Below are 112,156 nucleotides of genomic sequence, written 5' to 3'. Positions count from 1 at the left end.
GCGGGTCGACGACGCCGTGCTCGCGGCCGGGGAACTGTTCACCAACGCGCTCAGACACGGCAGCCACGACCGCGGCGACACCATCACCGTCGGGATCGAGTGCGACCCGGGTGAACTGCGGGTGTCCGTCGCCGACCGTTCGTGCGCCCTGCCCGAGCGGCGCACGGCGGACGGATCCGAGGAGTCGGGACGCGGGCTGACGATCGTCGCCGCGCTCTGCGACGACTGGGGTGTCGCACCGGCCGACCCCGGCACCACGGGCAAGAAGGTCTGGTTCTCGATGGTGCTGCGCTGGGGGCCGTGAGGGCCGTCCCGATCCGATCGCCCGGGCCGCGGCCGAGGGGCCCCGTGCCGCCGATGGGACGTCGGACCGGGCCCGCCCGACGAGCGGCCGCGGCGTCCACGGGGAGGCATGTGGGGCGCCCGGGGAACGTGATGTGCAGCACGCACGAAATGACCCGTTCGGGTGGCGCGGAAAGATTCTGGCTGGGCACGGCTTGATCACCGATCAAGAAAGGAAAATTCGCTGGCCACGGTAGGTGCGGCGCATTTGACACTTCGTTGAGGGCACAGATAGGAACAACTCTCTGAAGTGGAGAGGTGGACTGTGCGCGAGCCCAACGTGGTCGGGGACTGGCAGGAGTACGACGAGCAGGCCGGCCTGCGTGTTCGGGTTCATGGTGTGGAAAAGGCGGAGCCCCCGAAGGGGCGCGACGACGCCGCCGACGAACTCACCTACTTCAGATTGCGGGTGACCGTCGAGAACCGTGCCGCCGAGCATTTCGGCATCCACCTGGAGGACGGCCAGATCGATATCCGCGTCGGCGCCGACGGCGAGAGCGCCTTCCTCGACTGGCGGAACTCGCAGTTCATCGAGGGCTACGACGTCTATCCCCTGCGCCGGGCCACCGCGGTCCTCTTCGCGGCCGGTCCCGACGCCGTCCTGAACCGGATGGACATCCAGGTCCAGCTGAAGGTCGACGACGAGTGGACCGAGCGGTACCTCTGGGCGGGCGGCATCGAGAACGACACACCCCTCGACGCGGGCGTGCGCATCGAGGCGCCCCGGGACAGCCTCGCCTCCCAGGTGAGCAACTTCCTCAGGCGCGAGGCGGAGTCCTGAGCCGACCGGCTCGCGGCCGGGGCGGCATGGGTGCGGCGCGGATGGGCAAACCACCCGAAAGGTGACGGGGTGGGCGAACCTCTGATGTCGGTGCGGCGGGCTAAGGTCGCCGGGTGAGTCGAACCGAAGCGCGCTCCGAAGGCGCGGGTCCCTTCACCACCCGGCTGACCTGGCGTCTCATGGACGGGCGTGTCGCGGTCTGGGAATCGCGCCGGGCCCGCAAACGCGGTCTGCTCACCGTGCGTGCCCCGGGGGAGGCCGAGGCCCGTTCCCGGCGGGCGGACACCGTGACCATCGCCCGGCTGCGCCGGCTGAACGCCATCGCCGCGACCGCGTTCACCGTCGGCGGGCTGCTGTTCGCCCTCGGAGCCGGGGTCGCCCAGTTCGGCTCGCACGGCGCGACGGGCGTCTGGATCTACTTCGCCGGCGGTCTGTTCTTCAACACCGGGGGCTACGCGTCACTGCTCCAGGCGGTGAACGCTCCCCGCCGCGACAGCGAGTCGGACGCGCTGGCCGGGCGGCGCTGGAGGTGGTGGAGCTACGAGCCGGGCCGGATCGACTGGCTCAGCACCTTCCTGCTGTTCACGGGAACGCTCGTGTTCGGTGTCAATCTGGTGGACTCGCTGATCCGGGGACTCTCGGTCCAGCAGACGGACCGGCTGATCTGGGCCCCGGACCTGGTGGGCTGCGTCCTGTTCCTGGTCTCGGGCCATCTCGCGATCGTGGAGGTCTGCCACGGGCGGCCGCGCGTCCTGGCCGGTGAGCTCGGCTGGTGGATCGTCGCGGTGAACCAGTTCGGATCGCTGCTGTTCCTCGTCTCGGCGCTCGCGGCCTACACCAGGCCCGCGACCGGCAGCCTCGTGAACGTCGACATCGCCAACTGGGGCACCCTCGTCGGAGCGCTGTGCTTCTCGGCGGGGGGCGTGATCCAGTTCTTCGAGCGCCCCTGAGGAGCGCGGCGGACCGATCCCCGGTCGGCCAGGGCCTGTCGCTCGGATCAGTTCGCGGACGCGCCCTAGCGGTCGCTCGGCGCGGACGCGCCCTAGCGGTCGCTCGCCGGGTTGCCCTCCACCCACTGGATCAGCAGCTGCCGTACGTACGGATTGCCCTCCTGGGCGGCGTGCGCGAGCCGTTCCGCGCCGGCCCGTGCCGCACGCCAGGCCGCCGGGGTGTCCTCGGTGTTCGCCTGGTCCGCCGCCGCCAGCGCGTCGGCGGCGAGCAGCCGCAGATCCTCGGAGAGATCGTCGTCCGCCGCGGCCCGGTAGGCCTCCAGGCGCACGGCCGCGAGAGCCGAGGCGGAGGGGGCGGGCTGGGACGGCGGCTGGGCGTAGCCGCTCACCGCTATGACCACGCAGAAGGTGGCGACGTCCCGGCGGCTCTCCGACTGGCCCTTGGCGATGGCGGGCGCCAGCCAGCTGGGGGCCCGCCAGTGCGAGACCGCGGTGGCGAGGACGAGGGCAACGGCCAGCAGTGCGAAGGGAATCCAGCCACCGAAGAACCAGGCGATCGGCCCGAGGACCAGGAAACAGACAGCACCGCTCATCCATATTCGGCGGCGGCCGAGTCTCAGGTGTCGTGGATCCATGTGTCTCAGTGTCGCAGGGGTGTCCGGGACGCGCCGAGGGGGCGGGTGATTCGCACGGTCCCGTCGTCTCCCGGCCCGCCCGGGGACAGGGGACGGACCGCCTCGGGACATCCGGGCGCCCGCCCGTGGACGAACGCGCGCAAGTGGCGTGAACGGCGGTGAACGGACCCCGTGACCGTGGCGCGGGCTGTGAACGGCGCGTATCGAATGGCCGGAGATGGCCCTGTCCGCCGTGACCCGCCGTACGTACGATTTCGTCGCTCCCGGCCTTCACTGCTCCTTCACAACCGGGAGTGGCTCGGCCATGCGTATTTGTCATGCGCATGCACAAACGAGTCGCGCTTGATCCACCGCACTGGTCAGCGACGGCTCCCCGTCCGTTCGGGGAGCCGCACCCCCCATTCACGGCGGCGCGCCCGCGTACCGCCGGAACACCGACGCAACGGATTGGAGCACCATGGCCGGTGGCCTGTTCATGGGCGGCGCGATCGCCGCCCTGTTCGCCACAGCGCTTCCCCTGTCGAGCCCGTCCTCCGGTATCCAGGACCCGCCCCCGGACAAGATCGTCATCAGTGTCGCCACGGTCAACGGATCCGGCTGTCCCCAGGGCACCGCGGCCGTCGCCGTCTCCCCGGACAACACCGCGTTCACCGTGACCTACAGCGACTACCTCGCCCAGGTCGGAGGCAACGCCGACCCCACCGCGTTCCGCAAGAACTGCCAGCTCAACCTGATCGTGCATGTTCCGCAGGGCTTCACCTATGCCATCGCCCAGGCCGACTACCGCGGCTTCGCCTCGCTCCAGTCGGGCGCGAGCAGCACCGAGAAGGCCTCGTACTACTTCCAGGGATCCTCGAACACCGCGTCCATCACCCACCCGTTCCGCGGCCCGTACGGCGACGACTGGCAGGCCACGGACACCACGGACTGGGCCCAACTGGTCTGGGCGCCCTGTGGCGTTCAGCGCAACTTCAACATCAACACCGAGCTCCGCGTCAACGCGGGCACCTCGGCACCGGGCAGCTCCAGCTTCATGACCATGGACTCGACGGACGGTGACATCAGCACCGTCTACCACCTGGCATGGAAGGAGTGCCCCGCCTCCTGACCCGCCCCTTCACGCGCGGTCCCCGGGCCGGCTCCACCGCATCGGAGCCGGTCCGGGGTCGTCCTGCCGCGGCGCACCGGACCCCGCGTCCGCGAACTGATCCAAACGGCAGGCCCTAGGGCAGCAGCTTGTCCACCGCCGCGGAGCCTTCTGCCGCGAGCTTGCGTTCGGCCCAGGCGAGGTTCTGCGGTGTGACGTCGCGACCCGCGGCGAGAACCAGGTCCTCGGCCGTCACCGGGCCCTCGGTCCCGGTGTGCAGCAGCGTGTCGGGGGTCGCCCTGTCATCGGAGGGCACGGACGCGTCGGACTGGCTCGTTGTCATGGTTTCTCCCTGTTCCACCGGGTCTGTATTCACGCTACGGGCATTCCGTACGCCCCGCGCGACGCGCCCCCGGCCCGGTCCGCTCCCCGGCTGCCGCGCGGGGCGAACCCCCGTTCGGCTGCGCTGGAATGTCGGTAATTGTTCGCAAAGGTGATGGTGGAGGAGCTCGCACCACCGCGAATGAACGGAGCTTGGAATGCGTATTCGTCTGATGGCCGCCGCCGGACTCGCCAGCGTCGCCCTGCTGGCCACCGCCGGGACCGCCGCCGCCGACCCCGTACCGGTGGTCGGTGCAGCGGCGAACAGTCCCGGAGTCCTGTCCGGCAACGTCATCCAGATCCCCGTCAACATCCCCGTGAACCTGTGTGGCACCACGGTCAACGTGGTGGCGCTGCTGAACCCGGCCGCCGGAAACACCTGCACCAACAACTGACGGTCGACGGTTCGCGGGTCCGGGCGGTCACCGCCCGGACCCCGTGGCCCGCTCCGAGCCCGGCGGCACACTCAGCCTCCCGAGTGAGCCGCCGGGCTCGCGCGCGTGCCCGCGGGGCAACGTCGTCGGGCCGGTGCCGACCGGAGGTCCGGCCGCCGTTCCCGTCCGGCGACCCGCCCGCGCGCCCCCCGGCGAGTACTTGTGCGGGCCGACCCGTGGCAAGGCCTTTCGCTTGACCGGAGGTTGAGCTCACACTGCTGCTGAGACCCGGACGCGTACCCCTGGCGGGGCCGTCGAGCGACGGGGGGCGTACACGCCCCGAAACGGCTGGGTCTAAGGTCAGAGACAGATTCAGAGTGATGGGGGGTGGCCGGCTGTGGTGCAGGACGAAGCCGTGATCGGCTGCACGGGGGAACTGCTCATCGGCACGCGGGGGAGCGCCGGTCCCGGCGAGATCCTGGTGCGTGTGAGAGGCGGATCCGAAACCTTCCATGCCTGGTCCCGGGAGCCCCTGCCCAAGGGGGCGACCGTGCTGGTGATCGAGTCCAGGGGATGTCGTGAGGTCGACGTCATCGAGTGGGCCGATCCGCTGGACGCGCTCGACGGCGACGCCGTCGGCGCCGGTTGAGAAGGAGAAGCATGTTCGGTTATCGCGTACCCGCTCCCGATGAGGCGATGTTGATCTCGGGTGGCAGGCGGGGACTGGGGGGCGCGCCGTTCCGAGTGGTGACGGGGCACGGCAAGTTCGTGCTTCCCGTGTTCCGTAAGACCCGCTTCCTGACCCTGGCCATGTGCGAGGCGGAGGTCACCGAGACCTGTGTCACGAAGCAGGGCATCTCGCTGCACGTCCGTGCCGTGATCGCTTTCAAGGTCGGCAACGACACCGAGAGCATCATCAACGCGGGACAGCGGTTCCTGTCCGACCAGGACCAGATGTCGGTCCTGACGGGCCGGATCTTCGCGGGCCATCTGCGGTCCATCATCGGTTCGATGACGGTCGAGGAGATCGTCACCGAGCGGCAGAAGCTCGCCGCCGAGGTGCTCGACACCTCGAAGCTGGAGATGGCGAAGATCGGCCTGATAGTCGACTCGCTCCAGATCCAGTCGATCGACGACGGCGACACGGGCTACATCGACGCGATGTCCGCCCCGCACAAGGCGGCCATCCAGCGCCAGGCCCAGATCGCCCAGGCGCAGGCCACACAGGCCTCCGTCGAGGCGCAGCAGGTGGCGGCGCGCAACCAGGCCGAGTACGCCCGGCAGACGGCCATCGTGCAGGCGGAGTACTCGGCCGAGGTGGACCGCGCCCAGGCGCAGGCCGCCCAGGCGGGCCCGCTCGCCCAGGCCCACGCGCAGCAGGAGGTCCTCGCGGCGCAGACCGAACTCGCCCAGCGGGCCGCCCTGCTGCGTCAGCAGCAGCTGGTCGCCGAGGTCGTCAAGCCGGCCGAGGCCGAGGCCGAGCGCATCAAGGTCCTCGCCATCGCCGACGCCGAGCGCATGAAGATCCAGGCCGAGGCGGCGGCCTCGCACGACCGGGTCGCGCTCGACCGGATGCTGATCGACCAGCTGCCGCTGATCGTCAAGGAGGCGGCCGGCGGTCTCGCGGGCGCGAACGTCAACGTCCTCAACGGCGCCGACGGTCTCGGCGAGATCGCGGCCGGGCTGGTCGCGCAGGGTCTGACCATTCTCGACTCGGTCCGCCAGAACCTCGGCGGACAGAACGCCGAGAGCGGCCCCGCGAAGGCGAACGGTCCGCTGGAACTCCCCGGTTTCAGCCGTACGCCGGTCGACCTCGACGGTGACGGGCCGCAGGGCACCTCGCTCGCCAACTGACGTTCCCCGGAACTCGGTTCACCGCGTCCGCCGTCCCGCCCGGGGCGGCGGACGCGGCCGTTTCGCACGGCCCCCGGGCACCAGCGCGCGCGTTCGGATCAATCGGCCCCAGGGACTCCCAAGTCCCCTACACTCGGCCCCAGTTGATCTCGAAGCGGCCGCCCCTGGAGGAGCTCATGCCCCGGACACCCTCGCGACGTACCGCACTTCAGGGCCTGGCCGCCGCCGGCGCCGCGGTCGTCGGATTCGATCCCTTCACCCGTAGCTGGGCGGCCACCACCACTAGCGCGAACGGCCGCCCGCTCGCCGGTCTGCCGGCGCTCGACGGCAGCGTGCACACCGACGACGCCTCCCTCACGGCGGACGCCGACGACTTCGGCCACATCGTCCACCGGCGTCCGGCCGCCGTGTTGCGGCCCGGCTCGGTCCGCGACGTCGTCGCCATGGTGCGCTTCTGCAACAAGCACGGTGTGTCCGTCGCACCGCGCGGCCAGGGCCACGCCACGCAGGGACAGGCACAGGTCGACGGCGGCCTCGTCATCGAGACCGCACCGCTCGCGTCCATCGGCCCGGTCCGGCCGGGAAGCACGACGGTCACCGTCGGCGCGGGAGCCCGATGGAGCCAGGTCGCCCGGGCCACCCTCGCCCATGGACTCACCCCGCCCACCTTCACCGACTACCTCGAACTCTCCGTCGGCGGAACCCTGTCGGTGGGCGGCATCGGCGGCCAGACCCACCGGCAGGGCGCCCAGGTCGACAACGTGACGGAACTCCAGGTCGTCACCGGCGCGGGCGACCTCGTCCGCTGCTCCCCGGACCGTCACCCCGACCTGTTCCACGCCGTGCTCGCCGGGCTCGGCCAGTGCGCGATCATCGTCGGCGCCACCCTGCGCCTGGTCCCCGCGCCCACGACCGTACGGCACTACCTCCTCCCGTACGACGACCTGCGCACCTTCCTCGACGACCAGCGCCTGCTCGTCGAGGAGGGCCGTTTCGGCTATGTCGAGGGCCAGGTGAACGCCGACGCCGACGGGGCCTTCCGCGGCTATGTCATCGAAGCCGTCGCCTACGGCCCGCCCGTCGGGCCCGCCCCCGACGACACGGCGCTGCTGCGCGGGCTGCGGCACGATCCCGCCGGGGTGCAGGTGAGCGACCTCGGCTACTACGACTTCCTCGACCGGCTCGCGGCCTCGGTGGCCGCCCTCCAGGAAGCCGGCCTGTGGGCCTTCGCCCACCCCTGGCTGAACCTGCTGCTGCCGGGCCGTTCGGCGGCCGCGCTGGCCGAGTCACTGCTCGCGGACCTCACACCGGCCGACCTCGGGCCCGGTGTCGTCCTGCTGTACCCGGTGCTGCGCGGGAAGCTGCACGCCCCGCTGCTGCGCACCCCCGACGACCGGGTGTCCTATCTGCTGGCCGTCCTGCGGACGACCCCGCCCGACGACACCGCGACCGTCGACCGTCTCCTCGCCGCCAACCGGGCCGCCTACGACACCGTCCACGCGGCGGGCGGCACGCACTACCCGGTCGGCTCGGTCCCCTTCGGCGCCGCGGACTGGCGCGAGCACTTCGGTCCCGCCTACCGACGGCTCGCCACCGCCCGGCACACGTACGACCCGCGGGGGATCCTGGTCCCCGGGCAGGGCGTCTTCTGACGGCGGCCCGCTCCCGGCGTCCGCACGGCCCGGCTCACCAGCGGCCGGGCTCGCTGCCCACGATCGGCGCCGACGGCTCACCGTCCACCCCCCTCGGGACATCACCGGCCAGCATCACCCGGTGCATGATCCGGGGGTGGTCGAGATGGGCGGTGTCGCTCGGTGCCAGATGGATGGTGGCCCGGTTGTCCCAGAACGCCACACTGCCCGGTTCCCAGCGGAAGCGGACCGTGTACTCGGGCCGGGTCGCCTGCTCGAGAAGCATGTCCAGGAGAGCGTGGCTCTCGGGGCGGGACACCTGGAGGATCTGCTCGACGTAGTAGCCGTTGACGAACAGGATCCGCTCGCCCGTCTCCGGGTGCACGCGCACCAGCGGATGCTCGGTGGCGATCTGACGGTCCAGCAGATGACGGACGTACGCGTCGTCGCCCGGCCGGCTCTGGTACCCGACGCCGAGCCGGTGCTCGGCGCGCAGGGTGTCGACGAAGGCCCGCACCGGCGCCGAGAGACCGGCGTAGGCGGCGGCCAGGTTCGACCAGGTCGTGTCCCCGCCGAACGGGGGTACGGCCTCGGCGCGCAGGATCGTCGCGGCCGGGGGGTCGACGCGGGCGCCGTGGTCGCAGTGCCACCCGCGCAGCAGGGAGTGCCGGCGCCTGCGCAGCCACTCCTCGTGGTCCATGCCGTAGCGCCCGCCCAGTTCGAGCCGGTCGGCCGTCGTCTCCACCTCGGGGAAGTCCCCCGGCGACGCGCCGCCCCGCGACCGGAGACGGACGGGTGTTCCGAACCGGCGGGCGAGGGCCACATGGGAGGCGTGGTCGAGCCGCTGGCCGCGGAAGAACAGGACCTTCCAGCGCAGCAGCGCCGCCCGGATCGCGCCCACGACCTCGTGCGACGGCGGCTCGGCCAGGTCGACTCCCGTGATCTCGGCGCCGATGTGCCCAGCGGCCGGCCTCACTTCGAGGGATGTCACCTGGTCCGTCATGGGGCCTCCGTGGTTCGTGGGTCCGGCGCGTCGGCTCCAGCATGACCGTTCGGCCGGGCGCCCGACAGGCCGCCTCGCGGGCGCCGGCGGACCGCGCGGCCGGTGGAGGGCGGTGCGGCGCCGCACCGCGGGGTACGGCCCTGAGCCGAGGGGGTCACGCGCTCGCGGAGGGGCGCGGACGAGAGGGGGCCGCACACGGAGGGGGCGCACGCGAGAAGGGGGCGCACACGGGAGGCGCGGGGCGCGCACGGGGTGTGAGCGGTGTCCCCACGTCACCGGGCCGCACTCCCTGTCGGCGGACGCGGACCGTGCCGAGAATGGGGCGCAGTGAACGGGGCCCGCCCTCCATCCGCATAGGGGCGGGCCCCGTTCACTGCGGCCGGGAGAGCCTGTGAACGCCCCCGGACGTCTCAGCCCTTGTGCTCGCGCAGCGCGGCGAGAGCGCGGTCGGCGTGGGCGCTCATGCGCAGCTCGCTGCGGACCACCTCGAGTACGGTGCGGTCCTTCCCTATGACGAAGGTGACCCGCTTCGTCGGGGCCAGGCTGAAGCCCCGCTTCACCCCGAACCGCTCCCGGACGGACCCGTCGGCGTCGGACAGCAGAGGGAAGCCGAGCGTGTGACGGTCGGCGAACTCCTGCTGCCGGTCGACCGCGTCACCGCTGATCCCGACCGGACGCGCGCCGGCGGCCGTGAACTCGGTGGCCAGATCGCGGAAGTGGCAGGCCTCGGCCGTGCAGCCGGCGGTGAGGGCGGCGGGATAGAAGAAGAGCACCACCGGTCCCTCGGCCAGCAGCCCGGACAGGCTCCGCTCCGCGCCGGTCTCGTCCGGCAGCGTGAAGTCCTCGACCTGGTCGCCCACGTTCACCTGAGATGTCATGACTGTCCCTTTCCGGACCGGGCGACTCCGCGCGCCCACAGTACGAGCGGCACCTGGAGCGGGAGCCGGGCGAGAGCCGCGGCCCTGAGCGGCGCGGGACGGCGGCGCCAATCCACCGCCATCTGGACGTTGGCGGGGAAGACCCCCACGAAGAACGCGGCGGTGGTCAGAGCCGCGACCCGGCGTGTGCGGGGGACTGCCACGCCCGCCGCCAGGGCGAGTTCGGCGACACCGCTCACGTACGTCCAGGTCCGGGGCGATCCCGGGAGGGCGCGCGGCACGATGGCGTCGAACTGCCGCGGTGCGGCGAAGTGGGCGGCACCCGCGGTGGCCAGAAGGCCTGCGAGCAGCAAGGGAGATCGTTCGGGCCGTGGCACGGTTCCTCCTCCGGGGACTGCCGCGGATATTACTTGACGGTAAGTCCCGGTGGTACGGGTGGGACACGTCGGCCGGAGACGTTCGCGAGCTGTTCGTGTGCCGTCGCCTGCCGGGGCGGCGGAGGCGAAGTCCGGTGGATGCGCGAACGTCCAGGTTTGGGCGGGCGATTCACGGTCAGCCGTAGAAAGACACGTCCGGGCCGGGAAGCGGGCACGACATCCGTGGCGGCCGGGAACAGGAAGACCTCCGCCGCCGGCGTTCCGGCGAAGGGCAGGGCAGAGACGCCCGTCCGACGCGACACCGGCCCGGAACCCACGGCTCCCGAGGGCGGTCCGAAGCATCCAGGGCCGCTGCCCGAAGGCATCCGCGGGCGCCTCCGGGCGGCCCGTGACGGCGGTGGAAGAGAGTCAACTGCCCATGAGGACAAGAGACATGATCAGGCCCTCGCCGGATGGTCCGGTGCGGGATCGCGCTGCGAGGCCGGTGGAACGACGGCCAGGAACGGAGGAGTGGGGCATGTGCCGGCAGGGTCTTGGGTCCGCCACCGACACGGTGGCCGACGCGCGACAGGGGGTCCCGGCGGGTCCCGGGAATCCCGCGGACGTGCGGCAGGCCGTCAGGCGCGCCCTCGCGGCCCCGCCCGACGGGCTCGTCCATGACGCCGAGGACGCCGGTGACGCCCTGCTCGTGGCGTCCGAGCTGGTGACCAACGCGATGCTCCACGGCGGTGGTGTCACGGCCTTCGACGTGATCCGCACCGGGCGGGCGGTACGGCTGTCCGTGAGCGACCGGAGCGACCGGCTGCCCGAGACCGGCGACCCGTTCGACGAGGCCGGTCGTATACGGGTGGGCGGCCGCGGCTGGATGATCGTCTGCACCCTGGCCAGCGACGTCGTCGTCTCGCGGCTGCGGGCCGGGGGCAAGCGCATCACGGCCGAGGTGCCGCTCTCGTCAGCCCCGAAGGGCTGAGCGGGCCGAGCCTTCCCCCGCCGCTGTGTCCGCCCGCGACGCGGCGCCGTTCCGCACATGGTGGTGGGGCGGGAAGGGGATCAGGCCGTCAGGGCGTGCCGGAACGGGGTCGTGTTCCTCGTCGCACCAGGTGCGGCCGTCTCGGTCCGGCCGGCCGCCGCGCCGCTCGTCGTCCCGCTCCGGCCGGGCGTCTCGCCACGCCCCGAGACCGCGGTACGCACCGCGGGCAGGACCGTGTACGTGGTCTTCGCGGGATCGACGAGCGGATCGCCGAGCACGATCAGGCCCGCCGCGTGCAGCGCGTCGCACTCGCCCGTGGGCAGCGCGACATAGCAGCCGCCGCGCCCGGTCGTGGGGTCGAACGGAAGCCAATACCCGTACCGGCGGCGGCCGTTCGCGTGCACGGTGAGGCGGACGGGGAACCGGCGCTCCGTGATCAGACGCAGTACCTCGGCATCCTCGGGACCGAGCGCGACGCGCGTGCGGGACAGCGGCCGCAGCATGGTCACCGCCCTCCGATCGGCGCTCGCGGCACGGCACGGAGGTGCGGGGTCGGCGTCATGTGCGGGCGGCCTTTCGACGGACGGACGGATCACACGCCACCGGCGGTGACGCTCCTGCTGACCAGCATTGTTCCGTACAGCACTGACAATGCGGGAGGGGTGGCGCTCACTCGTCGTGTCGCACCGATGTACGGGCGCGGTGGGACCGGGCGGTGAGCTGCCCCTGGACGAAGGGGTCGGTGGCCGGGTCGTACGAACCGGCGTGATCGGCCAGGGCATCGGTGATCCGCTCCCACTCCTCCACCTCCGTCCGCGCGTCGGGTGCCATCGTGCCCTCGGCCGAACCCTCCGGCGCGTTCCGCTCGGCCGCCTCCCGGACCTCGCCGAGGGCGGCCTTCGCCCGGTGATGGTTCATCCCGGTGGCCTCGCGGCGCACCCGGTCCCACACCGCGTGCTCGCGCTCGGACGGTTCCTGCTCCGGACTCAAGGCTCCACCTCGATCGTGCGACGGTGACGGAACGGTTTCCCTCACCGGACCCGTGTGCCCCTCTCGCCCGGAACGACACCTCCGTGTCCGTACGGTCGGCGCCTCCGCTTCCGAACCACTCCCGCGGGCCGGCACGCGGGAGTGGCAGGGCCGCGGGTGACGTGCCGTCACCACGGCAGGAACGCGTGGACGTCCTTGCCGTCGGGCCGCACGATCACACTGACCTGGTCGGACAGCGCGTGGATGAGATGCCAGCCGATGCCGCCCCCGCCCTGCGAGGGGCGGAAGCGGCGCGGCGCGGGCGCCGTGGTGCTGCTGTCGTGGAGCGTCACGTGCACGCCGCCGACGGTGGGCCGCAGTTGGAGCTCGAAGGGGCCGGGCGCGTACTGGATCGTGTTCGCTGCGAGTTCGGTGACCACCAGCAGGATGTCGTCCCAGTGTTCGGGGGCCCGGGGCGGCGTCGCGCGCGCGAGGGCACGCAGATAGCCGTCCGCGGCCAGCCGCGCGTCCGTCACATTGCGCAGCTCGCCGCCGAACGCGCTGGTGAGCGTCCCCAGCGCCTCGTACGACGACTTCCTGTTCCGGCTCGGATCGATCTCCATCGTGTCCTTCGTTCGGGTCACGTCGGCGGAATGTCTTCCGCCGCGTCCGACCCGGTCACCTGCGCCAACCCGGCCCCGTGGTGAGGCCCGGTGCTGCCCGCCTACCGCGCTACGCGGGTGTGTTCTGTGAGCGCAGGCGGGAACGGCGCCGCGCCAGCGCCCGCCGTTCCGACTCGCTCGTACCACCCCAGACGCCGACGCTCTGGCCCGTGTCCAGGGCCCAGTCCAGGCACTTCTCACGGACCGGGCAGCCCTCGCAGACCGCCTTCGCCTCCTGGATCTGGAGCACCGCGGGGCCGGTACTGCCTATGGGGAAGAACAGATCGGGGTCGACGGTGCGGCAGGACGCGCCTTCACGCCAGTTCTCCATACGAACCTCCTGATCGAATCGAGCGGGTTCTCCGGAATCCGGTCCCTTGTCGGGTCACCTTGACCCACCGGATCAAACGGGCGGCGCATGCAAAGATCCCGTGGATATGGGGTGCCCGAACGGAGCGGGCGCGTGGTTCGGCCGGAATTCCCGCGGGCCGGCGACCGCCGCGCCACCCGTTCGGCCCGGCGGGACGAACGGGTGGCAAAATGGAACCCCAGGTGAAGGCTCGTTTCGTTTCGACGGATGAACGGATGTCCCATGGCGCAGGAGTCCGGCGAGATCTGGGAGAAGTTTGCCGTCGCCCTGGCGGACATGGCGCGGGACCTGCTCGCCCAGGACTCGGTACAGGGCACCCTGGACCGGATCGTGGAGCACGCGACGGTGCTGATCAACGGCTGCGACGAGAGCGGCATCCTCACGGTCCGCCGCGGCGAGGTCAGCGCACTGGCCGCGACCAGCGACGTCGTGCGCATGGCGGACCGCATCCAGCAGGATCTGCGCGAGGGCCCGTGCTTCGACGCGGTGACCGAGCGGGAGCAGCTGTACGCCATCCCCGACCTGCGCCGGCCGCACGCGAAGTGGGCCCGCCTGGCGCCCGAGCTGAGGAAGCTGGGAATGGGCAGCATGATGGGCTTCCTGCTGTTCACCGACGAGGACGAACTCGGCGCCCTCAACGTGTACTCGCGCCGTCCGGACATGTTCGACGAGTCGGCTCGGAGCGCCGGCTGGGTGCTGGCCTCGCACGCCGCCGTAGCCCTGTCCTCGGCCCGCAAGCAGCAGCAGCTCGGGCACGCCCTGGAGACCCGCCACGAGATCGGTGAGGCGATGGGCATCCTCATGGAGCGCCATGGTCTCGGCGAGGAGGAGGCCTTCGCCGTGCTGAAGAAGGCCTCCCAGGACCACAACATCAAACTGCGGGAGATCGCCCGCAAGGTCTGCGAGACCGGCGAGCGGCCCCGCTGACCGCCTCGCCGGCCATCTCCCGACCGGACCGATCACGCCCCGGCCGGACCCGTCGCACCGCGCCGATCGCGTCCTCGCCTAGAGGAAGCGGCGCAGCGGTGCGACGGCCAGCTCCTTGGCGCGCTGGACGGGTGACCTGTGCCGCCAGCGGCCCGGATCGATGCTCACGGCGTTCTCCCGGTCGTGGTCGAAGTCCCGGTCGAGGACCGCGGTGAAGTTCTCGTCGAGGACGGCGAGCATGACCTCCTCGTCGTGCTCCATGGAGCGGCGGTTGAAGTTGGTGGAACCGATGAGGGAAGCCACCCCGTCCACCGTCATGATCTTGGTGTGGAGCATGGTCGGCTGGTACTGGAGTATCTCGACGCCCGCGGCCAGCAGCGCGCCGTAGTGGTTCTGCCCGGCCAGCTGACAGGCCCGCTGGTCGGTGTGCGGACCGGGCAGCAGGATCTCCACCCGGACACCGCGGCGCGCCGTCGCGCACAGCAGGTCCACGAAGTAGATGTCGGGGGCGAAGTACGCGGTGGCGAGGCGGAAGCGTTCCTCGGCGGAGCCGAGCATCACCCGGATCAGGGTCTGCATGTCCTGCCAGCCGAAACTGGCGGATCCGCGCACCACCTGCACGGTGGCCGTGCCGGGCTGATCGTGACCGGCGAAGCGGTCCCGGTCGTCGAAGAGCTCGTCGTGGCACTCCGCCCAGTTCTGCGCGAAGGCCGCGGCGATGCCGTCGACGGCGGGGCCGCGCACCTTGACGTGGGTGTCCCGCCACTCGGAGGGGCCGCGCGCGTCACCGCACCACTCCTCGGCGATGCCCACCCCGCCGGTGAACGCGGTGTGCTCGTCGACGACGAGTGCCTTGCGGTGGCAGCGGTGGTTCTGCTTCAGGGGCGAGAGCCACAGCGGTTTGCGGAACCACGCGACCTGGACACCGGCGGCGGTCATGGACCGCAGCAGCTCGCCTTCGATCCGCTTCGCGCCGAAGCCGTCCAGCAGCAGGCGTACGCGAAGACCCGCGCGGGCCCGCTCGGACAGGGCCGCCGCGAACTCGCGGGCTATCTCCCCGCGCCAGTAGACGAAGGTCATCATGTCGATGGTGTGCTCGGCGGACCGCACCGCGTCGAGCATCGCGGCGAAGATCCGGTCGCCGTTGCGCAGGGGAACCAGCTCGTTCCCCTCGGTGGCCGCGATGCCGATGAGCCGTTCCAGACGTCTGCGGAACCGCTGCTTGCGCCGCACGATCTCCGCCGGGTCCACCGTCCTGTCCGCCTCGGCCCGTGCCGTGATGGTCGTCCGGGACATCCGCCGCCTCCTGTGGTCCGTGTCGTGTTCCGCCGCGTCGCGCCGGGCGGCCGAGGAGCGGTGCCGGGGTGGTGGCCCCGCCGGCCCCTGCCCGGCGAGGGCCACCACCCGGGCCGCTCGACCGTGCCGGTCCGGGGTCGCCCGGCCCCGTACGACCGCCACGGGAGCGATGTCGCCGAACCACCCGCGGGCGTCCGGGACGTGTGCCCTTGTGCCCCCGATCCGTGGCGGCAGTCCCCCGCGTTCCACGAGGTCGGCCGCTCGGCGGCGCGGCCCTCGACCGGGTCTCCTGTGACTGCGGTGTGAAGGTGGGGGAACCCGGGACATGGGTGACGGTGCTCCGGGAAGGAGGGGGACATCCCGCCCGGCACACCGGACCGACACGGAGGGCGCCGCACCGCGGCGTAGGGGCGGGATGTACGGCAAGGGAGGCGAAGGCATGACCACCGTCGAACCGCCCTGCGACTTCGGCCCGACCACCGTCGAACCGGCCCGCGACTTCGGTCCCGGTCTCGGCGCGAGGCTGGAGAGGGACCCGCAGGCCGCAGTGCACGCCCGGGGGATGGTCAGAACGTTCCTCGGAGGGCTGCCGCGCACGGTGCCGCGGGAGGTGGCCGAGGCCGTCATGCTCGTGGTCTCCGAACTGGTGACGAACGTGGTGCGGCACGCGCGCGGCCGGCTGTGCCGCCTGGACCTGAGGGACATGGGCGACGGAGTGGGCATCTCGGTCTCCGACGACGACCCCGAGCCGCCGCGTCCCCGGCGTCTGGACCTGACAGGACAGGGCGGTTTCGGCTGGCCGCTGGTGCGGCGCCTGTCCTCCGAACTGACCGTGCTCTCGCGCCCCGACGGCAAGACCGTGAGCGCCGTCGTGCCGTTCTGACACCTCCAGCCGCCCGTTCGGCCACCCACGATTCCGAGGAACGAGCATCATCCGCGATTCAGCCCTCACCGCCGACCGCGACGCAACTCTCCGTCCGGGCGGCGGTGTTGCTCGTCCCCGCGGCCCGGGTAGTCGACTGCGCGGCGAGGCGCCCGGCCCGAACGGAGCGCTGTGAGAGCGGCGTTCAGGGCCGTGCGTGATGCCCGTGAGGGATGACGCGGACATGGACCGAGCAGGAGCGGGACCTCGTCCCGAGGTGGTCGCCGGACGGCTCGCGGACGCCGTCGAGGGACTGACGGAGCTGTGGACCTCGGCCGGTCGGTCCCTCGGATCGCGGTTGTCCGCACAGCAGTTGAAGGCCTTGAGCGCTGTCGGCCGCCGTCCCGCGCCCACCCTCACCGACCTGGCCGAAAGGGTCGGCGTCACCCTGCCGACGGCGAGCCGTCTCTGCGACCGACTGGAGGCGGCCGGCCTGCTCCAGCGGATTCCGCACCCCCACGACCGGCGTGCCCTGTGCCTGCTGCTCACGCCGCAGGGCGGCACCGCGCTCGCGGAGATCCGCGCCCGGCGGACCCAGGACCTGGCCGCCGTCCTCGCGGCGATGACCCCGCTCCAGCGGACATCGCTGGAGGACGGTCTGCGCGCGTTCGAGGCGGCACGGTGTGCGCCGGCCACCGCACACCGTACGGACGAGTGGCCCGACGGACGGCGGCCGCCCGCGGACGGATGACGGCGGTCTCCGGCCGGGCGGCGGCGGTCTCCGGACGCACGATGTGTTCGCGGGCCCTGTCCTTCCCCGTCCTCCCCCGTCCTCGGGGCGAGGGGCGTGCGCCGACCGCCCCGGGCCCCTCGGGGGCGGTCGAGTGCGCTACTGCCCGTCGCCCGACGGCCCGTGCCAGTCGAGACACACCACCAGGGCGTCGTCCTCCGGTCTGGGCCTGCCCCGGTGGCCCGTGAGCTCCCTCAGGACGGCGCGGGGCACCTCCGTCGCGGGCAGCAGCCGGGTGGAGGTGATCGCCATGGCCAGGGCCTTCTCCCCGTACGCCTCCCCGCCCGGCCCCGCGACGGCGTGGACGCCGTCGCTCACGAAGAGGAGCCGGTCGCCGGGCTCCACCCGGAACTCCTGCACGAGGTAGTCGGTCTCCTCGAACATGCCGAGGGGCAGCTGGGCCTCGAAGTCGACGCGTTCGACCGTCCGGCCGCGCAGCCGCAGCATCTGGGGGGACCCCGCGTCGATCACCCGCATCCGGCCGGTGGCCAGCTCGAAGTCGAGCATGAGCACGGACAGATACCGGGCGCCCCGGTACTGGGCGTAGATCGCCTGGTCGGCCAGCGCCGCCTGGTCGTGGAGCGGGATGCCGGCCCGGCGCGCGTTGCGCAGGGCGTTGATGCCGAGATTCGTCAGCAGCGACGCCTCGATGCCCTCGCCCATCCCGTTCGTGACGTAGAGGGACAGCCGGGATGCGTCGGCCGACCAGTCGAAGTTGTCGCCGAAGATGGCGTAGGCGGGTTCCAGCTGGGCGCCGAGCTCGTACTCGGGCCGGGCGCAGGAGCGGCCGGGCAGCAGTTGCCACTGCATCTCCGCGGCCAGCGTCAGCCGGTCCTTGCGGCGTGCCTGGAGGTAGAGGTCGGTGTCCCGTTCGGCCACGAGCACCTCGTGACCGAGGACCTCCGCGATGTCGGCGAGCTCGGTGAGCGTCTCCGCGTCGCAGGCCGCCGAGGGCAGGGTGACGGACAGGACGCCGAGCCGGTCGCCGCGCACCGTCACCGGGAGGTGGGCGCGTACGATCCCCTCGCCGCGTTCCTCGACGAAGGGCTCCTGCGCCCCGAAGGCGCGGCCCTCGGGGCTGGTGTGCACCGGAATGGGTTCCAGGGTGTGCGGCAGCACCGACACGGGCTGAAGCACGGTGAGTCCGTAGTCGGCCATGAAGAGCTCGACGGAATCGGCCGCGTAGTGAGCGCACAGCACGTCACGGACGGCGTCCAGCAGCTGGTGGGGTGCCGCGGTGCGCAAGGAGCGCTCCGCGGCCACGAATCTGTTCACCATGTCGGGTAGGCCGTTCTTCGACTAGTACGATGCCGGATCCACGCTCCGTGTGGGCCGGTCCATCGAGCGCGGGGGCTGGAATCTATTGTTGTGTCCCTGTTGTCGCTTCCGCAGACTGACAGCGCCCGAGAAGACTGGGAGAGTTGGACGGTGACTTCTTCCGGCCCGCGTCCGCACCCGAGCGAGGTGGCTCGGGTGACCGCCGAGGCGGCCGAGCTGCTGGAGATCCTCTGGGGGCGTGCCTCGACGTCACCGGTGTCCGCCTCTCAGCTACGGGTCCTGTTCATCCTGGAACACGACGAGGGCATCAACCTGAGAACCCTCGCCGACGCGCTCGGCTCCACGCCTCCCTCGACCAGCAGGCTCTGCGACCGGCTCCAGGCCGTCGGGTACGTCGAGCGGGCACCGAGCGACGTCAGCCGCCGGGAGCTCCGGCTGTTCCTCAGTCCCAGGGGCCGGACCTTCCTCGCCGAGCTGCGGGAGCGCCGGGAGCGTGCCGTGGAGGCGGTCCTCGCGCAGATGCCGGCCGCCGGGCGGGCGGCGCTCGTGGAGGGGCTGTCGGCGTTCTGCGCGGCCGCGGACGCCCAGCTCCACGAGGGCGACGCGGCCGACAGGGTCGACGTCCGCACGGCCTGAACGGCGCGGCGGCCCGGACCGGGACCCGGTCGTCGTGGGCCGGCGCGTCGCGGTCGCCGCACGGGGGCGGCCGGGCTCGCCCGGTGCGTCATCTCGGATCCTTGTCTCCAGCTCTCGGTGATCACCTTCCTGTCCGAGGCGATCACTCTGTTGTCTCCTGCTTACGGTTGTCAAATGACAACTGTCATCCCTGTGCCCTCACCGCCGCCGGACACACCCTGGTGCCGGGGTCTCAGTGCCGGGCCGTTCCCTCGCCTATGCGGACCAGGGCGGTGTCGACGTCACGCACCGACGGGATGGCGAGGCTGACGCCCGTGAGATCCAGAATGCGCTGGACGGCCTGGGCCGGGGACACGAGACACACCCCGCCGCCCGCGCGCCCGGCGGCGTCGTGAGCCTTGAGCAGGGCGTTGATGCCGGACGAGTCCATGAACGGGACCGCGGACAGATCGAGCAGCAGGTGCCGCCGTCCGTCACGGATCTCGTCCACCAGTCGGCTGTGCAGTTCGGGGGCTGTCTCGACGTCCAGCTCCCCGGCGACGGTGACCAGGGCGACACCCTCGCCGCACGCACGCGCGTCGATGGACACAGGAGCCTCTTCGGCCGGCACGGCTACCTCCAAATGGGAACGGACCCGTCGGGATCCACCCGGCGCCGGGGTGCGCCGGTGAGCAGGGCAACGGTTACCCGCCGAACCGGCACGCACACCTTCGGTCCCGGAGCCGGACTCTTGACCCTCCCTTTCCCGAATTACCTCTGACACAGAGGTAATCTCGGAGTGTGAAGGCGGATCCGGAGCATTTCCCCGAGACCCTGGCGGACGCCCTGGCCGGACTCCAGCGGCTGATCAGACGGCGGCTGCGCGCGGGCACGACCGGACCGACCCTGCGCGGCGCCGAGGTCGACCTGCTGCGGCTGGTCGTCGACCGGCCGGGCATCCGTGTGTCGGAAGCGGCCAAGGAGCTCTATCTGGCGGGCAATTCGGTCTCGACCCTGGTCAACCGGCTGGTGGGGGAGGGCTATCTGATCCGCGAGACGGACCCGGCCGACCGGCGCGCCGCACGCCTGCTGTCCACCCCCGCGGCCGACGCCCGGCTGCGCGACTGGCGACAGCGGCGCGCGGTGCTCGTACGCGGCCAGGTGGCCCGCCTCGACGCGGCCGACCGTGCCGCGCTGGAGGCCGCCCTGCCGGCCCTGCGCAAACTGGCGGCGAACCTGCACGAGGAGGCCGAGGAGTCATGAGACGGCACAGGAACGGACGCGAGGAACCCGCACGGCCCGCGAGCCCCGAACGCGGGCCCGAACCCGGACCCGACCCCCATGACGACCGCCCTACCGACGCCGTGTCCTGCGCCGGACTCGTCTACGCCTTCGGCGAGATGAACGCGGTGGACGGTCTCGACCTCGACGTCCGTGACGGCGAGGTGTTCGGACTGCTCGGGCCCAACGGCGCCGGCAAGACGACGGCACTGAGGTGTATCACCACGCTCCTGCCGGTCCCCTCGGGAAGGGTCCATGTCTTCGGGCACGACGCCACCCGTGAACGCATGGCGGTACGCCGCCTGTTGGGCTACGTGCCGCAACAGCTGTCCGCCGACTCCGGACTCACCGGCCGGGAGAACGTGGTCCTGTTCGCCCGCGTCTTCGACGTGTCCCGGCGTGAACGCGCGGCCCGTGTCGCCCAGGCGCTCGACGCCGTCGGCCTCGGTGACGCCGCCGACCGGCTCGCCAAGACGTACTCCGGAGGCATGGTCCGCCGTCTGGAACTCGCCCAGGCACTGGTCAGCGCGCCCCGGCTGCTGATCCTGGACGAGCCGACCATCGGCCTCGACCCGATCGCCCGCACCAGCGTGTGGGAGCACATCAACGCCGTACGGGCCGCCACCGGCATGACCGTCCTCGTGACGACCCACTACATGGACGAGGCCGACCAGTACTGCGACCGGGTCGCCCTGATGCACCGCGGACGCGTCCGCGCGCTCGGCACACCGGACGAGCTGAGGGCGGGACTCGGTGAGCGCCGCGGCATCACCGGCGGCGGTGAACCGCCCACCCTGGAGGACGTCTTCCGCGACGTCGCCGGCAGTGGACTCGACGACCGATCAGGAGACTTCAGCGATGTCCGAAGCACCCGCCGTACCGCTTCCCGCGTCGGCTGAGCACGTCCGCCCCGGGAGTCTCGACCTGCTCGTGATCCCGCCGAAGGCCCGCACGGGCTGGCGTGTGCTGCCGGCCCGGGTGGCCGCGATGTGCGCGGTCGAGCTCCAGAAGCTCCGCCACGACCGCACCGAGCTCTACACCCGGGCGATCCAGCCGGCCCTCTGGCTGCTGATCTTCGGCGAGACGTTCACCCGGATCCACGCGATCCCGACCGGCGGGATCCCCTACCTCGACTATCTGGCGCCCGGCATCATCGCCCAGTCCGCCATGTTCATCGCCATCTTCTACGGCATCATGATCATCTGGGAGCGGGACGCGGGCATCCTCACCAAGCTGCTCGTCACCCCCACGCCCCGCTCGGCGCTCATCACCGGCAAGGCGTTCGCCGCCGGAGTGAAGGCGCTGATCCAGGCCGTGGTGGTCGTCGTGATCGCCGCGCTGCTCGGGGTGGCGATGACGTGGAACCCGCTGCGGCTCCTCGGCGTGGCCGTGGCCGTCGTGCTCGGTTCGGCCTTCTTCTCCTGCCTGTCGATGACGATCGCGGGCATCGTGCTCACCCGGGACCGGCTGATGGGCATCGGGCAGGCCATCACCATGCCCCTCTTCTTCGGCTCCAACGCCCTCTACCCGGTGGCGATCATGCCCGGCTGGCTCCAGGCCGTCAGTCTGGTCAACCCGCTCAGTTATCAGGTCGACGCCCTGCGCGGCCTGTTGCTCGGGACGCCCGCGCATCTGCCCCTCGACTACGGCGTACTGACCGTGGCCGCGGCCCTCGGCATCTGGTCGGCGTCGTCACTGCTGGGGCGGCTGGCCAGGTGAGACGGACGGCGATCCCGACTCCCGCCCAGGGGGCGCTGGTCGAGGAGATGGCGCGGTAGTACGCGACTTCCGGTTCGCGCTCCATCCAGATGTTGCCGGTGGGGGACCTCTTGTTGCGTTGTCGGATCACCCGGTTGGATTCCGCTGCGCTCTTCGAGATGCACGACGAATGGATCGTCTTACCCTGCCGCCATCTTCCCGAAGGTGATATGGGTGATATCTACCGTAAACTCTCTTTTAGTTCCACCGCGCTACCCAACGCACCGAAATGCAACCGCCTGTTGATCCCCGACGCGATGCCGAGGGCCACTACCTGGCGGATGCGTGTTCCCGGCCGAGTGGCACGCGCTTCGGAAGCCTTCCGCGCAGGTCACCGGAGGTCATTTACCCAAAGATTGCTGGGCAGTTGACCTCGGGGTTTCGTGGTAGCGTCCTGGTTCGGAGGGACAGTGCAACCTGAAAGGGAAATCGTGAACACGGAGAAGATCGCCGCTCGCCGCCTCTCGCTGGAAGAGGTGACGAAGCTCGGCGTGAAGGACAAGCTCTTCATTTCCGCCGATACGGCAGAACTCAAGCTTCCCGGCTGCTATGTCCCTGCTTTTCTGACCAACTCCGGTGAGTATTTCGAGGGCGGCTCGATCACGGCGAGGACCGTATTCCAGGAAGAGGTCTCCTGCCTTCCCGACGACGAGAATGAAGCCGGAATCTACCTGGCCGACGAGAACGGCCCGGTGACCATTGAGGTTCTCCAGTCCGCCGGTGTCGTGCTGGACCTGGCGCTTTTCGTCCCTGGTGGGGACAAGGGGGCCCTCACGGCCCTTTACGCCGCGGCCCGGCAGGCGTTCGGCGCCGACATCGTGCAGATCTGGCGCCAGGGCCTCAAGGAGGTTCCCGACGTGAAGGTCGACATCTTCGAGGAGCAGATTCCCCGGGGGCGCAAGGGGAACGACAGTCCCAAGCGTGACCGTCGCGCGATCGACACCTACCCCACCCGTGCGGACTTCATCGAGTTCTCCGCGGGGTGGAAGCCGGTCGTTGAGATTCACCGGCCGATTGTCGACAACACCCCGACCATCTGAGGCGGCGTCACCTCTCGGTCTCGGCCTGAGAGAACGCCGAGAACGCATGCGCCGGACCCGCGGGGCTCCGGCGCAGTCGGCGGGCGTCACACGCGAGGTTGTCGCGGCTTCCTGGTGTGTCGGGGTGAGTGTCGCCCAAGACCTGCTCGAACTGGGCGAGGGTGGCCTCGTACAGGGGCATGGCCCGGCAGCAGCCGGCCCGAGTGGGCCTGCGGTACGGGCCTCACCCCGAACAGCTTCGTCGACCACGGACGTTCGACGGACCGCGATGACGGCGGCGCCACCCACGCCTACCGCCCTGTGATGCAGGCCCACGCCGGCGGCATCGGCTGGGGCCCGAGGACCCGCTCCGTCGTACGCCGACCGGTGCGCCCTTGAGATGCACCGGCCGCTCCAGCACCCAGTAGCCCCTCGGCTACGGCGTCCTGGCCGTCGCCGCGGCCCTCGGCATCTGGTCCGCCTCCTCGCTCCTGGGCCGACCGGCCAGGTGGGAACGCGCTCAGGCGGAGCGTGTGCGGCGGGAGTTGACCCACCGAAGAAGTCCGGCTCCGGCCGCGATGGCGAGGAGTACGCCGCCCGCCGCCCAGGCCACCGTGCCGACACGGGATGCCCCGGCTGAGCGCTTCACGGCCTGCTGAGCGGCGCAGGCCTTTCCGGGTGCGGTGGGGGCGATACGCAGACGGGCCCATGGTTTGTCGGGGCCGGTCCGGTCGACGTCGTGCCGGTAGACGACGTAGATGCCGGGTGCGGAGTCGCAGGTCAAGGTGGTGGTGGCGGTCAGGACGGCTTTGGCGCCGCGCAGCACGGGGTGGTCGGTGAAGGCGCGGGAGGTGAGCGTGATGTCTCCGTCCGATCCCTCGTCGTCGTTGTCCGTGATCGTGATCCGGCTGCCGGCCCGGAAGGTCCGCACGTCCCATGCCGACTGGGGCCACGTTCTGTCCGGAGCCCAGCGCTCCTCCAGCCGGGGCGGAGGCAGTTTGCCGGCCTTGCTCCGGCAGGCGCGGCGTGCCGCCTCGTCGGCGGGTTCCACGCGCACCTGTGCCCATCGGAACGGATGCTCGTCCGGGCCCACGTCTCCGGCGCCGCGGCGCGTCACCGGGTAGGTGCCGGGCCGGGCGTCGCAGGCGATGGTGACGGTGGTGGTCAGCACCGGATGCATCATGCGCAGCTTCCCCGGGGCGACGAACGCGGCGGAGTTGATCGTCGCGAGGTAAGTGGCGTCGCTGGCGGCGGTGTTGACCGTCAGTGTGTCGCCGGGATGTACCGAGCGGACACTTCCGAACGGGAGCGTGGGTCCGGGCGGCGAGGCCGAGGCCGCTCCTGCCGCCAGGAAGGGCAGCAGGAGGGGGAGTGCCGCCCACGCGGTCCTGTGGAGTCGGTCCATCGCCTCGCTCATCTCTTATTTGACGCTCTGTCATGGATTGCCCAATAATGCAGTGCCGTCGAACTTGCGTACGGAAAAGGGTGGTTCGCGCCGCGTTCACCGTACGACCCCCTACAAGACGGAAAGGCACCTTGTTGCGTTCCAGAAGCAGATGGATTCGAGCCCTGGCGCTGGGACTGGGCGTCGGCGTTCTCGGCGCCGGGACGGCGTCGGCCGCGACGGACCGTCCGGCACCGGCCCTCTCCGCCCCACCGACGGCTTCCACAGCACCGACGGCCGCCGCGTCACCGACGGACTCCGCGACCCCCTCCGCGCCCTCGACGCGGTCCGTCGAGCCGGCTTCCGCTCCTTCCCCCTCGGACGGCCCGATGCTGAGTGAGGAGGAGAAGTTCTGGACGGCGGACCGCATGGACCATGCGGTCCCGGTCGACTCCCCGCCGGCCCCCGCTCCGGCCGTGGCGAAGCACGGCATCACGGCCGGCGCCGCCGCGCACCGGCCGCCGCCGGCGGGCACCCCCGCCCCGGAGCACTTCCTCGGCCACCCGACGGTGGGCACGTTCTTCTTCGACGGCAAGCCGCTCGGCGGCCCGAAGACATACTGCACGGGTAGCGTCGTGCACACGGCCGCCAAGGACATCGTGCTGACCGCCGGACACTGCGGGCTCGGCCTGAAGTCGGCCACCCACCGCATCTTCGTGCCGCGCTACCGCAGCGGCCGGCCCGCCGCCGGGCAACCGGACGGCGTGTTCCCGGTGTCCCAGCTCTACATCGACCCGCGCTACGAGAGGAACAGCAAGAAGGCGGTCTCCGACCTCGACCTGGCGTTCGCTCAGGTCGGCCCCAACGGCCGGGGCGAGGTGGAGGATGTCACGGGAGCCCTGACCTTCACGCCGACCAGCGGTTACCACCACAAGGTCACCGTCATCGGCTATCCCGACGACGCCGGCGTCAACCCCGACCACGTGCCGGTGCGCTGCCCCGTCAACACCTCTCAGCTGCCCGGCTTCCGGCAGATGCGCATGACCTGCACCGGCTTCTACGGTGGTGTTTCCGGCGGCCCGTGGATCGAGGACTACAACAGCGCCGACGGCACCGGCAAGGTGATCGGCAACACCGGCGGCTACAACGGCGGTGGCAACGACGCCAACGACGACTGGGTGACCTATGCGCCGGTCTACGGCAAGGACGCCCAGGACCTGTTCGCCGACGCCGCCGCGCATCGGAACGTGAGCGACGGCAAGCCGCCGTACCAGCCGTCCGGAGACCCCTGGCTGCCCGGCGCGGCGAGCACCTGGCAGAACGCCGAGCTGATGGCCTCGGGCGACTTCCGCCGGACCGGCCACAGCGACATGATCGTGGTCTGGTCCGACGGCGAGGTCACGCTCTACCCCGGCAACGGACACGGCGGCTACGACCCCGAGCGGCAGTTGCTGCCCAAGAACTCCACGTGGAAGAACGCCAGGACCATCACGGCGGGCGACTTCACCGGGTCCGACCAGTTCGACCTGCTGGTCCGCTGGGCCGACGGCGAGGTGACCCTGTACGGCGACGTCGGTTCCCAGGGCCTGAATCGGGCCGGCACCCAGATGATCAAGCCGAACGGTCTCTGGAAGAACGCGACGCAGATCGCCGCGGGCCGCTTCGCCGCCTCGACGTACGTCACCGACCTCGTCGTGCGCTGGGCCGACGGTGAGCTGACCCTCTACACGAACGTCGGCGCCGGCACCTTCGGGCAGGAGCACCAGCTGAAGCCGAAGAACGGCACCTGGCGGGACGCCACGCTCCTGACGGCCGGTGAGTTCTCGGGCAGTCGGAAATGGGACCTCATGGTGCGCTGGACCGACGGCGAGCTCGACGACTACGTCGGTACGACGACCTCGGGCCTCGGCGGCGAGCATCGTGTCCTGGACCCCAACGGGCTCTGGAAGCACGACGCGGTCATGACGACCGGGGACTTCACCGGCGACGGCCGCACCGACGACCTCGTCATCCGTTGGTCCGACGGCGAGACCACCATGTACACCGACACCCTCGCCGGCCACCTGGGAACCGAACGCACGCTGGTCGCCCCGACCTCCTGAACCCACCCGGACCACGCGGCCTGCCTCGGGCGACCTCCGCGCCGGCCAAGGCGTGACCGGATCGCGCGGAGCACCCGCCGACAGCGGAAGCACGGCGAAGAGGGCCTGCCCCGGTGATCGATTGGTGAGGCATCGCGGGCAGGCTTAACGTCGATGGAGTGAGCAACTACGTTCACCGCCGACCCGCGATGCAGGGCCTTCTCCGATGACGGCCGATCACGTGACATCCTCCGAGTCTGCCGAGTCCCCGCAGCGGGGCCGAGGCAGGGGTATCGCACTCCTCGTCATCGCCTCGTGCCAGCTGATGGTGGTCCTCGACATCACCATCGTGAACATCGCGCTGCCGCACATCCAGACCTCGCTCGGTTTCTCGACCGAGAACCTGTCCTGGGTGATCAACGCCTACACGCTGACCTTCGGCGGTCTGCTGCTGCTCGGCGGACGCTCCGGGGACATCCTCGGCAGACGCCGGATGTTCATCTTCGGCGTGCTGCTCTTCGTGTTCGCCTCACTGCTCGGCGGACTCTCCCAGGAATCCTGGCAGTTGCTCGCCGCGCGCTCGCTCCAGGGCGTCGGCGGCGCCATCGCCTCACCCACCGCCCTGTCGCTGATCACCACCACCTTCCGTGAAGGACCCGAGCGCAACCGGGCGTTCGGCGTGTTCGCCGCCGTCTCCGCGGGCGGCAGCGCGATCGGACTGCTCGCGGGCGGCGTCCTCGTCGAGTGGCTCGACTGGCGCTGGGTCTTCTTCGTGAACGTCCCCATCGGCCTGCTGATCGTGGCCGCGACCCCCCGCTACATCAAGGAGTCCGAGCGGCACCCGGGCCACTTCGACCTCCTCGGTGCCCTCACCTCGACCCTCGGCATGGTGCTGCTGGTCTACGGCTTCATCCGTGCCTCGGAGAAGGGCTGGAGCAACCCCCTCACCCTGGCGTCCTTCGGCGCCGCGCTGGTGTTCCTGATCTCCTTCATCGCGGTCGAACGCCGGTCGAGACAGCCCATCACACCGCTGTGGATGTTCCGCGACCGCAACCGCTCGGGCGTCTACGCGATGATGCTGAGCCTGTCCGCCGCCATCTTCGGGATGTTCTTCTTCCTGACGCTCTTCGTGCAGAACATCCTCGGGTTCAGCCCGCTCAAGGCCGGCTTCGCCTTCCTGCCGGTCAGCGTGATCATCGCGATCGGCGCGGGTGTCGCCTCGAACCTGCTGCCCAGGTTCGGGCCCAAGCCCTTCATGGCCGTGGGCGCGATCCTGGCCGCGCTGGGCCTGGGCTGGCTGACGCTCACCGACGTCAACAGCACCTATCTCGGCAGCATCCTCGGACCGACCCTCGTCTTCGGCTTCGGCATGGGCCTCCAGTTCGTGTCGCTGACGTTGATGGCGGTGTCCGGAGTGCAGCCCAAGGACACGGGCGCCGCCTCCGGCATCCTCAACGCCACCCAGCAGGTCGGCGGATCGCTCGGCCTGTCCGTGCTGGTCACGGTCTTCGGTACCGCGAGCCGCAACGAGGCCACGAACCAGGTCGCGAACTTCCTGTCGACCGCGACCCCGGCGCAGAAGCTCCAGTTCCGCCGGACGGGACAGCTTCCCGCTCCCTGGAGCGGACAGGTGCTGACGTCCGGCATCACGGGAGCGTTCGTCGCCGCCGCCGTCTTCGCGGTCTTCGCCGCCCTGGTCGCCCTGATCGTCATCCAGGTGCGCCCCTCCGACCTGGAACGGCTCCAGGGAGGGGCCGCCGCGATGACACCCGTGGACGGAGCGGGCGACGGGGCGGGCGCGGCGACGGGCGCGAACCCGATGGGGGAGCGGGACGCCGGGGACGGCCCGGCCAACCCCGGCTGACAGCGCCCTGGGCCGACACCACCGGGCGACACCGCCCACGGCCGACACCACTCTCGGCGGGCACCGCCCCCGACGCACACGGCGGCGACTCAGGGCAGCGGCTGCTCCGCCCAGATGACCTTGCCCGCGGGCGTGTAGCGGGTGCCCCAGCGGTCCGTGAGCTGGGCGACCAGGAACAGACCGCGTCCGCCCTCGTCCGTCGTCGCCGCGTACCGCAGATGCGGTGAGGTGTTGCTGCCGTCGAACACCTCGCAGATCAGCGTGCGGTCCAGCAGCAGGCGGACCCCGATCGGCCCGTTGCCGTAGCGGATCGCGTTGGTCACCAGCTCGCTGAGGATCAGCTCGGTGGTGAACGCCATCTCCCCGAGTCCCCAGCGCTCCAGTTGCCGGCTCGCCGACGCACGTGCCTCGCCCACGGCGGCCGGTTCGGACGGCACCTCCCACGAGGCGATCCGGTCTCCTTCGAGGGCATGGGTGCGCGCCACGATCAGGGCGATGTCGTCGCTCGGCCGGGCCGGCAGCAGGGCGCTCAGCACGGCCTGGCAGGTCTCCTCCGGCGAGCGGTCGGCCCCGGACAGCGCCGTACGCAGCAGTTCGAGCCCGACGTCGATGTCCCGTTCCCGGTCCTCGACCAGGCCGTCCGTGTAGAGCACCAGCCGGCTGCCCTCCTCCAGTTCCAGCTCGGCCGTCTCGAACGGCAGACCGCCCAGGCCGAGCGGGGGACCGGCCGGCACGTCGGGGAAGTCGACGCTGCCGTCCGGACGGATCACCGCCGGCGGAGGATGGCCCGCGCGGGCGACGGTGCAGCGCCGGGTCGTCGGGTCGTAGACGGCGTACACGCAGGTGGCGCCCGTGACGGCGGCCCTGGTGTCCTCCGGGAGCTCGTCCTGGTCGATCCGGCCGACCAGTTCGTCCAGCAGCCCGAGCAGTTCGTCGGGCGGCAGATCGAGCGCGGAGAAGTTGTGGACCGCCGTACGCAGCCGGCCCATCGTCGCGGCGGCCAGCAGTCCGTGGCCGACGACGTCGCCGACGACGACCGCGACCCGGGCGCCGGGCAGCGGCAGCACGTCGAACCAGTCGCCGCCGACCCCCGCCTGGGCCGGAAGATAGCGGTAGGCGAGGTCGAGGGCGCTCTGGTCGGGCAGCGTGCGCGGCAGCAGGCTGCGTTGCAGGGTCACGGCCATCGTGTGCTCGCGTGTGTAGCGGCGCGCGTTGTCGATGGAGACCGCCGCGCGGGCGACCAGTTCCTCGGCGAGGGCGAGATCGTCCACGTCGAAGGGGTCGGGCTTCTCGGAGCGCCAGAAGTTGACCACCCCCATGACCAGGGGGCCCACGCGCAGGGGGACGGTGATCAGGGAGTGGATTCCGTAGTCGACGACCTGCGCGGTGCGCTTCGGGTCCTGGGCCAGCCAGCCCGGCGCACCGCCGAGATTGGGCTCGACCACGGCCTCTCCGGTGCGCAGGCTGTGGGCCTGGGGCGAGGACGGTACGAAGCCGATGTGCTCGCCGACCGGATAGAGCGGCGCGTCCTCGCGGATGCCACCGGAGGCGGTGCGGCGCAGCCCGGTGCCGGCGTCCGGCTCCTGCCCGCTCAGTACGGCGTCGGCCAGGTCCACGGTGACGAAGTCCGCGAAGCGGGGGACCGCGACGGCCGTCAGTTCCTCGGCCGTCCTGGTGACGTCCAGGCTGGTGCCGATGCGCACACCGGCGTCGTAGAGGAGTTTGAGCCGTTCGCGGGCGATCTCCGCCCGGCCCGAGAGCGCCCGCAGTTCCGTGGAGTCCCGGAGCGTGGCGACGCTGCCGGCCGGTCCGCCCCGCAGATGCGTGGGCCGCTGGTTGACGGCCAGCAGCTGGTCCCCGACCAGGTGCACCTCGTCGGTGGCCACGCGCCCCGAGGCCAGCAGCTCGGCCGTGCCCGAGTCCAGGCCGAGCTTCTCGACGTGCTGTCCCTCGGCGTCCGCGGGCAGGTCGAGCAGACGGCTGGCCTCGTCGTTGGCGAGCAGCAGCTGCCCCTCCGCGCCGACGATGATCACTCCCTCCCGGACGGAGTGCAGCACGGCGTCGTGGTGCTCGTACATCCGGGTCATCTCGTACGGGCCGAGGCCGTGCGTCTGGCGCAGCAGGCGTCTGCTGACCAGTGCGGTGCTCGCGGTCGCCAGGGCCAGTGCCACGGCGGCGGCGCCGAGCAGGAGCGGCAGCTGGTGATCGGCGGCGCCGCCCACGTTGTCCGTGGTGATCCCGGCCGAGACCATCCCGACGACCTTGCCGGAGGGCGCCTTGATGGGGACCGTGGCCTGCACCAGCGGGCCGAGCGTTCCGTTGACCTGCTCGATGACGGAGTGGCCGGCCAGGACCGGGGCGGTGGTCCCGATGAACTTCTTGCCGATCCGGTCGGGCTTGGGATGCGTGTAGCGGATCGAGTCGGTGTTGAGTACGACGATGAAGTCCACGTCCGACGCCTTGCGGGCGGCTTCAGCGCTGGGCTGGAGCAGTGCCGTGGGGTCGGGGGCGCTCAGGGCCGCACGGGTGCCGGGCGCGTTGGCGAAGGTCTCCGCGACGGCGAGCGAGCGGTTGCGGGCCTCCTGAGTGCTGTCATGGCGCACCTGGAGTACCAGTGCGACCACCGCGGCGACGACCAGGAGCAGCACGATGACCACTTGCAGGACGAAGACCTGCCCGGCGACACTGCGCCCGCCGAGGGCGTGACGCAGCCCGTCGGACGGGCCGTGCCCGTGCTTGCCTTCGTGTGGCCCACGCCTGCGGTGCGCTGTACTGGGGCGGCGGGTCGACTGAGCCCGGGTTCGACCCAATAGTCCGACCATGAGCTATGTCTACACTGCTCGGCGCCCCGTGGCGAGGGGCATCACGCACGGTGACCGGTCGCGGTCCCGGTGACGGGGGTGGCCTATGGGGCGGCCCGGCGCGGGCGAGGCGGCTCCCGGGGGTGTGGACGCATGATGGATGGACAGTCCTTATTGCATCCAATTGTCGCTTCGGCGCGGAGGCCCTGAATGAAGACCGTGGACCGCTACCGCCTGACCTTCACCCACCCCGGACCGGATGCGCGCATGGTGACGGACGAGGTGGTCGTCGAGCGGACGACCGCCAAGGGACCGGGCGGCAACCCGGTGTACAGCGATCCCACCGGCATCCTGCGCGCCGAGATCAGCCCGTCGGGCGAGGTCCGCATGCTGGCCAGCGGCGCCTATCAGTCGCCGATCAACCCGGTTGTCGAACCGCTCTCCTGACCGGCCGCGCGCCCGGCCGTGAACACGCCGTCGGCCACGGCGAGCACGCCTCCGGCCGCCGGGAACGCCGTCTCGGCGGGCGGAAGCTCCCGCTCGAAGCACAGGGCCGGACGCCCGTTCAGCTCGGTGGCGCCGGTGACGAGGAATCCGGTGCGGGTCAGCACCGTCCGGGACGCGGGGTTGTCGACGCTCGCGGCGGCTCGCAGGCAGCTCAGGCCGTACGCGCTCGCGGACAGCGCGCACACCTCCCGTACGGCGGCCGTGGCCAGCCCCCGCCCCGCGGCCCGCTCGGCGACGCGGTAGCCGAGGACGGCCGAACCGCGCGCCGCGTCGACCAGGTTGACGCGGGCGAGGATCGCGCCGGTGCCGTCCACGACGACATGGAAGTGGGCCTGCCCCGCGGCCTGTTCGGCCAGACGTTCGCGCAGGACGGCGTCGAACCGCTCGAAGAAGTCGTCGCCGCGGTCGGGGATCGACGCGGCGAAATAGGCGCGGTTCTCCCGCTCGAACGAGAGCAGCGCGGGAGCGTGGCCGAGACGCAGGAGTTCGATCCGGGGCATCGCGTCATGCTAGGTGTCCGCGCGTTCCGGAGCACCCGGATTTCCTCGCACCCCCGCCGGCACACGCCCTAGGCCTGATCGCCCTCCGGGTCGATGTGCGGGAGGATCCGGTCGAGCCAGCGCGGGGTCCACCAGGCACGGGCGCCGAGCAGGGTCATCACCGCCGGGACCATCAGGAGCCGTACGACCGTCGCGTCGATCAGCACGCTCACGGCGAGTCCGAGGCCGAGCATCTTGACGACGATGTTGTCGCTCAGGATGAACGCGGCGAAGACGCTCATCATGATCAGCGCGGCGCAGGTGATCACCCGGGCGGTGATCTCCAGCGCGTGCGCGACGCTCGCCTTCGCGTCCCCGCTGCGCAGCCAGAACTCGTGCACCCGGGACAGCAGGAAGATCTCGTAGTCCATGCTGAGCCCGAAGATGATCGCGAACATCATCATCGGCACATAGCTCTCGATGGGGACCTTGCCGGAGACCCCGAGCGCCGGCCCGCCCCAGCCCCACTGGAAGACGGCGACGACGACACCGTAGGAGGCGGCGATGGAGAGCACGTTGAGGATCGCCGCCTTGAGCGCGACGAGCAGCCCGCGGAAGACGATCAGGATGATGATGAAGGCGAGCGCGACCACCACGAGGATGATGAGGGGCAGCCGGCTCGCGACGATGTTGCGGAAGTCGACCTGGGCGGCCGTCGTGCCCGTGACATAGCCCTTGGCGGAGGTTCCGGACACGGCCTGTGGCAGGGTGTCGTCGACCAGGCGGTTCGTCAGGTTCGTGGTGTCCTTGTTCTGCGGGGACACCTTGGAGTAGACGGTGCCCACCAGCACGTCCCCGTCCTTGGTGGTCGTCAGCGGGGTGACCACGGCCGCCCCCGACACACCGTCGATCGTCTTCTGCGCCTGTGACGCCAGCGCGGAACGCTTGTCGGACGGCACGTTCGTCTGGTCGATCACCACGGTCAGCGGGCCGTTGGAGCCGGGTCCGAAGGAGTCGGACATGATGTCGAACGCGCGCCGGTCCGTGAACGACGTGGGGTCGGCGCCGTCACCGATGTGCCCGAGCTGGATGGTGAACACGGGGATGGCCAGGATGAGCACCGTGAGCAGGCCGCCGGCCAGGTACCGCCACGGGTGCCGCTCGACCCGCAGCGCGTAGCGGTGCCAGGTGCCGGTGACCTCCGCCCCGGGCTCGGCGTTCGTCTCCGCGATCGGCGTCCGCACGTGATACCGGTCGATGCGCCGGCCGATGAGTCCGAGCAGGGCGGGTACGAGGGTCAGCGCGCCGGCCACCGCCGAGACGACCGTGACGGCCGCCGCGAGGCCGAGTTTGCTGATGAACGAGACACCGGAGACGGACAGGCCGGCCAGGGCGATGATCACGGTGCAGCCCGAGACCAGGACCGCCCGTCCACTGGTGGTGGCGGCCCGGCCCGCCGCCCGTACCGGATCGACGCCGTTGATGAGGTTCTGCCGGTGACGGGTGAGCAGGAACAGGGCGTAGTCGATGCCGACGCCGAGTCCGATCATGGTGGCGAGCGTCGGCGACACCGTCGCGAAGGTGGTCGCGGCGGCGAGCAGGCCAAGGACGGCCAGGCCGCCCACCACGCTGACCAGCGCGGTCACCAGCGGCAGACCCGCCGCCAGGACGCTGCCGAACCCGACGAGCAGGACGACGATCGCCACCGCGAACCCGATGAGCTCGCTGATCTTGTCGTTCGCCGCGGGCCTGGCCAGTTCGCCCAGCGGGCCGCCGTACTCGACGTCGACGCCCGCGGACCGCAGCGGCTGGACGGCGCTGTCCACCCCGTGGAGGTAGTCGTCGCCGAGGGTCGAGGGCTGCACGTCGAAACGGACGGTGATGTAGCCGGTCTTCCCGTCGCTGGACAGCGGTCCGACGTTCTGCTGCTGGGACTGTCCCGAGGGCGGCTGGGACCCGGGGGGCGGCAGCGGGTTCTGCGCCGACAGGACGTGCGGCAGCTTCCCCAGGGAGTCGACGGTCTGGCTCATCTGGGAGCTGAGCGAGGTCAGCGGCTTCTGCGTGTCGCGCAGTACGACCTGGCTGCTGTAGCCGCCCGCGGCCGGGTCGTGCGCCTTGAGGACGTTGAGCCCGTCGGTCGACTGCACTCCCGGCAGCTGGAAGTTGTCCGAGTACTGGCCGCCGAACGAGTGGTTCAGCCCCTGGAGCACGCCGAGCGCGACGAGCCACGCCACGATGACGATCACGAAATGGCGGGCACACCACTCGCCCAGCCGCTGGAGCCATCCGGGCCTGTTCCGGCCGCTGGCTGAAGGGGCTTGTGTCGCCGACATGGGCAGCTCCTGCTCGAGGACGACTCCTCCGACTCCGTCATTAAACGACGCGACGATCATCGCGGCCCGCCGAGGAATCCGGCGCAAGGCCGCTTGGCGGAGGCCCGGCCGAAGGCGTGGGCGGGTGGGCCTTCCGGGGGCCTCGGCCGTGGGCAGGCGGGACTCGGCCGTGAACGGGTGGGACTCGGCCATGGCGTGGCTTCGCTCCGGTCCCGGGGGTTTCGGGGCGCGGGTGTAGGGATAACCCTCGATCCCCACCAAGGCCATGTCATGCCTAGGTCAAGAGTGCCATCCTTTCCCACACCTGTCGGACAGGTCGTCCATGGCCTGCCCACAGCCGCGTTCCCGCGCGCCCCTGCTCAGCTCTTCCCGGACAGCACATCCCGTCTGCCCGGTCTGTCACCGGCCGCCGACCGCGGCCGAAGCAGTAGGAGTACGAGTGAGACGTTTCCCCCGTCAGGCGACCGCGGCCGGAGCCATGGTGGCCACCGCCGCGTTCCTGGCCGTCGGTATACAGACGGTTCCGGCAGTCGCCAAGCCCGCCCCCCACACAACCCCCCTGCGTACGGGAGGACTTGAGGCCAAGCTCACTCCGGCCCAGCACGCGGCGCTGCTGACGAAGGCATCGAAGCAGACCGCCGCGACCGCCGGCACCCTGGGCCTCGGCTCCAAGGAGAAGCTGGTCGTCAAGGACGTCGTCAAGGACAACGACGGCACCCTGCACACCCGCTACGAGCGCACCTACGCCGGACTCCCGGTGCTCGGCGGCGACATCGTGGTCCACACCCCGCCCGCCTCGCAGGCCACCGGCACGGTGAGCACGACCTTCAACAACAAGCACGCCATCAAGGTCGCGAGCACCACCGCCGCCGTCTCCAAGTCCGCCGCCGGGGCCCAGGCCCTCAAGACGGCCAAGTCGCTCAAGGCGGAGAAGCCCACCACTCAGAGCGCCCGCAAGGTCATCTGGGCCGGCACCGGCACCCCCCGGCTCGCCTGGGAGACCGTGATCAGCGGGTTCCAGGACGACGGCACGCCGAGCAGGCTGCACGTCGTCACCGACGCCACGACCGGCAAGGAACTCACCCGGTACGAGGGCATCGAGACCGGCACCGGCAACACCCAGTACAGCGGCTCGGTCACGCTGAACACCACGCTGTCGGGATCGACGTACCAGCTGACGGACTCGACCCGCGGTGGTCACAAGACCTACTCGCTGAACAACGGCACCTCCGGCACCGGCACGCTGATGACGGACGCCGACGACGTCTGGGGCACCGGCGCGGGCTCCAACACCCAGACGGCCGGCGCCGACGCGGCCTACGGCGCCCAGACGACCTGGGACTTCTACAAGAACACCTTCGGGCGCAGCGGCATCAAGAACAACGGCGTCGCCGCCTACTCGCGCGTCCACTACAGCTCGGCGTACGTCAACGCCTTCTGGGACGACAGCTGCTTCTGCATGACCTACGGCGACGGGACCGGCAGCACCCACGCGCTGACCTCGCTGGACGTCGCGGGCCACGAGATGAGCCACGGTGTCACCTCCAACACCGCCGGGCTGAACTACACCGGTGAGTCCGGCGGCCTCAACGAGGCCACCTCGGACATCTTCGGCACCGGCGTGGAGTTCTACGCCAACAACTCCTCCGACGTGGGCGACTACCTCATCGGCGAGAAGATCGACATCAACGGCGACGGCACCCCGCTGCGCTACATGGACAAGCCCAGCAAGGACGGCAGTTCCGCGGACAGCTGGTACTCCGGCGTCGGCAACCTCGACGTCCACTACTCCTCGGGCCCGGCGAACCACATGTTCTACCTGCTCTCCGAGGGCAGTGGCACCAAGACCATCAACGGTGTCACCTACAACAGCTCGACCTCCGACGGTGTCGCCGTCGCGGGGATCGGCCGCGCCGCCGCCCTCCAGATCTGGTACAAGGCGCTGACGACGTACATGACGTCCAGCACCAACTACGCGAGCGCCCGTACCGCGGCGCTGAACGCCGCGACCGCCCTGTACGGCGCGAGCTCCGCCCAGTACGCGGGCGTGGCGAACGCCTTCGCGGGGATCGCCGTCGGCAGCCACGTCACCCCGCCGAGCAGCGGTGTGACCGTCACCAACCCGGGCAGCCAGTCCTCGACCGTCGGTACCGCGGTGAGCCTTCAGGTCTCGGCCAGCAGCACCAACAGCGGCGCCCTGACGTACTCCGCGAGCGGACTGCCCGCCGGCCTGTCGATCAACAGCTCCACCGGCGCCATCACCGGTACTCCGACCACGGCCGGGACGAGCAGCACCACGGTGACCGTCACCGACAGCACCGGAGCGACCGGCACCGCCTCGTTCACCTGGACCGTCAGCACCTCCGGCGGTGGCGGCACCTGCACCTCGGCGCAGCTGCTCGGCAACCCCGGTTTCGAGTCCGGCGCCACCACCTGGACCGCGAGCAGCGGGGTCATCACCACCGACACGGGCGAGGCGGCCCACGGCGGCTCGTACAAGGCCTGGCTGGACGGCTACGGCTCCACGCACACCGACACGCTCTCGCAGTCGGTGACCATCCCCAGCGGCTGCAAGGCCTCGTTCACCTTCTACCTGCACATCGACTCCGCGGAGACCACCACCAGCTCGCAGTACGACAAGCTGACGGTCACCGCCGGATCGACCACGCTGGCGACCTACTCGAACCTCAACAAGGCCACCGGCTACACGCAGAAGACGTTCGACCTGTCCTCCTTCGCCGGCTCCACCGTGAGCCTCAAGTTCAGCGGCGTCGAGGACTCCTCGCTCCAGACCAGCTTTGTCGTGGACGACACCGCCGTGACGACCAGCTGACCCTTCACCGCATGCAAGACGTCCCGCACGCCTCCCCGGCGTGCGGGACGTCCGCGTTCGGGCGCGACCGGATCAGAGGGTGCGCGACAGCAGATCGAGCAGCGCCTCCCAGTGCCGCTCGTCGCCTTCCTTCTGGTACGAGGCGGTGTCGGCCTGCGTGTATCCGTGCGGCGCGTCCGGGTAGACCTCGCAGCGGTGCCGGACACCGGCGGCGGTCAGCGCCGCCTCCAGCCGCTCGATCTGCTCCTCGGGCAGCGACGGGTCGTTGTCGGCGTGTCCGAAGTACAGCTCGGCGCCGATGTGTTCGGCGGCCAGGTGTGGGCTGTCCGGCTCGTCGGTGGCGAGCCGCCCTCCGTGGAAGCCGGCCGCGGCGGCGACCCGCTCCGGGAAGGCGCCGGCGGTGCGCAGCGCCAGCCGGGCTCCCATGCAGTAGCCGGTGACCGCGACCGGTCCGTCGGTCACCCGGGGGCTGGCCGCCAGCCACCGCAGATACGCACCCGCGTCGCGCACCGACAGCTCCGGCGTCAGGGACTGCATGACCGGGCCGATCCGGGTCCAGAGGTCGGGGAGCGTCTCGGCGCCGATGAACTCGGGCAGGTCGAAGACGGGGGCCGGTCCGTGCCGGTAGAACACGTTGGGCACCAGGACCGTGTAACCGGCGGCGGCCAGCCGGTCCGCCATCGACCGCAGGTGCGGGCGCAGACCGTAGGCGTCCTGGTAGAGCAGGACACCCGGCCGGGGGATCCCGTCCGCGGGATGGGCGAGGTAGGCGTCGGCGGTGCCGTCCTCGGTGGGGATGTCCACGGCTGTTCCCTGTACGGAGGTCATCGGGGCTGCCTCTCAGCGCGGTCGACGGTGAGCGATCCGGCCCGGCGGTCCGGGCCGTGATCATGCTTTCACGCGCCCGGAGGGCCGGTCGCCGCCGGTGGTGTCACGCGAACCGTGTGATGTCACCGGCCCCGTGCCGTACGACCTCCGCCTCGCCGCCGGAGAAGTCGATGACGGTCGTCGGTTCGGTGCCGCAGTCGCCGGAGTCGATGACGGCGTCCACCACGTGGTCGAGGCGGTCCTTGATCTCCCAGCCCTGGGTGAGCGGCTTGTCCTCGTCCGGCAGGAGCAGGGTGCTCGACAGCAGCGGCTCGCCCAGTTCGGCGAGGATCGCCTGCGCGACGACGTGGTCGGGGATGCGCACCCCGACGGTCTTCTTCTTCGGGTGCAGCAGCCTGCGCGGAGCCTCCTTGGTCGCCGGGAGGATGAAGGTGTAGCTGCCGGGCGTCGCCGCCTTGACCGAGCGGAAGACCGCGTTGTCGATCCGTACGAAGTGCCCCAGCTGGGCGAAGTCCTCGCACATCAGCGTGAAGTGGTGACGCTCGTCGAGCTGTCGGATCGAGCGGATGCGGTCGATCCCCTCCCGGTTGCCGAGCGCGCAGCCGAGCGCGAAGCAGGAGTCCGTCGGGTAGACGATCAGCCCGCCGCCGCGGACGGTCTCCACCACCTGGTTGATGACGCGCCGCTGCGGGTTCTCCGGGTGAACGTCGAAGTACTTGGCCATGGTTCGAGCCTAAGGGGTGTTCCCGGCACCGGCCGCCGAGCCGCACCCGCCCGCCGGGCCGCACCCGGTCGCCTCCCTACGGCCGGTGTCGGGACCCGGAACCCGACCCCGTCCGCACGGTGACACCGGATCCACCGTGCGCCGGAATTCTCCCCGGTCGCGGCTATAGGAACCTGGAGGCCGTCTCGCTACCCTCCGCCGCATGATTTCCACGGTGGTCTGGGGTACCGGCAACGTCGGCCGCGCGGCCATCCGCGCCGTCGAGGCCCACCCGAAACTGAGACTCGCGGCCGTCCTCGTCCACGACCCCGGCAAGGTGGGCCGCGACGCGGGCGAGCTCGCCGGACTGGGCCAGGGCCTCGGGGTCGCGGCGAGCGACGACATCGACGCGGTCCTGGCCTCGGGACCGGGTGCGGTGGTCTACGCGGCCACCGGCGACATCCGTCCCGACGAGGCCCTCGACGACATCGGCAGGGCGATCCGGGCCGGTGCGGTGGTCGTCACGCCCGCCCTCTATCCGCTCTACGACCAGCGCAACGCCCCGCCCGAGTTCCGGGACCCGGTGCTCGCCGCCGTCGCCGAGGGCGGGGGCTCCCTGTTCGTCTCCGGGGTCGACCCCGGCTGGGGCAACGACGTCCTGCCGCTGCTGGTCAGCGGCCTCGGCACCACCGTCGACGCCATCCGCTGCCAGGAGATCTTCGACTACTCGACGTACGAACAGGAGGAATCCGTACGGTACTTGGTCGGCATGGGGCAGCCGATGGACTACGAGCCGCTGATGCTCGCCCCGTCGATCCCGACCATGGTGTGGGGCGGCCAGATACGGCTCATGGCGCGGGCCCTGGACGTCGAACTCGACGACATCCGCGAGACGTTGGAGCGGCGCGCGCTGACGGACACCGTCAGCACCCGCACCATGGGCGAGTTCGCGGCCGGCACCCAGGGCGCCGTCCGTTTCGAGGTGCAGGGGATCGTCGGGGGAGAGCCCCGGATCGTCATCGAGCACATCACCCGTATCCACGCCTCGTGCGCACCGGACTGGCCGTCGCCGCCCGACGGTGACGGCGCCCACCGGGTGATCGTCGAGGGACGCCCGCGCATCGAGGTGACCGTCGCGGCCACCGACGAGGGCGAGAACCGCTCCGCAGGGGGGAACGCCACCGCGGTCGGCCGTCTGGTCGGCGCCATCGACTGGCTGGTGGACGCGGAACCAGGGCTCTACGACGCACTCGACGTCCCGCTGCGTCCCGCGGTCGGGCGACTCGGAAGGAAGTGACCCATGACCCTGCGCATCGACATCCCCGAGGGACAGGAACCGATCGGCTACGTCTGGGGCGAGCTGGTGCCCGGCATCGGCATGGCCGCCGCGAACTTCTCCCTGTCGGTGTACGAGCACACGACGCTGGGCCTGCGCGAGTTCGAGGCCGCCCGGCTGCGCATCGCGCAGATCAACGGGTGCCTGTTCTGTCTCGACTGGCGCACGGAGCGGGACGGCGACAAGGTCGAGGAGGCGTTCGCGGAGGCGGTGACCCAGTGGCGTACCGCCGACGCCTTCGACGACCGGACTCGGCTGGCCGCCGAGTACGCCGAGCGGTACGCCCTGGATCACCACGGTCTGGACGAGGAGTTCTGGACCCGGATGACGGCGCTGTACAGCCAGCGGGAGATCGTGGAGCTGACCATGAGCATCGGCTCCTGGCTGGCGTTCGGCCGGCTCAACCACGTACTGGGCCTGGACGCGGTGTGCGTGCTCCCGACCCATTGACCGGATCCGCTCCCACGGACAGGCCCTAGAGGTCGACGGCGATGATGTTCTCGATGTTGCGTTCGGCGAGGGCGGTGATGGTGACGAAGGGATTGACGCTGGTGTTGCCGGGAATCAGCGCGCCGTCGATGACGTATAGGCCCGAATAGCCCTGGAGGCGGCCGTAGTTGTCGGTGGCCTTGTTGAGCACGGCGCCGCCGAGCGGGTGGTAGGTGAGATGGTCGCCCCAGATCTTGTACACGCCGAACAGATCGCTCCGGTAGATCGTCCCCTCCTTCGCGTTGATCTTGTCGAAGATCGTCTTCGCCATGGTGATGGCGGGCTGCTTCCAGGCGGTCTGCCAGTTGAGGCCGACGGAGCCGGTGGAGGCGTTCCAGGAGAACTGGGCGCGGTTGGGGTTCTTGGTGATGGACAGATAGAACGAGGCCCAGGTCTCGATGCCGGTGGGCAGCGGTGCGACCTCGGCGAAGGCGCCGCCCGCCGTCCAGTTGTCGATGCCGCCGCAGGGGATGCTGGCCTGGAGCGAGCCGGTCGGATCCCAGATCTGGTTCGCCCGGCCGCACATGACGTTGCCGTTGTCGCCCCAGCCCTGGCCGATCTCGCCGTTCAGGGCGGGCAGGGCGCCGGTCGCCTTCAGTGTGACCAGGAGCTTGCTGGTTCCCACGCTCCCGGCCGCGAAGAACACGCGGTCCGCGGTCACCGCCTTGGAGACCGTGGTGTCGCCGTTGGTGTTGAGCTGGTCGATCAGGACCTGGTAGCCGCCACCGGAGGCGGGCGCGACCGAAGTGACCTTGTGCAGCGGTGAGATGGTGACCCGGCCGGTGGCACTGGCCTGGGCCAGGTACGTCTTCTGGAGCGACTTCTTGCCGTAGTTGTTGCCGTAGAGGATCTCCCCGGCGAGGGCCGACTTGGGGACGGTGCCCGCGGCCTCCTGCTTCATGTAGTCCCAGTCGTACACGTCGGGCACGAAGACGAAGGGGAATCCGGAGCGCTGGGCCTGCTTACGGCCGACCCGTGCGTACTGGTAGGCGTCGGTGGTGTCGAACCAGGCCGGGTCGATGAGCCCCGTGCCGAGCGTGGCGTTGGCGCGCGGATAGTAGGTCGCGTACATCTCGTCGGCGTTCACCGACGGGAGGATGGCGCCGAAGTTCTCCCGCTTCGGGGTGACCGCCATGCCTCCGTTGACCAGGGAGCCGCCGCCGACGCCGCGACCCTGGTACACGATGATCTGGCCCATGTCCTCGGCGTCCAGGATCCCCGTGTAGCGGGGGATGTCCTTGTCGATCGGGAAGCCGAGGAAGTTGCTGAGAGGCTGCTTGGTCCTGGTGCGCAGCCAGTACGAACGCTGGTCGGGGCTGGTCGTGTTGGCGAAGATCTTGCCGTCCGAGCCCGGGGTGTCCCAGGCCATGCCCATCTCGACCATCTGCACGTCGACGCCCGCCTGGGCGAGCCGCAGGGCCGCGACGGAGCCGCCGTATCCGGTGCCGATCACGAGGACGGGGACGTGCGCTCCGGAAGGGATCGATGTGGCCGCCGTGGCGATCCGGGCGGGGGCCGCGACGGCGCGGCCGGCCAGGCTGACTGCTCCAAGAATAGAACCTGTTCCAGCTATGAATCGTCGGCGCGAGACACCTCTGGAATCCTTTTCGGGCTGGTGGTTGTCACCCACGTGACACTCCTCACTCTAGACGAGTGGGAACAGGTTCTACTGTTACCGGCTTGTCAAGTCACTACATACCGGTTGGTAACTTCTGTCCGATCTTGGGGTGATCGGCGCGCTCTGGCCGACTTGCCCTTGACTTCACAAGACCCTCGCGCGACATTTCTGACGCTGCATCAGAATCGGTACGACGGGGGCCAGTCGGCTCCCGGATCAACGGAACGCCTCCCCGTCCCCCGCCCTGCTGGAGAGCCCTGCCATGTCCCCGAGCGCGGACCCCGCCCTCCCGCACGACCCCGCCCCGGCCCCCGGCCCGTCACGGCGCAGGGTGCTCGGTACGGCCACGGGCGCCGCGGTCGCGCTGGCCGCGGGCGTCACCGCGACCGCGAGCTCCGCCGCGGCGGCCGACCTGCCTCTGCTCGGCACGTACGACGTCGTCGTGGTCGGCTCGGGCGCCGCCGGGATGACCGCGGCCCTGACCGCGGCGAAACGGGGACTGAGCTGCGTCGTCCTGGAGAAGGCGCCCACCTTCGGCGGCTCCGCTGCCCGTTCAGGCGCGGGCATCTGGATACCCAACAACCCGGTGATCCTCGCCGCGGGCGTCCCCGACACCCCGTCGAAGGCCGCCGCCTACCTCGCCGCCATGGTCGGACCGGACGTCTCCGCCGACCGGCAGCGGGCCTTCCTCGGCCACGGACCGGCCATGATCTCCTTCGTCCTGGCCAACAGCCCCTTGCGCTTCCGCTGGATGGAGGGCTACAGCGACTACTACCCGGAACTCCCCGGGGGCCTTCCCGGCGGACGCTCCATGGAGCCCGATCAACTCGACGGCACCGTCCTCGGGGCCGAACTCGACCGTCTGAACCCGCCGTACATGGCCGTCCCGGCCGGCATGGTCGTCTTCAGCGCCGACTACAAGTGGCTCACCCTCGCGGCCGTGAGCGTGAAGGGCGCGGCCGTCGCCACCGAGTGCCTGGCCCGCGGCACCAAGGCGGCGCTGCTCGGCCAGAAACCGCTGACGATGGGCCAGTCGCTCGCCGCCGGGCTGCGCGCGGGCCTGCTCGCCGCACAGGTCCCGGTGTGGCTGAACACCCCGCTGACCGACCTGTACACGGAGAACGGCACGGTCACCGGCGCGGTGGTCACCCGCGACGGCGCCGCCGGCCTGGTCAGGGGCCGGCGCGGGGTCATCGTCGGCTCCGGCGGCTTCGAGCACAACGCGGCCCTGCGCGCCGAGTTCCAGCGGCAGCCCATCGGGACCGCCTGGACGGTGGGCGCCAAGGAGAACACCGGCGACGGCATCCAGGCCGGCAGAAGGGCGGGGGCGGCGCTCGACCTCATGGACGACGCCTGGTGGGGCCCGGCCGTCCCGCTGCCGGGCGAGCCCTACTTCTGCCTCGCCGAACGCACCCTGCCCGGCGGCCTGCTGGTCAACGCCGCCGGCGCGCGCTTCGTCAACGAGGCCGGACCCTACAGCGACGTCGTGCACACCATGTACGACCGCGACCCGAGCGCTCCGGACATCCCGGCGTGGCTGGTCGTCGACCAGAACTACCGCAACCGCTATCTGTTCAAGGACGTCGCGCCGACCTTCCCGTTCCCCGACTCCTGGTACTCGTCAGGAGCCGCGTACAAGGAGTGGACCCTGGACGCCCTCGCCGGGCGGATCGGTGTCCCCGCCGCCGCCCTGCGCACCACCGTCAGCCGCTTCAACAGTCTGGCCCTGAGCGGCAAGGACACCGACTTCCACCGCGGCGACAGCGCCTACGACCACTACTACACGGACCCCGCGGTCCTCCCGAACTCCTGCCTCGCCCCTCTGTGGCTGCCCCCGTTCCACGCCTTCCGGATCGTCCCGGGCGACCTCGGCACCAAGGGCGGCCTGCGCACCGACGCCCGCGCCCGCGTCCTGCGCCCGGACGGCACCGTGATCCCCGGCCTGTACGCGGCGGGCAACGCCAGCGCGGCCGTCATGGGCCACAGCTACGCGGGAGCGGGTTCGACGATCGGTCCCGCGATGACGTTCGGGTACATCGCGGCCCTCGACATCGCGGCGAGCTGACGGAGGACGCTCAGCTGTCGCTGTCGCTGTCGCTGCCGCTGCCGCTGCCGCTGCCGGTGTCCTGGCCCCGGTCGTCCCGGTCTTCCTGGCCGTCGCGGAACTGTGGCGACAGGACCAGGATGGACACGTCGTCGCGGATCGAGGGGCAGAACCGGACGAGGTCCTCCCACACCCGGTCGATCAGCGCGTCGGAGGGCTCCTCGGCGAATGCGGCCAGCCGGTCGGACAGCGGATAGAACGCGCCCGTCGTGTCCCGGCTCTCGCTCACGCCGTCCGAGGCCATGAACAGCCGGTCGCCCGGTTCCAGCTCGACGGTGCGCCCCTTCGGCGGGGACAGCTCGAAGAACCCCAGCCCCACCGGGGACCCCGGCTCGACGTCGAGTTCCAGGACCTTCGCACCGCGCAGGAGCAGCGGCGTGGGAGCCCCGCAGGACACCAGCCGCACCGTACCGGTCCCGGGAGCGAACTCCAGGAGCAGCGCGGTGGCGAACAGTTCGGCGTGATCGACCGACGAGGAGTCCACCACCAGCCTGCGGTCGAGCCGGGCCGCGGCGGCCTCCAGATCACTCTGGTCGAGCACCGTCTCCCGGAACGCCCCGAGCAGCGAGGCGACCGTTCCCACGGCGGACAGCCCGTGCCCCTGTACGTCACCCATCAGGGCCCGGACCCCGTACGGCCCGTCACGCACGTCGAAGAAGTCACCGCCGACCAGGGTCTCCTGCTGCGCGGGCCGGTACAGCCCGGTGCAGCGGACCGTGCCGACACGGTCGGGCAACGGTGGCAGCACGGCGAGCTGAGCGGCCTCCGCCACCGAGCGCACGGTGACCAGATGCGCGTCCCTGCGGCTGCGGACGAGGGCCACGAACACGCTGAGCACGGCGATGAAGCTGATGGTGAGCAGATCCGCGTTGCCCGGATGGTTGAGCTGGAGGGCGGGGACGTTGAGCAGGACCACGACGACCACGCCGAAGGCGGCCGTGGCCAGGGGCCCGTAGGAGAGAACGGCCAGCGACGGGATGGCGCCCAGGATGAAGCCTATGTCCAGGGGCGCACTGCTCACGAGCTCGCCCACGCACACGCCGATCAGCAGGAGGGGCGGGAGCAGCCGTACCCAGCGCGGAGGGGGCGAGCCGCGCAGCCATCCCAGGCGGTCGTCCCGCTGACCGGGCGCGGCCTTCGTGCCCATCGCACTCCTCCCTTTGGCACCACGCTCCTCCCTTCGCCGTCGTCGCGCATTTTGATCGGCTCGGGGACGGGGCGGGGCCGGTGCGAGCAGGGCGGAGCCCCGTCATCACGGGGATGAGATGACGGGGCTCCAACCGTGCAGGTGCCCCGCCGCAGGCGTTCCATCCCACCGTGACCCGTACGGTCGGCGGCTCGCCGGAGGCCCGGACCCCCGTTCCGGGGCATGGTGGAGGGGTGACAGGACTGGCCGTGCTGTTCGCCCTCATCGGGGCCGCCAGCAATGCGGCGGGCACGGCGTTCCAGCGCAAGGCGGCCCGCCGCCTCACCGAAGGCGGCGGACTGCGGCTCATCGTCCGGCTGGCCCGGCAGCCGGCCTGGCTCATCGGTATCGGCGGGGTGATCGGCGCGGCGCTCTTCCAGGCCCTCGCGCTGGCGAACGGGCCCCTGTCACTGGTGCAGCCCCTGTTCATCCTGGAGCTGCCCTTCGCCCTGATGATCGCCGTCCCGCTGCTGCACCGCCGACTGTCGCGCGCGGCGTGGCAGGCCGTCGCCGGTGTCGTGGCCGGTCTCGGTGTCGTCCTGCTGTCGGCCGCTCCCTCGGGAGCGCGGGCCGACGCCCCCATGGAACGCTGGATCCCGGCACTGGTCCTGTGCCTGGGGGCGGTGGCCGTCGCGGTCGCCGTCGCCCGTCCCGGCCGCCCGCCGCTCTTCCGCGCCGCGGTGCTGGGCACCGCCTCGGCGATCAGCAACGCGCTGACCGCCGCCCTGCTCAAGTCGGCCGTGGGCACGCTCAAGGGCGAAGGGTTCGCCGCCTTCCTCGGCGCGTGGCAGACGTACGGATTCGCCCTGACCGGGATCACCGCGGTCCTGCTCCTGGAGAACGCCCTCCAGGCCGGCCCGCTGGCCGCCTCGCAGCCCGCGCTGACCATCGGCGACGCGACACTCAGCCTGGTGCTCGGCGTCACGCTGTTCGGCGAGACCGTCCGTACGGGCTGGTGGCTGCTCCCCGAACTGATCGGCGCCGGGCTGGTCCTGTGGGGCGTCCTGAGGCTGACCCGCGTCGTGCCCCATCTCGCGGACATGGCCCACTGAAGACCGCGGACACGCCCAGGCAGTGGCCGGGAGTTCGCGTCTGCCCGAAGACGCCGAACGGCCGGACGGACCATGGCGCCACTGGCCGACACTCGCTCGATTGGTGACGGCCGGGACTGGACAGACCATGGTGGTGACGAGTCGGATCGAGAACGTTCGGGAACTGGTCGCGCGGACGCGGTACGTCGTGTTCGGCTTCGACGGTCCGATCTGTCAGCTGTTCTCCGGCCCCTCGGCGACGGCCGCCGTGCGGGCCCGGCCGGACCGGCTGGCGGAACCGGACCTGCGCGCGGTGCTCACCGAGGTGCAGAGCGGCCGCACGGACCCCTACCCCGCCCTGACCGAGGCGGCCGGCCGGCATCCCGGTGGCGAGGCCGCCGCCCGGCTCGACGAGTGGCTCACCCGGGCCGAGCTGGAGGCGGTGCGCACCGCGATGCCGACGCCGTACGCGGACCCGCTGATCCACACCTGGGCGGCGGTCGGCGCGAGGCTCGCCGTGGCGACGGACACCTCGGCCCGGGCCGTCACCTCGTACCTGAACGGGCGAGGACTCACCGCACGCTTCGGCCCGTACGTATTCGGCCGCGCCCCGGACCCGGGAACGCCCGAGCCCCGCCCCGCGGTCCTGGAACGGGCCCTGAGCGCCATGGGAGCAGAACCGGACGCCTCGCTGATGATCGGCGGCACTCCCGCGGACCACGCGGCGGCGCTCCGGTCCGGGATCCGCTTCCTCGGCTACGCCCGCCGTCCCGCCCGGGCGCGGGCGCTGGAGGAGGCGGGCGTCCCCGCGCCCCGCGTCACGGACTCCCTGGAGCCGCTCCTGCGGGCCCTGCGAGAACGTTCCTGAGCCGATCGCTCCGCCATCCGAGGGGAAAACCGGCCGGAAACCCGTGTGCATGCATCGCCGGGACCGGGGCACCAGCATTCTGGGACAGCTCGGGAAGCTACCCCCCTGGCGAAGCCCGAGCTGTACGGCCCCGCAGGCAGTCACTCCCCCCGGCTGCCCGCGGGGCCGCATCCTTTTTCCGCCCTACTCCACCCGGATACCGACGATGCAGGTGTCGTCGTCCGTGTCGGACCTGCTGTAGGTCAGCAGCCGGTCGAGCTGGTGGTCCAGCGTCCCCGACGTCGACCGGGCCGCGTTGAGCAGCTGGCGCAGCGACACCTCCAGCGAACGGTCCCGCCGTTCGATCAGGCCGTCGGTGTACATCAGCAGCGTGTCGGAGACCTCCAGCTGCACCTCGTCCTCCTCGAACACCGCCTCGGGGACCGCGCCGAGGAGGATGCCCTTGAGGAGCGGCAGCGGGTTGGAGTCCGCGTCACGGACCAGAACGGGCGGCAGATGGCCGGCCCTCGCCCAGCGCAGCACACGGCGGCGCGGATCGTAGATCCCGCAGACCGCGGTGGCGGTGATCCCGCCCGTCAGATGGTGCGCCACGATGTTGAGCCAGGACAGCAACTGTCCGGGCCCGGCACCCGTCACGGCGAGTCCGCGCAGCGCATTGCGCAGCACCACCATGCTGGTCGCCGCCTCGATCCCGTGACCCGCCACGTCGCCGACACACAGCAGCACCAGTCCTGAGGACAGCACGACGGCGTCGTACCAGTCGCCCCCGACGAGCTGCTCGGTCTCCGCCGGCCGGTAACGCACCGCCACGTCGAGACCGGGCGCGCGCAGCGGCGCGTGGGCCGGCGGCATGATCGCGTGCTGGAGCTGGAGGGTCAGCCGGTTCCGCTCGTGCGCCTGCTGTTCGGTGTGCGCCAGCTGATCGCGGGTGACGGCGAGCGCCACCTCGGTCCAGTGCTGCGCCGAGATGTCCTGATAGGCCCCGCGGACCGTGAACAGCCGGTCGTCGGCGTCCAGCACCGGCTCGGCCACCACACGGATGTGCCGGGTCACGCCGTCGGGACGCTGTAGCCGGAACGCGGCCGTGGCCGGCCGGCGGTGGTGCAGGACCGTGCGCAGGAAGCGGCCGATGGTGACGGCGTCGTCGGGATGGGCGTGCGCGGCCAGCTCCTCCAGCGGGACCGCGGCACCCGAGGAGGAGCGGCCGTACAGATCGAAGAGCGTCTTGTTCCAGACGGTCTCGCCGGTCAGCAGGTTCTCCTCGAAACCGCCGATCCTGCCGAGCCGCTGGGCGTGCTGGAGCAGACTCGCCAGCCGCGCGGTCTCGTCCTCTATGCGCCAGATGAGCAGCACGGTCCCGCCGTGCCGGCTGATGTTGATGTCGGCCACGGCCGACAGCCGCACCTGGTCGACCAGCGCCGTCAGATCCATGCGCCGCGCCCGGAAGGCCTCCCCGGTGGCGTAGACCCGCTCGACGCACGGGAACAGACCGCTGTCCCCGGCGGCCAGCGGATAGGCCTCCAGCAGCAGCGCCCCTTGGACGGTGCCGCGCGGCCGGCCGGCCGGGTCGAGGAAGCGCCCGTTGACATGGCGGATGCGGAAGTCGGCGAGCCGCCCCTGGTCGTCCAGCTCGGGCACCAGGACCAGGGCCGGATCGTGCAGCCCGTCCACCAGGTCGATCAGTTCGCAGACGTCGGCCGTGCCCCGTACGTCCGGGCAGTCGCCCGGCAGCGCGTGGGTCTCCAGCGTGTGCGAGCACAGTTCGGCCAGCGCCTCGACCTGACGGACCACCTGAGGCGGCTGAGGTCCGAGGGCGGAGGGCCAGGCGATCTCCAGGACGCCGTGGATGCGGCCCCCGGACCCGGCCGGTACGGCGACCCGTCCCCCGTCCGGGTGTTCCGCGTGCCCGATGGACGGCAGCCCGGTGCCCGAGAGCGAGCCCGCCCACTGCGCCGTACGGTCGGACAGCGCACGGCGTGCCATCGTGGCCACGCCCGGCGGGACGTAACGCCAGCGCCGTGCCTCGGCCGCCGAGAACCCGGCGCTGCCCGCCAGGGAGAGCGAACCGTCCGCGTCCGCGGCCCAGATGGCCACCGCGACCGCGCCGAGCGGGGTCAGCGCGTGCTGGAGCAGGGAGTCGGCCACCGCCTGGGTGTCGCCGGCCGCCAGCGCGCCGCTCTCGGCCGCGCGCAGCCGCACGGCGGGAGCGTCCTGCTTCGGCGCGTGCTCCGCCGTGGCCGAGAGGAAGGTGCTGGTCACCTCCGAAAGCCGGTCGTGCGCCGCCTGGTTGATGATCTCGACCGCGAGCTGGAGCTGCGGCACCTTGGCCTGCTCGGCCAGCTCGGTGAGCTGGCGGGCGGCCTGCGCCGGTCCGCAGCCGAGCCGCTCGACCAGGATGCCCTTGGCCAGCTCGATCAGGGCCCGCCCGTCGGCCTCCGCCTGGGCGGCCCGCACCTCGCGGCGCAGCCGGTCGACGGTCGCCGCCAGCCGGCCCACCGGAGACGTCGGGGGCACCCCGGGGCGGTCGCCGGTCGGCCCGGCGTCCGTGACGTCGTCCGTGGGACCGGGGACGTCGGGTCCGGTTGACTCGGGACTGTTCATCGTGCGGCCGCTCCTCGGCGGCGGCCCCGGGCGGGGCGGGGGAGAGGCGGCAGCGGCGGACGGCCCGCCGCACGGCCGGGGCGGAGGGGACCGGGCGTCATCTCACTCCCCGAGCCAGCGTCGGACGCACGCGATGAGGTCGTCGGTGTCGACCGGCTTGGTGACATGGTCGCTCGCACCCGACAGCAGGCTCTTCTCCCGGTCGCCCGGCATGGCCTTCGCGGTCACCGCGATGATCGGCAGATCGGCGTACCGGGGCATCTTGCGGATCTCGGCGGTCGCGGTGTACCCGTCCATCTCGGGCATCATCACGTCCATCAGGATCAGCGCGACCTCGGGCCGGCTCAGCAGTGTCTCGATGCCCTTCCTGCCGTTCTCCGCGTGCAGCACCTGGAAACCGTGCAGCTCCAGAATCCCGCTCAGCGCGAAGAGGTTGCGGGCGTCGTCGTCGACGACGAGCACCGTACGGCCCTGGAAGGCGCTGTCGATCGGGCGTGCGGGCCGGCTCCTGGCCTCCTCGGCCCGGACCAGCGGCACCACGTCGCCCGGCTGGTCCGCGGACAGATGCAGCGCGATCCGCTCGCGCAACTCGTCCAGACTGGACAGGAATTCCAGCGACCGTGCGCCCGAGCGGGTCTGGAGGGCCTGCTCCTGCGCGAGATCGACACGGCTGCCGTTGTGGATGAGGACCGGCACGCTCGCCAGGGCCGAGTCGCCCTCCACCGCTTCGAGGAACCGGGCCGACTCGCCCTCGGGCATGCCGAGTTCGAGGACGACACAGTGCCACGGCTCCACGGCCAGGGCGCTCGCCGCCTCCTGCGCCCCGACGACGGTGACGACGTCGACGCTCTCGCGCGCGTCACCCTCGTCCCGGCTGCGCGCCACGTCCCCGACCGCGCTCTCGGCCACCAGCGTCAGCAGCCCCCGCGGCCGTTCCTCGACGACCAGGAGCCGCCGTCGCCGCTGGCGGGGCAGACCGATCGAACCGTGGACGCCGTTCCGCGGTTCCGTGCGCGCCGCCGCGCCCTCGTCCGGCGCGGTCTCGGACGGGCGCCCGCCGGCCAGCAGTTCCTCGAACTCGGGCCGGGCGACCGGGAGGAAGAGCGTGAACGTACTGCCCTGCCCGGGGGTGCTGTCGACGGTCACCGCCCCGCCGAGCAGATGCGCGATCTCCCGGGTGATGGACAGACCCAGGCCCGTGCCGCCGTACTTGCGGCTCGTGGTGCCGTCGGCCTGCTGGAAGGCACCGAAGATGGTCTCCAGCTGCTGTTCCGGGATGCCGATACCGGTGTCCTTGACCCGGAAGGCCGCGACCGTGCCGCCACGCCGTACACCCGCGGGGATCTCCTGGCGGGCCGCCGGTTCGATGCGCAACTCGACCCGGCCCTGCTCGGTGAACTTGACCGCGTTCGACAGCAGGTTGCGCAGCACCTGCCGCAGCCGGGAGTCGTCCGTGAGCAGGTCGACCGGGGCCCCCGGAGCCGTGCTGACGGTGAACTCCAGGCTCTTCTGCGAGGTCATGGGCCGGAAGGTCGCCTCGACGTACTCCAGCAGCTGCCGCAGCGGGACCCGTTCGGGGGTCACGTCCATCTTGCCGGCCTCGACCTTGGACAGGTCGAGGATGTCGTTGATCAGCTGAAGCAGGTCGGAGCCCGCGGAGTGGATGATGCCCGCGTACTCGACCTGCTTGGGCGTGAGATTGCGCGAGGGGTTCTGCGCCAGCAACTGGGCCAGGATCAGCAGGCTGTTGAGCGGGGTCCGCAGCTCATGGCTCATGTTGGCCAGGAACTCCGACTTGTACTTGGAGGCCAGCGACAACTGCTGCGCCCGCGCCTCCAGTTCCTGCCGGGCCTGCTCGATCTGGAGGTTCTTCGCCTCGATGTCACGGTTCTGGGTGGCGAGCAGCGAGGCCTTGTCCTCCAGCTCGGCGTTGGAGCGCTGGAGTTCGTCCTGCTGGACCTGCAACTCCTCGGAGCGTGCCTGGAGTTCGGCGGTCAGACGTTGCGACTCGCCCAGCAGCTCATCGGTGCGGGCGTTGGCCACGATGGTGCTGACGTTGACGCCGATGGTCTCCATCAGCTGTTCCAGGAAGGTCCGGTGCCCCTGCTTGAACCGCGTCACCGAGGCGAGTTCGATGACACCGAGCACCTGCTCCTCGACGACGATGGGCAGGACGACCAGCGCCGTGGGCGCGGTCCCGCCGAGACCCGAGGAGATGGTGACGTAGCCCGGGGGTACGTCGTCCACGGTGATCGCCCGGCGGCTTCGGGCGGCCTGCCCGACGAGCGAGCGGCCGAGCGGGATACGGGTGGGACGGCCGTCCTCGTCGGGATAGCCGTAGGACCCGACCAGCCTCAGCTCCGTGCCCTTCGCCGTCTCCTCGGCGAGGTAGAAGGCGCCGTACTGGGCGGTGACCAGCGGGGTGAGCTCGTCCATGATGAGGTCGGCCACCACGTCCAGGTCGCGGTACCCCTGCATCAGTCCGGAGATCCGGGCCAGGTTCGTCTTGAGCCAGTCCTGCTCCTGGTTGGCGCGCGTGGTCTCCCGCAGCGACTCCACCATGGAGTTGATGTTGTCCTTCAGGTCGGCGACCTCGCCCGAGGCCTCGACCGTGATGGACCGGGTCAGGTCGCCCTCGGCCACGGCACCGGTGACCTCGGCGATCGCGCGGACCTGACGGGTGAGGTTGCCGGCCAGTTCGTTCACGTTCTCGGTCAGCCGCTTCCAGGTGCCCGAGACACCCTCCACCTCGGCCTGGCCGCCGAGCCTGCCCTCGCTGCCGACCTCGCGGGCGACGCGGGTGACCTCGGCGGCGAAGGCGGAGAGCTGGTCGACCATGGTGTTGATGGTCGTCTTGAGTTCGAGGATCTCGCCGCGGGCGTCGACGTCGATCTTCTTGGACAGGTCGCCCTTGGCCACCGCCGTCGTCACCAGGGCGATGTTGCGGACCTGCCCGGTGAGGTTGTTGGCCATCGAGTTGACGTTGTCGGTGAGGTCCTTCCAGGTGCCCGCCACATTGGGCACGTGGGCCTGGCCGCCGAGCCGTCCCTCGGTGCCGACCTCGCGGGCGACGCGGGTGACCTCGTCGGCGAACGCGGACAGCGTGTCCACCATCGTGTTGATGACGTCGGCCAGAGCGGCGACCTCGCCCTTCGCCTCCACGGTGATCTTCTGCGACAGGTCGCCGCGGGCCACCGCTGTCGCCACCTGGGCGATGGAGCGGACCTGACCGGTCAGGTTGGACGCCATCACGTTGACGTTGTCGGTGAGGTCCTTCCAGGTGCCCGACACTCCCCGCACCGTGGCCTGCCCGCCCAGGTTGCCCGCCGTGCCGACCTCGCGGGCGACGCGGGTGACCTCGTCGGCGAACGCCGAGAGCTGCTCGACCATCGTGTTGATGGTCTCCTTGAGCTCCAGGATCTCGCCCCGGGCGTCCACGGTGATCTTCTGCGACAGGTCGCCCTTGGCCACGGCGGTGGCCACCTGGGCGATGGAGCGGACCTGGGCGGTGAGGTTGCCCGCCATGAAGTTCACCGAGTCGGTGAGGTCACGCCAGGTGCCCTTGACGCCCTTCACGTCGGCCTGGCCGCCGAGGCGCCCGTCGGTGCCGACCTCGCGGGCGACGCGGGTGACCTCGTCGGCGAACGCGGAGAGCTGGTCGACCATCGTGTTGATGGTGTTCTTCAGTTCCAGGATCTCGCCGCGGGCGTCCACGGTGATCTTCTGCGAGAGATCGCCCTGGGCCACCGCCGTGGTCACCTGGGCCACGTTGCGGACCTGGGCGGTGAGGTTGCCCGCCATGAAGTTCACCGAGTCGGTGAGATCACGCCAGACGCCACCGACCCCGGGAACCTGGGCCTGGCCGCCGAGGCGTCCGTCGGTGCCCACCTCGCGGGCGACACGGGTGACCTCGTCGGCGAACGCGGAGAGCTGGTCGACCATCGTGTTGACGGTCTCCTTCAGCTGAAGGATCTCGCCGCGCGCGGGCACGTCGATCTTCTGCGAGAGATCGCCCTTGGCGACCGCCGTGGCCACCTGCGCGATGTCACGGACCTGGGTGGTGAGATTTCCCGCCATGGCGTTGACGGAGTCGGTGAGGTCGGCCCAGGTGCCCGAGACGCCCGGTACCTCCGCCTGGCCGCCGAGCGTGCCCTCCGTGCCCACCTCGCGGGCCACCCGGGTCACTTCCGAGGTGAACACCGACAGCTGGTCGACCATGCCGTTGAAGACGGTGGCGATGTCCCCCAGCAGACCGCCGGCCTCGTCGGGGAGCCGGGTGCCGAAATCGCCGTCGCGCACCGCGGTGAGGCCGGCCAGCAGTTGCCGCAGCTCCTGCTCGTCCGGCGTCCGTACGGACGTCCCGCTCGCTGCCCTGGTCATGGCCACCCTCGTTCCGCTCCCCTGGAGTCCCGTGACACGGAACTCGGAACCGCACCGGGCCCCTGGGCGGTCCCCCGCCCGCCCGTGGAATTCCCGCAGATCACGGGACGTCCCATCAAGAAAATACGCCGCAGGCTAACCCAGACGACCGGGACGGAACAAAGTGCGCGAAGGAATTCTCCGGGGGCCGGAAAATCTCAGCGGTGACAGGAATAACCCGGAGTGAACTGGATACACAGGACCCTCTCGGTCCCGCGCGCGGCCGGTACGTACGCGAAATCCCGTCGGCCCGCCCCCGGAACCGAGTCCGGAGCGGGCCGACGGGATCACCGTACGGCTGCGACCTGCGGGTGTTGTCAGGCGACCGCGGGGTCGAGGAGCCCGGCGCGCAGCCGCTTGACGATGCGGGTGATCAGCCGGGAGACGTGCATCTGCGAGATGCCGAGCTCCTCGCCGATCTGCGCCTGGGTGCGCTCCTCGACGAAGCGCAGATGAATGATCCGGCGCTGCCGGTCGTCGAGCTCGGCGATCAGCGGGGCCAGCGAGTTGAAGTCCTCGACCAGTTCCAGCGAGGGATCCTCCGCACCGATGAAGTCGGACAGGACCGCCTCGCCGTCCGCGCCGCCGTCGGCCGTGAGCGCGGCGTCGAGGGAGGAGGAGTTGTAGCCGTTCGACGCCTTGCGGGCCTCGATGACCTCTTCCTCGGACAGGCACATCAGCTCGGACAGCTCACGGGTCGTCGGCGTACGGCCGAGGCGGGTGCGCAGTTCCTCCGTCGCCTTGGCGAGCTCGACGCGGGCCTCCTGCAACCGGCGGGGCACGTGCACGGCCCAGCTCGTGTCACGGAAGAACCGCTTGATCTCACCGACGATGTAGGGGACGGCGAACGAGGTGAACTCGACCTCGCGGGTCAGCTCGAAACGGTCGATGGCCTTGATGAGCCCGATCGTGCCGACCTGGACGATGTCCTCCATCTCACCCTGGCTGCGGCTGCGGAAGCGCGCCGCCGCGTACCGGACGAGGGAGAGATTCATCTCGATGAGGGTGTTGCGCGCGTACTGGTGCTCGTGCGTCCCCTCCTCCAGTACGGCCAGCCGGTCGAAGAACTGGCGGGACAGCTCCCGCGCGTCCTTCGGACTGATCTTCAGCGGCTCCGCGATCTGCGGGAGGACGCCCCCCACGGCCGTCGCTGCCTGCTGCGCCGTGTCCGTCGTCCTGACTGCCGTCACGGCTGCCATGCCGCCCACCCCACATCGTCCGAAGAAATTGATGACAGGGGCCGTCTGCCCCGCATCACACCGCTCATGCCACCCGGTTTCCGAAATTCTCGCGGACGCGTACGACGCGCCCCTCCCGCGACTCCGGGTCGGGGTTGCTTCGTCCCGGGGACACCGTCCGGATGCGGCGAAGTAAAATGGGCCACGGGGTGAGTCCGTGGGTATCGAGAGACGAGTCGGCCGGGCGCAGACGCGCCGGACCCTGGCGTACCCCGAAGCGGGACCGCTCGCCGGACGCCGGGCCCCGGGCGCGGCGGTGGTCGAGGCATGACGACGGCGGCGCTCCACGACGAACCCTTCGTCCACCCCGCGCTCATCTACCGCGACGACCTCGAATACGTGCAGGCGACGACACGGTTCATCTCCGACGGCGTAGCCGCGGGGGAGCCGGTGGCGGTGGCCGTTCCCGCCCGGCGGCTCGAACTCGTCCGTGAGGCGCTGGGACCGCTCGGCGCCGGTGTCCGCTGGATCGACATGGCGCGGGCCGGCCGGAACCCCGGCCGGATCATCCCCTCCGTCCTGCGGGCGTTCGCCGACGCCCACCGGGACGTGCATGTGCGGATCATCGGCGAGCCCGTGTGGGCCGGCCGCACGGAGGTGGAGTACCCGGCCTGCGTCCAGCACGAAGCCCTGATCAACCGGGCGTTCGCCGGACGGGACGTGACCATCCTGTGCCCGTACGACGCCCGTGCCCTCGCCCCGGGTGTGATCGCCGACGCCCACGCCACCCACCCCGTCGTGATCGGCGCCGGGCGGCCGTGCGTCAGCTCGGCCTACGACCCGGACGGTGTGCTGGCCCGCTTCAACCACGTGCTGTCCCGTCCGCCGGGCGCGGCGACGGTCTCCTTCGACGCCGAACTCCTGCCTTTCGCCCGCGACTTCGCCCTGACAGAGGCCCGGGCCCGGGGGATGTCGGGGGCCCGGCTCCAGGACCTGAACCTCGTCGTCGCGGAGCTGACGACCAACAGCGTGGTGCACGGGGGTGGTTCGGGGACCCTGAGGATCTGGGCCGAGGGCGAGCAGATCGTGTGCGAGTCCCAGGACAAGGGCCGGCTGAGCGATCCGCTGGCCGGCCGGCACCCCGCGCCTCCCGATCAGATCGGCGGACGGGGTCTGTTGCTCGTGCACTACCTCTCGGACCTCGTCCGGGTGCACAGCGACGACTCCGGGACGACCGTGCACAGCTACATCGACCGCGTCTGACCCGGTCGGCGGTCGCGCACACGGGGAGGGGGTCCGGACCGGTGCTCCCGGTCCGGACCCCCTCCCCGTCGTACGGGGCCGTCGTTCTTCGCTAGCGCGCGGTGCCCTGTCCGGCCGATCGCGCCGCCTCGCGCTCGGTGCGGGCACCGGCCTGGGACAGCGCTCCGCCGGAACTCTCCAGGTGCGCCCGGACGAACCACTGGAACTGTTCGAGCGCCCGAAGCTGTTCGAGGAGGAGGTCCTCGGTCACCGGATCGATCTTGCCGATCTCGGCCACGGCCGCGCGGTGCTCCTCCACGATCCCCGTGTAGACGAGGTCGAGGGCGCCGAGGTGCGCGATGGCGTCGGCGCGGCCGACGCTGTAGTCGTCCCAGGTCCGTTCGGCGACGAGCGCTCCCGGGGTGCCGTGCGGAACCCCGCCGAGCGCGGAGATCCGCTCGGCGGTGTCGTCCGCCAGGTCGCGGACGCGGTCCACCTGCGGGTCGAGCATTTCGTGCACGGCGATGAAATGCGGGCCCACCACGTTCCAGTGGATGTGTTTCAGCGTGAGGGACAGGTCGTTGAGAGCGTGCAGGCGCATGCTCAGCAGCTCGATGATCCGGCCGCCGTCCTGCGTGCTGACGCCGGGGACCGTGTACTGAGGTGTCGTGGAAGTCGCCATGTTCCTTTCCTTCACACAGATTTCTCGTGCGGTCCCGAGTGCCCGGTCTCCCCCGGGTCACACCACCGTGCCGAGAGGGGACGGGTCCGGGCCGCTCGCGACGCGCACGGGGGCGGAATCGCCGCGTAGGGGACGGGAACGCGCCATCGAGGATGCGTTGGGCCAAATAGGTTGTCTGGGGCGGTCGTTGCGAATGAACCGCCGCGAACCCGGGCACACGGACGAAAACTCGAGAGAGGAGCCCTCGCCGTGCTCGTGCCCGACCCGAAGGTTGTCCGGAGGCTGCTGACGCGTTACGCGGCCCTGAAGATCGCGTACGCCGAGAAAGAGACCCCGGAGACGGCCCGCGGTCTGGAGGACGTCACGTACACGCTCTGTGTGATGACGGGAACGACCCGTGTGCGTGACGCCGTCGCCGCCGCCGACGCCCTGCTCGTGGCGGGGGAGAAGCGGCGCGACCCGCGGCGGACCGGCCTGCTGGCGGGCGGGACGTCCTCCGTGGTCCCGCCGAAGGGACTGCCCGTGACCGCCCCGCCGCTCGCCCCGTCACACGAGGTCCGGACGCTGCACAGCCGGGGCGTCGCCCTGCCCGGCCCGCTCCACTGAGCGCCCCGCGCGTCGGTGCGGGGACATCGGCCGGGCGGCCGGTTCCTGTCCTTCGAACGGCTGAACTACCTAGTCGCATCCCGCTCGTTGTCCTGCTGTGAGCATCGTCGAGGCGGAGATGAGGAATCGATGAGCCGACACAGTAAAGGCCGCAGGCACCGCAAGGTGAACATGACGCCCCGTCCGGTCGGACCGAGGAGGCCGCCGCGTGAGGTGCGGGAGCGGGTGGGCGCGGTCGAACCGCAGGCGGCGAAGGCCAGGCCTCCCATTCCCGGCCAGGACGCGGACGGGGAAAGGGCCGAGGCTGTCTCCAGGACGGTGAGCGAGAGCGGTCTGAGCCGGCACGCCGTGCGTACGTGGGAGCGGCTGGTGCAAGCGGGCGCCGGCGGCGCCGAGGTCGCCGAACTCACCGCGGCCGTGGGCTTCCGGCGTTCCACCGTGCTCGGGCACCTGAAGGGCCTGGCCGGACTCGGACTGGCCGAGGACCACGAGAGCGTGTGGCGGGCGACCGGGCCGGTGGAGGGCGCGGACGCGCCCGAGGCCGTGGCCGTCCCGGCCGGGAGCCTCTTCTAGCAGCCGGCCCGTGGCGGCGCTCGCCGGGCGACCCCCGCCCCGGTCGAGCGCCGCCCCCGGCCCGGTCGACCACCGGCCCGGTCCGGTCGGGCGAGCACCGCCCCCGGCTCTGGCCCACGGCCCTGACGTACGGTCCTTGCCCTGACCAGATTGAACGGGTCAATCGCCCCGGTGTGGTCCGGTGCCCCTCCCGGCGACCGGAAGTGCGGCTGCCCGGGCCTGCCGGCCGTTCCGGGCCAGGGACTCCCCGGCGGCCTCGTGCGGGTGCCGCTGCCGCCAGTACGGATTGTCGTGCGGCAGCTTGCTCGACACGCGCCCGTACATGCCGAACGTCAGGATCACCAGTCCCATCACGAAGCTGAAGACGACGTTGGTCATGCCGAAGTCGAGGATGTTGGCGGGCCGGTCGAGGATGAAGATGTGGACGAAGCCGCTGAGCAGGAACAGTGAGCCCACGGTCATGTTGAGCGTGGAGGCGACGTTGCCTCCGACGACGGCTCCGCCGATCAGGATCAGGCCGACGGTCACCGAGATCAGGCTGAGGGCGCCGTTGGTCGACATGCCCGCGACACTGGCACCGTTCGTGTCGAACGGACTGAGCTCGTCGGCGAATCCGAGGCCGCCGAAGACGAGCAGGACCACCCCGCAGAAGGCGGCCCCCCAGCGGTAGACGACGGCCAGGTGGTGGTCGAGGGGGAGTTCGTCCTGGAGCTTCATCGCCCGTCCTTTCGTACACGGGGAAGGGGCGCTGTCATGAGACGCCCCGTTGTGTGACTTTTCTCCCTTCTTCCGTGGAAAGCCGCCGCGCGGTTGCATCCGCGGGACGGTCCGCGGATCCGGCGGACGCGCGGGCCGCGCGGTGCGGACGCGCCGGGCCGCCTGGTGTCGGGCGGCCTTCTCGGGGCATCCGGACTTCACTGTTCATCGACCGAACCTTCACGAAGGAGATCCCATGCTCGGCATCGCCGCCGCGGTCCTGCTGTTCATCGCGTTCCTGATCAACGCCGGTGACATCGCGACCAATCACGTCTTCACGTCCACGAATGTCATGCTCATAGGGCTCGCCCTGCTCGCCCTTCACCTCTCGGGCGTCGGCGGGGGCTGGACCACGCGCAGCCGCCGTCGCTGAGAAACGCGACTTGCCGTGACGCGGTCCTCCGCGAGATGGTTGTCGGACGGAAACATTCTGTCGGACGGAAAGGTGGTGGGCTCGCGGAGCGGGCCTTGCTCGTGGACACTTCCCAGCAACCCCCCTTCGGCCCACGCGGCGCCGGTACGGCCGCCGCGTGGGGTCTCGCCCCCTGTCCCGTGGTGGTCGCCGACCCGTGCGGCGGTGTGGTCGACGCGAACGCCGCCGCGGCCGCCCTCTTTCCCGACGCGATCACCGGAGCCCGGCTGGAGGAGGCGGTCCCCGCGTGGATCGCCGACGCCCACACCCGGCTGCGGGGCCCGGTGCCCGCACCCCGGGACCGCGGCCCCGTCGCGATCGTGCGCGGCGCGGTCGGCGACCGGACCTTCGAGGCCCACCCCACCCGCACGGACGGGGGTGACGTCGTGTGGTGGCTGGTCGACGACACCGACCGGCGCCTGGCGGAGGACGCACTCAGGGCCGAACGCGAACGTGCCGCGTTCCTGGCCGGGGCGTCCAGCGCGCTGCTGTCCTCCCTGAACGTCGAACGGTGCATGGAGGTGACGGCCGAGCTGGCCGCCGAGCACCTCGCCGACGCCGCGGTGATCGTCGCCCCGCCACAGGGCCGCAAGATCCTGCTCACGTTCTGCGGACCCGACGGCGCCGTCGTCCACCGGACGGTGACCGACGACGTACGGCAGCTTCCGGGGCTCAGCGAGGCGCTGCGCGGCTTCCCGCCCGTACCGTCCCGCTGGATCGACCCGGCCGGTGTTCCCGGCTGGGCCGTGCCGGAAGCGTTCACGGAACCGGTCGGCTCGGCGGTCGTGACCCCGCTGCCCGGCCACGGAGTGCCCGCGGGCGCCCTGATCCTGCTCCGCTCCAGCCACCGGGCCGCGTTCACGGAGAGCGAGGAGATCTTCGCCCGGCTCTTCGCCTCACGCGCCGGAGCGGCCATGTCCGCCGCCCGCATGTACGCCGAACAGGCCGCCATCACGGCGACGTTGATGCGCGAGCTGCTGCCGCCCCAGCTGCACGCGGTGCACGGGGTCGAGTTCGCCGGACGCTACCGCCCCGCGGGCCTGGCCGAACGCGTCGGCGGCGACTTCTACGACGTCCACCCCGCCGCGGAGGAGGGGCAGGAATCCCTCGTCGTCCTCGGGGACGTCTGCGGCAAGGGGCTGGAGGCCGCCGTGCTGACCGGCAAGATCCGCAACACGGTGCAGGCCCTCCTGCCGCTCGCCGACGACCACCAGCGGCTGCTGGGACTCCTCAACGGCGCGCTGATGAACTCCCACCACACCCGCTTCGCCACCCTCGCGATGGCCTCCGTCGTCCGCCGCGCGGGCATCGTCAGGCTCCGGGTCACCAGCGCCGGACATCCCGCCCCGCTGATCGTGCGGGCCGACGGCGCGGTCGAACAGGCCGCCACCCGCGGGACACTCATCGGCGCGTTCCGGGACGTCAGCTCCACCACGGTCCAGGTCGATCTGGCGCCGGGCGAGACCTGCCTCTTCTTCACGGACGGCATCACGGAGGCCAGGGGAGGACCCCTGGGCGACGAGTTCTTCGGCATCGAACGGCTGGAGACGGCGCTCGCCGAGTGCGCCGGCATGCCCGCCGAGGCCGTGGTCGAGCACATCCAGATGCTCGCCGCGCAGTGGGTCGGACGCGGAGGCCACGACGACATGGCCACCGTCGCGGTCACCGCACCCCACCACGCGCATCTGAGTGCGGTGAACGGCCATACTCGGGGCAGGTACACAGGATGACCCTCCATCCCGTCCAGCGACCCGAGGCCCCGGCCCTCGGTCCCGCCCGCGAGCTTCTGTGGTCGGCCGTCCACCAGGGTGACGAGCACCGGGCCGCGGCCATCGTCCTCGACGCGCTGGAGTCGTCCGCCGACGCCGAGACCGTCCTGCTCGACCTGATCGCTCCGGTCCAGGCGAAGGTCGGCACCGAATGGGCGGCGAACCGGCTCACCGTCGCGCAGGAGCACACCGCCACCGCCATCCACGAGCGGGTCATCGCCGTCCTCGCCCACCGGCCCGAATCCCGGAACGAGACACCGGGCGGACCTCGGGTCACCGTCGCCTGCGTCGACGGCGAGTGGCACGCGCTGCCGGCCAGGCTCCTCGCGGAGGTGCTGAGGCTGCGCGGCTGGCGCGTGGACTTCCTCGGCGCGCACGTACCCACCCCCCATCTCATCGCGCATCTGCACCGGACGGGACCGCGGGCGGTGGCGCTCTCCTCCTCGATCCCCACCCATCTGCCCACCGCGCACACCGCCATCACGGCGTGTCAGGCGGCCGGCGTGCCCGTCATCGCGGGCGGCGCCGCCTTCGGCCCCGACGGCCGGTACGCCCGTGCCCTGGGCGCCGACGGATGGGCCCCCGACGCGCGCGGGGCGGCGGCCGTCCTCGAAGGGGGCCTCGACCGGCCCCGCCCCCCGGCCTTCCACCAGGGCGTCGACGACCTGCCGCACCTGGCCGACCAGGAATACACGATCGTCGCCGGGACGACGCACCAGCTCGTCAAGCAGACCCTGGCGGACCTGGAGGACCGGTTCGAGCCGATGCGCCGCTACACCGAACGGCAGCGACGGCACACCGCCGAGGACCTCGCCCACATCGTCGACTACCTCGCCACGTCCCTGTACGTCGCCGACGAGCGGCTGTTCACCCGGTTCGTCCTGTGGACCGCGGACATCCTCGCCGCCCGACATGTCCCCGCGCGGAGCCTGGACCCCGCCCTGGACCTGCTGGCCCTGCAACTCAAGGACTTCCCGCGCGCCTGCCGCACCCTGGCCCACGCGCGGGAGGCGCTCGGAGAACGAACGCCCCTCACCAAGATCCCCGGCCCCGGAAAGCCCGTATGACCACCTCACATCCCCCCGCCTTCACCCTGACCGTCGACGTCCGGCCCACCACGCTGGTGATCCACGTCGCCGGAGATCTCGACCACGAGACCTGCGACGAGCTGATGAGGACCGTCGACCAGAACTTCGCCGGTGGCCACGGCCCCGGCGGACGGATTCCGGAGCTGCGCGTGGACTTCGCCGGTCTCGTCAGCATCGACTCCATGGGCCTGGCCACCCTGCTGATGATCCGGCGCCGTACGGACGCCGCCGGGGCACGCCTGTACCTCGATCAGCGTCCGCGCGCCCTGGACCGGCTGCTGGAGATCACCGGAACCCTGGAGCATCTCACCGCACTCCCTCACCAGGGCGGCGGGCAGCGGAGTCCGGGGACCGGCTGAATGCGCGCCGGATAGCGGGGTATTGGGCTCGGCAGAGCGCCCCGCGACTGACGGAGGAACATATGACGATCGACGGAATCTGGTCGTACGCACCGGAGTTCGGCCATCCCGAAGCGGCCGAACTGGCCGGCTACACGGTCGAGGCCACCGACGGGACCATAGGGCATGTCGACCGGCAGGCCGACGGATCGGGGATGCGGCACCTCGTCGTCGACACCGGCGTCTGGGTCTTCGGCAAGAGCGTGCTGGTTCCCGTGGGCGTCGTCGCCGGCATCGACACGCAGTCCGGGAAGATCACCGTCGCGTGCACCCGCGACGAGGTGAAGTCGGCGCCCGTGTTCAAGACCGACCGGGAGACCTCGGACCCCGCCTATCTGTCCCGCGTCGGAACCTACTACCGCAGTCTCCGGCCGAGGCGGCCCGAGTGAGCCGCCGCGCGGTGGCCCACGGCGACGTGCGTGCGGCGGCCGCCCGCCGCGACCCGAGAACCTCGCTCCGTCGCGGGAGCGGAAGAGAAAGAGTGTGCACATGTCGGACGGGGCGGAAGCCACCGTGACCCACGGGACGGCCCAGGACGCGTTCGTCGTGCGGGTGGGCGGCGAGATCGACCACGAGAGCGCCTTCCGGCTGGAGGAGGCCCTGAGCCTGGCGTACCGGGTGGGCCCGGAGCGCACGGTGGTCGATCTGTCGGCGACCGACTTCGCCGACTCCTCGATCCTGCACGTCCTGCTCGAAGCACAGCGCGCGCACCGGGCCCGCGGCAGGCTCATGGTGGTCTGCGGGCCCTTCGGCGACATCGTCCGGAGGCTGTTCGACGTGACGGGGACCGCGGGCTATTTCGTCCTCGCGGACAGTGTCGGTGCGGCACTGGAACTCCCGGACCCGGCGACCGGGCGATGAGCCCGGCCGACCGCAGGCCGGTGGCCGGGCCGGGCCCGGGAGCGAGCGAAGCGATCACGAGCGCCGCCGCCGCACGGGACCACGTCCGCGGGCTGCTGCGCGCACACGGCCGGACGGGCGGGGCGCATCCGGACGCGGTCGTCGACCTGCTGCTGGTGGTCTCGGAACTGGTCACCAACGCCATCCGGCACGGCGACGGCCTCGCCGGATTCGACGCCGACCTGACCGAGGAAGGCGTACGGCTCACCGTGTGCGACAACAGCGACATCGTCCCCGCCCAGGCCTACGGCACGGGCGAGATACCCCACACCCACCGGACCAACGGGTACGGCTGGCCCCTGATCATCCGGCTCTCGGGCGCCGTCACCGTCGAACCGCGCCCCGGGGGCGGCAAGACGATCCGCGTGTTCGTCCCCCTGGCCCGACCGGACGGCCCGGCCTGACCGCATCCGGACCGAACCCCAGCTGAGCAGGCGTAGGGGCGGTCGCGCGTGGAAGAAGAGCCTCGACCGACTCCGCCGGACGCGGCGGGCCGGGATGGCCGGTCCGACCGGCGCGGAGAGGTGAGACATGAACAGACGCATCGTCACGAGATTCGAGAAGGCGCGAGGCGTCCACGCCCCGTGCCGGAGCCGGGCACGGACCGGCGGCGGCCGGCGGTGGGCCGCTCATGTCCGCTGAGTCCCGGCCGGACGGCGTCATCGGAACGGTGCGCCCGGCCCGGCCCCGCCCGCACGGGCCGAGGACGACCGCCTTCTGGTGGCCGGCGCTGCGCCGCACCCCGGTCTCCATGTGGAACGACGACGTGTCCGACTGGGCGGCCGCGCTGACGTACTACGCGATCCTGGCCGTCCTGCCGGCCATGCTGGTCATGGTCATCGCCTTCGGCCTCATCAGCCCCGGTACCGCCGAGCAGTTCATCGCCCACGTCACGGCGTACGCGCCGGCACAGTCGGGTGCGGAACTGCACCAGGCGCTGGGGGAGATGCTGCACAAACGCTCCGCCGCCTGGACGCTGCTGGTCACCGGCGCGGCGAGCGCGTTGTGGTCCGCGTCGAGTTACCTCGCGGTGTTCCGGCGGGCCCTGCACCGCATGCACGACGTGGCCGATCACCGCTCGGCCTGGCGCACCGCGCACCGGCTGGTGCTGACCGCGCTGGCCCTGCTCGGGCTGCTCGTCGTGAGCGCGCTCGTCCTGCTGCTGACCGGCCCGGTGGCGGAGGCCGCCGGCCGGCTCCTCGGGGTGGACCGCACGGTGGCCCTGGCCTGGAACCTGCTCCGCTGGCCGCTGTTGATGTGCCTGGTGGCCCTGCTGGTCCTCGTCGTGTTCCGCACGGGGCCGCCGGCCGCCCGCCGCCGGCGGCACACCCTGCCCGGCGGCCTGCTGGCCGCCTTCCTCTGGCTGGCCGTCTCGGCCGGGTTCGCCCTGTACGCCTCCGTCCTCGGCACGTACAGCAGGCTCTACGGCTCTCTCGCGGGCCCGGTCGTGTTCCTCGTGTGGCTGTGGCTGTCCAACCTCGCGCTGCTGGCCGGGGCGCAGTTCACGGCCGAACTGAACAGGGCCGCGGCGGCGGACCGGACGCCGGTCTGAGGTTCGCAGGTTTGTTCCGGCCGGGACGGCGCACACGGAGTGAGGAAGCCACATCTTGTACGGACGGACGATGGAGGAACTGTGGGCATCATCGCTTGGATTCTGATCGGGTTGCTTGCCGGGGCCATCGCCAAGCTGCTCCTGCCGGGCAAGGACCCGGGCGGCATCATCATCACGATGCTGATCGGCGTCGCGGGAGGTCTGCTCGGCGGCTGGCTCGGCAAGGTGATCTTCGGCGTCGACTCGATCGACGGGTTCTTCGACCTGTCGACCTGGATCGCCGCCATCGCGGGATCGCTGATTCTCCTGGTTCTGTACCGGGTGCTGACGGGCAACAGCCGGTCGCACCGCCACGCGTGAGCGGGTTCGGTCCCGTTTCACACGTCATGACTCACGGCCTGGGGCCGGCACCGGAGTTACCGGTTGCCGGCCCCAGGCCGTTCGTCATGGAGCGGCACACGGACACCTCAGGCCGGCCCCCGTGTCACGGCCCGGTGAGCGCCGGCGGACTCGCCCCGCCTTTCCACGGGATGGGCCACCTGCCATGATCACCGCAGAACAGAGGCCCGCCCGGTCACGGGAGCCCGTGCCCGCCGGACGCCGTTGCGGACCGGCCGGCGCGGGCCGTGACGCAGTCCGTGAGGAGTCCGAGTGACCTACGACGTCGGTGCCCTGCGCGCCGAGATCCCCGCCCTGCTGTCCGGTGTCGCGCACTTCGACGGGCCGGGCGGCACCCAGACCCCGGCCCGGGTGGCCGGGGCGATCGCGGACGCGCTCACCGGCCCGCTGTCGATCCGGGGGCGGCTGACTCCGGGCGAGGTGAACGCGGAGAACCTCGTCCAGGGGTTCCGGCGGGCGGTGGCCGACCTGGTGGGCGCTGAGCCGTCCGGGGTCGTCTTCGGCCGCAGCGCCACCCAGCTCACCTACGACGTCGCCCGCACCCTCGCGAAGGACTGGGCCCCCGGTGACGAGGTCGTCGTCAGCCGGCTCGACCACGACTCCAACATCCGGCCCTGGCTCCAGGCGGCCGAGCGGGCCGGAGCCCTTGTGCGCTGGGCGGACTTCGATCCGGGGACGGGTGAACTCCCGCCCTCCGCTGTGGACGCCGTCCTGACCGAGCGCACCCGCCTGGTCGCCGTCACCGCCGCCTCGAACCTGCTCGGGACCGTGCCGGACGTCGCCCGGCTCGCCCGTCTGGTCCACCGGAACCCGCGGGCGCTGCTCTACGTCGACGGGGTGCACTACACGGCGCATGCCTTCGTGGATCTCGACCGGCTCGGTGCCGACTTCTTCGTGTGCTCGCCCTACAAGTTCCTCGGCCCGCACCACGGCGTCCTGACCGCCTCACCCCGGTTGCTGGAGCGACTGCGCCCGGACAAGCTGCTGCCGTCCGCCGACACGGTTCCCGAGCGGTTCGAACTGGGCACGCTGCCCTACGAGTTGCTCGCCGGTACCACCGCAGCGATCGACGTCCTCGCCGGCCTCGCGGGCGACACGGCGGGCGGGCGCAGGGACCGGCTGCGGGCGGCCTTCGGGGCGATCGAGCGCCACGAGGGGGCGCTCGCCGAGCGGCTGGAGGTGGGCCTGGCCGAACTGCCGGGTGTCACCCTGCGCTCCCGGGCGGCCGAGCGCACGCCCACCTTGCTGTTGACGTTCGACGGCCGGGAAGCCGCCGAGGCCTCCGTGTTCCTCGCGGACCGCGGGGTGCACGCACCCGCCGGATCGTTCTACGCGCTGGAGGCGTCCCGGCATCTGGGCCTCGGCGACACCGGGGGCCTGCGCGTCGGCCTCTCGCCCTACAGCGACAAGGACGACGTCGACCGGTTGCTGGAGGGTCTGGCGGCTTTCCTGCGGTCGTAGGGCGTGTCCCAGGGCCGGACGGACGGGAATCGTCGGACGGACCCTAGGAGCGTGCCGGAGCCGGTGTGTCGGCGGTCCGCTCGTCCGGCGAGGTGATCAGACGGAGTGCCTCGGCGAGGTGCTCCAGACGGAGGAGTCCGGGGCCGGGCTCGGTGCCCCAGCCCGGTCCGCCGAGCAGGATCCGGCTCCGGGTCCGTGCTCCCCGTACTCCCCAGCGCGTCGCGGCGAGATGGCGGGCGAGCGGGAGGTTCGCCGTGGACCACGACTGTGACCACAGGACGACCGCCGGGGGACCGACCCGCCGCACCGCCGCGATGAGCGCCTCGGGCGGGACGGCGGCGCCGAGCATCAGCACCGGTACGCGCCGTTCCGCCAGCGCCGCGTTGAGCGCCTCCAGGGACAGGGTGTGCAGCTCGCCCGGAACGCAGGCCAGCAGCACGGGGGAGACGGAGGCGGGTGGTTCGTGGCCGGCCGCGGACACGTAGACACGCAGCAGGGTCGCGGAGACGTGCCAGGACATGAGGCGCTCGACCTCGACGTGACGGTCCCCCGAGGACTCCCATCGGCGGCCCACCGCCCGCAGGGCGGGCACCATCACCTCCTCCCAGGCCTTGGTCAGCCCGTGGTTCCGTACCGCCGCCGTCAGCTGTTCCTGGACGGCGGCGGCGTCCAGCCGGACGGCAGCCCGCTCCAGGCCCCGGCACTCCTGTGCCACGTCTCCTTGAGGCCGCCCGGCGCGCGGCGGGGTTCCCTCGCCGGGGCCCGTCGTCGCGGTCCGCTCCGGAACCCGGACGCCCGCCCCGGTGCGCGCGGTGGCGCGGGTGCGGGAGGCGACGGCCGGTGAGGCCGCGACACGGCCGCGAGCGGTCTCCTTCGCGGCACGGGCCGCCTCGGCGGGCGGCAGGCCGGCGGCGGTCAGCCGGCACATCTCCTGGAGCATGGCCACGTCGTCGGGTGTCCAGCGGCGGTGGCGGCCGTCCGCCCGCACCGCGGGCCCCAGACCGTACCGCCGGTCCCAGGAGCGCAGCGTCGTGGGCGACACCCCGAGCCGGCGCGCCAGGAATCCGGTGGTGACTCCCGCGCCGGTGCTCTCCGTCTGCTCGTCGGTCCTCAGTTCCACGGCGCCGCCCCCGGGGAAGTGGTGGACCGTGTTCGCTCGGAAGCGGTGTCCCACCCATGGGCGACGGGGAGTGATGCGGGGCGGCAGCACATGACGGGCCTCACCTCGGTCTCGGAGCCGTCAGGCACCCGGCAGGTCCGCCGGGCTCACTCCTGGTTCGGCGCGGAGCGGCCCACCGGATGCAGGCACGGGGTATCGGGTCCGACGCCGGTCAGCGGTTTCCGTCGCCCTCGCGGGGACCGTCGAGGAGGCGGTGCAGGATCGTCTCGGGGTCGGTGAGCGCCGAGTGCAGCAGAGCGCGTTCGTACCCGTCGTCGCCGAGGAGGGAGCGGGCCGTGTCCTCGTAGCGCTCCCGGACCGGGCCCAGCTCGGGGGTGCCGCGCTGCGGATGTCCCACCGCGCTCCAGTACGTCTCCCCGGCGCCGTACGCGGCGACCGCCCGTTCGCCCGCGCCCTGTGCGGCCAGGGCGGAGGCCAGCAGATCCAGGCCCAGCGCGATGCCGAAGCTGTCACCGATGTGCCGCTTGCCGTCCAGCATCGACAGAGCGTGGGCGCTGGCGTCCCGCGCGCGGTCCTCGAAGAGACCGATGAGCGCCAGCTGGTAGTCGGTGTACGAGCGGGTCCACCACTCGCCGCGGGCGACACAGCCCCGCCGCAGTTCCTCCGCCTCCCCGCGCGCCTCGTCGAGGAGCCCCTCACCGGTGAGGGCGAACACCCTGACCAGCCGGCACAGGATGTGCCCCGCGGAGGTGAACGCCGTTCCGCCGGCGCCCCGCAGAGCGCGCTCGACCTCCTGCCTGGCCGCCATGGGCCGCCCCAGCAGCAGGTGCGTCAGACCGAGGAGATAGGCGGCGTCCAGGGTTCCCCCGACGTCGTTCTGGAGCTCCGCGCGGTCGTGGCAGAACGCGGCCAGCTGCGCGGCTTGTTCGTGCTCGCCGCGCAGGACACGGGTGATGCCCAGCGCCCACAGTGCCCTCGTCCTGACCGGACCGGGGGCGGCGGACAGCGCCAGCGCGTCCTCCAAGTAGGCAGCCGCCTCCCTGAGATGTCCGCAGCAGCTCCAAGGGAAGGCGAGCAGGCCGATCAACTCGAGCGCGCTGTCCGGCCGTTCGGAGAGCAGGTGGTCGAGCGCCGCGCACAGATCGGCGTGCGCGGAGCGAAGCCGCTCGTACCAGCGCGCCTGCTGCTCGCCCAGCCAGCCGTCCTTGGCCTCGCGGGCCATCCCCAGGAAGTGCGCGGCGTGCCGGTCCGCCGACGCGCGGCTCTCGCCCAGCCGGTCGAGCCACATGCGGCCGTACTCCCGGACCGTGTCGAGCATCCGGTACGCGCCGTCGGCGTGCGACAGCACCGACTTCCTCGACAGGCCCGCCAGCGCCCGCTCGACCTCGTCACCGGCGAGGGGACCTCCGGCGCACACGAGACGCGCGGTGTGCGCGTCCACCGGCTCCCGGAACACCGACATCCGCGCCCACACGAGGCGTTCGGCGGGTTCGCACAGTTCGTGGCTCCAGCCGATCGTCGTCCGTACCGCCCGGTGGCGCGGCGGCCCGGGGAGCGTGCCGTCCGCGGTGATGTCCAGGCGCGCGCCGAGTTCGAGCTCGACCTCCTCGACCGTGCGGTGCGCCAGTTGTCCGGCGATCAGCTCCACCGCCAGCGGCATGCCTTCGAGCCGTGCGCACAGCCGGGCGGCGGCGACCAGGTCCGCCGGGGAGGACACGGGGGCCCCGGCCGTGGCCGCGCGCAGGCGGAACATCTCCACGGCGTCCGTCGCGGGCGGCAACGGCCCTACGGTGACGACGTGTTCACCGGGGACAGCGAGCGGCTCCCGGCTCGTCACCAGGACGGTCAGGCGGGGGCAGGCCGAGACCAGGCGGGAGACCAGACGGCGGCACGGGGCGACGAGGTGCTCGCAGGAGTCCAGGACGAGCAGGGCGTCCCGGTCGGCCAGCCAGTCGGTCAGGGAGTCGAGCGCCGGGTTCGTCGTGTGGTCGGCGAAGTCCACCGCGTCGGCCACGGACGCGACGAGCAGCCGGTCGTCCGGCAGGGGCCACAGATCGGCCCAGGCCACCCCGCGTTCCCCCGCGCGCAGCACTCTCTCCGCCGCCTCCAGCGCCAGCCGGCTCTTGCCCACTCCGCCGGTCCCGGTCAGCGTCACGAGCCGCCGCTCGCGCAACGCCTCGTCCAGGTGGGCGAGTTCTTCCTGGCGTCCGACGAATCCGGGAGGAACGGTCGGCAGATTTCTCAGCACGCGCACAGTCTTTCGGCCCGGACCCCGCTGTGTGCCGACTTGACCGACTTGGTACCGGGTCGGGGCGGCGGAGGTCGGGCCGCCCGGGCGGGCGGCCTGGCGCGGGCGCCGCTCGTGCGAGCGCGCCCCTCACCCCGCCGCTCGGACGGCTCGCGCCCGCTGCGGCGCCATCGCCCAGCGCACGGCCGAGGTGAAGGCGCAGCCGAGCGGACGGACGCACACGCTGTCCACCAACCCAAGCCGGGGCAGGCGGAGTTCGGACGCGGCCCAGGAGGGCAGCAGGGACACCGCGTTCGCGGCGAGCACTCCGTAGGGCAGCCGGGCGACGAGCGGCACCGGCGGGTTCAGCAGCAGGAAACGCGCGGCGTCGCGGGCTTCGGGCGTCGCCCGCACCTCGCGACGGTAGGCGGTCAGCCGCTCGGCGAGCCCGGCACGGTTCGTGGGCGGGTCGAGGACGCCCAGCGCGGAGGCGACGCGGGCGGTGTCCGCCACGTACGCGTCGCAGTCCGCCCCGGACAGCGGCCGTGCGCCGTAGCGCTGGTGCGCGCGCAGGAAGCTGTCGACCTCCGCGACGTGGACCCAGCCGAGGAGGTGCGGGTCCGCCGCGTGGTACGGCGTTCCGTCCGAGGTCACACCGCGCACCCGCTCGTGGACCGCCCGTACCCGGTCGCAGGCGTCCTGGGCGCTCCCGGCCGTCCCGTACGTCGTGACGGCGAGGAAGGTGCTGGTGCGCTGGAGTCTGCCCCAGGGGTCGCCGCGGAAGCCCGAGTGCGCGGAGACGGCGGCCATGGCGAGCGGGTGCAGCGACTGGAGCAGCAGCGCGGAGAGGCCGCCGATGAACATCGACGCGTCCCCGTGCACGGTACGGATGGGGCGGTCGGGGCCGAACCACCGCGGTCCTGGCGTGCCGTGGATACGGGCGCGGTTCTCCGGGCCGTCCGGACCCGCGACCCGCGTGAACAGGGCGCTGCCCAGCCGTTCCCGTACTCCGCCGCCGTTCGCTCCGGTGCGTTCCATGGGGCGTCGGCCTCCCTTCGCGTCCCGTTCCGCCGGGCCCGCGGTCCGTCCCGGACCGGCGGGAATGGCGGTGGCACCTTCAGCATGGTCGAACCGGGGGAGGAAAGTCCACGGGCCCGCCGGACCCCCGGGCCCCGGCTCACATGGCGACGCGGGTGCCCCACGCCTTCGCGCGGGCCACGGCGTCGGCGACATGGGCCGCGGCGACGTCGAGCGCGGCGTGGCCGGTCGACTTGAACAGGGTGAGTTCGCCGTCGTCCCGCCGGCCGGGGTGTTCGCCGCCCAGGACCGAGCCGAGGAGTGTCACCTCCCGGTCGGGCGCGAGACCCTGGAGTTCGTGGGCGCCGGAGGGCGGCGGGGTCGTGGCGGCGCCGGGCCACTCCGCGAAGAGGGCGGCGTCCCGGACGGTGTCGGCGTCCAGCTCGGGCCCGTGGGAGCCGCCGACCGAGCTGATGTGTGTGCCGGGGGCGAGCCATGGGCGACGGAGGACCGGACGCACGGCGCCGGTGCAGCAGAACACCGTGCCGGCGCCTCGTACGGCCTGCTCGATGCTCTCGACGGCACGGCCGGCGGGGTGGAGCGCGGCGGCGCTCGCGGCGCGCAGGCGATCGCGGCCCGCGACGGTGACGGGGGTCGCGGGGTCCACGGCCGCCAGCAGCGTGATCTGGGCGCGTGCCTGGGCGCCCGTGCCGATGACGGCGACCCCGTCCGCGTCCGGTCGGGCCAGGGCGCGGGCGCTGAGGGTGGCGGTCGCCGCGGTACGGATCTCGGTGAGGGGCTCGGCGTCCATGAGGGCCAGCGGGCGGCCGTCGGTCTCGTCGAAGAGCGCGACGATGCCCCGGTGACTGCTGCGGCCGGCGCGCTCCGGGTCGGCGAACACGGAGACGAGCTTGGCCGCGAGCCCGAGCCCCGGCACATGACCGGGCATCGCGCCGAGCAGGCCGTGCGGGGTGTGCGCGGCGATCCGCGGCGGCACGGAGACCTCGTCCCGCCCGATGGCGACGAGGGCCGTGGCCACGGCGTCCAGGACGCGGTGCGGATCGAGTGCGGAGCGCGTCTGCGTTCCGTCGAGGAAGAGGATCTCGCTCATGCCGGGCCTTCGGTGGACGGGGCGGGGGAGGTGGGTCCGGAGGCCGGGGCGCCGGAGAGGATGTGTGCCAGTTCGTCCGTGGCCTCGCGCAGTCGCTCGCGCAGTCCGGGAAGGCGGGCCTCGCCGAAGTCCGGCCCCAGTCCGACCAGGGTCAGGGCGCAGACGGGCGCGCCGGGCCGGGTCACCACGGCACGGGCGAGCGAGGCGACCGGCTGTTCGTTGCGCCCGTACTCGACGGCGAATCCGGTGCGTTCGGCTTCCTCGATGTCCGACAGCAGCCCGTCGGGTCCCTCCAGCGGGAACCCGGACTCCTCGGCGGCGCGCAGGTAGGGGATCCGGTCGGCGGTGGCGAGCGCCGCGACGAGGGCGAGCGGTCCCGCGAACCGGTGGACGGGCAGGGCCTGTCCGGTCAGACTGCTGATCATCGCCAGCCTGTCCGGCCGTACGACGTCGATCACGCGGGAGCGGTCGACCTCGGGCACCTGGAGGTTGACCATCATGCCGGTGCGCTCGGACAGGGCCGCGAGAACCGGCCGGGCCAGCGCGCCGAGCGAGTTGCGCGCCGCCGAGGACGACAGTTGAAGGACCGCCGTGCCGGGCAGGTAGCGGTCGCCGGCGCGCAGCACCCAGCCGCGCCGGACCAGGTCGACGAGCACGCGGTAGGCGGTCGCGCGATGCAGGCCGACCTCCTCGGCGAGGTCGGTCAGACGCGGCGGCTGCGACGCGCGGGCCACGGCCTCGACCAGGTCCAGGGCCTTGTCCACCGCGGTGCGGGGTGCCTCGGGCAATTCCGGCCCCTCCTTGTGACGTCGTGAGATGCGAGCGTACGGTAGCGCATGTTGCGAGAGACGATACCTCTGTTACGTAGAGCGTAACAAGATGATCCACGCGGCCGATCGGACCGGGCGGAGCCACCGCCGAACCGGACACAGCTACCACTGAGGTGAAGATGACGGACGAGACTTCGGGCGCACCGGCCCCGCACGCGCCCGCGGTGACGGGAACCGTCGCGGTCTACCGCGGCGCGACACTCTTCGACGGAACCGGCGGCCCGGTCCGGGGCTCGACCTCGATCGTGATCGACGGCCCGGTCATCCGTGCCGTCGGCGACGACGCCGAGATCGCCGCGGACCTCCCCGCCGACGCCCAGGTCTTCGACCTCGACGGACGCTTCGTCATCCCCGGTCTGATCGACGCCCACCAGCACATCGCGACCCCGCCCGACCGGCCCGCCGCCGAGGCGGTGCTGCGCCGGCTCGTGCACAGCGGGGTCACCGCCATCCGGGACATGGCCGACGACCTGCGCCAGGTGGGCGACCTCGCGAGGGCGACGCTCGTCGGCGAGATCCCGGGACCCGACATCCGCTACGCCGCGCTCATGGCCGGACCCGGCTTCTTCGACGACCCGCGCACCCACCAGGTGTCCCAGGGCGAGACGCCCGGCGCCGTGCCGTGGATGCAGGCGATCACCGAGGACACCGACCTGCGGATCGCCGTCGCCCTCGCGCGCGGCACGCACGCCTCCGCCGTCAAGGTGTACGCGGATCTCGACCACGCCACCGTCGCCGCCATCACCGCGGAGGCGCACCGCCAGGGCATCCCCGTCTGGGCCCACGCCACCGTCTTCCCCGCCTCGCCCGGCGAGATCGTCGCGGCCGGCGCCGACAGCGTCTCCCATGTCACGCTGCTCGCCTTCGAGGGCACGGACGAACCCCTGACCAGCTACAAGACCAAGCCGAAGGTCGACCACGAGCGGTTCGCCGCCGGGGACGACCCCCGCGTCGAGGAACTGTTCGCCCTGATGCGGCGACGCGGTACGGTCCTCGACGCGACCGCGGGCATGTGGGCGAGCGAGGCCCTCGCGGGCGAGGGGCCCGAGGACGCGGCGCGCGCGGCGGCCAATACCGAACTCGCCGCCGTTCTCACCGCCCAGGCCCACCGCGCCGGTGTGGAGATCGCGACCGGCACGGACTACGAGACCGATGCCGGGGAGCCCTTCCCCGCCCTCTACGACGAACTGGCGTTCCTCGTGCGCCGCTGCGGGATGTCACCCGCGCAGGTGCTGCGCTCGGCCACTTTCGTCGGTGCGCGGAGCGCGGGCGCCGAGGACGTCATGGGCAGCGTCGAGGCGGGCAAGCTCGCCAACTTCGTGGTCCTGGAGGACGATCCGCTGCGGGACATCGCGAACCTGCGCAGCCTCACCCTGACCGTCAAGCGAGGCCGGCGTTTCGAACGCCGGGACTTCGACGGCGCCGCCGTGACCCACCCCGTCGAGGAGACCCGATGACCGACCTCCCCATGATCATCAACGCGCTCGGGCAGCTCGACAACCCGAACGCCCCCCAGTCGGCCGAGGCCGCCGCGCAGTTGAACCCCTCCAGCGAGCAACTGACCGTCGACGCCCGCACGTTGGCCGACGCCCACGCCTCCGGCCTGACCGCCGTGAACATCACGCTCGGCTACACGATGGGCGACCTGCCGCCCTACGAGCACACGCTGCACGAGATCGACGTCTGGGACGGGATCATCCGCGACAACGCGGCCGACCTGCTCAAGGTCCGCACGGCGGCGGACATCCGGCGGGCCCGGGACGAGGGACGGATCGGCGTGATCTACGGCTTCCAGAACGCCGTCGCGGTCGGCGAGGACACCGGGCGCATCGCCACCTTCGCCGAGCGCGGCGTCCGGGTCGTCCAGCTCACGTACAACCAGGCCAATCACCTCGGCGACGGCTCCATGGCGCCGGAGAACCGCGGTCTGACCGACTTCGGCCGCAGCGTCGTCGAGGCCCTCGACGAGCACCGCCTCATGGTCGACCTCTCGCACAGCGGTGAGCGCACCTGCCTGGAGGCCGCCAAGGTGGCGCGGCGCCCCGTGTCGATCAACCACACGGGCTGCCGCGCTCTGGCCGACCTTCCCCGCAACAAGACGGACGAGGAGCTGCGCCTGGTGGCCTCGCGCGGCGGCTTCGTGGGCATCTACTTCATGCCCTTCCTGAACGTGTCGGGTCACGCGACGGCCGCCGACGTCGTGGAGCACATCGTCCACGCGGTCAATGTGTGCGGCGAGGACCATGTCGGCATCGGCACCGACGGCACGGTGACGTCCATCGACGACCTCGACGCCTACCGCGCGCATCTGGCCGAGCACGTGGCCCTGCGCCGCCAGGCCGGTGTCGGCGCGGCGGGCGAGCGCGACGACACGCTTCCCTTCGTCCTCGACCTGCGCGGCGTGGACCAGTACCGCGACCTCGTCCGGCTGCTGGAACAGCGCGGCTTCGGCTCGGAGCGCATCGAGAAGATCCTCGGCAGGAACTTCCTGGACTACGCCGACCGGGTGTGGGCCCCGGAGGTGTCCCGCTAGCCGGATCCCGGCCCGGTGGGCACGCGAGGGTGACAACTGATTCGAGCGCGATGACGCTCGAATCAGTTGTCAATACAGTCGAATCGAGCGTCGGACCTTGCTTTGGTTCCGTATACGTTCGTACTCTTGCTGTATCCGTTCGCCGACCGTGCCCGTCGACACCGGGTCGACCGGGCCCGGCGATCGCGTCCACCCCAGAGGAGCCCTCGATGGACCGCACCCGCCTTCAGCAGCTCCTGGCGCGTGAGAGCGCCGAGGCCGAGCGCCGCAACCCCCGGTCCAGGGCCGCGTACGAACGCGCGGAGCACCTGTTCGGCAGGGTTCCGATGACCTGGATGAACAAGACCGCCGGGGCCTTCCCGCGCTATCTGGACAGCGCGCGCGGAGCCCGTGTCACCGACATCGACGGCCACGGGTACATCGACTTCTGTCTCGGCGACACGGGCGCGATGGCCGGTCACTCGCCCGAGGTCGTGGCCGAGGCGGTGCGGACCCGGTTCGCCGAGAGCGGCGGCGCGACCGCGATGCTGCCGACCGAGGACGCGGAATGGGTGGGCGCCGAGCTCACCCGCCGCTTCGGGCTCGCGCGCTGGAGCTTCTCGCTCACCGCGACCGACGCCAACCGCTGGTCCATCCGGCTGGCACGAGCCGTCACCGGCCGCCCGAAGATCCTGGTGAACAGCTACAGCTACCACGGCAGCGTCGACGAGTCGCTGATCGTGGTCGGCGCGGACGGGCACGGCGAGGCCCGCCCCGGAAACGTCGGCGCGCCGTGCGACGTCACCCTCACCAGCCGCGTCGCGGAGTTCAACGACCTGGCGCAGCTGGAGCGCGAGCTCGCCCACGGCGACGTCGCCGCCGTCCTCATGGAACCCGCGCTCACCAACATCGGCATCGTGCTGCCCGAGCCGGGCTATCTGGAGGGCGTCCGCGAACTGACGCGCCGGTACGGAACCCTGCTCATCAACGACGAGACGCACACCTTCTCCGCCGGGCCCGGTGGCTGCACCGCCGCCTGGAACCTGGAGCCGGACATGCTCACCATCGGCAAGGCCATCGGCGGAGGGATCCCGGCCGGCGCGTACGGGCTGTCGGCCGAACTCGCCGACAAGCTGCTCGGCCGCGCCGATCTCGACCTGGTCGACATGGGCGGCGTCGGCGGCACCCTCGCCGGAAACGCCCTCTCCACCGCGGCGACACGCGCCACCCTGGAACACGTCCTGACCGACGCCGCGTTCGAGACGATGGCGCAGCTGTCGGAGCGCTTCGAGGCCGGGGTGCGGGCGGGCATCGACAAGTGGAGCCTGCCGTGGTCGGTGAGCCGCCTCGGGGCCCGTACGGAATACCGGTTCGCCGATCCCGCGCCGCGCACCGGAACGGAATCGGCCGCGGCGGCCGACACGGAACTGGAGGACTTCCTCCACCTCTACCTCGCCAACCGGGGCATCCTGCTGACCCCCTTCCACAACATGGCGCTGATGTGCCCCGCGACCACCGAGCAGGACGTGGACCGGCACACCGAGGTCTTCGCCGCCGCCCTGGCCGAACTGGCGGGCTGAACGGCGCCGATACCCTGTGACCGGGTCAGCCGGAGAGGAACAGCGTGGACGAGATCGACCGGGCCATCCTGCGGGAACTTCAGATCGACGGCCGTATCGCCTATGCCGAACTCGGCCCGAAGGTCGGGCTGTCCGCCTCGGCGGCCCGCCAGCGCCTTCAGCGCCTGCTCGACTCGCAGGCGGTCCAGGTCGTCGGCGTCACCGACCCGATGGGCATGGGCGGACAGGCGATGGCCCTGCTCGGCATCGCGGTGGACGACGACCCGCGTGAGGTCGCGGACGCGCTGGCCGAGCGGCCCGAGGTCGTCTACTCGGTGCTGACCTCGGGCGGATTCGACCTGTTCGCCGAGGTCGTCTGCCCGGGGCCGCGGGATCTGCTGGACTTCGTCAACGACGTCGTACGGCAGATCGAGGGCGTCCGGCAGGTGCAGTCGTTCCCCTACTTCGGGATCCACACGCACCGGTTCCTGTGGAACGTGGGCTGAGCGCCTGCCGCGGCACTACCGCGCCGCACTCCCGGCCGTCTCCTTCTTGGCGGGCGTGGAGATCCGTACCCCCAGGGGCCTGGCCAGACCGATCACGCCTTCGTCCAGGCGTTGCAGATGACGCAGGACGCGGCCCGTGACGCGGTCGTGGCGGGGCGAGTCCGGGATCTGCGGCTCCAGCATCGCGGCGAGGCTCGCCCCGGTCTCCGCGACCCCGTCCGCGGCGTCCGCCGCCACCCGGGCGACGAGGACGTCGATGTTGTGGCTGATCCGGCGGCCCGCCAGCTTGAGCCGGGGATCAGCGGCGACCGACCTGCTGTAGGGGAGGAGTTCGGCCGTCGCCGCCAGCGACCGCGCGTGATAGGCGCACGTCTCCAGGAGCGCGACGATGTAGCGGGCGGTCTGACGGCGGGCCCGCCACGGAGTGATCGGATGGGTCAGCGGTTTGGTGGAGCCCCGCAGATTGTCCAGCGCCGTGTCGAGATCGCGCGCCTTGTCCAGCAGATCGAGCGAGATGCCGCCGCTCAGCTGCTCCACCGCCGCCGCGGTGACGTCCCCGAGCCGGACGAGCACGGCGGCGAGCAGTTCGTCCGTACGGCGGTCGGTGTGCACCGGCAGGACCAGGACGGCGGCGACCATCCCGCAGACGGCACCCAGCGCCGTCTCCTCGATCCGCAGGACGAGCACCGCGGGACTGTAGGTGTTGAGCACGGTGTAGAGCAGCCCCAGCATCGCCGTCACGAAGAACGACATCAGCACGTACGACACCGGTGCCGTGAAGTACATGGCGAAGATGAACAGCAGGACCAGCGTGAACGCCGTCCAGGTGTGGTTGCCCACCACGCCGGCCAGGATGACACCCGCGACCACGCCGAGGACCGTGCCCAGCAGCCGGCGATAGCCCTTGACCAGGATCTCCCCGGTCGACGAGGTGTTCAGGAAGACGACCCAGCAGGTCAGCACCGCCCAGTACCACCGCTGCGGGGAGAGCAGTTCCCCGCCGACGATGGCCAGCGTCGAACCCACCGAGACCTGTACGGCGGCACGGGTCGTGGGCCGGTCAAGACCCGTGGGGTGGGGGTCGTCGTGCTTCTCCTCGGCGGCGATGGAGGCGTCCTCGGCGTCCAGCTCCTCGCGGGAACGCTTCGTCTCGGGGGAGTCGTCGCTCTCGTCCTGGGGGCCGTCGAGCGCCAGCCGCAGGCCGAGGGCCGCCCGGGCCGCCTCTCCGATACCGCGGAAGACGTCCTGCACGGCCGCCGGGGCGTTCGGCAGGTTGTCCTCCTCCCGGTAACCGAGCAGCCGGTTGCGCAGCTGGGCCACCCCGGTGCCGTGCTCACCGGAGACCGGGCCGGCCACCAGCACCCGCAGGGCTTCGAGATCGCGGTGCAGCGTCGCGATGGTGTCGTCGCGCTCCTGGAGCCGGTCTCCCGGCGCGGGTAGCGGCGCGTGCGGCAGATGCAGGGCGAGCGTGTCCGCCTGCTCGGCGCTGCGCGCGGTGAGGATCAGGATGCCGAGGCGCTCGGCGGCGATCTCGGCCTCGGCGACCCTCCGCTGGAGCAGCGAGGCGCTCGCGCCGTCGGAGGTTCCCTCGTCCAGCCGGTCCTGGATCATCATGGCGCTCTCGTGCAGCCGCGCGGTGTGCAGCCGTACGTCGTCCAGGGCCTTCTCGACGTCGTCGCGATCGGCGTCGAGCAGGTCGATCTGGACGGAGACCAACTGGGCCACACGGGCCCGGAAAGCCTTGCGGAGCCTCTTGAGGACCCGCTCGGTCGACTCGGCGACCACGCCGAAGCGGACCACGGCACTGCACAGGAAGGCGATGACCAGCGCCGCGCACAGGGAGGCCAGGGTGGAGTACCCGGCTCCGCCGAACAGGGACAGGAAGTAGATCTGGAAGGCGATCAGTCCGAGGGCCGTGCCGCGGTCGCCGTAGCGGCGGCAGTAGACCGCGACGAAGATCAGGGCGATGAAGCACACGTCGCCCGCCAGCGTATGGGTGCTGAGCACGGCGCCCAGCGACATCGCCGCGAGGGCCACCGGCAGCCCGAGCGCGAGGGTGACGGCCTGCTCGCCGCGGTGCTTCTCCTTGATGGAGAAGGTGGCGACCATCGCCGTCATGGCACCGCTCACCATGAGGCCGGGACCGGCCCCGCGCATGCCGAGGACCATGAGAGTGAGGGCGATCGCGCCGACCGTCCGCAGTCCGGCCATGAGCCGCAGCAGGCCCGGGTCGGATGCCACGAACCGGTTCCAGATCGCCGCTCGATTCGGCCGTGTCACTGTCCTCACGCTGCCGTCGTTCCTGCTCCCAGGTCATGATCCGGTACTTCAGCATGGCATCAAGCGGCGCCCCGCGCTCACTGTCCGGTCCGGAGCGCGGCGCGCCTCCCGCCTCCCGCGGACATCCTTGCGGGGCGCCGGTGCGCGGACCCTTGTGGGAGCGCTCCCAAGGCGTCAGGATGCCGCCCATGAACCCACCGCCGAGCATTCGCGCCTACCGGGCCGCCGACCGTGCCGCCGTCGCCGACGTGTGCGTGAGCACCGCGGACGAAGGGGGTGACTCGCGTGCGCTGTACCCCGACGAGGAGCTGATGCCGGCGCTCTTCGCCGAGCCCTACTGCGTCCTGGAGCCCGGGCTGGCCTTCGTCCTGGACGACGGGTCCGGCCGGGCCGTCGGCTATGTGGTCGGCACCGGCGACACCGCGGAGTTCGCCGCCCGGTTCCGGGAGACCTGGATCCCGCGCGTCGCGCACCGCTATCCCGTCCCCACGGCGCCGCCCCGCACGCCCACCGAGGCGATGATCGGGCTGCTGCACACGCCCGAGCGCATGGTCCTGCCCGAGCTCGCCGGCTATCCGGCGCACCTGCACATCGACCTGCTGCCCGACTTCCAGCGGCGCGGTCACGGCAGAGCCCTGATGAACACCCTCCTCACCGCGCTGCACGACCGCGGGGTGCCCATGGTCCACCTGGGCATGGTCACCGCGAACAGGCCGGCTCGGGCGTTCTACGACCGGCTCGGCTTCCACGAGATCCCGGTGGCCGACCCAGGACCGCTCACCTACCTGGGCAGGCGGACTGAGGTGGAGGGGCCGAGCGGTGCTCCGGGGCGCGGCTCGGCGGGCGCCCTGGCCACCTGACGCGGCGCGAGGGTGTGCCGGCGCACCGGCTCCGGCGGGCCAGGGGGCTGCCGGAGCCGGTGCGGGGCCGTGGGTCTCAGCGGGTCGCGGCGGCCGTTTCCGGCTCGGTGCTCGGGCCTGCCTTGTCGGCTCCGGCGGCGGCGCGGACCGCGGGGATCACCGCGGCGATGGCGGCGGCCACCAGGGCGACGCAGCCGCCGACGACGAGACCGGTGCGGAACCCGCCCTCGGAGGTGAAGGTGTAGCCGGCCGCGCTGGTCGTCATCTGGGCGAGGATGACCCCGATGACCGCCGAGCCGACCGAGGTGCCCAGCGAGCGCATCAGCGTGTTGAAGCCGTTCGCGGCGGCGGTCTCGGAGAGCGGGACCGAGCTCATGATCAGGGCCGGCATCGAGCCGTAGGCGAGACCGACGCCACTGTTGATGACCATGCCGGTCAGCATGAGACCCCAGGGCGTGCCCATCAGGGCCAGCGCGAGACCGTAGCCGAGCGCGATGACGAGGACACCGCAGACCAGGGTGAACTTCGGGCCGCGGGCGTCCGTCAGCTTCCCGCCGAGCGGCGAGACGATCATCATCATGATGCCGCCGGGTGCCATCCACAGGCCCGCCGCGAGCATCGACTGGCCGAGTCCGTAGCCGGTGGCCTCGGGGAACTGGAGCAGCTGAGGGATGATCAGCATGCTGGCGTACATGCCGAAGCCGACGAAGATCGAGGCCGCGTTGGTGAACAGCACCCGGGGGAGGGCGGTGGTGCGCAGGTCGATCAGCGGGTCCTTGGTCCGCATCTCCCAGACGCCCCAGGCGATCAGGACCGCGACGGCGGCGACGAAGAGCCCGACGGTCGTCGCGGACCCCCAGCCCCAGTCGGCGCCCTTGGAGACGCCGAGCAGCAGACAGACCAGGCCCACACCGAGGCCGAGCGCGCCGAGGACGTCGAAGCGCTGACCCCTGGCACCGGCCGGCACGTCGGGGACGAGGAACCAGATCAGCGTTCCGATCGCCACGGCCAGCACGGCCGAGCCCCAGAACAGCACGCGCCAGTTCGCGTACTGGGCGACCGCGGCGGAGATGGGCAGACCGAGGCCGCCGCCGATGCCCATGGACGCGCTGACCAGCGCGATGGAGGAGCTCAGCTTCTCCGCCGGCACCACGTCACGCAGCAGGGCGATGCCCAGCGGCACCATGCCCATGCCCATGCCCTGGAGACCCCGTCCGACGATCATCGGGACGACGGACGAGGAAAGCGCGCAGACCACGGAGCCGACCACGAGCGGGACGGAACAGGCGAGCAGCATGCGCCGCTTGCCCAGCAGGTCGCCCAGGCGGCCGGAGACCGGGACGCAGACGGCCGCGACCAGCAGGGTCACGGTGATCACCCAGGCGGAGTTCGCCGGTGTGGTGTGCAGGATCTGGGGGAGCTCGGCGATGAGCGGCGTGACCAGCGTCTGCATGATCGCCGCCACGGTGCCGGCGAAGGCGAGCGTGGCGACCACGCCGCTCGCTCGGGCGGAGGGCTGGGGGGCGTCCATGGGGACTCCTCGGGGCTGTCTGCGGGCAAGGGATGTGCATCGTACATGTCGTATGCATCACGCATGCTGTATGGCTCATGCATGTGATGTGGCTTGTGCATGCGTATGTGGGAGCATGGGGCCGGGTCGCACCGCTCCGCGCGGGACGCGCGGCCCAGGTGACAGCGGGAGGCGGCAGGCGGATGGTCAGGCCCACACACGAGGTCGAGTACGAGCAGATGCTGCTCAGCCGCCATGGATGGATGAACCACAGAGGCGGCCGCACCAAGGACGGCGTCCTGGAGCGCAGCGCCTACATCCTGCTCAGCCGCATCCGGATCCAGGGCCCGATGTCGATCGGTGAACTGAGCGACGCCTTCGGGCTCGACGCCTCCACCCTCAACCGGCAGACCGCGGCGGCGATGCGCGCCGGGCTGGTCGAGCGGATCGCCGACCCCGACGGCGGCATGGCCCGCAAGTTCCGCATCACGGACGAGGGAGCGCGGCTGCTCGACGAGGAGCGGCAGGGGCTCATCAGTTCCCTGGACCGTGTGATGGCCGAGTGGCCGGAGGAGGACATCGCCGCCTTCGCCTCCTACCTCCGGCGTTTCAACACCGACATCGAGCGCATCGGCGGACGCCCCTGGCCGCGCCCCTGAGTCGCGCTCCGGCCCGCCGTCATGCCGAAGTCCCGCACGGCGCCGTCACGTCCGATCCCGGTGGCCGGCCGGCGCGGCGGAGCGGAAATCCCGGTGCGGGCCCGGTGCACTCCCTTCTACGCTCACCCGCATGAACAGTGCCGGGGGACTCCTGAACGTCGTCGATGTCGAGGCCACCTGCTGGGACGGCCCGCCGCCGCCCGGAGCGGTGAGCGAGATCATCGAGATCGGGCTGACGGTCGTCGACCTGGATGAGGGAGTCCGGGTGGCGAAGCACCGCCTCCTGGTGAGGCCAGCCCGCTCGACCGTCGGCGCGTTCTGCACCGAACTCACCGGGCTGACACAGGGCGAGGTCGATCAGGGCCTCACCTTCGCCGAAGCCTGCCGTGAGTTGGCCGCGCTGCACCACACGGGGCGGCGGCCGTGGGCGAGTTGGGGCGACTACGACCGTCACCAGTTCACCCGTCAGTGCGCCGCCACGACCACCCCGTACCCCTTCGGCCACCGGCACACCAACGCCAAGGCGGCCTTCACCACCGCGCACGGGCTGCGGAGACGGCCCGGGATGGCAGAGGCACTGCGTCTGGCCCGGCTGCCGCTGGAGGGAAGACATCACCGGGGCGAGGACGACGCGTGGAACATCGCCGCACTCGTCCTCGACCTCGCGGGGAGCGGGAGTTGGCCGGACGCCTGACGGCCCCGGCACCCGGGACGCGTTCCCGGAGCGACGGCGCGTACGAGCGGGTGGTCAGCCCCCGTCGTCACTCGTCCTTGCCGGCGTCCAGGGCCGCCTGTTCCAGCCGGGCCTTGTAGTCCTCCCACCATGCCCGGCCACCCGGCATCATGCTGTCGTTCTCCTCGCTCATCCCGACGGCGCCGTCGATGAGTTCGCGGATGATGTCCGCGTGCCCGGCGTGCCGCTGGGTGTCGGCGATCACGCGGACGACCGCGTGATGCAACGTCACCTCGTCCTTCCCGGCGGGCCACCACGGCACCGTGCCGGTCGTCTCCAGCGGCAGCGCGTCGATCGTCGCGTCCGCGTGGGCCCACGCCCGGCGGTAGAGCCCCACGATGAACGCGCGTGACTCTTCGGCGGTGGCCCACATGTCCCCGTTCGTCTCGCCCGCGTGCTCCATCCAGGGCAGTGGCTCGGCCGACGGCCGCCCGAACGTGGCGCCGAGGTAGCCCAGTTCCATGGTGGCCACGTGCTTGACCAGACCGAGGAGATTGGTCCCCGTGGGCGTGAACGGACGGCGGATGTCGTACTCCGAGAGACCGTCGAGCTTCCACACCAGGGCGTCACGAGCCGACTGGAGATAGCGGTGCAGGTCGGCCTTGGAATCCGGTGAAGTCATGGCCTCCAGTCTGCCGTCGACGCGACCCCGGGCCGTGGCTTTCCCGCGTTCGAGGCCGACCGGGATCGAGTCGGGTCACCCGACGTGAACACCGGACCGGCGCACGGGGACCCGGGCCGGGGACGCCGTCCGCCGTTGGCGTCGTCCACGGCGGGTGTCGTGCACCGTTGGCGCCGTGCGCCGTGCGCCGCGGCCGCTGTGCGCCGGAGTACGGCCGGTTCACCCCGATGGGTTGTTTTGTGGCGGGTTGTCGGGAACGGGGCGTGGACGACTCCGGGTCGGGGAGAACCTGAGGCGTACGCGAAACGCCGTCATCGAGGAGTGCCGCGTGTCCGATGTCGTCTTCACGGCGGATTTCGCCTCGCCCCGGCAATGGGTCGCGGGCCATTCCTGGGCCTATCCCGACGGCGGTCCGGTCAATCCGGACGACGGGAAACTCGACCATCTGGTGACCGACCCCGCCTACTGCCGGACCGGCCGTTTCCGGGCCACGCGCAGAGCGGACGGCGACTGGGACGCGGGCCTGCTGACCACCGAGGGCAGCCCGGACGGCTTCATGGTCCGTACGGGGGACGTGCTGGAGACGCGGGTCAAGCTGCCGACGGTGACCGGGGCCTGGCCGGCCGTCTGGACCTGGCGGGACGGCGGTCAGGAGATCGACGTCTTCGAGTACCACCCCGACAACCCGGACCTGCTGGAACTCTCCAACCACGTGCGCAACACCCACCGTTACTACCGGAACCAGGCCATCCGGCCAGGTGGCTGGGTCGACATCATGGTTGAGTTCGGTGCCCACGGGGTGGTGTGGTGGGTCAACGGGATCCAGGCCTTCGACGACCGGCGCGGCGTCGGCAGATCCTGGCACGCCTATCTCATCGTCAACCTGTCCGTGTGCGCCGGGCGTTACCACCCGCCGCCGCCTCCCACGGCCTCAGAGATGGACTTCGAGGTGACCCGTCTCAGGGTCCGCAGACCCCCGGTCGACCGGCCGTTCCCGGCGACGACGGAGTACGAGGTCGACCTCCTCGACTGACCGGCCTCGCGCGTCCGACCGGGAATCCGTCCTCGGCTGGTGCATCCGTCCGGTCACCCGACGCGGAAGTACGGCATCAGAAGCGACGCCGCGCTCGTGCGCGTCGCGCCGACCGGTGCCGAGGACCATGCCGAATCCGCAGCCGGGGCGAGACGCCCCCGAGAGCGCCTACGTCAGCCATGTGGGCAACTGCCGCACGTGCCAGCGGGAGTCGGGGCGCTGCCCGCAGGCCGCCCGCCTGTGGCGGTTCTATCAGGAGTGGCGCAGCGGCCATCGCGCCCGGTCCGAGGACGCCGAGTGAAGCCGCGCCGCCGTCGCCCCCCTGTACGACCTGCCCGGTCACGGAGCACGGCCTGCAAGGTCGCGGAGCACGGCCTACCCGGTCACCGACGACCGGTGGCCGATGAGACGATCCTCCTCACGGTCGAGCGCGGGGCGTGGAGAGCGCCGTGCGGGGGAGAGGTGCCATGCGAGACTCTGCGCGGAGGTCCGCCGACGATGTGTCCCGGCCTGTGGCGGCCGACGTCCCCGCGGCCCTGATGCCGTGGCGTGCGGTCCCTCCGGGGTCAGGTCCGACGCGTGCCGCCGTCCTGGTCCTGCACGGTGGTGCCGCCGACAGCAAGGCCCCGCTGCGGCCGTGGAACGTCGCCCGCGCACGGATGCGGCCGTTTCTGCGCTGTGTGACGCGGGCCCTGTCGGACAAGGCCACGTTCGTGGGGCAGGTGCGCTATCGGCACCGGGGCTGGAACGGCGCGGACGCCGACCCCGTCGCCGATGTCCTGCGGGCACTGGCTGAACTGTCCGCCCTCGTCGGGGAGGTGCCGGTCGTGCTCGTGGGGCACTCGATGGGTGGGCGCGCCGCCCTGCGGGCCGCCGCCGTACCGCAGGTCCGGGCTGTCGTGGCGCTGGCTCCCTGGTGCCCGGAGGGCGAGCCGGTGGCCCACCTCCGGGACACGCGGGTGATCGTGCTGCACGGCGACCGGGACCGGATCACCGACCCCGCGGAGTCGTTCGCCCTCGTCCGGCGGGCCGTGGAGGCGGGCTCCTCCGCGAGCGCCGTGCGGGTCGAGCGCGGTGATCACGCGATGGTCCGGCGGGCCCGGACCTGGCACCGGGTCACGGCTGCCACGGTCTCCGGCCTGGTCGCGCGGATCGCCGACGGACTCGACCCGCTCCCCGCCGAACGGTCCGGCGGCGAACCAGACGTGATCTAGGGCCCGGGCGCGTCCAGCCGGTCGTCGGGGTGCGGGGAGAGCGGACGGCGGGTGCCGGACGCGGAGCGTGCGGCGGCCGAGGGAAGCGGGGCGCCCGTCGACGGATCCCAGCTCAGGATCCACTCGAAGTCGCGTTGCAGCCGACGGGCCTCGCTCCGTACGAGGGTCGGTATGTCCCCGCGTTCGGAGATCAGTTGGGCATAGATCGGCGCATCGTGCACGTGGGGATCCTCGACTCGCTCTCGTGGTCTGATGTGCCTCGACGGTACGGCCGGCGCGTGACGGCAGCAGTTGTCCGGCCAGTTCGGCCAGAACCGGTCAAGGTGTGACCAACGGGCGCCGCCGATGTCGAACGGCATGCAACGGAACGCCAGTTCTGTGCACACTTTCGACACAGTCGAGTCGGCCGGGCGCGTGTCCGGAGTGCCGGGTGCCTCGGAGCCTGTCCCGCCGGGTCGTCTGGAGTCGGGCCGGCCGCGTCTCGCCAAGTCCGCCCGGTGGGGCGGACTTCGTGCCCGATCACCCCAACGGCCGTGCTCAGCCTTCCCTTTCGGGCACGGCGCGTGTCCTCGTCGTCGCGCTGCGAGGTGGTGCGACGAAGGTCACGAAAATGTATCGGACATAGGGGACGTGGATCTTCACATCCGGTGCACATCATGGCTAAGTTGGCGACCAGGTCGCCCGACTCCCTCCGGCGAAGTCGCCGGGCGGCGCGGCCTCCGCCGAGTCCTGACTGTCCTCGTGGCAGCGGGAGCCGGGGACCCACCGAACCTGGGGTGAATCGGCCGACTGCCTTTCGGGGCAGGGGCCGTAGGGCATACCTTCCGGAATCGTCCGCCCGAACCCGACAGCTAACCCGGTAGGCGGACGACGGAAGGAGCACCACTCGATGGCGCCGGAACGCACCCCGCCCAGCGGCGAAGAAGTCGCCCGACGGCTCTCGTCCCTCTACGACCAGGCGGAGATGGCCACCGGCAACTTCAACGGGACCCGCGCTCTGGCGAACTCCACCCGCAGGCCGGGCCGACGCGGCTCCGGCCAGGGGAGTGGCGGTTCCGAGCCCGCCGAGGAAGACCTGATGCGGCAGTGGTTCGACGGGGCGCGTTCCCGGTTCGGACCCTCGGCCCCGGCCGTCCTTCCGTCCGACCGGCTGCCGGAGCGGGGTGGCGCGAGTGCCCGTCCGAAGGAGGGCGCGAGAGCCCCCAAGGGGTCCTCGTCGGACCTTCCGACGGTGTACGAGCTGGAGCAGATCATGCGGCCCGTCGCCGAGTTGACGGCGGCCCCGATGCGCGAGCTGACCGCGGGACCGGCTTCGGAACCGGCCGGGCGTCCCGTCCTGGAGCTGACCGCGGGTCCGGCGGCCGAGAGCGTGACCGGTCGCGCCCCGGCGGCGACGGAAGCGGGTTCGGCGGTCCGCGCGGCGCTCCCGGCGGGGGCCGCTCCGGCCGCCGCCGCCTCGCAGAAGTCCTCGCTGCACGGCAGGAAGCAGACCGCCCGGCGCAAGCTCGCGGTCGCGCAGGACCTGATGGCGCGGCACGCGGCCCGGACGAGCATGCCCGTCCCGCGGCAGCCGCAGGCGCCGGCGATCGAGTACCGGCCGGTGGAAGAGCCCCGGTTCCCGTCCGCCCCGCAGCCCCCCGCGTACCAGTCGCTTCCCCCGGCCCCCGCGTTCCAGCCCGCGCCGCAGCCCATCGCGTACGAACAGGCGCCCCGGACCGCCGCGTTCCAGCAGCTGCCCCAGCCCCCCGCGTTCCAGCCGGCGCCCGCCCCCACGGCGTTCGACACGGGCTCGATGCCGCGCGCGTACGAGACGGGCTCGATGCCCCGCGTGCAGGACACCGGGTCGGTGCCCCGCGCGTACGAGACGGGCTCCATGCCCCGTGTGCAGGACACCGGCTCGATGCCCCGCGCCTACGACACGGGCTCGATGCCGCGCGCGTACGAGACGGGCTCCATGCCCCGTGTGCAGGAGACGGGCTCCGTGCCCCATGTGTACGAGCCCGCGGCTCCGGCCGCCGAGTACAAGTCGGTGCTCCTGCCCCTCTCGTACGAGCCGGAGCCGCCCGTCTCCGAGTACAGATCGGTGCTCCTGCCCCTGTCGTACGAGGCGCCGACCCGTCCCAGCGGGTATCAGCCGCCTCCGCCGCCCCCGGTGAGGGAGCCGGCACCCCAACCCCCCGTGTACGAGCCCGCCGCCTACCGCTCAGCGCCGATGCCCCCGGCGAGTGAGCCGGCGCCCCAGCCGCCCGCGTACGAGTCCGCGCCCCCGGCCGCCGCCTACCGCTCCGCCCCCATGCCCCCGGCGAACGAACCGGCGCCGCCGGTCGACGACGCCTGGCGGCAGTCGCTGCGCACGACCGGCAGCCGGCAGGCGTGGCCCGCCGCCGGAGGCACGAACCCGGGGTTCAGCATCGACAGCCTCGTCGCTCCTGCTCCCGCCGCCCCGCCGGTCGTCGGACACGACAGCAGGGCCGCCGAGGCGGTCGCCTTCGCACGCGCGCAGGTCGGCATGCCGTGCGTGTGGGGAGCGTCGGGACCCGGGTCGTACGACCCCTCGGGGCTGACCCAGGCGGCCTGGAAGAGTGCCGGAGTCATGCTCCCCCGCACCACCCAGGACCAGGCGCAGGCCGGCCCGGCGGTCGCCCTCACCGAGATGCAGCCCGGTGACCTGGTCTTCTTCCACGCCAACGTCAGCCACGTCGGTCTCTACGTCGGCGACGGCATGATGGTCCACGCGCCGAGTCCCGGAGCACGGATCGCCGAGGAGTCGGTCGCCTACGCCGGACAGGCGGCCGTCCACAGCGTCGTACGCCCGGTCTGAGAGCGGCCCGGCCGGCCGCGGTCGGTCCGCGGCGTACCGCCGTCCGTGGAGCGCCGCCGTGTGCCGGGGGCGCCACGGCGGCCCGCCGTCAGAATTCGCTGTCGATCCCGGTGACGGCGGCGGGCCCCAGCGGGGCGTCGTCCGCGGACAGGCCGCTGTCCCGGAGCGCGCCGGAGACCAGCCGCACGGCCTCGGCCTCGGCGCTTCTCCGGTCCGCCGCCTCGATCTCCAGCCGGACGGAGAACCGGTTGTCGTCGACGGTCAGCAGGCTCAGCTCCTCGCTCTCGCCCAGGTCCGTGTTCTGCGGGTCCTGGGGGCGAAGCCTGCGTTCCACGTCGGCACGGGAGGCGTCCGAGAGGCCGTGGACGAACGTCCCGGGAACGGTGATGACGTAGGTGGTCACAGGAACTCCTAGTGCGGCCGGGCCGAGGGTGAGGTGGTGCGGTCGGTTGCGTGATCGCCCGTATACCCCGCATTGTGCCGGGCACCCGGATCTTCTTCGCGTCGGGCGCGGCCCGTCGAGGGCGCCGGTACGCGGCGGTGCCTGCCGTGCGGTGATCGCGTGGCGATACGGTCGGCCCATGGCTGACGCTAGGTTGACCACCGCCTCGTATCTCGTCCTCGGCATCATCGACAAGCTGGGCGAGGCCAGCGCGTACGACGTCAAGGTGGAGGCGGCGCGGACGGTCGCGCCCTTCTGGTCGGTGCCGCACGCGCAGGTGTACGCGCAGTGCGACCGGCTCCTCGACGCCGGGCTGTTGTCTCAGGTCCGGCAGGAGAGCGGCCGCAACCGCAGGGTGCTCACACTGACGGACGAGGGCGGGGCGGCCCTGCGGGGCTGGCTGGACGACTCCGCGTTCGTGCCGGTGGAGGCCCGTGAACGGGGCATTCTCAAACTCTGGTTCGGCGGCCGGCCCGAGGTGCTCGGCCCCGTACAGCTCGACGAGCACCACAGGACCCTGGGTGAGTACGAAGAACTCGCCCGGTCCGTCGGGGAGTTGCTGACGCGCGGGCAGCGGGACGCGCTGGAGTTCGGCATCCGGTACGAGCGGATGATGATCGAATTCTGGGGATGGGTGCAGCGCCGGGACGAGGACACGACAGACCGTTGACCCCGGCGGTGGACGCCTCTACCGTCTCGATAGTCCAAACGAGACTATCGAGGCCGGGTCGCGGCCCCGAGCAGGGAGTCGTCGTGCGTCGACCGACGGGCACCACCTGGCGCCGCCTCGCCGTCATCGCCCTGACGGTCGTGTGCGTGGGCTACGCGCCGATCGCGATGACCGAGCTGTGGCCGTACGCGCGCCCCGGCGCCCCGGCGTACGGAGAATGGATCCTGGGCCATGTGGTCTCGCCGCGCTACGTGGCCGACGCGCTGGCCACCCGGATCGGGCCCTACCGGCACAGCCTCGTACCGATGATCGTGCACTCGGTGCTCGGCGGTGTGCTGATGCTGCTGGGTCCCGCACAGGTGCTCACGGCCGTACGGCGGCGCACCCGGCTGCACCGGCTCCTCGGCGTGCTCTTCGCGGTCACCGTGTACGCCTCGATGGCGGGCGCCGGGCTGTACCTGGCGCGCACGGCACCCGAGGACGCGTTCAGCGGCGCCGCCTTCTGGATCGTGCTCGCGACCATCCTGGTGGGCACCGTCATGAGCGTGACGTTCGGAGTGCTCGCCGCCGTCGGCGGGTTCCCCGACCTGCACCAGCGCTGGATGCTGCTGTGCTACGGCTTCCTGATGACCGCTCCGCTGCTCCGGTTCGAATGGGGTGGCCTGCCGATGCTCCTGCCCGGACTCTCCATGGCCGAGATCAATCGGCTGGCCACCATGCATCTGGGCTCCGTCGTCGCGTTCGGCGCCCTGATCGCCTCACGTTCCCTCGACCGCCGCAAGAACGTCGCCGGGGTGTCCGGGACGTGGGCGCCCGTGCCCGTCCTGGCCCTCGCGCACCTGGCGGGAGCCGCAGCGCTGGCCTGGATCACGCGCGCCGCACTGGACCACGGCCCGCAGGGGCGGCGGCTCCTGCTCGCCTACCTCCTGCCGTACGCCGCCTCGTACGCGGTGATGGCCCTGCGCGCGCGGCGGGCGGGCCGGGAGGGACGCCTCTGGGCGCGTGAGGAGTGGCGGCTGCACTGGGTGGCCCTGTGCCTGGCGCCGGTGCTGTCGGTCGGGGCGGCCCCGCTCTTCGAACGGTCGCTGGGGCTCGACGGGCTCACGGCGCTGGCCGCCGGCGCGGCGATCGGCTGCGGTGTGACGGCGTTCATGGCGACCCTGGTGGTGAGCATGCGCGTCATGTACGCCCGGGAGGTTCTCAAGAGGGCGGCGCCCGCACCCGGTTCGGGCACCCGCCTCTCGGCACCGGTCCCCTAGGCGCTCGGCTCTTCGGGCACCGGAGGGTCGTCGTCCGCCCCGCCCCGGCCATTCGCTCGTAGCCCCCTCTGCCCCTCGGTGCTCTCGTTCACCTCGCCGTGTCCTTCGTCGTGCCCCTTGTCGTGTCCCTCGTCCGGAAACGGAATGACCATGACTGACGCATCCGCCTCCCCCTCCGCATCCCCCTCCGACCCGATCCCGCCGGGCGGGCGGCCGTTGACCGCGGGAGTCGCGATGCTGTCCACGGCGGTCGCCGTCGTCAGCGTCCTCGTCGGCGGGCTGCTGGCGGCCGTGGCCCTCACCGGACACGTCTTCGGCGCGTGGCGCTCCCCCGAGTCGCTGACTCCCGGACTGATCGGCGCGGCCATGCTCGGCACCGCGCCCGGCCTGTTCGCGGTGAACCGGGCCCGCGCCTGGCACGAGGCCCGCTCGCTCGTCCACCCGCTGGCCGTGGTCCTGGTCGGGCTGTTCACCGTCAGCCTGCTCGACGCGGGCCGGCTGTACATAACCCGCGGCGGCTCCATCGTCCCGGTCCTGTTCAGCCTCGGCTGGCTCTTCGTGCTCGGCACGCTGTGCGTGTGCGCCCTGGTCGCGCTGGCCTGGCAGTACCTCGCCCCTGGCCGGCCGCCCGGCCCGCGCGGAGTGCCGCTGCCCGGCTGGTCGAAACCGGCGCTGGCCGTGCTCGGTTCGGCGTGGCTCGGAATCGGTACGGGGCTGCTGGTCCGGCCCGGCTTCTGGGCCGCGTTCGTGCCGTGGAGCGTCGACCGCCTCGACGCGCGGGCGCTGGGGGTGTGGGCACTGGCCCTCGGCGTCGGCGTCCTCGGCGCGCTCGCCGAGGACGACCTCGGCCGCACCGGCCCGGCCCTGATCGCCCTGCCGAGCACCGCCGTCGCCGTGACCGTCGTCCTGGGCTGCCGCGCCTCCGCCGTCGACTGGTCCTCGGGTCCCGCCCTCTGCCTCGTCGCCATGGTGGCCGGGCTCCTCCTGGCCGGTCTCGGCGGGCGCGTGCTGCTGGCGAGGTCCTCGGCTGCCCGGCCCGGCAGTTGACGGACAACCGATCCAACTCGTCTGCGCAACGGCACATATGACGCTCCATCAACCCGAAGAGCGGATCGTCCTGACGCGCGGAGAGGGCGGCGGGGCGTCTCGCTGCCGACTCCCGGCAACGTTGTCCACGGCATCTGTTCCGGGCGGAGGCAGACCGCGGTCCGCGTCCGAGCAGGAGGATACGAGGCGCTGACACACGAGGAACGTCGCGGGGAGTGGTACAGCTATGCGCCGGTGGGATCGTCCTCCGTCCGTCCATGAGCCGGACCTGACGGAGTACGTGCGCGACACCGTGTGGGGGCCCGCCGAGTTCGTCGGGTGGCCGCCCCGGCGGCTGGTGGGGGAGGGGATCCTCGCCGGGGTGTTCGGAGCCGGGTCGATCGTGGGCGCGGGGGTCGTCGGCGACCGCACCGGAATACCCGTACTGGCCAGTGGCGAGGCGGGGCTCGTGTGCGCCGGGGTTCTCGTCCTGCATCTGGTCCGCCGACGGGCGGGGCGGGCGCTGGTCGGTGTCGTCGCGGCGCTCGGTGTGTGTCTCGCCCTCCAGGTCCCGCAGGCGGTGGCGGACGTGGTGCCCGCGGACGGGGAACGGGTGGCACCCATGGTCGTCACGACCGTCGAGGGCGGCGGGCGGAACGGCGCGAGGAGCACCGGCTACCGGTGCTCGGTGGTACGCCGGGACGGCGCACCCTTCAAGGTCCGCATCCGGCGGGGGTGCGGGCGGACCACCCGGCCGGGGGACGTGCTCGCCGTGGTCTACGACCCCGAGGGGCGCATAGCACCGCGTGCCCTGACCGAGGGGCAGGTGACGACGGGCCCGCTGCGCGGTCCGGCCGCCCTGGTCGTGGCGCTCCTCGCCGCATGCGTGCTCGCGGTCGTCCGCTCCCACCGCCTCACCCCGGTGGTCTCCACCGTGTGACGCCGTCCGTCGGTCGCCGCTGTCCGCCCGTCGGCGTGCTTCGACGGCCGGGGACCTCCCGCCCCTGCCGGGCGGGTTCACAACGGGAGGATCACCAGGGCCGTGTCGTCGGTCATGCCACCGGGCGGGAGCAGGTCCGAGAGCAGCGCGTCGGCGAGTGCCTCGGGCTCGGCCTCCCGGTGGTGGGCCAGCGCGGTGGCCAGGCGTCCGAGACCCATGTCGATGTCCTCGGTACGGCGTTCGATCAGCCCGTCGGTGTACAGGACCAGGGTGTCGCCCGGGGTGAAGCCCGTCGCGGCCTCCGGGCGTTCCACGTGCTCAGGCCGGGCCCCCAGCGGCGGGTCCGTCGCCCCGTCCAGGAACTCCACGCTCCCGTCGCCCCGCAGGAGTGCCGGCGGAGGATGTCCGGCACTGCTGTAGGTGATGGTGTTGGCCTTCCAGTCGATCCAGGCCGTCACCGCGGTGGTGGACTCGGCGCCCTCGACGGAGCGCGCGTACAGCCCGAGCACCTCGAGCGCCCGGGCAGGACCCGTCGCGGCACGGGAGGCGGCGCTGAGGGCGCTGCGCAACTGGCCCATGACACAGGCGGCGGACAGCCCGTGGCCCACCACGTCGCCCACCGCGACCGCCATCCGCTCGCCGCTCAGCGCCACCAGGTCGTACCAGTCCCCGCACACGTTCAGTGAACTCGTGGCCGGCCGGTAGCGCACGGCGGCGTAGTGCGGCCCCCGCTGGTTCGGGGAGGGCAGCAGCGCGTCCTGGAGGGCCACGGCGACCTCCCGTTCGCGGGCATGGGCGCGCCGCAGCCGCTCGTTGAGCTCCTGGAGCTCCCGGGCCCTCGTGTACAGCTCGGCCTCCAGCACCGGGCTCCGTTCGCCCGGCTCGATCCCGCCACGGGCGCGGATCAACTCGGTGACCTCCTCCACCCGGTGGACCACCAGCGCCACGGTGCCGTCCGGGTGGAGCACGGGGGCGTTCACCGGACTCCAGTACCGCGCCTCCCAGACACCCGGCCGGTCCAGGGACTCCACGTCGTAGCGCTGGAGGGCCATGGCGTCGCGCTGCCCGGTCTCCACCACCCGGCGCAGGGAGGCCTCCAGGTTCCGCATCCCGGTCGAGGCGGGATCGCCCGGCCGGTCGGGGAAGACGTCGAAGAGATAGCGGCCCACCAACTGCTCCTTGGCACGGCCGGAGTTGCTCAGATAGTCGTCGTTCGCGTCGAGGAAGACCATCTCCGGGGTGAGCAGCGCGACCATGCCGGGCAGGGCGTGGAAGACAGCGCCGAAGTCGATGTCCGCTCCCGTCACCGGTTCACCGCCTCACGCCGCTGCCCTGGCCGTGCCCACGGTCGAAGCGGCGGAGCACCCTGCCCTGCCCCACCGGCCCGGGCCTGGACCGGGACCCACGTCCAGGGCGTACCCGTGGTGCAGTGATCCCATCAGGCCACCGGTCCGCGCCCGGCGCAACCGCGGGGACGCATGACGCTCCGGTCGGCGTCCGTGCCGCCCGGGGCGAGGGGGGTGTCCGCGCCCGCGGACGCACTTTCGGACAGGTGCTCCGTACGGGGTCACTGTGAATCCGGGAGACGGTTGAACACAACGCGAGCCGCGTGCGTATAGGGCCGGGGGATTTCCATGCCGAGCCGACCACGAAGCGTAGGAGCACCACCTTGGGACGCAACACGCGAAGACGCCCCACGGGCGCACGCCGCGCGACCTCTGCCGCTTTCGCACTGATCCTGGGCGGAGGCGGACTGCTGGCAGTCAACGTCTACGCATCGGCGACCGAGACCGGGGCGGGGGGCGACCCGACGGGCGTTCACGTGCTGTCCGCCGGTTCCGCCACGATCGACTGCCCCGACGTCGGGGAGCAGTTGAAAACGGTTCCGGACGCCGCCAAGGCGGACGTCGACAAGGAACTCGCCGGTCTGGACCAGCAGATCGCCGAGGCCTACCGTCAACTCCAGGCGAACGCCGACCAGATGCAGCAGAGCGGCGACAGCGGCGCCGACGCGGTGATGATTCCGCTGAAGGACAAGCGGGCCGAGTCGATCGGCCGCATCGTGGCCGCCATCGACGCGGCGGGCGACCCGCCGAGCGGACTCGACGCCTTCGCCGCCTGCATCCTGCGCCCCTCCGGCAATCAGCCCGGCACCGGCGCGGACAACGGCCAGAGCGCCTCGCCGCAGGACCAGGGGAGTGAGTCCCCGAGTCCGAGCGGCACGGCCCAGAACCAGGGCGGCCAGCAGGGCACCACCCCGCCGGCCGGCAACGGTCCCGTGGTCGGCGACTACGCCGACATCAAGTCCGTCCAGCCCAACGCGCAGAACCCGCAGCTCCAGGCCGACGCCTCCCGGGGCGAGTTCGTCTCCAGCTGCGGTGTGAACGCCAATGGACTGTTCAACTCGGACAACGTGATCGTGGCTCCCGGTGTCAGCAACGGCGCCCACCACTTCCACGACTACGTCGGCAACCAGTCCAACACCGCCTTCGCTAGTGACGACGACCTGGCCAAGGCGGACACGTCCTGCCAGGACAAGGGCGACAAGTCCTCGTACTACTGGCCCGTGGTGCGTCTCCAGAACGGCAAGCAGGAGCGAGACGCGGGTGCGCCCGGGGGCGGGACCGAGGGCAACGCCGGACAGATCGTCACGCCGAAGCAGGTCACGCTGACCTTCGTCGGCAACCCGCGCAGTAAGGTCACGGCGATGCCGCGCCTGCTGCGCATCATCACCGGTGACGCCAAGGCGTTCGTCAACGGCCCCGCCAACGCGAATGCCTCCTGGAGCTGCACCGGCTTCGAGGACCGCCAGTTGAAGGACAAGTACCCGATCTGCCCCCAGGGCAGTGACGTGGTGCGCACCTTCAAGTTCCAGAGCTGCTGGGACGGCGCGAACATCGACAGCGCGAACCACCGCACCCATGTGGCCTTCGCGGACGCCCAGGGCAACTGCCCCGGCGCATTCAAGGCCATCCCGCAGCTGGTGCAGCGCATCGTCTACGCCATCAACGCGCCGAGCCTCCAGGACGGCGGCCGTACGTCACCGCTGTTCGCGGTGGACTCCTTCCCGGAGAACCTCCACAAGCCGGTCACGGACCACGGCGACTTCATCAACGTCTTCGACGAGAGTCTGATGAACGAGATGGTCGGCTGCATCAACAGCGGCAAGAAGTGCGGCGCGGGCGCCGGCAACGGCAGCGGTGGCGGCAACGGCAACGGTGGCAACGGCGGCGGCAACGGCGGCGGTGGCGGGCAGCAGGAGAGCCCGCCGGCCACCGAGAAGCCGTCCCAGAGCGCTGAGCCGAACCCCTCGGAGGCGGCCCCGAACCCGTCCGAGGCGGACCCGAACCCCTCCGAGAACCCCTCGGAGGAGCCGGCGCCCACCGCGGACGACCCGTACGACGGCAAGGGCGGCAACGGCGGCACGGGCTCCGGTGACAACGGCGGCGGCCAGAGCGCCGAGCCGACCGCCGGGGCGCCGGGCACCGAGCCCGCGGGCGGCGACGCGCCTCCCGTCACGGTCGAGCCCAAGTCCGACGTGACGTCGTCGGCCGGAGACGGCTCGTCCGCCGCCCAGGAGACCCCTGGCGACGACCAGGGCGGAGAGGTGGGGACGCCCGCGCAGACGGAGCCCGCGGCCGGGGCCTACCCCTCGGCCACCTCGGGGGTCGAGCCGCAGGCGGTCGGGACCGGCGGCCTCGCCGAGACCGGCGCGAACCTGTGGCCGGGCGCGATCGGCGGGATCTTCGTCCTGGCCGGCATCTTCGTGCTCTACCGCATCCGGCGCGCCTACGGGTGACCGGGACCGGACCCGGACGGACGAGTCCGGCGGACGGATTCTGACGGACGAGTTCGAAGGGGGCTCGTGGCCTGTGCGGACAGGGCACGAGCCCCCTCGGCCATGGTCCGGGCGGCCATCTCGACCGGCGGTGTGCGCCGATTCACAGCATGCTGGTGGAAGACGCGATCATGTCGTCCACATTGGGGAAGGCGAAGCTCCATGGACGCATCAGAGCAGGCACCGGATGACCGGCCCCTCGACCTGTACCTCGAAATGCTCCGCCTGCGTATGGCTCCGGCGGACTACGCGCTCTTGCTGCGCATGGTCGAGCCCGTACTCGAAGCGATCAGGGAGGAGAGGGTCGGAGCGATCGAACTGTGTCTGGACGGCGAGGAACCCGACAGTGTCCCGCAGGAGGTCCGCGACGAGGCGTCCCTCGTGGTCGCCGTCGCCGTCACGGGACGTCTGGACAACCGGATCGTCGAGCTGGAGACCGAGGAGATCGGCGTCGTCCGGGTCGTGACCGACTCGGGCACGGCGGACGATCCCGAGCGGTGCAGGGAGATCGCCGACTTCATCGGAGAGCGACACCGTCAGGACGAGGAGCTACGGGGCATCGCAGAGGTGAGCGGTCTGCCCACCGACGTGTGACACCCCTCGAAGCGATCTGATCGCCCGCCCGCGGGCGATCATGGTCGTGTGCCCGGAAAACATGACGTAGAGTTGAGTTCAACGACGCGGGGTGGAGCAGCTCGGTAGCTCGCTGGGCTCATAACCCAGAGGTCGCAGGTTCAAATCCTGTCCCCGCTACTCGAATCCGGAGGGGCCGACATCACTGTCGGCCCCTCCGTCGTGTTGTGCTCCAGGGCTGCCCAGCCGCACCTGTCGTCGGAACCTACGATTGTGTTCATTCGGCAGAGATGAAGTGGTTGACGCCGACACAATCACCCCATGACGAAGATCGAAACAGTCGCTCAGCGCGTGGTGGCCGCCGCCCGCGCCCGCGGCGACCGAGGACGGGTGCTGATCGCGGTCGACGGCTTGGGCGGTTCGGGCAAGTCGACCCTGGCGTCGGCCGTGGCCGGGATCGCCGGTGCCGTGGTGGTGCACGGAGACGACTTCTACCGTCCGATGGACGCGGACGAACGCGCCGCACTGACCCCGGCCCAGGGCTACGACCGCTACTTCGACTGGGAGCGGCTGCGCGACGAGGTCCTCACCCCGCTCGCCACCGGCCATGACGCCCACTACGGGCGCTACGACTGGCCGACCGGTGCCCTGGTCACGGATGAGCTGTGTGCCGTCGCCTGTGCCGGCATCGTCCTGGTCGAGGGCGTGTACACCGCCCGGCCCGAACTCGCCGACCACTACGACCTGGTCGTGTACGTCGACACCCCCGCGGACGAGTCCATGCGCCGGCTCCGGGCCCGGGGTGACGACCACGGCCCCGTCGACTGGGAGGCCCGCTGGCGCCTGGCCGAGGAGCACTACGTGACCACGACCCGCCCCCGGGAGCGTGCGGACCTCGTGGTCCCCGGGCACTGACGGGCGGGCCGCACAAAAAAACCGCCTCCGGTCATCGACCGGAGGCGGTGCACGAGGAGCGCTGGGCAGGCCTTGCACCTGCATTTCCCCGCAGGAAGCGGGGCGTCTTTCCTTGGACCACCAACGCCTGGCTCCTCACCGAGTGTTCGGTGCGCGCTCTGTGGTGATCATATCAGCTGCTCAACGGCCCCTGTGCTCGGTGCTCTCCTCCGCCGGGTGGGCTCGTGCGCCGGGTGTGGGCTCACACCGCGTGCAGACCGTACGAGGTGAAGACGGAACGCGCCCTGGCGACCTGGGCCGAGGTCGGTACCGGAGTCTCGGCGAGCGTGAACTCCATGCCCAGCTGCTCCCACTTGGCCGTGCCGAGCGTGTGGAAGGGCAGGACGTCGACGCGGGTCACGTTTCCCAGAGACCCGGCGAACGAGGCGACTCCCGCCACGTTCTCGGTGGCGTCGGTCAGTCCCGGAACCAGGACGAAACGGACCCAGACCTCCTTGCACAGCTCGGCCAGCCGGCGGGCGAAGGCCAAAGTGGGCTCCAACTGCCTTCCGGTCAGGCGCAGATACAGCTCCCGGTCCCAGGACTTGATGTCCAGCAGCACCAGGTCGACGTCGGCCAGCAGGGTGTCGGAGGCGCGGGCCCCGAGGAAACCGGACGTGTCCAGGGCGGTGTGCAGGCCGAGTTCCCCGTGACACAGACGGAGGATCTCCCCGGTGAAGTCCGGTTGCAGGAGGGGTTCGCCGCCGCTGATGGTGAAGCCGCCGCAGACCGAGTTGCTGCCGTACGAGCCGCAGCCCAGGGTCAGGGACGGCATGAACGCGTTGTAGACGTCACCGATCCCGCCCTGCGAGGTGGGCGCGTTCCAGATCACCCGGCAGGCCTTGACGGCGTGCCCGTACTCCTCGGCGAAGGCCGCGTCCTCGGTGTGCACGGCGGCCGAGTGCCCCAGACCGTTGAACTCCACCATCTCGGTGGCCAGCCGCACCCCCTCGGCCCGGCCGTCCACCGTCAGCACGGCCAGCACCGGGCACAGCTTCTCCCGAGTCAGCGGCTCTTCGACGCCTACCTCGGAGACCTAGGCCAGGATCACCGAGGTGTCCTCGGGCACCTCGAAGCCGGCCCCCTCGGCGATGGCGAGCGCGCTCTGCCCGACGATGTCGGCGTTCAAGTGGGCGCCCGCGCAGTCCCGTCCGCCCTGCTCGTCCGCGGCGACACTGAAGAGATACGCCTCCAGAAGCGCCTTCTCGTGGTTGTCGGCCGTGTACGCCTTGAGCTTGCGGAACTCGGAGATCGCCTCGTCCCGGATCTCGCGGTCCAGGATCACGGCCTGTTCCGAGGCGCACACCATGCCGTAGTCGTAAGTCTTGGACAGCACCACGTCGTTGACCGCACGCCCTATCTGGGCGCTCTTCTCGATGTACGCGGGTACGTTGCCGGCCCCGACGCCCAGCGCGGGCTTGCCGCAGCTGTAGGCGGCCCGGACCGTCGCGTTGCCGCCCGTGGCCAGGATCGACGCCACTCCCGGGTGGTTCATGAGGGCGCTGGTGGCCTCCTTCGAGGGCCGCTCGATCCACTGCACGCAGTGGGCCGGGGCGCCCGCCCGCACGGCCGCGTCCCGGACGATCCGGGCGGCCTCGGCGGAGCAGTTCTGCGCGGCCGGGTGGAAGCCGAAGATGATCGGGTTGCGGGTCTTCAACGCCATGAGGGCCTTGAAGATGGTGGTGGACGTGGGGTTCGTGACGGGAGTGACCCCGGCGATCACCCGCGGATCACGCCGACGGTCTTCACGCCCTTCATCGAGTGGGTGATGTTCTCGCAGGCGAAAATGTTCTTGACGGCCTTGTCCTCGAAGACGCCGCGCCGGGTCTCCTCGACCGCCATCACGGCGAGCCGGGTGTGCTCGGCGAGCGCGGCCAGACTGGCCTTCTTCACTATGCGGTCGATCTGTTCCTGGGTGTAGCCGCCGTATTCGTCCAATGCCTCCAGGAGTGCTGGCCGTCCTTCTTTCGGCGGCTGGTCATCGGATCACCCTTCGGTCGAGGTGTGCCGAAACAGCCGGGCTCCAGCGGCTCCGGATTACTTCCAGCCTGGCACCGCGCGCAGGATCGTGCAGCCGGGCCGACGGCCGCCTTCCGGGTGTGCGCCGCACGTCACGGACGGTGCCCGCGCACGGCTCACCGGTGCGGCGGGGTGGTGCTTGCGGTGACGGTGGGCGGCGGGGCAGGGTGCGGGGTGTGCCTACTCTGCTGATCGTGCATCACACGCCCTCGCCCAACTGCCAGGCCCTGTTCGAGGCCGTTCTCTCCGGGGCGACGGCGCCGGAGATCGAGGGCGTACGGGTGGTGCGGCGGGCGGCGTTGGAGGCGACCGCCTCGGACGTGCTGGCCGCCGACGGCTATGTGCTGGGCACCCCGGCCAACCTCGGCTACATGTCCGGCGCGCTGAAGCACTTCTTCGACCAGGTCTACTACCCCTGCCTCGATACGACGGCTGCCCGCCCCTTCGGCTACTACGTCCACGGCGGGAACGACGTCACGGGAGCGGTGCGCGGCGTCGAGTCCGTGACGACCGGCCTGGGTTGGCGCCGTGCGGCCGAGGCCGTGAAGGTGACCGGAGAGCCGGGCAAGGCCGACATCGAGGCGTGCTGGGAGCTCGGTGCCACCCTGGCGGCCCAACTGATGGACTGACCACGTCTGTTGAGACGGGCGGACCGGTGCCGTCACCGGGTGACGGCGTCCGCCGGGGCGAAGGTGAGCGCGAGCTGCGCCGTCAGCCGTGCCGCCGTCGGCGGGGAGAGCCGGGCGCCGATGTATCCGTCGGGGCGGACCAGGAAGGCGACCGGCCCGTCGGAAGCCCCGTAGAGACGGGCGAACTCGCCGAGCGTGTCGACGTACACGGGCGGCGACGACGTCTCCATGGCGGTGCCGGAGGGCCGGATCACACAGGTGCCGACCCGGCCCCCGGAGAACTCACCCGCCGCCTCGGCGAGTTGGCCGCCCTGCTCGCCGTCCCCGTACACCAGCAGCGTGTGTCCGCGGTCGCGCAGGAGGTCGTAAAGGCGCAGCGGGAAGGCGGCGATGTGCGCCGCGAGGCCGGCGCAGTCGGGAGCGCGGTCGCCCGGCTGCGGGCCGGGTCCCTCGGCGGCCGGTCCCACCAGCGGGCTCCCGCGGTAGCCGACGAGGAGTTGGGCCTCGCGCAGCATGAGGGTCGCCGGGTCGGCGGGGTCGGCCTGGATGCCCTGGGTCGCGTGGCGGACCGTGCGCTCGACGACCTCCTCGCCGACGGGCCGGCGCTCGGCGTCGTAACTCTCCGCCAGCCCGTCGTTCGCGCCGCCCTCGATGGCGAGGGCGAGTTTCCAGGCCAGGTTCCAGGCGTCCTGGATCCCGGTGTTCATGCCCTGGGCGCCGGTCGGGGGGTGGATGTGCGCCGCGTCGCCCGCGACGAAGACCCGGCCGACGCCGTAGCGGTCGACGATCCGGTGGCTGATGCGGAAGACCGAGGACCAGCGCAGCCGGGAGGCGGTCGTGGGCCGGGGGGACAGCCGGTCGAGCACGGCCTGGATGTCGGAGAGCGCGGGCTCGTGTCCGGTCTCCAGGCCGTGGACGACGCCGTCGGCCGGCGCACCGGGCCCGTCGCTCCGTCCCGCCGCGGAGAGTTCGGGCGGGACCGTCATCGACATGCGGTACCGGTTCGCGCCGGGCAGCGGGATGCACACCAGGAGGTCGTCCACCTCGCCGTCGGTGTTCCTGTGCGTCGAGCGGACGCCGTAGCCCTGCGGCAGGTCCCAGTCCACCTCGACGTCCCCGAGCATGTACTCCTCGGGGAACGCGCTCCCCTCGAAGGTGAGCCCCAGCTGCTTGCGTACGAGGCTGTGCGCGCCGTCGCAGCCCACCAGATAGCGCGCCCTGACCTCTTCCCCGGCCCCGGACGCCGACCGCAGGGCGACCGTCACGCCGTCGGTGTCCTGGTCGAACGAGACCAGTTCCGTGCCCCGTTCGATCCCGGTCCCGAACCGCGCGAGATGCGCCTCGATGATGCGTTCGGTCTCGTACTGAGGCAACGCGGCGAATCCGTACGGGACTTCGGGCGGCAGGACGAGGTCGACGCGGGGCTGCTCGGCGCCGTCGACGTAGGCAAGCTGCCCGAGCATCGGCACGGCCGCCTCGAGCACCGTGCGGGTGAGCCCCATGTGGTCCCAGATCTCCAGGGTGCGCGGCTGGACGCCCACCGCCTTCGCGTACGGGAGCCGGGCGGGAAGCCGGTCGACGATCCGGCAGCGGATTCCGCGTCCGCGCAGCGCCGCCGCCGCGGTCAGACCCACCGGGCCCGCACCCACCACCACGACGTCGGTTCCGAAGGTGCGCGCCACGGGAGCCTCCTTGTCCAGCCCCCTGGGTCGAGTCGATCTCTCCCATCGTGGCCCCGGGGCGACCCGCATCGCTACTCGGGCGTCAGCGGGGTGCGGTGGGCGGCGATTCGTCGGGGCGGAGCCGGTGATGGCCGTCCAGGGGGCGGTGGGGGAGGTGGAGGTGGTGAGCGGGGGTGCGTTCGACGACAAGGAACGCGGCGTCGTCGCCGGGCAGGTCTCCGATGTGCCGGACGAGGTCGTCGTGGATCCGGCGCAGCAGGACGTCGGGGTTGGAGGCGGTGAAGCCGGCGACCCGTTCGGCCAGGGGATAGAAGGTGCCGTCGGGGGAGCGGGCCTCGATCACCCCGTCCGTGTACAGCAGCAGGAAGTCGCCGGGCTCGAAGGAGAACGGGTCGGTGTGGTGGCTGGCGGCGGGCAGCTCGCACATGCCCAGCGGGGGCACGGGGTGCCGGGCGTGCAGGACGGTGACCCGGCCGTCGCGCAGGAGCAGGGGCGGCGGATGACCGCAGTTGATCATCTCCACCTGGGTGCCGTCGTCCGGGATGTCGAGGACGAGCGCCGTGACGAAGTGTTCGCCCGGGTCGTGTTCCGTGTCGGCCACCTCGTCCAGGTCCCGGCACACGCTCACCTCCAGGGCCGCCGTCAGTTCGGGCAGGGTGGCGTACCGGTGGGCGCCCTCGCGGAAGGCGCCGAGCACCACCGAGGCCTCGCCGATGGCGGCCAGCCCCTTGCCCCGGACGTCCCCGATGATGACGCGGGTGGAGGCCTCGGCCGCCCGGGTGACGGCGAACAGGTCACCGCCGATCTGGGTGTCGTCCTCGGCGGCCAGATACAGCCACGCCACCCGCAGCGGACCGATCCGCCGGGGTGGGGGCCGCAGCAGCACCCGTTGCGCGGTCTCGGCGATCGAGCGCGCCCGCACCAGCTCCCGGGCGCGCCGCTCTCGTACCCGGCACACGAACACCACCAGGGCGGAGAGCACCACCAGGGCGATGATCTGCGCGATGTGATTGGTGGTGCCGAGTCCGCCGTGGAGCACCCCGATGACCACCTGGGCGGCGACGGCGAGCAGACCGACCAGAGCCGTCAGGCCGGGGCTGGCGAGCGAGGCCGTCAGGGTCGGCGCGATGACGAGCAGGGGGCCCAGGTGGACGTCGGTGGGGGAGCGGATGTCCACCACGGTGATCACGACGATCAACGCGAGCGGGATCGCCACCAGACCGCGGCCCGACGGTTGCTCCACGAGACGGTCCACTGACATGCGCCGGATACCCACATGCCCCATTTTGTACCTGTTTCTGTGGCGGTGGGGTTCCGCACGGTGTCCACCGTCGGCGAGTCCGGCGCCGCCGGTGCTCGGGTGACCCCCGACGCGGCCCCGGACGGGACCGTCAGCGCGCCGTGCCGTGCCGGTGGGCGGCGGCCGTCAGTTCCACAGCGGGTAGCCGACCTTGTGCGCGTAACCGTCGGGGTGGCCCTGGGTGTAGATCAGCGTCATGCGCGCGTAGTGCTGGAGCTGCGGCTTCTTCTTCCACGGCTGCGGCTGGTCCAGCACGACGGCGACCGGGTACGAGTGGAACTTGCCCGCCGCGCAGTACGGCTTGCAGTCGTTCACCATGTTGACGCCCTGGGCGACCGCGGAGTGCTGGTTCCAGTGCGACCAGTGGAGCGAGGTGAGGCGGCTGTTGCCGTCGCCGCAGGCCAGGATGAAGTCGGCGGGGCGCACGTCAGGGTGCCAGAGGCAGTCCACGAGTACGGGGGTCGTCTGCCGCTGCTTCACGGTGTGCGAAGCGGCGGGGGCTGCGGAAGCGGTACCCATGACCGCTGTGAGCGCCGCGGCCGCGAGAACGGTGAACGCGGTCCGGATCGAGTTTGTGCGCATATCAGCTCCGTGCGGGACGCTCTGTCATGTGGCCGTCAGCGTGTCGGCTCTGCCTCGACGCTACGGCTTCGGTGTGTGATGTACCACTCATACGGATTAACGATGCCATTTCGTGAGAACCGGCAGACAACGGCACGCAGAGCGATGTATCAGGACACTGCACAATTCATCGGTACACACGGTCGCGCGCCAGGACGCACGGTGACGCTCCGGCGGGCGGAGCGATGTCGCGCGACGCCCGGTGGCCGTCCTCGTCGGCGCCTCTAGAATTCGTCCGTGATGAATAACCGTGGCACGCAGCGGGGCCGCAGGCCGGGAAGCCCGGACACCCGGGCCGTGATCCTGGACGTCGCCCGGCGCCGTTTCCTGGAGGACGGCTATCACGCCGTGACCCTGCGGTCCGTCGCCGGGGAGGCCGAGGTCGACCTCGCCCTGATCAGCTACTACTTCGGGTCCAAGAAGGGGCTGTTCGGTGCCGCGCTGGCGCTGGGCGCCAACCCGGCCGAACTCCTCGCGCGGGCCGTCGAGGAGGGCGACCTCAGCACGCTCCCCGAACGGGTCGTCCGTCAGGTCCTCGCCGTCTGGGACGACCCCGTGACCGGCCCGCCCCTGCTCGCGATGCTGAAGACCGCCATCGACGACGACGGGCTCGGCCCCCTGGTGAAGGAGGCGGTCGAGCGAGAGATCGTCGACCGGATCGCGGGACTGGTACCCGGACGGGACGCCCGGCAGCGGGCCGCCGCGTTCACCACCGTGGTCGCCGGCCTGATCGCGGGCCGCTATCTGCTGCGCCTGGAGCCGATCGTCTCGATGACGGCCGACGAGGTGGTCCGTTATGTGAGCCCGCATCTGCGGCTGGCCCTGCATGGCCCCGGACGCCCCCTGCGCAACGCCCGGCCGGCGGGGCGGCCCGCGCCGCGCCCCTGATCCGCGGGTCTGTTCCCTCCCCCCGGCGCGGGGTGCGATGTGCTGGGGGAGTCCTGCGCGCCGGGGGCCTGTGCGCGTAGGAGAAGGATCGGCGCCGTGCGGGGACGAAGCCGGTGGCTCGTGCGCGTGCGAGAGGGACCGGCGCCGTGCGGGGACGAGGCCGGGGGCCCGTGCGCGTACGAGAGGGACCGGCGCCTCGCGACGTGCGAGGTGCCGGTCCGGGGTGTTCACGGCCGTATCAGTGGGACTAGGGGGCCGTCTCGATGGTCCGACGGCCGTATCAGCGGTACGAGGGCTGCTTCGGCGTGTCGGCGGGCTCCGGCATGTCCGGGACCTCGGCGGGAGCCTCCGGCCGAGGAGCCGAACGCAGCAGGGCCGCGACGGCGACGGCGGCGAGCACGGCGGCCGATGCCGCGCCGAGGAGTGCCAGGTGCATGCCGTCGACGAAGGCGGTCGTCGCCCGGCCGGAGACAGGACCGCCGATGGCGTGGGCGGCGGCCAGGGACGAGCGGGCCGCGTCCGCCACCTGCTGCGGCAGTCCGGGCAGACTCAGGTGGTCGCGGTAGGCGGCGCTCAGCAGGCTGCCGAGGACGGCGATCCCGAGGGCGCCGCCCAGCTCGCGCGCCAGGTCGTTCATGGCCGAACCGACGTTCTGGAGCGAGCGCGGCAGGGCGTCCGTGATCGCCGTCGTGGCCGGGGTCATGGCCAGACCCATTCCCGCGCCCAGCGGCACGAGACCGGCCGCGATCAGCCAGTACGGGCTGGACGCGTCGAGCCGGGAGAGGATCCCCATGCCCGCGGCGACACCGGCGAGACCGGCCACCCAGGGCCCCCGGAATCCGAACCGGCCGACCAGGGCCGGGGTGGCTCGGGAGATCGGCACCATCGTCAGGGCCATGGGCAGCATGGACGTGGCCGCCATCAACGCGCTGTCGCCCCGCACCAGTTGGAGGTACTGCATCATCACGAAGACGAACCCGAAGAACACGAAGAACTGAAGCATGATCGACAGCGAACCCGCGGCGAAGTGGCGGTTGCGGAACAGCCGGGGGTCGAGCAGCGGGTTCTCACGGCGCAGTTCGAAGAGGACGAATCCCGTCAGCACGGCCAGGCCGAGCCCGATGCCGGCGAGGGTGACCGGGTCGGCCCACCCGCGGGTCGGTGCCTCGATGATCGAGTAGACCAGGGCGACCAGGCCCGCCACGGCGAGCAGGGCGCCGCCGACGTCGAGCCGCGGCTGCCGCGGTTCCGCGGACTCCGGCACGAACAGCAGCGTTCCGATCAGGGCGACCAGGGCCAGGGCGACGTTCAGCAGGAACACCGAGCGCCATGACCAGCCCTCCAGCAGGGCCCCGGTGGCGAACAGGCCCACCAGGGCGCTGGCTCCGGCGACCGCCGCCCAGACGCTCACCGCCCGGGCCCGCTGGGCGCGCGGGAACGTACTGGTGATGGTCGACAGCGTGGCCGGCATGACCAGGGCCGCGCCCACCCCGAGGACGCCCCGCAGGGCGATGAGGGTGGAGGGTTCGGTCGTCAGCGCGGCGGCGGCGGACCCGGCGCCGAAGATCGCCAGCCCCGCGAGCAGGGCGCGCCTGCGGCCGAAGCGGTCGCCCAGGGCGCCGGCCGGCAGCAGCAGGGACGCGAAGACCAGGCTGTAGGCGTCGATGACCCAGGACAGCTGGGTCTGCGTGGCGTGTGTCTCGCGGGCGAGATCGGGCAGCGCCACGTTCAGCGATGCCATGGCGGCGACCACCGTGCCGAGGGCGAGGCAGGTGACCACCAGGACCAGGTTGTGACGTGCGGCCGGTGCGGGACCGGCGGCGGGGGCGCGCGTGGAGGGCATGAGCTCCGTCCTTCGTCCGAGCGGTCCGGGAGGTTCCCGGTGCCTGGATCCAGAGTCGTGAGTTCGCCGCGCGACTTCCACAACGATGAATTAGGGCAGGGGTGCCGCGACCGGTGCCGGGGTGTCGTGCGCGGACACGACACCCTGGCACCGATCCCATGGAAAGCGCAGGTCAGCGGAAGGGAACGGCTACGGCGGCGGCTCGGTGGAGGTGAGCGCCTCGCCGCCGGTGTTCCCGGATCCGTACGACGGTCCGGCCGCTGTTGAATTTCCGCGGCCCTCGTCCCGGGACCCCGGGGCGGCCGTCAGGACCGGGCCGAGTGTGCCCGGCCTACGCGGACCGCGCGGCGTCGGGACGCGCCAGGAGGTCGGTCACCTGTCGGCCGACCAGCTCCCATGCCGCGGCCGGAAGCCGGCCGAAGGAGCCGTCCCGTAGCCCGCGCAGAATGCCATCGGTGTCGCCCCGGCGCAACGCGCTCTCGCTGAACACCTCGTCCTCGGAACGGACCGCGACACGCAGGCGGTGCGTGCCGCCCTCCTCCGGGTGGAGCGCGGCGGCGACGACGAGCGGCGACGCGCCGCCCGGATCGGCCGCGGCCTTGTGGTAGTTGCTGGTGACCGGTGCCCGCCAGCGCAGGCTCAGGAGCAGCTGCCGCTTGGCGAGCACCTCGGCCAGATCGGTCTCGGTGACGCCTTCCGGCTCCAGGATCACCGCTCGGGCGTCGAGGACGAGGGCCGCGGGCAGCAGACAACGCAGCGTGCTGCCCACGATGTTGCCGCCCACGGTGGCGGTCCGGCGCACGGCACCGGTTCCCACTCCGGCGGCGGCCCGGCGCAGCACCTCGGGCACCCGGTCGTCTATACGGTTCAGCACCACGGCCGAGCCCAGGGCCTCGCGCTCGATCGTGTTGGCCTCCGGGAGCTCGCGGAGCGACATGGCGCGGTCGGGGAACCCGTCCCGTTGCCAGGTGGCCCACACCAGGGTCGCCCCGCCAATGGGAACCGCCCCTTCGGTCAGGTACTCCTGTGCTTCGGACACGGATGTGGGCAGACGCAACAGCACGACAGCCGACCTGCTTTCCTGGTGACTTGGCGGCGGGGTACTCGGTGTCCTGGCGAAATCGCCGTCGACAGGCGCATTTTCGCCGTCCGAGCGGGGGCGCGTACAGGGCACACTCCTCCAACTGGTGCGCCCCGCCATGCGGTTGGGCGTCCTGGAGGGGGCTGCGCCGATGCCGTTCGTGCGCGCCGTCCGCACGCGCGGGGCGCCGTGAAGCGCCCGCCATGTTCCTTTCCCGCGCCGCGAGTTGCTTCGTACCGCTGTCAACTACCCTGGTGGGAGCCGGAATAGGCGGCCCAGCGTCCGCCGTGCCGGACCACGGTGATGCGCCGGCCGAAGCAGCTCGTCATCCAGGAGTCGGTCAGGGTGGCGGCGACGGGTCCCTGTGCGAGGACGCGCCCCTCGCGCAGAAGCAGGGTATGGCCGACCGCCGGGGACAGCTCCTCCAGATGGTGGGTGACCGTCACCGTGGCCAGGTCCGGACGGCTCTCGGCCAGCCGCTGCATGGCCTCGACGAGGTCTTCCCGTGAGGGCAGATCCAGCGCGTTGAACGGCTCGTCGAGCAGCAGCAGGGCCGGCTCGGCCATCAGGGCCCTGGCGATCAGGACGCGGGCCCGCTGGCCGCCCGAGCAGACCCCGTAGGGCCGGTCGGCGAGCTCCTTGATGTCCAGCTCGGCGAGCAGTTCGTGGGCGCGCCGGCGCACCTCGGCGTCGTACTTCCGCCACAGCGGCTGGACGGTGCCGGTGTGGCCCGTCAGGACGACACCGTGGGCGTCGAGGTCCTGCGGAACCCGCTGGGCCGTGCTGACATGGCCGATGCGGGCGCGCAGCTCACGGACGTCGACCCGGCCGAGGCGGGAGCCGAGCACCTCGACGCTCCCCGTGGTCGGATGCATCAGGGCGCCCAGCAGGCGCAGCAGGCTCGTCTTGCCCGCGCCGTTGGCTCCGAGCAGGGCCCAGTGCTCACCGGCCCGGACCGTCCAGTCGATCTCCGCGAGGATCACCTGGCTGTTCGTGTGCCGGTGGACGCTCACATCGCGGAGCGCGACCACCGTGTCCCTGTTTCTGACGTCCCGCTCGGTCCGCACCTCGGCCATGTCCGGGCTCTCCTCCGTCGGTCGGCGCCCCTGTGGCCCAGCACACTAGATGCTGTGGACATCTTGTAGCCGGAGCGTCCGCGTCGTGGACGCCGGCGGTCACTTCAGGATATTGACCGCGCGGGCCACCACCAGCACCACCGTCATCAGCGACACCGTGGACTGGAGCATCATCAGCATCTTGGCCCAGCGGGACAGGGGCATCACGTCGGTCGGGCTGAACGCGGTGGAGTTGGTGAAGGACAGATACAGGTAGTCCAGGAACGCCGGTTCCCAGTCAGGCCGGGCGGACTCGGGGCTCTGCATCTGCACGAAGAGGAAGTCGGCGAACTGCCGTTGGCCCATCATGCGGTTCGCCGGCCCGCCCCGGTCCAACTCCCAGTACCACAGGGCGAACACGATGACGTTCGTCAGCCAGATGTTGCCGCCGGTCAGCAGCAGTTTCGCGGCGCCCGACGTCTCGGTGCCGTGTACGAGGCCGCGCACCAGCTGGGTCGCGGCCCAGCCGTTGGCGAGGCTGATCAGCCCGATCAGCGTCAGGCCCAGCGAGCGCAGCCGCTTGTTCCGGGGCTCGACCCGGCGGGGGTTGGCGGCGACGAGGCCTATCAGCAGGACCGCCTCCAGGCCCGGCAGCAGCCCGTACGGCAGCAGGGTCAGATGCTCGGGCAGCCTCAGCTGGAGGCCGACCGCCGCCAGGACCGCGACGGTCACCGCCCAACGCGGCTCACCGCGCGTCGCCCTGCGCCAGGCGGGCGCCACTTGCTGTTCCCCGGACTCCAGAAGCCGCTCGATCCTGACGAGTCGGCTCTCGGTGTCGTTCGGTCGTTCGTCCATGGAGGTGATTGTCGCCTGTCGGATGTGGATCAAGGGATTGGGCGGCGCGGTGACTTGCCACGAGGACTGCCCATGGCCGCTGACCTGTGCGCATGCCCTCTCGACTGGTTCACGCGGCAGAGGGGAGACCTGGGGCCTGTCGTTTGGATCAGGTCGCAAGGCATCGACGGGGCTGCGTCTGCGAACTGATCCAAACGACAGGCCCTAGCTGTATTGATCACGAGCGTTGTTGACACTGGCGGGTCTTGAACATGGCGAAGACCTCCGATGTGGTGGAGCTGTCTAGGACTGCACCG

General features: G+C 71.6%; 104 protein-coding genes, 1 tRNA gene, 1 pseudogene and 1 riboswitch (1 of these 107 cut by a window edge). Of the genes and pseudogenes, 60 read left to right on the top strand and 46 right to left on the bottom strand.

Going from position 1 to position 112,156, the window contains the following annotated elements:
- The 3 genes from ACZ4AA_RS32975 to ACZ4AA_RS32965 form a co-directional block, all read left to right on the top strand.
- Positions 1 to 304, top strand: partial view of an ATP-binding protein gene (locus tag ACZ4AA_RS32975; protein ID WP_467610898.1) — the 3' end only. It extends 533 nt beyond the left edge of the window; 304 of the gene's 837 nt are visible here — the last part of the coding sequence; its start codon lies off the left edge, out of view; the stop codon is at positions 302 to 304.
- Between the two features lie 303 nt (positions 305 to 607).
- Positions 608 to 1,123 (top strand): hypothetical protein, encoded by a 516-nt coding sequence (locus ACZ4AA_RS32970; protein ID WP_467610896.1) that lies wholly within the window; start codon positions 608 to 610, stop codon positions 1,121 to 1,123.
- Between the two features lie 113 nt (positions 1,124 to 1,236).
- A complete protein-coding gene (locus ACZ4AA_RS32965) occupies positions 1,237 to 2,073 on the top strand; it encodes a hypothetical protein (RefSeq protein ID WP_467610894.1) in 837 nt (278 codons plus the stop codon).
- Between the two features lie 92 nt (positions 2,074 to 2,165).
- On the opposite strand, the gene ACZ4AA_RS32960 is transcribed toward ACZ4AA_RS32965, so the two are convergent.
- On the bottom strand, positions 2,166 to 2,708 hold the full coding sequence (locus ACZ4AA_RS32960; RefSeq protein WP_467610892.1) for a hypothetical protein: 543 nt from the start codon (positions 2,706 to 2,708) through the stop codon (positions 2,166 to 2,168).
- 457 nt (positions 2,709 to 3,165) lie between these two features.
- On the opposite strand from ACZ4AA_RS32960, the gene ACZ4AA_RS32955 reads away from it, so the two are divergent.
- On the top strand, positions 3,166 to 3,816 hold the full coding sequence (locus ACZ4AA_RS32955; RefSeq protein ID WP_467610890.1) for a DUF4360 domain-containing protein: 651 nt from the start codon (positions 3,166 to 3,168) through the stop codon (positions 3,814 to 3,816).
- Positions 3,817 to 3,931: 115 nt separating this feature from the next.
- Here the strand turns inward: ACZ4AA_RS32955 and ACZ4AA_RS32950 are convergent, their stop codons facing one another.
- Positions 3,932 to 4,138, bottom strand: coding sequence for a hypothetical protein (locus ACZ4AA_RS32950; protein ID WP_467610888.1), 207 nt, complete (start codon positions 4,136 to 4,138; stop codon positions 3,932 to 3,934).
- Between the two features lie 196 nt (positions 4,139 to 4,334).
- On the opposite strand from ACZ4AA_RS32950, the gene ACZ4AA_RS32945 reads away from it, so the two are divergent.
- The 4 genes from ACZ4AA_RS32945 to ACZ4AA_RS32930 all read left to right on the top strand — a co-directional run bounded on the left by ACZ4AA_RS32945 (position 4,335) and on the right by ACZ4AA_RS32930 (position 8,056).
- On the top strand, positions 4,335 to 4,571 hold the full coding sequence (locus ACZ4AA_RS32945) for a chaplin (RefSeq protein WP_339127507.1): 237 nt from the start codon (positions 4,335 to 4,337) through the stop codon (positions 4,569 to 4,571).
- 376 nt (positions 4,572 to 4,947) lie between these two features.
- Positions 4,948 to 5,199, top strand: coding sequence for a hypothetical protein (locus tag ACZ4AA_RS32940; protein ID WP_467610886.1), 252 nt, complete (start codon positions 4,948 to 4,950; stop codon positions 5,197 to 5,199).
- Between the two features lie 11 nt (positions 5,200 to 5,210).
- Positions 5,211 to 6,404 carry an SPFH domain-containing protein gene (locus ACZ4AA_RS32935; RefSeq protein ID WP_467610884.1) on the top strand — a complete coding sequence of 398 codons (1,194 nt, stop codon included), beginning with the start codon at positions 5,211 to 5,213 and terminating at the stop codon, positions 6,402 to 6,404.
- 176 nt (positions 6,405 to 6,580) lie between these two features.
- Positions 6,581 to 8,056 carry an FAD-binding protein gene (locus tag ACZ4AA_RS32930; RefSeq protein ID WP_467610882.1) on the top strand — a complete coding sequence of 492 codons (1,476 nt, stop codon included), beginning with the start codon at positions 6,581 to 6,583 and terminating at the stop codon, positions 8,054 to 8,056.
- Positions 8,057 to 8,090: 34 nt separating this feature from the next.
- Here ACZ4AA_RS32930 and ACZ4AA_RS32925 read toward each other — a convergent pair whose 3' ends face one another.
- From ACZ4AA_RS32925 to ACZ4AA_RS32915, 3 genes are all read right to left on the bottom strand, one after another.
- Positions 8,091 to 9,038: a TauD/TfdA dioxygenase family protein gene (locus ACZ4AA_RS32925; protein WP_467610880.1), complete on the bottom strand. Its 948-nt coding sequence runs from the start codon at positions 9,036 to 9,038 to the stop codon at positions 8,091 to 8,093.
- 410 nt (positions 9,039 to 9,448) lie between these two features.
- Positions 9,449 to 9,916 (bottom strand): peroxiredoxin, encoded by a 468-nt coding sequence (locus ACZ4AA_RS32920; RefSeq protein ID WP_467610878.1) that lies wholly within the window; start codon positions 9,914 to 9,916, stop codon positions 9,449 to 9,451.
- On the bottom strand, positions 9,913 to 10,293 hold the full coding sequence (locus ACZ4AA_RS32915) for a DoxX family protein (RefSeq protein WP_467610876.1): 381 nt from the start codon (positions 10,291 to 10,293) through the stop codon (positions 9,913 to 9,915). Before ACZ4AA_RS32915 ends, ACZ4AA_RS32920 begins: the two co-directional genes overlap by 4 nt.
- A gap of 517 nt (positions 10,294 to 10,810) precedes the next feature.
- Between ACZ4AA_RS32915 and ACZ4AA_RS32910 the strand changes: the two genes are divergently transcribed.
- Entirely contained in the window at positions 10,811 to 11,263 is a 453-nt protein-coding gene (locus tag ACZ4AA_RS32910) for an ATP-binding protein (protein WP_467610874.1), read from the top strand.
- An 80-nt stretch (positions 11,264 to 11,343) separates the two neighbouring features.
- Here ACZ4AA_RS32910 and ACZ4AA_RS32905 read toward each other — a convergent pair whose 3' ends face one another.
- The 4 genes from ACZ4AA_RS32905 to ACZ4AA_RS32890 all read right to left on the bottom strand — a co-directional run bounded on the left by ACZ4AA_RS32905 (position 11,344) and on the right by ACZ4AA_RS32890 (position 13,225).
- Positions 11,344 to 11,766, bottom strand: coding sequence for a hypothetical protein (locus ACZ4AA_RS32905; protein WP_467610872.1), 423 nt, complete (start codon positions 11,764 to 11,766; stop codon positions 11,344 to 11,346).
- Between the two features lie 166 nt (positions 11,767 to 11,932).
- The gene (locus tag ACZ4AA_RS32900; protein ID WP_467610870.1) at positions 11,933 to 12,253 is read right to left on the bottom strand and encodes a hypothetical protein; all 321 of its coding nucleotides are present in this window, start codon (positions 12,251 to 12,253) and stop codon (positions 11,933 to 11,935) included.
- A 167-nt stretch (positions 12,254 to 12,420) separates the two neighbouring features.
- Complete coding sequence (locus ACZ4AA_RS32895) at positions 12,421 to 12,855, bottom strand: ATP-binding protein (RefSeq protein ID WP_467610916.1); 435 nt, start codon at positions 12,853 to 12,855, stop codon at positions 12,421 to 12,423.
- 109 nt (positions 12,856 to 12,964) lie between these two features.
- Positions 12,965 to 13,225, bottom strand: coding sequence for a WhiB family transcriptional regulator (locus ACZ4AA_RS32890; protein WP_467610868.1), 261 nt, complete (start codon positions 13,223 to 13,225; stop codon positions 12,965 to 12,967).
- A gap of 261 nt (positions 13,226 to 13,486) precedes the next feature.
- Here ACZ4AA_RS32890 and ACZ4AA_RS32885 point away from each other — a divergent pair, with 261 nt between their 5' ends.
- A complete protein-coding gene (locus ACZ4AA_RS32885; RefSeq protein ID WP_467610866.1) occupies positions 13,487 to 14,191 on the top strand; it encodes a GAF and ANTAR domain-containing protein in 705 nt (234 codons plus the stop codon).
- A 78-nt stretch (positions 14,192 to 14,269) separates the two neighbouring features.
- On the opposite strand, the gene ACZ4AA_RS32880 is transcribed toward ACZ4AA_RS32885, so the two are convergent.
- Positions 14,270 to 15,487 (bottom strand): phospholipase D-like domain-containing protein, encoded by a 1,218-nt coding sequence (locus ACZ4AA_RS32880; RefSeq protein ID WP_467610864.1) that lies wholly within the window; start codon positions 15,485 to 15,487, stop codon positions 14,270 to 14,272.
- A gap of 439 nt (positions 15,488 to 15,926) precedes the next feature.
- On the opposite strand from ACZ4AA_RS32880, the gene ACZ4AA_RS32875 reads away from it, so the two are divergent.
- Together ACZ4AA_RS32875 and ACZ4AA_RS32870 are read left to right on the top strand one after the other, a co-directional pair.
- Complete coding sequence (locus tag ACZ4AA_RS32875; RefSeq protein ID WP_467610862.1) at positions 15,927 to 16,370, top strand: ATP-binding protein; 444 nt, start codon at positions 15,927 to 15,929, stop codon at positions 16,368 to 16,370.
- Between the two features lie 223 nt (positions 16,371 to 16,593).
- On the top strand, positions 16,594 to 17,100 hold the full coding sequence (locus ACZ4AA_RS32870) for a MarR family winged helix-turn-helix transcriptional regulator (RefSeq protein ID WP_467610860.1): 507 nt from the start codon (positions 16,594 to 16,596) through the stop codon (positions 17,098 to 17,100).
- 138 nt (positions 17,101 to 17,238) lie between these two features.
- On the opposite strand, the gene ACZ4AA_RS32865 is transcribed toward ACZ4AA_RS32870, so the two are convergent.
- Complete coding sequence (locus ACZ4AA_RS32865) at positions 17,239 to 18,417, bottom strand: PP2C family protein-serine/threonine phosphatase (protein WP_467610858.1); 1,179 nt, start codon at positions 18,415 to 18,417, stop codon at positions 17,239 to 17,241.
- Between the two features lie 195 nt (positions 18,418 to 18,612).
- Between ACZ4AA_RS32865 and ACZ4AA_RS32860 the strand changes: the two genes are divergently transcribed.
- Positions 18,613 to 19,053, top strand: coding sequence for a MarR family winged helix-turn-helix transcriptional regulator (locus tag ACZ4AA_RS32860; RefSeq protein WP_467610856.1), 441 nt, complete (start codon positions 18,613 to 18,615; stop codon positions 19,051 to 19,053).
- Between the two features lie 232 nt (positions 19,054 to 19,285).
- On the opposite strand, the gene ACZ4AA_RS32855 is transcribed toward ACZ4AA_RS32860, so the two are convergent.
- A complete protein-coding gene (locus ACZ4AA_RS32855; protein ID WP_467610854.1) occupies positions 19,286 to 19,642 on the bottom strand; it encodes an STAS domain-containing protein in 357 nt (118 codons plus the stop codon).
- Between the two features lie 191 nt (positions 19,643 to 19,833).
- Between ACZ4AA_RS32855 and ACZ4AA_RS32850 the strand changes: the two genes are divergently transcribed.
- From ACZ4AA_RS32850 to ACZ4AA_RS32835, 4 genes are all read left to right on the top strand, one after another.
- A complete protein-coding gene (locus ACZ4AA_RS32850; RefSeq protein WP_467610852.1) occupies positions 19,834 to 20,295 on the top strand; it encodes a MarR family winged helix-turn-helix transcriptional regulator in 462 nt (153 codons plus the stop codon).
- Positions 20,292 to 21,212, top strand: coding sequence for an ATP-binding cassette domain-containing protein (locus tag ACZ4AA_RS32845; RefSeq protein ID WP_467610850.1), 921 nt, complete (start codon positions 20,292 to 20,294; stop codon positions 21,210 to 21,212). The genes ACZ4AA_RS32850 and ACZ4AA_RS32845 overlap by 4 nt, the downstream gene beginning before the upstream one ends.
- Positions 21,172 to 22,032: an ABC transporter permease gene (locus ACZ4AA_RS32840; protein ID WP_467610848.1), complete on the top strand. Its 861-nt coding sequence runs from the start codon at positions 21,172 to 21,174 to the stop codon at positions 22,030 to 22,032. Before ACZ4AA_RS32845 ends, ACZ4AA_RS32840 begins: the two co-directional genes overlap by 41 nt.
- A gap of 470 nt (positions 22,033 to 22,502) precedes the next feature.
- Positions 22,503 to 23,111, top strand: a complete 609-nt coding sequence (locus tag ACZ4AA_RS32835; RefSeq protein WP_467610846.1) for a hypothetical protein — start codon at positions 22,503 to 22,505, stop codon at positions 23,109 to 23,111.
- A 499-nt stretch (positions 23,112 to 23,610) separates the two neighbouring features.
- On the opposite strand, the gene ACZ4AA_RS32830 is transcribed toward ACZ4AA_RS32835, so the two are convergent.
- Entirely contained in the window at positions 23,611 to 24,495 is an 885-nt protein-coding gene (locus ACZ4AA_RS32830; protein ID WP_467610844.1) for a hypothetical protein, read from the bottom strand.
- A 368-nt stretch (positions 24,496 to 24,863) separates the two neighbouring features.
- Here ACZ4AA_RS32830 and ACZ4AA_RS32825 point away from each other — a divergent pair, with 368 nt between their 5' ends.
- Complete coding sequence (locus tag ACZ4AA_RS32825; protein ID WP_467610842.1) at positions 24,864 to 26,576, top strand: trypsin-like serine peptidase; 1,713 nt, start codon at positions 24,864 to 24,866, stop codon at positions 26,574 to 26,576.
- 205 nt (positions 26,577 to 26,781) lie between these two features.
- Positions 26,782 to 28,419 (top strand): MFS transporter, encoded by a 1,638-nt coding sequence (locus ACZ4AA_RS32820; RefSeq protein ID WP_467610840.1) that lies wholly within the window; start codon positions 26,782 to 26,784, stop codon positions 28,417 to 28,419.
- An 89-nt stretch (positions 28,420 to 28,508) separates the two neighbouring features.
- Here ACZ4AA_RS32820 and ACZ4AA_RS32815 read toward each other — a convergent pair whose 3' ends face one another.
- Positions 28,509 to 31,241, bottom strand: a complete 2,733-nt coding sequence (locus ACZ4AA_RS32815) for a SpoIIE family protein phosphatase (protein ID WP_467610838.1) — start codon at positions 31,239 to 31,241, stop codon at positions 28,509 to 28,511.
- Between the two features lie 189 nt (positions 31,242 to 31,430).
- Between ACZ4AA_RS32815 and ACZ4AA_RS32810 the strand changes: the two genes are divergently transcribed.
- Positions 31,431 to 31,667, top strand: coding sequence for a DUF6296 family protein (locus ACZ4AA_RS32810; protein ID WP_467610836.1), 237 nt, complete (start codon positions 31,431 to 31,433; stop codon positions 31,665 to 31,667).
- On the opposite strand, the gene ACZ4AA_RS32805 is transcribed toward ACZ4AA_RS32810, so the two are convergent.
- Positions 31,628 to 32,227, bottom strand: coding sequence for a GNAT family N-acetyltransferase (locus ACZ4AA_RS32805; protein WP_467610834.1), 600 nt, complete (start codon positions 32,225 to 32,227; stop codon positions 31,628 to 31,630). The genes ACZ4AA_RS32810 and ACZ4AA_RS32805 overlap by 40 nt on opposite strands.
- Positions 32,228 to 32,295: 68 nt before the next feature.
- Positions 32,296 to 34,539, bottom strand: a complete 2,244-nt coding sequence (locus tag ACZ4AA_RS32800; protein ID WP_467610832.1) for an MMPL family transporter — start codon at positions 34,537 to 34,539, stop codon at positions 32,296 to 32,298.
- Positions 34,540 to 34,978: 439 nt separating this feature from the next.
- On the opposite strand from ACZ4AA_RS32800, the gene ACZ4AA_RS32795 reads away from it, so the two are divergent.
- Positions 34,979 to 37,372 (top strand): M4 family metallopeptidase, encoded by a 2,394-nt coding sequence (locus ACZ4AA_RS32795; RefSeq protein ID WP_467610830.1) that lies wholly within the window; start codon positions 34,979 to 34,981, stop codon positions 37,370 to 37,372.
- A 72-nt stretch (positions 37,373 to 37,444) separates the two neighbouring features.
- Here the strand turns inward: ACZ4AA_RS32795 and ACZ4AA_RS32790 are convergent, their stop codons facing one another.
- Positions 37,445 to 38,200 (bottom strand): dienelactone hydrolase family protein, encoded by a 756-nt coding sequence (locus ACZ4AA_RS32790; protein WP_467610828.1) that lies wholly within the window; start codon positions 38,198 to 38,200, stop codon positions 37,445 to 37,447.
- Positions 38,201 to 38,303: 103 nt separating this feature from the next.
- Positions 38,304 to 38,924: an L-threonylcarbamoyladenylate synthase gene (locus ACZ4AA_RS32785; protein ID WP_467610826.1), complete on the bottom strand. Its 621-nt coding sequence runs from the start codon at positions 38,922 to 38,924 to the stop codon at positions 38,304 to 38,306.
- Positions 38,925 to 39,126: 202 nt separating this feature from the next.
- Here ACZ4AA_RS32785 and ACZ4AA_RS32780 point away from each other — a divergent pair, with 202 nt between their 5' ends.
- Together ACZ4AA_RS32780 and ACZ4AA_RS32775 are read left to right on the top strand one after the other, a co-directional pair.
- A complete protein-coding gene (locus ACZ4AA_RS32780; protein ID WP_467610824.1) occupies positions 39,127 to 40,200 on the top strand; it encodes an NAD(P)H-dependent amine dehydrogenase family protein in 1,074 nt (357 codons plus the stop codon).
- 9 nt (positions 40,201 to 40,209) lie between these two features.
- Positions 40,210 to 40,689, top strand: a complete 480-nt coding sequence (locus tag ACZ4AA_RS32775; RefSeq protein ID WP_467610914.1) for a carboxymuconolactone decarboxylase family protein — start codon at positions 40,210 to 40,212, stop codon at positions 40,687 to 40,689.
- A 25-nt stretch (positions 40,690 to 40,714) separates the two neighbouring features.
- Here the strand turns inward: ACZ4AA_RS32775 and ACZ4AA_RS32770 are convergent, their stop codons facing one another.
- Positions 40,715 to 42,358 (bottom strand): GMC oxidoreductase, encoded by a 1,644-nt coding sequence (locus ACZ4AA_RS32770; RefSeq protein ID WP_467610822.1) that lies wholly within the window; start codon positions 42,356 to 42,358, stop codon positions 40,715 to 40,717.
- Positions 42,359 to 42,608: 250 nt separating this feature from the next.
- Here ACZ4AA_RS32770 and kstD point away from each other — a divergent pair, with 250 nt between their 5' ends.
- On the top strand, positions 42,609 to 44,411 hold the full coding sequence (kstD, locus tag ACZ4AA_RS32765; RefSeq protein ID WP_467610820.1) for a 3-oxosteroid 1-dehydrogenase: 1,803 nt from the start codon (positions 42,609 to 42,611) through the stop codon (positions 44,409 to 44,411).
- 10 nt (positions 44,412 to 44,421) lie between these two features.
- Here the strand turns inward: kstD and ACZ4AA_RS32760 are convergent, their stop codons facing one another.
- Positions 44,422 to 45,597: a PP2C family protein-serine/threonine phosphatase gene (locus tag ACZ4AA_RS32760; protein ID WP_467610818.1), complete on the bottom strand. Its 1,176-nt coding sequence runs from the start codon at positions 45,595 to 45,597 to the stop codon at positions 44,422 to 44,424.
- Between the two features lie 233 nt (positions 45,598 to 45,830).
- Here ACZ4AA_RS32760 and ACZ4AA_RS32755 point away from each other — a divergent pair, with 233 nt between their 5' ends.
- Complete coding sequence (locus tag ACZ4AA_RS32755) at positions 45,831 to 46,688, top strand: DMT family transporter (RefSeq protein ID WP_467610816.1); 858 nt, start codon at positions 45,831 to 45,833, stop codon at positions 46,686 to 46,688.
- 127 nt (positions 46,689 to 46,815) lie between these two features.
- Positions 46,816 to 47,535 carry an HAD family hydrolase gene (locus tag ACZ4AA_RS32750; RefSeq protein ID WP_467610814.1) on the top strand — a complete coding sequence of 240 codons (720 nt, stop codon included), beginning with the start codon at positions 46,816 to 46,818 and terminating at the stop codon, positions 47,533 to 47,535.
- Between the two features lie 183 nt (positions 47,536 to 47,718).
- Here the strand turns inward: ACZ4AA_RS32750 and ACZ4AA_RS32745 are convergent, their stop codons facing one another.
- The 3 genes from ACZ4AA_RS32745 to ACZ4AA_RS32735 form a co-directional block, all read right to left on the bottom strand.
- Positions 47,719 to 50,136, bottom strand: a complete 2,418-nt coding sequence (locus ACZ4AA_RS32745; protein ID WP_467610812.1) for a SpoIIE family protein phosphatase — start codon at positions 50,134 to 50,136, stop codon at positions 47,719 to 47,721.
- Between the two features lie 102 nt (positions 50,137 to 50,238).
- The gene (locus tag ACZ4AA_RS32740) at positions 50,239 to 54,516 is read right to left on the bottom strand and encodes a HAMP domain-containing protein (protein ID WP_467610810.1); all 4,278 of its coding nucleotides are present in this window, start codon (positions 54,514 to 54,516) and stop codon (positions 50,239 to 50,241) included.
- A 356-nt stretch (positions 54,517 to 54,872) separates the two neighbouring features.
- Positions 54,873 to 55,754 carry an RNA polymerase sigma factor SigF gene (locus ACZ4AA_RS32735; protein ID WP_467610808.1) on the bottom strand — a complete coding sequence of 294 codons (882 nt, stop codon included), beginning with the start codon at positions 55,752 to 55,754 and terminating at the stop codon, positions 54,873 to 54,875.
- Positions 55,755 to 56,060: 306 nt separating this feature from the next.
- Between ACZ4AA_RS32735 and ACZ4AA_RS32730 the strand changes: the two genes are divergently transcribed.
- On the top strand, positions 56,061 to 56,996 hold the full coding sequence (locus tag ACZ4AA_RS32730; RefSeq protein WP_467610806.1) for an anti-sigma factor RsbA family regulatory protein: 936 nt from the start codon (positions 56,061 to 56,063) through the stop codon (positions 56,994 to 56,996).
- 91 nt (positions 56,997 to 57,087) lie between these two features.
- Here the strand turns inward: ACZ4AA_RS32730 and ACZ4AA_RS32725 are convergent, their stop codons facing one another.
- Positions 57,088 to 57,657, bottom strand: a complete 570-nt coding sequence (locus tag ACZ4AA_RS32725) for a Dps family protein (RefSeq protein ID WP_467610804.1) — start codon at positions 57,655 to 57,657, stop codon at positions 57,088 to 57,090.
- A 249-nt stretch (positions 57,658 to 57,906) separates the two neighbouring features.
- Between ACZ4AA_RS32725 and ACZ4AA_RS32720 the strand changes: the two are divergent.
- Positions 57,907 to 58,098: pseudogene (locus tag ACZ4AA_RS32720) on the top strand (DUF5133 domain-containing protein); the annotation flags it as partial.
- 294 nt (positions 58,099 to 58,392) lie between these two features.
- Entirely contained in the window at positions 58,393 to 58,836 is a 444-nt protein-coding gene (locus ACZ4AA_RS32715; protein ID WP_467610802.1) for a hypothetical protein, read from the top strand.
- Between the two features lie 159 nt (positions 58,837 to 58,995).
- Here the strand turns inward: ACZ4AA_RS32715 and ACZ4AA_RS32710 are convergent, their stop codons facing one another.
- On the bottom strand, positions 58,996 to 59,553 hold the full coding sequence (locus ACZ4AA_RS32710) for a DUF4383 domain-containing protein (protein ID WP_467610800.1): 558 nt from the start codon (positions 59,551 to 59,553) through the stop codon (positions 58,996 to 58,998).
- 235 nt (positions 59,554 to 59,788) lie between these two features.
- Here ACZ4AA_RS32710 and ACZ4AA_RS32705 point away from each other — a divergent pair, with 235 nt between their 5' ends.
- The 10 genes from ACZ4AA_RS32705 (at position 59,789) to ACZ4AA_RS32660 (ending at position 67,571) form a co-directional block, all read left to right on the top strand.
- Complete coding sequence (locus tag ACZ4AA_RS32705) at positions 59,789 to 59,965, top strand: hypothetical protein (protein WP_467610798.1); 177 nt, start codon at positions 59,789 to 59,791, stop codon at positions 59,963 to 59,965.
- Positions 59,966 to 60,066: 101 nt separating this feature from the next.
- Positions 60,067 to 61,734 (top strand): PP2C family protein-serine/threonine phosphatase, encoded by a 1,668-nt coding sequence (locus ACZ4AA_RS32700; protein WP_467610912.1) that lies wholly within the window; start codon positions 60,067 to 60,069, stop codon positions 61,732 to 61,734.
- Positions 61,731 to 62,840 carry a cobalamin B12-binding domain-containing protein gene (locus ACZ4AA_RS32695; protein ID WP_467610796.1) on the top strand — a complete coding sequence of 370 codons (1,110 nt, stop codon included), beginning with the start codon at positions 61,731 to 61,733 and terminating at the stop codon, positions 62,838 to 62,840. Before ACZ4AA_RS32700 ends, ACZ4AA_RS32695 begins: the two co-directional genes overlap by 4 nt.
- Positions 62,837 to 63,220 (top strand): STAS domain-containing protein, encoded by a 384-nt coding sequence (locus ACZ4AA_RS32690; RefSeq protein WP_467610794.1) that lies wholly within the window; start codon positions 62,837 to 62,839, stop codon positions 63,218 to 63,220. The genes ACZ4AA_RS32695 and ACZ4AA_RS32690 overlap by 4 nt, the downstream gene beginning before the upstream one ends.
- A 62-nt stretch (positions 63,221 to 63,282) precedes the next feature.
- Positions 63,283 to 63,648 (top strand): PRC-barrel domain containing protein, encoded by a 366-nt coding sequence (locus tag ACZ4AA_RS32685; RefSeq protein WP_467610792.1) that lies wholly within the window; start codon positions 63,283 to 63,285, stop codon positions 63,646 to 63,648.
- A 100-nt stretch (positions 63,649 to 63,748) separates the two neighbouring features.
- Complete coding sequence (locus ACZ4AA_RS32680) at positions 63,749 to 64,120, top strand: STAS domain-containing protein (protein ID WP_467610790.1); 372 nt, start codon at positions 63,749 to 63,751, stop codon at positions 64,118 to 64,120.
- Positions 64,117 to 64,563 carry an ATP-binding protein gene (locus ACZ4AA_RS32675; protein ID WP_467610788.1) on the top strand — a complete coding sequence of 149 codons (447 nt, stop codon included), beginning with the start codon at positions 64,117 to 64,119 and terminating at the stop codon, positions 64,561 to 64,563. Before ACZ4AA_RS32680 ends, ACZ4AA_RS32675 begins: the two co-directional genes overlap by 4 nt.
- A 227-nt stretch (positions 64,564 to 64,790) precedes the next feature.
- The gene (locus tag ACZ4AA_RS32670) at positions 64,791 to 65,711 is read left to right on the top strand and encodes a YihY/virulence factor BrkB family protein (RefSeq protein WP_467610786.1); all 921 of its coding nucleotides are present in this window, start codon (positions 64,791 to 64,793) and stop codon (positions 65,709 to 65,711) included.
- A gap of 81 nt (positions 65,712 to 65,792) precedes the next feature.
- Positions 65,793 to 66,071: a GlsB/YeaQ/YmgE family stress response membrane protein gene (locus ACZ4AA_RS32665; RefSeq protein WP_355773918.1), complete on the top strand. Its 279-nt coding sequence runs from the start codon at positions 65,793 to 65,795 to the stop codon at positions 66,069 to 66,071.
- Positions 66,072 to 66,362: 291 nt separating this feature from the next.
- A complete protein-coding gene (locus ACZ4AA_RS32660; protein WP_467610783.1) occupies positions 66,363 to 67,571 on the top strand; it encodes a cysteine desulfurase-like protein in 1,209 nt (402 codons plus the stop codon).
- A 43-nt stretch (positions 67,572 to 67,614) separates the two neighbouring features.
- Here ACZ4AA_RS32660 and ACZ4AA_RS32655 read toward each other — a convergent pair whose 3' ends face one another.
- From ACZ4AA_RS32655 to ACZ4AA_RS32635, 5 genes are all read right to left on the bottom strand, one after another.
- Positions 67,615 to 68,691: a MerR family transcriptional regulator gene (locus ACZ4AA_RS32655; RefSeq protein ID WP_467610781.1), complete on the bottom strand. Its 1,077-nt coding sequence runs from the start codon at positions 68,689 to 68,691 to the stop codon at positions 67,615 to 67,617.
- A gap of 211 nt (positions 68,692 to 68,902) precedes the next feature.
- Complete coding sequence (locus ACZ4AA_RS32650) at positions 68,903 to 70,939, bottom strand: ATP-binding protein (RefSeq protein WP_467610779.1); 2,037 nt, start codon at positions 70,937 to 70,939, stop codon at positions 68,903 to 68,905.
- 129 nt (positions 70,940 to 71,068) lie between these two features.
- Positions 71,069 to 71,956, bottom strand: a complete 888-nt coding sequence (locus ACZ4AA_RS32645) for an oxygenase MpaB family protein (protein WP_467610777.1) — start codon at positions 71,954 to 71,956, stop codon at positions 71,069 to 71,071.
- A gap of 139 nt (positions 71,957 to 72,095) precedes the next feature.
- On the bottom strand, positions 72,096 to 73,046 hold the full coding sequence (locus ACZ4AA_RS32640; RefSeq protein ID WP_467610775.1) for an ornithine cyclodeaminase family protein: 951 nt from the start codon (positions 73,044 to 73,046) through the stop codon (positions 72,096 to 72,098).
- Entirely contained in the window at positions 73,043 to 73,834 is a 792-nt protein-coding gene (locus tag ACZ4AA_RS32635) for an IclR family transcriptional regulator (protein WP_467610773.1), read from the bottom strand. Before ACZ4AA_RS32635 ends, ACZ4AA_RS32640 begins: the two co-directional genes overlap by 4 nt.
- 161 nt (positions 73,835 to 73,995) lie before the next feature.
- On the opposite strand from ACZ4AA_RS32635, the gene ACZ4AA_RS32630 reads away from it, so the two are divergent.
- The 4 genes from ACZ4AA_RS32630 (at position 73,996) to ACZ4AA_RS32615 (ending at position 78,453) form a co-directional block, all read left to right on the top strand.
- A complete protein-coding gene (locus ACZ4AA_RS32630) occupies positions 73,996 to 75,333 on the top strand; it encodes an amidohydrolase family protein (protein WP_467610771.1) in 1,338 nt (445 codons plus the stop codon).
- Complete coding sequence (locus ACZ4AA_RS32625; protein WP_467610769.1) at positions 75,330 to 76,409, top strand: dipeptidase; 1,080 nt, start codon at positions 75,330 to 75,332, stop codon at positions 76,407 to 76,409. Before ACZ4AA_RS32630 ends, ACZ4AA_RS32625 begins: the two co-directional genes overlap by 4 nt.
- A 209-nt stretch (positions 76,410 to 76,618) precedes the next feature.
- Positions 76,619 to 77,968, top strand: coding sequence for a transaminase (locus ACZ4AA_RS32620; protein WP_467610767.1), 1,350 nt, complete (start codon positions 76,619 to 76,621; stop codon positions 77,966 to 77,968).
- 44 nt (positions 77,969 to 78,012) lie between these two features.
- A complete protein-coding gene (locus tag ACZ4AA_RS32615; RefSeq protein WP_467610765.1) occupies positions 78,013 to 78,453 on the top strand; it encodes an Lrp/AsnC family transcriptional regulator in 441 nt (146 codons plus the stop codon).
- Positions 78,454 to 78,468: 15 nt separating this feature from the next.
- Here the strand turns inward: ACZ4AA_RS32615 and ACZ4AA_RS32610 are convergent, their stop codons facing one another.
- Complete coding sequence (locus ACZ4AA_RS32610; protein WP_467610910.1) at positions 78,469 to 80,664, bottom strand: FUSC family protein; 2,196 nt, start codon at positions 80,662 to 80,664, stop codon at positions 78,469 to 78,471.
- A gap of 257 nt (positions 80,665 to 80,921) precedes the next feature.
- On the opposite strand from ACZ4AA_RS32610, the gene ACZ4AA_RS32605 reads away from it, so the two are divergent.
- Complete coding sequence (locus ACZ4AA_RS32605; RefSeq protein ID WP_467610763.1) at positions 80,922 to 81,593, top strand: GNAT family N-acetyltransferase; 672 nt, start codon at positions 80,922 to 80,924, stop codon at positions 81,591 to 81,593.
- A gap of 76 nt (positions 81,594 to 81,669) precedes the next feature.
- Here ACZ4AA_RS32605 and ACZ4AA_RS32600 read toward each other — a convergent pair whose 3' ends face one another.
- The gene (locus ACZ4AA_RS32600; protein WP_467610761.1) at positions 81,670 to 83,124 is read right to left on the bottom strand and encodes an MFS transporter; all 1,455 of its coding nucleotides are present in this window, start codon (positions 83,122 to 83,124) and stop codon (positions 81,670 to 81,672) included.
- A gap of 182 nt (positions 83,125 to 83,306) precedes the next feature.
- Between ACZ4AA_RS32600 and ACZ4AA_RS32595 the strand changes: the two genes are divergently transcribed.
- Together ACZ4AA_RS32595 and ACZ4AA_RS32590 are read left to right on the top strand one after the other, a co-directional pair.
- Positions 83,307 to 83,762 carry a MarR family winged helix-turn-helix transcriptional regulator gene (locus ACZ4AA_RS32595; protein WP_467610759.1) on the top strand — a complete coding sequence of 152 codons (456 nt, stop codon included), beginning with the start codon at positions 83,307 to 83,309 and terminating at the stop codon, positions 83,760 to 83,762.
- A gap of 130 nt (positions 83,763 to 83,892) precedes the next feature.
- A complete protein-coding gene (locus ACZ4AA_RS32590) occupies positions 83,893 to 84,456 on the top strand; it encodes a 3'-5' exonuclease (protein WP_467610757.1) in 564 nt (187 codons plus the stop codon).
- Between the two features lie 67 nt (positions 84,457 to 84,523).
- Here ACZ4AA_RS32590 and ACZ4AA_RS32585 read toward each other — a convergent pair whose 3' ends face one another.
- Positions 84,524 to 85,117 (bottom strand): DinB family protein, encoded by a 594-nt coding sequence (locus ACZ4AA_RS32585; protein ID WP_467610755.1) that lies wholly within the window; start codon positions 85,115 to 85,117, stop codon positions 84,524 to 84,526.
- A 328-nt stretch (positions 85,118 to 85,445) separates the two neighbouring features.
- Here ACZ4AA_RS32585 and ACZ4AA_RS32580 point away from each other — a divergent pair, with 328 nt between their 5' ends.
- The 3 genes from ACZ4AA_RS32580 (at position 85,446) to ACZ4AA_RS32570 (ending at position 87,364) form a co-directional block, all read left to right on the top strand.
- Positions 85,446 to 86,150 (top strand): beta-glucanase, encoded by a 705-nt coding sequence (locus tag ACZ4AA_RS32580; protein WP_467610753.1) that lies wholly within the window; start codon positions 85,446 to 85,448, stop codon positions 86,148 to 86,150.
- Between the two features lie 127 nt (positions 86,151 to 86,277).
- Entirely contained in the window at positions 86,278 to 86,451 is a 174-nt protein-coding gene (locus tag ACZ4AA_RS32575) for a hypothetical protein (RefSeq protein WP_467610751.1), read from the top strand.
- 166 nt (positions 86,452 to 86,617) lie between these two features.
- On the top strand, positions 86,618 to 87,364 hold the full coding sequence (locus ACZ4AA_RS32570) for an alpha/beta fold hydrolase (protein WP_467610749.1): 747 nt from the start codon (positions 86,618 to 86,620) through the stop codon (positions 87,362 to 87,364).
- On the opposite strand, the gene ACZ4AA_RS32565 is transcribed toward ACZ4AA_RS32570, so the two are convergent.
- On the bottom strand, positions 87,361 to 87,585 hold the full coding sequence (locus ACZ4AA_RS32565; RefSeq protein WP_467610747.1) for a hypothetical protein: 225 nt from the start codon (positions 87,583 to 87,585) through the stop codon (positions 87,361 to 87,363). The two genes, ACZ4AA_RS32570 and ACZ4AA_RS32565, sit on opposite strands and share 4 nt — an antisense overlap.
- Positions 87,586 to 88,074: 489 nt before the next feature.
- A riboswitch (cyclic di-AMP (ydaO/yuaA leader) is annotated at positions 88,075 to 88,246 on the top strand.
- Between the two features lie 7 nt (positions 88,247 to 88,253).
- Here ACZ4AA_RS32565 and ACZ4AA_RS32560 point away from each other — a divergent pair.
- Positions 88,254 to 90,185, top strand: coding sequence for a C40 family peptidase (locus ACZ4AA_RS32560; protein ID WP_467610745.1), 1,932 nt, complete (start codon positions 88,254 to 88,256; stop codon positions 90,183 to 90,185).
- 88 nt (positions 90,186 to 90,273) lie between these two features.
- On the opposite strand, the gene ACZ4AA_RS32555 is transcribed toward ACZ4AA_RS32560, so the two are convergent.
- Positions 90,274 to 90,588, bottom strand: coding sequence for a hypothetical protein (locus tag ACZ4AA_RS32555; protein ID WP_467610743.1), 315 nt, complete (start codon positions 90,586 to 90,588; stop codon positions 90,274 to 90,276).
- A gap of 178 nt (positions 90,589 to 90,766) precedes the next feature.
- Here ACZ4AA_RS32555 and ACZ4AA_RS32550 point away from each other — a divergent pair, with 178 nt between their 5' ends.
- The 4 genes from ACZ4AA_RS32550 (at position 90,767) to ACZ4AA_RS32535 (ending at position 94,522) form a co-directional block, all read left to right on the top strand.
- Entirely contained in the window at positions 90,767 to 91,297 is a 531-nt protein-coding gene (locus tag ACZ4AA_RS32550; RefSeq protein ID WP_467610741.1) for a PadR family transcriptional regulator, read from the top strand.
- 83 nt (positions 91,298 to 91,380) lie between these two features.
- On the top strand, positions 91,381 to 92,556 hold the full coding sequence (locus ACZ4AA_RS32545) for a DUF2306 domain-containing protein (protein ID WP_467610739.1): 1,176 nt from the start codon (positions 91,381 to 91,383) through the stop codon (positions 92,554 to 92,556).
- A 150-nt stretch (positions 92,557 to 92,706) separates the two neighbouring features.
- Entirely contained in the window at positions 92,707 to 93,603 is an 897-nt protein-coding gene (locus ACZ4AA_RS32540) for a hypothetical protein (protein WP_467610737.1), read from the top strand.
- 280 nt (positions 93,604 to 93,883) lie between these two features.
- Positions 93,884 to 94,522, top strand: a complete 639-nt coding sequence (locus ACZ4AA_RS32535; protein ID WP_467610735.1) for a hypothetical protein — start codon at positions 93,884 to 93,886, stop codon at positions 94,520 to 94,522.
- 77 nt (positions 94,523 to 94,599) lie between these two features.
- Here ACZ4AA_RS32535 and ACZ4AA_RS32530 read toward each other — a convergent pair whose 3' ends face one another.
- Entirely contained in the window at positions 94,600 to 95,829 is a 1,230-nt protein-coding gene (locus tag ACZ4AA_RS32530) for a PP2C family protein-serine/threonine phosphatase (RefSeq protein ID WP_467610733.1), read from the bottom strand.
- 362 nt (positions 95,830 to 96,191) lie between these two features.
- On the opposite strand from ACZ4AA_RS32530, the gene ACZ4AA_RS32525 reads away from it, so the two are divergent.
- From ACZ4AA_RS32525 to ACZ4AA_RS32510, 4 genes are all read left to right on the top strand, one after another.
- Positions 96,192 to 98,321 (top strand): DUF1996 domain-containing protein, encoded by a 2,130-nt coding sequence (locus ACZ4AA_RS32525; protein ID WP_467610731.1) that lies wholly within the window; start codon positions 96,192 to 96,194, stop codon positions 98,319 to 98,321.
- A gap of 201 nt (positions 98,322 to 98,522) precedes the next feature.
- A complete protein-coding gene (locus tag ACZ4AA_RS32520) occupies positions 98,523 to 98,954 on the top strand; it encodes a hypothetical protein (RefSeq protein WP_467610729.1) in 432 nt (143 codons plus the stop codon).
- A gap of 85 nt (positions 98,955 to 99,039) precedes the next feature.
- Positions 99,040 to 99,113, top strand: a tRNA-Met gene (locus ACZ4AA_RS32515).
- 141 nt (positions 99,114 to 99,254) lie between these two features.
- Complete coding sequence (locus tag ACZ4AA_RS32510; protein ID WP_467610727.1) at positions 99,255 to 99,848, top strand: uridine kinase family protein; 594 nt, start codon at positions 99,255 to 99,257, stop codon at positions 99,846 to 99,848.
- 241 nt (positions 99,849 to 100,089) lie between these two features.
- Here the strand turns inward: ACZ4AA_RS32510 and ACZ4AA_RS32505 are convergent, their stop codons facing one another.
- The 3 genes from ACZ4AA_RS32505 to ACZ4AA_RS32495 are packed head-to-tail and all read right to left on the bottom strand — an operon-like array spanning position 100,090 to position 101,825.
- Complete coding sequence (locus ACZ4AA_RS32505; protein WP_467610725.1) at positions 100,090 to 100,872, bottom strand: radical SAM protein; 783 nt, start codon at positions 100,870 to 100,872, stop codon at positions 100,090 to 100,092.
- Between the two features lie 51 nt (positions 100,873 to 100,923).
- Positions 100,924 to 101,550, bottom strand: coding sequence for an aldehyde dehydrogenase family protein (locus ACZ4AA_RS32500; protein ID WP_467610723.1), 627 nt, complete (start codon positions 101,548 to 101,550; stop codon positions 100,924 to 100,926).
- 56 nt (positions 101,551 to 101,606) lie between these two features.
- Entirely contained in the window at positions 101,607 to 101,825 is a 219-nt protein-coding gene (locus tag ACZ4AA_RS32495; RefSeq protein WP_467610721.1) for a hypothetical protein, read from the bottom strand.
- Between the two features lie 257 nt (positions 101,826 to 102,082).
- Here ACZ4AA_RS32495 and ACZ4AA_RS32490 point away from each other — a divergent pair, with 257 nt between their 5' ends.
- Positions 102,083 to 102,535: a flavodoxin family protein gene (locus tag ACZ4AA_RS32490; RefSeq protein WP_467610719.1), complete on the top strand. Its 453-nt coding sequence runs from the start codon at positions 102,083 to 102,085 to the stop codon at positions 102,533 to 102,535.
- A gap of 32 nt (positions 102,536 to 102,567) precedes the next feature.
- Here the strand turns inward: ACZ4AA_RS32490 and ACZ4AA_RS32485 are convergent, their stop codons facing one another.
- From ACZ4AA_RS32485 to ACZ4AA_RS32475, 3 genes are all read right to left on the bottom strand, one after another.
- A complete protein-coding gene (locus tag ACZ4AA_RS32485; protein WP_467610717.1) occupies positions 102,568 to 104,217 on the bottom strand; it encodes an FAD-dependent monooxygenase in 1,650 nt (549 codons plus the stop codon).
- Positions 104,218 to 104,299: 82 nt separating this feature from the next.
- Positions 104,300 to 105,478, bottom strand: a complete 1,179-nt coding sequence (locus tag ACZ4AA_RS32480; protein ID WP_467610715.1) for a PP2C family protein-serine/threonine phosphatase — start codon at positions 105,476 to 105,478, stop codon at positions 104,300 to 104,302.
- 165 nt (positions 105,479 to 105,643) lie between these two features.
- Positions 105,644 to 106,099: a hypothetical protein gene (locus ACZ4AA_RS32475; RefSeq protein ID WP_467610713.1), complete on the bottom strand. Its 456-nt coding sequence runs from the start codon at positions 106,097 to 106,099 to the stop codon at positions 105,644 to 105,646.
- Between the two features lie 279 nt (positions 106,100 to 106,378).
- On the opposite strand from ACZ4AA_RS32475, the gene ACZ4AA_RS32470 reads away from it, so the two are divergent.
- Positions 106,379 to 107,026: a TetR/AcrR family transcriptional regulator gene (locus ACZ4AA_RS32470; protein ID WP_467610908.1), complete on the top strand. Its 648-nt coding sequence runs from the start codon at positions 106,379 to 106,381 to the stop codon at positions 107,024 to 107,026.
- A 280-nt stretch (positions 107,027 to 107,306) separates the two neighbouring features.
- Here the strand turns inward: ACZ4AA_RS32470 and ACZ4AA_RS32465 are convergent, their stop codons facing one another.
- The 4 genes from ACZ4AA_RS32465 to ACZ4AA_RS32450 form a co-directional block, all read right to left on the bottom strand.
- The gene (locus ACZ4AA_RS32465) at positions 107,307 to 108,869 is read right to left on the bottom strand and encodes an MFS transporter (RefSeq protein ID WP_467610711.1); all 1,563 of its coding nucleotides are present in this window, start codon (positions 108,867 to 108,869) and stop codon (positions 107,307 to 107,309) included.
- 331 nt (positions 108,870 to 109,200) lie between these two features.
- Positions 109,201 to 109,932, bottom strand: a complete 732-nt coding sequence (locus ACZ4AA_RS32460; RefSeq protein WP_467610709.1) for an FAD binding domain-containing protein — start codon at positions 109,930 to 109,932, stop codon at positions 109,201 to 109,203.
- Between the two features lie 260 nt (positions 109,933 to 110,192).
- Positions 110,193 to 111,026: an ABC transporter ATP-binding protein gene (locus tag ACZ4AA_RS32455; RefSeq protein WP_467610707.1), complete on the bottom strand. Its 834-nt coding sequence runs from the start codon at positions 111,024 to 111,026 to the stop codon at positions 110,193 to 110,195.
- A gap of 99 nt (positions 111,027 to 111,125) precedes the next feature.
- Positions 111,126 to 111,860 carry a hypothetical protein gene (locus ACZ4AA_RS32450; protein WP_467610705.1) on the bottom strand — a complete coding sequence of 245 codons (735 nt, stop codon included), beginning with the start codon at positions 111,858 to 111,860 and terminating at the stop codon, positions 111,126 to 111,128.
- Positions 111,861 to 112,156 lie beyond the last annotated feature (296 nt).

The sequence above is a fragment of the Streptomyces sp. NPDC024698 genome, assembly GCF_055559015.1.
This window is presented reverse-complemented; position numbering and strand designations above follow the sequence as displayed.

Coding starts and splice junctions, on each gene's coding strand:
- ACZ4AA_RS32960 (WP_467610892.1), bottom strand. CDS start 2,708: ATGGATCCACGACACCTGAGACTCGGCCGCCGCCGAATATGGATGAGC.
- ACZ4AA_RS32955 (WP_467610890.1), top strand. CDS start 3,166: ATGGCCGGTGGCCTGTTCATGGGCGGCGCGATCGCCGCCCTGTTCGCC.
- ACZ4AA_RS32950 (WP_467610888.1), bottom strand. CDS start 4,138: ATGACAACGAGCCAGTCCGACGCGTCCGTGCCCTCCGATGACAGGGCG.
- ACZ4AA_RS32945 (WP_339127507.1), top strand. CDS start 4,335: ATGCGTATTCGTCTGATGGCCGCCGCCGGACTCGCCAGCGTCGCCCTG.
- ACZ4AA_RS32935 (WP_467610884.1), top strand. CDS start 5,211: ATGTTCGGTTATCGCGTACCCGCTCCCGATGAGGCGATGTTGATCTCG.
- ACZ4AA_RS32930 (WP_467610882.1), top strand. CDS start 6,581: ATGCCCCGGACACCCTCGCGACGTACCGCACTTCAGGGCCTGGCCGCC.
- ACZ4AA_RS32925 (WP_467610880.1), bottom strand. CDS start 9,038: ATGACGGACCAGGTGACATCCCTCGAAGTGAGGCCGGCCGCTGGGCAC.
- ACZ4AA_RS32920 (WP_467610878.1), bottom strand. CDS start 9,916: ATGACATCTCAGGTGAACGTGGGCGACCAGGTCGAGGACTTCACGCTG.
- ACZ4AA_RS32910 (WP_467610874.1), top strand. CDS start 10,811: ATGTGCCGGCAGGGTCTTGGGTCCGCCACCGACACGGTGGCCGACGCG.
- ACZ4AA_RS32905 (WP_467610872.1), bottom strand. CDS start 11,766: ATGCTGCGGCCGCTGTCCCGCACGCGCGTCGCGCTCGGTCCCGAGGAT.
- ACZ4AA_RS32895 (WP_467610916.1), bottom strand. CDS start 12,855: ATGGAGATCGATCCGAGCCGGAACAGGAAGTCGTCGTACGAGGCGCTG.
- ACZ4AA_RS32890 (WP_467610868.1), bottom strand. CDS start 13,225: ATGGAGAACTGGCGTGAAGGCGCGTCCTGCCGCACCGTCGACCCCGAT.
- ACZ4AA_RS32885 (WP_467610866.1), top strand. CDS start 13,487: ATGGCGCAGGAGTCCGGCGAGATCTGGGAGAAGTTTGCCGTCGCCCTG.
- ACZ4AA_RS32880 (WP_467610864.1), bottom strand. CDS start 15,487: ATGTCCCGGACGACCATCACGGCACGGGCCGAGGCGGACAGGACGGTG.
- ACZ4AA_RS32875 (WP_467610862.1), top strand. CDS start 15,927: ATGACCACCGTCGAACCGCCCTGCGACTTCGGCCCGACCACCGTCGAA.
- ACZ4AA_RS32870 (WP_467610860.1), top strand. CDS start 16,594: ATGGACCGAGCAGGAGCGGGACCTCGTCCCGAGGTGGTCGCCGGACGG.
- ACZ4AA_RS32865 (WP_467610858.1), bottom strand. CDS start 18,417: ATGGTGAACAGATTCGTGGCCGCGGAGCGCTCCTTGCGCACCGCGGCA.
- ACZ4AA_RS32845 (WP_467610850.1), top strand. CDS start 20,292: ATGAGACGGCACAGGAACGGACGCGAGGAACCCGCACGGCCCGCGAGC.
- ACZ4AA_RS32840 (WP_467610848.1), top strand. CDS start 21,172: ATGTCCGAAGCACCCGCCGTACCGCTTCCCGCGTCGGCTGAGCACGTC.
- ACZ4AA_RS32830 (WP_467610844.1), bottom strand. CDS start 24,495: ATGGACCGACTCCACAGGACCGCGTGGGCGGCACTCCCCCTCCTGCTG.
- ACZ4AA_RS32825 (WP_467610842.1), top strand. CDS start 24,864: ATGCTGAGTGAGGAGGAGAAGTTCTGGACGGCGGACCGCATGGACCAT.
- ACZ4AA_RS32820 (WP_467610840.1), top strand. CDS start 26,782: ATGACGGCCGATCACGTGACATCCTCCGAGTCTGCCGAGTCCCCGCAG.
- ACZ4AA_RS32815 (WP_467610838.1), bottom strand. CDS start 31,241: ATGGTCGGACTATTGGGTCGAACCCGGGCTCAGTCGACCCGCCGCCCC.
- ACZ4AA_RS32810 (WP_467610836.1), top strand. CDS start 31,431: ATGAAGACCGTGGACCGCTACCGCCTGACCTTCACCCACCCCGGACCG.
- ACZ4AA_RS32805 (WP_467610834.1), bottom strand. CDS start 32,227: ATGCCCCGGATCGAACTCCTGCGTCTCGGCCACGCTCCCGCGCTGCTC.
- ACZ4AA_RS32800 (WP_467610832.1), bottom strand. CDS start 34,539: ATGTCGGCGACACAAGCCCCTTCAGCCAGCGGCCGGAACAGGCCCGGA.
- ACZ4AA_RS32790 (WP_467610828.1), bottom strand. CDS start 38,200: ATGACCTCCGTACAGGGAACAGCCGTGGACATCCCCACCGAGGACGGC.
- ACZ4AA_RS32785 (WP_467610826.1), bottom strand. CDS start 38,924: ATGGCCAAGTACTTCGACGTTCACCCGGAGAACCCGCAGCGGCGCGTC.
- ACZ4AA_RS32780 (WP_467610824.1), top strand. CDS start 39,127: ATGATTTCCACGGTGGTCTGGGGTACCGGCAACGTCGGCCGCGCGGCC.
- kstD (WP_467610820.1), top strand. CDS start 42,609: ATGTCCCCGAGCGCGGACCCCGCCCTCCCGCACGACCCCGCCCCGGCC.
- ACZ4AA_RS32760 (WP_467610818.1), bottom strand. CDS start 45,597: ATGGGCACGAAGGCCGCGCCCGGTCAGCGGGACGACCGCCTGGGATGG.
- ACZ4AA_RS32750 (WP_467610814.1), top strand. CDS start 46,816: ATGGTGGTGACGAGTCGGATCGAGAACGTTCGGGAACTGGTCGCGCGG.
- ACZ4AA_RS32745 (WP_467610812.1), bottom strand. CDS start 50,136: ATGAACAGTCCCGAGTCAACCGGACCCGACGTCCCCGGTCCCACGGAC.
- ACZ4AA_RS32740 (WP_467610810.1), bottom strand. CDS start 54,516: ATGACCAGGGCAGCGAGCGGGACGTCCGTACGGACGCCGGACGAGCAG.
- ACZ4AA_RS32735 (WP_467610808.1), bottom strand. CDS start 55,754: ATGGCAGCCGTGACGGCAGTCAGGACGACGGACACGGCGCAGCAGGCA.
- ACZ4AA_RS32730 (WP_467610806.1), top strand. CDS start 56,061: ATGACGACGGCGGCGCTCCACGACGAACCCTTCGTCCACCCCGCGCTC.
- ACZ4AA_RS32725 (WP_467610804.1), bottom strand. CDS start 57,657: ATGGCGACTTCCACGACACCTCAGTACACGGTCCCCGGCGTCAGCACG.
- ACZ4AA_RS32715 (WP_467610802.1), top strand. CDS start 58,393: ATGAGCCGACACAGTAAAGGCCGCAGGCACCGCAAGGTGAACATGACG.
- ACZ4AA_RS32710 (WP_467610800.1), bottom strand. CDS start 59,553: ATGAAGCTCCAGGACGAACTCCCCCTCGACCACCACCTGGCCGTCGTC.
- ACZ4AA_RS32705 (WP_467610798.1), top strand. CDS start 59,789: ATGCTCGGCATCGCCGCCGCGGTCCTGCTGTTCATCGCGTTCCTGATC.
- ACZ4AA_RS32695 (WP_467610796.1), top strand. CDS start 61,731: ATGACCCTCCATCCCGTCCAGCGACCCGAGGCCCCGGCCCTCGGTCCC.
- ACZ4AA_RS32690 (WP_467610794.1), top strand. CDS start 62,837: ATGACCACCTCACATCCCCCCGCCTTCACCCTGACCGTCGACGTCCGG.
- ACZ4AA_RS32685 (WP_467610792.1), top strand. CDS start 63,283: ATGACGATCGACGGAATCTGGTCGTACGCACCGGAGTTCGGCCATCCC.
- ACZ4AA_RS32680 (WP_467610790.1), top strand. CDS start 63,749: ATGTCGGACGGGGCGGAAGCCACCGTGACCCACGGGACGGCCCAGGAC.
- ACZ4AA_RS32675 (WP_467610788.1), top strand. CDS start 64,117: ATGAGCCCGGCCGACCGCAGGCCGGTGGCCGGGCCGGGCCCGGGAGCG.
- ACZ4AA_RS32670 (WP_467610786.1), top strand. CDS start 64,791: ATGTCCGCTGAGTCCCGGCCGGACGGCGTCATCGGAACGGTGCGCCCG.
- ACZ4AA_RS32645 (WP_467610777.1), bottom strand. CDS start 71,956: ATGGAACGCACCGGAGCGAACGGCGGCGGAGTACGGGAACGGCTGGGC.
- ACZ4AA_RS32640 (WP_467610775.1), bottom strand. CDS start 73,046: ATGAGCGAGATCCTCTTCCTCGACGGAACGCAGACGCGCTCCGCACTC.
- ACZ4AA_RS32630 (WP_467610771.1), top strand. CDS start 73,996: ATGACGGACGAGACTTCGGGCGCACCGGCCCCGCACGCGCCCGCGGTG.
- ACZ4AA_RS32625 (WP_467610769.1), top strand. CDS start 75,330: ATGACCGACCTCCCCATGATCATCAACGCGCTCGGGCAGCTCGACAAC.
- ACZ4AA_RS32620 (WP_467610767.1), top strand. CDS start 76,619: ATGGACCGCACCCGCCTTCAGCAGCTCCTGGCGCGTGAGAGCGCCGAG.
- ACZ4AA_RS32610 (WP_467610910.1), bottom strand. CDS start 80,664: ATGGCCGGACTGCGGACGGTCGGCGCGATCGCCCTCACTCTCATGGTC.
- ACZ4AA_RS32605 (WP_467610763.1), top strand. CDS start 80,922: ATGAACCCACCGCCGAGCATTCGCGCCTACCGGGCCGCCGACCGTGCC.
- ACZ4AA_RS32600 (WP_467610761.1), bottom strand. CDS start 83,124: ATGGACGCCCCCCAGCCCTCCGCCCGAGCGAGCGGCGTGGTCGCCACG.
- ACZ4AA_RS32595 (WP_467610759.1), top strand. CDS start 83,307: ATGGTCAGGCCCACACACGAGGTCGAGTACGAGCAGATGCTGCTCAGC.
- ACZ4AA_RS32590 (WP_467610757.1), top strand. CDS start 83,893: ATGAACAGTGCCGGGGGACTCCTGAACGTCGTCGATGTCGAGGCCACC.
- ACZ4AA_RS32585 (WP_467610755.1), bottom strand. CDS start 85,117: ATGACTTCACCGGATTCCAAGGCCGACCTGCACCGCTATCTCCAGTCG.
- ACZ4AA_RS32575 (WP_467610751.1), top strand. CDS start 86,278: ATGCCGAATCCGCAGCCGGGGCGAGACGCCCCCGAGAGCGCCTACGTC.
- ACZ4AA_RS32570 (WP_467610749.1), top strand. CDS start 86,618: ATGCGAGACTCTGCGCGGAGGTCCGCCGACGATGTGTCCCGGCCTGTG.
- ACZ4AA_RS32560 (WP_467610745.1), top strand. CDS start 88,254: ATGGCGCCGGAACGCACCCCGCCCAGCGGCGAAGAAGTCGCCCGACGG.
- ACZ4AA_RS32550 (WP_467610741.1), top strand. CDS start 90,767: ATGGCTGACGCTAGGTTGACCACCGCCTCGTATCTCGTCCTCGGCATC.
- ACZ4AA_RS32540 (WP_467610737.1), top strand. CDS start 92,707: ATGACTGACGCATCCGCCTCCCCCTCCGCATCCCCCTCCGACCCGATC.
- ACZ4AA_RS32520 (WP_467610729.1), top strand. CDS start 98,523: ATGGACGCATCAGAGCAGGCACCGGATGACCGGCCCCTCGACCTGTAC.
- ACZ4AA_RS32510 (WP_467610727.1), top strand. CDS start 99,255: ATGACGAAGATCGAAACAGTCGCTCAGCGCGTGGTGGCCGCCGCCCGC.
- ACZ4AA_RS32500 (WP_467610723.1), bottom strand. CDS start 101,550: ATGGCGTTGAAGACCCGCAACCCGATCATCTTCGGCTTCCACCCGGCC.
- ACZ4AA_RS32480 (WP_467610715.1), bottom strand. CDS start 105,478: ATGTCAGTGGACCGTCTCGTGGAGCAACCGTCGGGCCGCGGTCTGGTG.
- ACZ4AA_RS32475 (WP_467610713.1), bottom strand. CDS start 106,099: ATGCGCACAAACTCGATCCGGACCGCGTTCACCGTTCTCGCGGCCGCG.
- ACZ4AA_RS32470 (WP_467610908.1), top strand. CDS start 106,379: ATGAATAACCGTGGCACGCAGCGGGGCCGCAGGCCGGGAAGCCCGGAC.
- ACZ4AA_RS32465 (WP_467610711.1), bottom strand. CDS start 108,869: ATGCCCTCCACGCGCGCCCCCGCCGCCGGTCCCGCACCGGCCGCACGT.
- ACZ4AA_RS32455 (WP_467610707.1), bottom strand. CDS start 111,026: ATGGCCGAGGTGCGGACCGAGCGGGACGTCAGAAACAGGGACACGGTG.
- ACZ4AA_RS32450 (WP_467610705.1), bottom strand. CDS start 111,860: ATGGACGAACGACCGAACGACACCGAGAGCCGACTCGTCAGGATCGAG.